Here is a 115,343-nt window from a genome sequence, read left to right on the forward strand (position 1 = left end):
ATGCCGCTTATGACACGCTCCGTATAGTGCCTGGCCGCCCAACCTGGCTGCTCATTAACCGGCCCATACTCAGCAACGACGAACTGATTCCGCAGGTCATTTCCTCCTCTGCTGAACAAGTATTAGCGCGTTTTCCGAATCGAAAGCTTGAAGCTCAGGATAGCGGCGTGGAGCTGTATTTATTGTTGAATTGAGCAGATTCTATTCTAAAATAACAAGGTTAACTATCTCACTTATAGCAAACTACCAGCGCAAACGGCTCCAGTGCGCTAGTAGCCAATCGATGAGGGAAGAGTTATTAGTTTGGCGCAATATGGAGTAAAAGGCCAGTGCGTGCGTCTGATTACCCCAGCGTATTGCCTGTCGCATTTCCCAGCGCAGACGCACGGCAAGAGCAGCTTTCTCCCCTTCATCTCGGCATAGAGCCAAGGCTTTATGACACGTTTGGATGGTAGAGTCCAGATGGGGGTCGGAGGGCAAATAAGCCGTGCGCGACATGGCTTGAGGATGCTTGCGCTTGCGGGTGGTTACCTCGTCCAGAAAATAGAAATGCCAGTTGCGTGCCGCCCGGACCCAGAAATCAAAATCTTCATAATACAGTGTTTCATCATAGCCACCCAGCTCGTCGAGGGTGGCGCGACGCATCATCATGGTAGGCGTACTGATAAAGTAGAGAGCCAATACAGTGGCAAACACATCACCCGAGGCCGGGCGCGGCTGCAGCCCTTTTGCAGTGCGCCGAAAATGATGACGCAGAAAGCGCGACTGCTCATCAATCAGCTCCGCATCGGAGTACACGACGCCATAGGTAGCCGGCAAAGACTGAAAAGCGGCCACTTGCTGCGCCACACGTTGAGGCAGCAGCACGTCGTCAGTAGCGAAATCAATTAAGAAAGCCCCCCGAGACTGTCGATAAGCTTGGTTGAAGCCGGTGCACAAACCCAGGTTTTGAGCATGCAGAGTGAGCTTCCAGGCAGGATTAGCGGCGGCGTACTCCCGCAGAATCGCGAGGCTGGCGTCGGTGCTGCCGTTATCTACCAGCAAAACTTCGAGCGCAGGGTAAGTTTGGGCCAAAATAGAGTCCAACGCCTCGCGCAGGAAAGGGGCGTGGTTATGACACAGCGCCACAATCGTCACCAGCGGCTGTGTTTCGCTGAAGGCGGGCTGGGGGGCATTTTTCTCTTCCTCAACCATTGCCACGCCGTAGATAAGACCGAAAGTATATCGCACTAAGCAGCAGCAACAGCCCGAAGCGGCCCGCATGAGCCAGCGGCGCCACCAGCAAACCGTAGTGCGGCAGCAGCCCTTGCAGCAACGCCACGTAGAGCATCGCCGAGCCTGCCTGCACCACCACGTAGCGCCCAACCTGAGCCTTGGCCGAAAGCAGAAACAGTAAAAGCCAGGATAAAAACTTGGCCCAATCGCCTAGCAGTTGGGGGGCAAAAAGGTAACTGGCCGCCGCAAACTGCTCGTCGAAAAGGAAAGGCAGCAGCCAGTCACGCAGTAGATAAAGCAGGCCCAGCCCGACGGCCAGCACCGGCGCTAACAGCATTATTACAGTGCGTACGTAAGCCCGCTGCGCGGCGGGTTGGGTGCTCAAGGCGGCCAATCGTGGATAATACACGCTGCTCATCACGCCGGTGAATACCATAGTGTAATTGTCCGATACTTTAGCCACGGCTTGCCAGAGGTCCGTTTGGGCCAGTCCGAAGCGGGCAATCAGCACTTCCCGAAGCGCAAAATTCACGGCCGTGCCAAACAAGAGCAAACTACTGGCCATCAGCAGAAAGCGGCCCAGCCCTCGCAGTGCGGCTTTGCTTACTCGGCCCCGCAGTCGGGGTAACAGACCCGCCCGCCAGCACGCCAGCACTGTAGGGAGCAGGGTAAGGCTTTGGGCTACTAGATACGTCAGCAGAACTTGCTCAATGGGCCATCCTAAAGCCAAAGCCCCTGCCACCCCACTTACCCCCAAAAAACTGAGCGCGACCGTCAGCCAAACATACGTGCGAAGCCGCCCTGCCGCTAGCAGCACCGCCCCCAGCAAGGCATGCACTGAGAGCATACCAATACCCAGAAAAACCAAATCGTCCAGCCTGCGGTGAGCTGAAATATCCCAACCAAGGGGCCTGGTGCCAGCAGCAATGCCAATCCACCCAGCAAAAGCCCCAATAAATTCAGAAGGATACCTGCCCCAAACCAGGCACGGTAGCGCCCTGAGCCGGCCCGCAGTGGAGCCAGATATTTCACCACCCCCACATGCACCCCATCGGTTGACAAAGTGGTGAACAGCGCTAGTAGATTCTGAAAATGAGTCAGCAGCGTAAGGCCGCCGGGGCCGCCGTAGAGAGCCAGCAACTTATTGAGCAGCAAGGCTCCACCCGCCCGCGCCCCGATACCGACACTAGAGCCCAGGGAGCCGCGCAAAAATCGCCCAAGCACCGTGGCTTCCGACTGGGGGGCAATTTGAGTAGCGTCGGGGGGCAGTTTGGAAGGCACAAATCAGGGGTTTACGAATTCACTTGCGGGCGTGAGCTGCCGCGCAGGATGATGACAGTGGAGCCTGTGGTTATCCGGGTGCAATATTACCGGCTGTAACCGTATTAATTTACTGAGGGAAGCAGACTTGCCAAAGCAGCTACTTAGCCTTCCATTCCAAAGTTAGCTTCAAGCTCAAAATGCCCCCCAGATGACGTTTGAACTGCAACAGGGACTGATTCAGGCCAGTAGGCAGCGTAGAGGTACCTAAGTCAAGTAAGGCCAACCCGCTGGCCCGGCCAAAAGCGTGCAAGCCTTCATTGAGCAGCACTACCGGGCTAAACGCATTGTAAGCCAGCGGGCTAGCTGGGTAGAAGTTGTAAAGTACACGCTCATTCACTTGAATAGCCACCGTAAGTGCCGCCCACTCACCAGTCGGGTCGCGCACCGAGAACAGAAAATGGTTGTTGGGAAATACCCGAAACAGTTCCGTTAGTCTTTCCTCGCTCAACGACAGGTGCTGACCCTTCTCCTCGCGGCAGCGCCGCAGAAACTCGTAGGCTCTAGGCAAAAAAAACAGTGGCTCCTGCTCAAAGTGAAAGCCATGGCGGCGGCACTTGGCCAGACGTCGCCGCTCCGAAGGATGCAGCCGCGCCTCAAACTCTTGCTCCAAAGGCAGATGATTATTTAATTCAGCTAGTGTCACTTTATAGCCTAACTGGCTCAACACCTGCGTCATTCGTGCGCTTCCCGCGGGGTCGTAGGCAAATGGATAGGCGCGTATGCGCAGCCGCCGCACTCCCATTTCCTTCAAGATGGAGTGCACGGCCAGCATGAAAGACTTCAGGGCCGCCGCCGATACTCCTGCGGCCATCTGTATTCCCCCAAACGGCGCCTGATATGGGCTATAAGCCAGCGTGTTAGTAGTGGCGTCAATAAAAACATGCAGTTGCGCGACGGTTTGGGCGCGGGCTTCGTTTTCGAGGTAAAACGCCAGATGCTGGCCCGCCGACCGTCGGAGGCGAAGGTGAGCCGACTGCATATACAAAAAAGACTCAAACGCCAGAGGCAGCAGCGGCTCGCTCCCCTGCCCATACCGCACCACGTACCGGGCCTCATTGGTAGAAAAAGCAAGCAGCTGGGCAGTGCCGATGGTGGAGTTCACTAAGGAAAATGTCAAATTCGGACTGCGAAATTACGAGTAAAACCGCGCGATTTTTCCCCTTATAAAGAATGATGTAGCTAAACCCCATTACTTCACCCGCAAGTCGAGGCCAATCTGACACGGAGCTTACTTACCTTAGAAACCGCAAACGCTCCCTTTCCCTTTTGCTGCATGGAACCTACTTCGTCGCCACTTACCGCCAACCAAGTGCCCGGCAGCCCGGAAACGGAGCACCCGACGGGTGTAGCCGACCGCGACGCGACGCGCCAGGCTAAGGAGCAATCCGTTGGTCAGCGGCCGGGTACCCTCACCATCCGCGCCGATGCCCTGACTCCGCGCCTGTTTATGATTTCGTACACCGCCGATTTCTTTCTGGAAAAAGAGTACGCCAGCTACGCGGAGCTGATCCAGTATTTCCAGGCCAATCCCAGCCTCAAGCACTGGATTGATATACGAGGTTACAACGATTTAGACCTGCTGCAACGCCTGATGGCCGATTTTGCCATTCACCCGCTTCTGATGGAGGATGTGCTCAGCGACTATCAGCGGGCCAAAGTGGATGTTCTGGAAGACGGACGGCTGTTTCTGGTTTCTCGCATGACGGAATTTACGCCCCTACTCGAAATCGACGACGACCAGCTCTCCATATTCACGGGCCCCAACTACATTCTCAGTTTTCAGGATGACTATGAAGATTGCCTGGAAGCCGTTCGTCATCGGCTGCGCTCAGGCTTCAGCCAGATAAAAAATCGCTCTTCGCTCTACCTGGCTTACGCCCTAACCGATATAGTGCTCGATCACTACTATCCGACCATGGCCGCCATCGGCGACTACATCGAGACGCTGGAGCATCGGATTCTGACCGGGCGGCGCGGCGACCGGCGCTTACTCAATCGGATTCTGCACGTGAAGAAGGATATCATCCGCTTTCGGCGCCTGGTGTACCCGGAACGCGAGAAAATATCAGAAATCCTGCGGCAGCCCGACGAGGTGATTCCCGATGATATTAAGCCATTTTTCCGCGACTGTTACGACCACGCCATCCAGAGCCTGGATTTGGCCGAGAGCTACCGTGAATCGGTCACCAGCCTCGTCGATCTGTTTATGTCGGACCAGAGCAACCGCATGAACGAGGTCATGAAGGTGCTCACTATTATCAGCAGCATCTTTATTCCCCTCAGCTTCGTGGTGGGCTTGTATGGCATGAACTTTCAGCGCGAAGCGCCCGATGGGAGCATCAATCATCTGAATATGCCGGAGCTCTACGAGCCCTGGGGCTACCCTATATTGCTGGGTATTCTGGCCCTGATCGTAACTTTTCAACTTGTCTATTTCTACCGTAAAGGCTGGCTGAGGAACAACTAACATTTAACAATAGGGCCTGCCTAATTAAAAGCAAAAAAACCTTAAAATCAGATAGTTAATCTGAACACGGAGCCTGCTGTGAGTACCAAAGAGACCCCTTGATACTGTAGAAGCGGTTGCACAAAAGCAGTTGCGTAAGGCCTGAATAAGTAAAAATGCCTCCCAAACGCTTCTTAAAGCATCTGGGGAGCATTTTTACCTGTTAAATGTTAAGTGTTAAGTGTTAAATGTTAAATGTTGTTTAGCGCCGGGTTTGCAGGGAAGTAGATGAGACGCGCGATGCGGGGGAGCTACCGGAATTGAGCGGGTTGTTTTTGTGCTTTTTGTAATAAGCAGTGGCCTCCCGATACGACTCCGATTTGCGGTCGGCCTTATCGCGCACGACGCTGTAATAGCGCAGAGCCGTTTTTATATCACGCTGGGCCGCAGCCATTTGCGCCAGACTTTGGTTGGCGTACACGTAGAACCCAACGGTTGTTTCGCCGGTAGCCTCCGCAAATACAATACACCGCTCATAATAGTCTTTGGCCTTCGCCTGGTCTTTGTAGCGCAACTGCATGAGCGAGCCCAGCATATAGGTGGCGTACTTACCACTCACGCCTTCGTAGCCGGGCATCCCCCGATTGATCTTAGCCAGAATATCGCGACTTACCCGCTCACATTCCTGGTTTTGCTGTTCCCGAAAGCAAGTCAGCGCATAGATGCGCTGGAAATAGCCATTGTCGGGGTAAGTGGTGGCCAGATAGCGCGCCACGGGAAGGCATTGGGCAGGATTATCTTCCTCATTCAGCAGAATCTTCATCAGGAAAAACTTGGCTTCCATTCCGGTATAAAAGCCATTATCGGCCACGGTGCGCAGTTGTTGCAGGCCCAGCTTCTGGTTGCCTTTGGGGAAAAAGAGCAGCACGGGCCGCAGCAAAGGATAGTTCTCCGCAATCCAGACGGCATAATAGTTCATCAGCGCCTCCCCAAGCAGAAAATCGGGGCTCAAGCCATTAGCTTCTTTGCTTTTAGCCAGATAATTGAGGGCACGCTTGCTGCTCACGGTAGCTTTGCGCCAGTTTGAACGCTCCGCGTTCAGCCGGGCATCGAAGCCATAGGCAGCGGAGAGAAAGAAGCAGGCTTCGTAATTCTTATTGTCGGCCTCGTATAGTTTCTCGCCGTAGGTAATTGCGGTATCCATGTAGGCATACAGCAGCTTATCGTACTTTTTCTCCTGCATATTGGTGGGTAGAATCTTCCACCAGGTGCTCAGGCCGAGCAGAAAATACGGCATTGGGTGCTCGGGATAGCGCCGCTTGAGCGACCGAAACTGCTTTTCGGCTTTATCAAATTTGAAGTTGTAGAGATTATCCACCGCGCCCTCCAGCTCCGTCTGGATATCCTGGTCGAGCAACAGCCAGCCTTGGGTATCAACAGCGCCGGGAAGCACCTCTACGTCAGCTACTTCTACGCCGGGCATTACTGGCACCGGCGGTATAGCACTCGAGCCTTGAGCCAGGGTTAGTAAAGGAAATAGGCCAAAAAATAAGAGTAAAAGTTTTCTATACATAGTACAACTTTAAAGCCTGCTTTACTTTCATCACCTGAAGTTAGAAACCTGCAAGATATATCGGCTATTGTGGCTATTTATCTTTGATTATTATAAAAAAAATAAACCCCGTCATCTTCTTGGGATAACGGGGTAATGCAAGCAATTAATGTACCTAAGACGCAATAAGAACTGAACAAATGCTCTAGTTCATTTTCAAATCGGTACGTCGTAGCTCCGTATCTACCGTGCGAAATAAGTAGTAAGTGCCGGTCATAGCTTCGTAGTGTAGGGCAACTTCAGGGACGGTGCTCACAAATGGCTGACCACCTACCAAGCGCCCCTGGGCGTCATAGATATACGCCCGGCGCGGAGCCGGCTCCGTGATTACGAATACGCGACGACCGGCCCCGAAGTCGAAGTACTGCACGGGCTTGCGGCCCGAGGTCAGAAAGTTCTGCGTCAGCAGCTGCCGGCCCGACGCGTCGAACAGACTTACCCTCCCGCCCTCTTCCCGGGCTACCACGTAGCCGCGGCGGGCGGGGTCGGGCACCAGGCGAAAGACCGAGTTGCGGCTCCAGGTTGCTATCCGGCCGCGGCTGACCACGTCGCCGCTCAGGTTGAAGGTAACTCTCTCCCCGTGCTGGTTAACTACCGTCAGGCGGGTGCGGCCCAGGGTAGTACCGCCCTCCACGAAAGCGCTTGTATTGAGTCGGGCCCCCACGCTAAGGGGGAAGCCAGGGTACAGATTGCCTTGCTGATTATAGGCATACACGTAGCCGTTTTCCAGCAGCGCCACAACAACTGTCCGCCCGCCAACGACCAGGTAATGCGGTGGTGCGGCCAGGCTGAAATCCAGGCGCTTAGGCTGCCAGCCAGAGAAGGCCTGACCATTGGTATCGAATAAAAACAAATTGCTCCCGCCGCCGCCTACCAGCAAACCGGGGGGCATTTTTCCGATGGCTGGTCCGGCGGTAAGCGAGTTAGCACGCACCGTATCGGGTAGGTTTAAAGGAAAGTTCGGGGCCGGGCGGCCCTGCGGATCGAGCAGGTGCAGCTGGGTGGGCGTAGCCAGCAGATAGCCCAAATCGCCCCCCACCGGCAACCGGCTGATTGGCCCAACCAGCGGCCCCGGCAGCGTATCGGACCAGGCCACCACGTTGTCGGGAGTCACGTAGTGCAGCACCTGCGCCTTATCCTGCACCAGCACGCCGGGCAGCCGGGCCCCCTGAACAGTTACCAGGGTGGGTGAGCTTGCTAAAGGCGTTTTGAACGTGAGCAAGCCGCCCGTGGCATTGAGGCCTTGAGGGCTTGCCACGGCCGGACCCACTGCCGGATGCCGCAGTAGCAGCTGGGTATAGTATTGGGTATCCGCATCGGCCTCATTAGCAGGGGGCACAAACTGCAGGGCCAGTTGCGGAAAGCGCTTAAACAGGGCTTCATTGCGCAGCAAACCCGCCCGGCGCTCCTCTACCAACGCCCGCAGCAGCACGTTCCAGCTGTTGCGGGTGTCCATTATCAGACTTAGGCGGGCCAGCGGCTGGGTTTCCTGCAGAAAGGCCACCTGAGCCGGCGAGCTGCTCCAGGTAGCTTTACTAGCCACATCAGTCAGCCAGGTGCGCAGGGTGGCGGCGTCTTTGCCAAAAGCCAGATAATCACCGACCTGCGCCACGACGGGTGCCTCCTCGAAGCCGGTAAAAAAGCCCCCCAGCAGGCGGCTGGGCAACTCGGGCACACCGCCCTGGTAAATTCGGTAAGCTCCTACGCGCTCAAAGGAAGGGCTGGCACCCGTGAGACGGCGCAGCTGACCGAGTAGCGTAGCCGTACGCAGCGGATCGGGGCAATAGACTAAGGCAAGCTTGGCCGGCACCTGGCGGGGCGACGCCGAAGCCAGATAGCACAAAGCTGCCTCCCGGCTGAATGAGGCCGTCAGGCTGTCGAGCAGGGAGCCGGTACGGGCCGCGAGGGTATCCGTGGCGGCCGACCACCGCGCCACGGGCAGCGTGGCCATATCCTGCAGGCCCAGATGCAATAGTAAGGCGGTGCGCAGGGGCAGCACGTCGGCCATGCGCAGGCGCTGGGCGGGTTGGCCGCGCAGGCGCTGGTGCAGGGCGTCGCGGGTGGTTTCGGGGTTGGTGAAGCCGTTGAATAAAATCTTATTGCCCACGAGTTTCATGCCGAGCAGGCCATTGCGACTCAGGCCCGTAATACTTTCCAGGCTAGGCCGCAGCTCCGGACGAAAGAATACGCCCAGAAAACGCGGAAACTGCCGGTAATTGAGCAGCAGCATCGCATCAACGTCCTTGTGCTGGAGGTAGTCGGTATTTTGAAAATCGGCGGCTACAGAAGGTAGCTCTGGTTGCTCTAGGCGTCTTACTACCGTTTCTACCAGGCCCGCATTGGTGCTTATAATAAGTTGGTTGCGGTAGTTCAGAAACGTAATGCCATGACCCGTGCCGCGCTGCCGGACATCCGTAATCTGCTGCCCGCGGTACTCCCTTGTCGTTACGCGGTAGCGCGCATCCTGGCCCAAGCCGTTCAATAGGCCCCGTAGCTGCCGGTACTCTCGCACGGTGCTAATGGGCACCTGGAACAACAGATCGAAGGTGGTGGGACCGGTAACGTGCACGGAGGTGAGAACCAGCTTAGTGCCCAAAAAACGCAGCACTACGCTTTGGCTACCGGCAATACTATCAATCAGGGCCACGTTTTCCTCTACCTGCTGAAAATAGCGCACGCCGGTCAGGTTGTCCCAGATCTGGGTTTCCTTCAGATGACGCACCAGCGTCGGATGGTCGCGGGTGGCGGTAACCAGCACGGCATCGTCGGGCACCAGCGCCCAAGGGTCCACGGGGGTGCGGGCCACCGAACGGCGGTAATACAGGTAGGAGCCGAGGGCCGAAACCAGCAGCAGTCCTGCCAAAAACACCAGAAGCTTCTGCGACATTAGGTGGCCAGGGAGCGTGACAAGCGGTAAAGGTAGCTATTCGGCGAAGTGGACCGCAAGGTTGTGGGCGGCGGGCCGCAAAGGCAGTCAGCTAGCACTAAATAGAACGTTCTGCTTATCTAGCGTCCCGCCAGGAGGCAGCTCGCGGGCAGTCGTTGTGCTGGTACTCTCATGCTGAGCTTGTCGAAGCATCTCGCGTGTTAAGTCAGATTACTAACCCTACATCAGCACGCGAGATGCTTCGACAAGATCAGCATGACAGTACCATTGAAACAAAACGCGATGCAGAGCAAAGCGAAGCATCTCGCGTGCGGTCATTGCTATACAAAAGGCGGTCATGCCTCATCTGGCGTCCGCTTGTCGAAGCATCTCTACTGCTTCGTTGTAATGCTATAAGATTACTAACCAGTAGAGATGCTTCGACAAGCGGACGCCAGATGAGGCATGACAGTACCAGCACAACGACCGCAAACGAAATGCTTCCTGTCGGGACGCTAGATAAGCAGGACGTTCTGGGGGGCTTTTTGTGGGCTGGTTCTTCCTCCTTCGCGCTAGCCCATATGGTCGATACGCGCTTGCCTCCCTATCTTCCGGCCATGAATGAACTCATCCTGGGCGACAACCTGGAAGTGCTGCGCCACATGCCCGCCGAGTCGGTGGACCTGATTTACCTCGACCCGCCGTTTTTCTCTAACCGCACGTACGAAGTTATCTGGGGCGACGCCGGGGAGCGGCGCTCCTTCGAGGACCGCTGGAGTGGGGGCATCATGCAGTACATCGACTGGCTCAACGAGCGGGTGCGCGAGCTGCACCGCATCCTCAAGCCCACCGGCTCCCTCTTCCTGCACTGCGACTGGCACGCGGACGCGTATATCAAGATTTTTATTCTGGATAAGCTGTTTGGGGAAGAGAACTTCCGGGCGGAAATCGTGTGGCAGCGGACCAATGCTCATTCTGACGCAAAGAAGAAAATTCCAGTAGTGAATGATGCCATCTATTACTATTCTAAATCAACCAAGAATACGTTTAACCCAATCTATGGAGGGCATTCTGCCAAGCATTTAGCTGAGGAATACCGACATGATGATGAGAATGGGCGAGGGCGTTATCTGCGGGCTGATATGGCGGCTCCAGCTAATGGAGGAATGTCGGCCATTAATAAAGAGACAGGCAAGCCGAATGGATGGTACGAGTACAATGGTTGGACACCGCCAGCATTAGGTTGGCGGTTTTCACGGGAAACGATGGAAAAATTAGATGCTGAGGGTCGCATCTGGTTTCCAACGAATAAAGATGGTACGCTGGCTTATCAGAACCGGCCGCGGCTGAAGCGTTATTTAAGTGAATCCAAAGGCACTTTGCTTACTAATCTTTGGCTGGACATTCCGCCGGTTCATTCCCGTTCCAACGAACTCATCGGCTACCCGACCCAAAAACCCGTCGCCTTACTAGAGCGCATTATTGCGATGGCCTCGAACGAGGGCGACGTGGTGCTGGACCCGTTCGTGGGCGGGGGCACGACGGTAGTGGCGGCCGAGCGCCTCAAGCGCCGCTGGCTGGGCATCGACCAGAGCGTGCAGGCCGTAAAAGTAACCGAGCTGCGCCTGCTTCAGGGCCGCGACCTGTTCAGCCAGGACTTTGCCGTGCGCCTGCACAAGTACGACATCGACACGCTCAAAGCTCAGAATCCCTACATTTTTGAAGGCTGGCTGGTGACGCAATTTGGCGGTACACCCAACGTGAAGCGCCGCGGCGACCTGGGCCTGGATGGCACCAGCCGCGAGGGGTTGCCCCTGCAAGTCAAGCAAAGCGAGAAAATCGGCCGCAACGTGGTCGATAACTTCCGCGCCGCCGCCGAGCGCCACGACGCGGCCCTGTTTGCGCGGCAGCGGGCCAGCGGCGAGGCGGTGGGCTACATTCTGGCCTTCAGCTTCGGGAGCGGGGCCGTGGAAGAAGTGGCCCGCCTGCGCACCAAGGAAAACATCCGCATCGAGCTGGTCCGGGTAGAGGACATCGTGCCCCTGGCCCACAAGCCCCGCCTGAGCGTGGCGGTGCAGGCCCTGGCACCAGCCGGCAACGGTGGCAAGCGTCCGGTGCAGCTCGCGGCCACCGGCCAGAGCCCCGCCGGCCTGGAGTTCTATGCCTGGGATGAGCGCCACGACCCGACCCAGGGCTTCCGGCCCAGCATTCTGCTGGACAAAACGGGCATTCAAACCTTCCAGCTCAAGCCCGGCACCCACACCATTGCCGTGCAGGTAGTGGACAACGACGGCCTGAGCGCCACCGAAGTAGTGCGCGTATTCGTGAATGGCGAAGTGCGGGTAAGCTGAGTCGGGGCGGAAAGAATAGTCTAGCGTGGTCCTACCAATTCCGCGAAGCGGTTGGTAGAACCACTATCGTGAAACGACCTCGCGTGTTATTGTTCAACGATAGTGGTTCTACCAACCGCTTCGCGGAATTGGTAGGACCACTCCGGCAGACAAAAAGCCCCCCAGAAGCTATGGGAGCTTTTTTGACCACAGTAGCTTATGCAGCATTTCGCGGTATCAGGTCATCAACCCCAAACGGCATCAAACGGATGAATTCCTTACTTTATCTTGCTTACGGCCCGAGCGATATTTGCAGTGAAGCCATTTATAGCATCCTGTCTTACAACCAGGTAGCCCAGAAGTCGCCGGCTGCTATCTGCATTTATACAGATAGACCGGAAGAGTTTCAGAAGGTACTGGGGGAGCAGAAAAACATTTATTACCCAGCTATTTCCACCGAGCAATGGCAGGCCTGGCAGGGCAGCCGCGTGTACTTGCTCAAGATTGCGGTGCTGGAACACGCAGCGGCTAACTACCCTGGCAATCTGCTGTTTGTGGATACCGATACCATTTGGCTGCGCGACCCGGCGCCCGTTTTTCAGGCTATTGGCGAGGGCCAGCGCTTCATGCACGTTTGCGAAGGGCCAATGGCCGAGGGCAACGAGCTGAGCCGCAAAATATACCATCGTCTGAAAAAGCATCAATGGCATATTGGTAGCTATGATCTGCACATACACGCTACTACCCAGCTCTACAACTCTGGGGTAATAGGGCTTTCCAGCCCCGCCGCAAAGGCGCTACCGGATGTGCGCGAGCTGGCCGAGGTGCTGTACGCCGCCTACAACCGGCACATTATGGAGCAGTTAGCTTTCAGCATGCGGTTTCAGGTAGATGGCCCAATTGCCGAGGCGGCGCCGTATGTGCTGCACTACTGGAATCTGAAATCAATCAGGCCCACCCTGGCTACTCTCTTTCAAAAGTACCAGCACTGCGGCCCCGATGAGCTGTATGAGCGGGCCACTCGCCTCGATATTCCGCGCCTGCACCAGGAAGAGTTTGCTTACCGCAACCTGCCCCGCTGGCGCCGCACAATGCTCAAGCTAGTCGGCCGCCACTGGCGCCTGCCCAAGCTGGAAGTATAGCCCGCTCCTTTATCTTTTTCAGGCTCAATTTGCCCCCCAGCGCTACCCTACCGGACTGGACAGGGCTTTTCTTTTCTATCTTCCGCCCCTGAATCTATCTCTACCCTCTCTCATGCCTGAAAAACAAGGTCAGTTTCAACGCGCCATTACCCTCTTCGATGCCATCATGATTGTGACCGGCAGCATGATTGGGTCTGGTATTTTCATTGTTTCCGCCGATATATCCCGGAAAGTAGGCTCGCCGGGCTGGCTGTTGGTGGTGTGGCTGGTCACGGGCTTTATAACCCTGGCCGGGGCGGTAAGCTACGGCGAGCTGGCCTCCATGTTTCCGAAGGTGGGCGGGCAATATGTGTACCTGCGCGAGGCCTACAACAAGCTCGTGGCCTTTCTATATGGCTGGTCGCTGTTTCTGGTTATCCAGACGGGCGTAATTGCGGCGGTGGCCGTGGCCTTTGCCCGGTTTGTGGGCGTGCTGGTGCCGTGGTTTAGCGAAGAGCACATCTTGTTCTCCATTCTGGGCTTCCGGTTCAGTACGGTGATGCTGCTGGCCGTGCTTATGCTGGTGGGCCTGACGTGGGTGAATGCGCAGGGCGTGCGCGGCGGCAAGCTCATTTCCAATGTGTTCGGTACAACCAAGCTGGTGGCACTGGCCCTGCTGATTATGTTTGGTTTGGCGCTGGGCATCAATCAGGAAGCTGTCAACGTCAACTTTAGCGATATGTGGCAGCCAGCCAGCTTCTCACCTACGGGCGAGGCCGTGCCGCTGAGTATCTGGGGGCTGGTTGGTGCCATTGGCCTGGCTATGACGGGCTCCTTGTTTAGCTCCGACGCCTGGAACAACATCGGCTTCTCCGGCGACGAAATCGTGCGGCCCGAGCGCACTATCGTGCTCAGCATGGCTATTGGTACGGCTATCGTTACGGGCCTGTATCTGCTTATTAATCTGGTATATCTGCTGGTGCTTCCCCTGCAAGGAAGCCCTGACGCGACCGATATTCTGGGGCGCGGCATTATGTACACGAAAGGCGATTTGGTAGCTACGGCCGTGGCCGAGAGCATCTTGGGCCGGGCCGGGGCCTACGTCATGGCCGTGCTGATTATGATCAGCACGTTTGGCGCTAATAACAGTATCATTCTCAGCGGCGCGCGTGCCTACTACGCAATGGCTAAAGACGGCTTGTTTTTTCCCGGCATGGCGCGGCTCAACAAAGCCGGCGTACCCGGCGTGGCGCTGTGGGCCCAATGCCTGTGGGCCTGCGGGTTGTGCCTGACGGGCTCCTATGGGCAACTGCTCAACTATGTGATGTTTTCGGTGATTCTGTTTTATGTCATCACCATCATCGGCATCTTCATTCTGCGCCGCACGCGCCCCGATGCGCCCCGCCCTTATAAGGCGTTGGGCTACCCGGTTATTCCGCTGCTCTATGTCATTCTGGCCTCTGCTTTCTGCGTTATTCTGCTCGTTTCGCCCGCCACGGCCCGCGACTCCGGCCTGGGGTTGCTGCTGGTAGCGGTGGGGGTGCCGGTGTACTTCTTCTTCGGCAAGCAGTTTGCCGTCCGCCCCGAGTCGAAAGTGAAAGCTTAATATTTATAACTCACAAAAAAGCCCCCCAGTGATTAACTGGGGGGCTTTTTTGTGGGCGGTACTGCTAGCTTATTTTTCTTGGCGTTGCTTAGCATTCTCAGTGCTGGGTTGCAGGCTGATGGTTAGTGGGGCGCTACTGCTAACAATCACGTCGCGGTCCTGGTAGCCACCGTAGCCGTAGCGGAGCGTTTTCTTGCCGGCGGCAGGTACTTCTAAAGAGAAAACACCTTGTCCGTTGGTGGTGACGGCTAGTGCGCTGCCCTGCAAATAAACCGTGGCACCAGCTAATGGCTGGCCTTGCTCGTTGCGAATGCGGCCGGTAAGCACCACCGAAGCGGCGGTAGCGCTGGCGGAAGCTGAGGCAGCTATACCCACCACTGAAGCTGCCGGGGCAGCATTGTTTTCCTTTTTAGCCTTGGGGGCAGAGTCCGTTGCGTGAGCAAAATTAGAGAGCAGGCAGCTTGCTACTAATGTCAGAGCCATAACTGGCCGGGTCAGGGCCTTGAGGGTAGTGAGGAGGGTCATTGCGGCAGCAGTAGGTAGTGAGGGCGAGTGGATGAAAAAATAGGCGAGAGAAATCCCTTCCTAAGTTTCATGTTGTAAATATATATGAATCGTCACATACAGAACAAGTTTTTTATAAATATTTTGCCATAATAAGTAACACAACCATGATTAAGCCCATTTGGGCGCAGCAAATGCACTTTTTATAGAAAAAGTTATTTGTAAGCCAGCCTCAAGTATTTATCAATCCCTATAATAAAGGCTGGTTAATACACCAGTATGGGTGCACATCGGCTTAAGCATAAGCCTACTACAAGCCCTAGTCTAGGCTTTCGACTGCCCTCTTACGCGGGGCAATAGCATAGGTACGCGCTGCTGATAGCGCGCATAGGTGTCGCCAAACCGCTGAAACAGTTTGCGCTCCTCCAAGCGGCTTCCTACCAGAATATACAGTACCGCACAAGCGACAAACACGAGCCAGGGCAGCGTGGGATTCACCATAAAAAAGCCCCCCAGCCCCACGATAATACCGGCGTAGAATGGATGCCGCACTATCCCATTAAGGCCACTGGTGTTGAGGGCTGTATCCGCTGCGGCGGCGCCATTGCGTACGTAGGCCCACCCGGCAAACTCACTCAAGCTATATCCACGCATTGCTAGTACAGCTAGTAGCAGGCCCACAGCCAGCAAGATGTAGCCACCAATGGTAAGCACGAGCGAAGCAGGCGCTACACGCGTTGCAGGCAAGCTAAACTGGTAGCGCAACACCAACAAAAATAACCATACTGACACCTGATTGTAAGCCAGCCGGTAGTAGCGAGGCGCCGCCGACCAGTGGGCGGCCACCTTATTCTTCACCCACGGTGTAGCCAGCAAACTATGTAAGGCATAATAAACTATCCAACAGAGGATTAATAAACCCATAGTAACCTTATAAGTAATCAAATGGAATGAACAGGATGGAATAAATGCCACTCACCAAAAAACCCCACGCTGGGAGCGTGGGGTTTGTTTGTTTTAAGATGGCAACTTACTGTGAAATAGAGCCATCTATTAGTGGCTTATCTGGTCCACTGGGCTCGGCTTCGCCAAATTTTTGCTCACTGGTGCGCACCGTATGATCCAGCTCGTAGGTGCCTTCGGCCTCAAAACCAGGGCCTTGCGCCTGCTCACCGGCGTTCTTATGGTCGTTGCCGCCCTGGGGCGAAGTTTCGTCGCCGCCAATGTGCAGGTTTTCGAGCTGGTCTTTCTGGTTGCTGCGCTGGGTGTAGCCGTTGGCGCCCGTATTTCGCTGGGCCGAGGGGTCATTGGCTTCTTTGCCATTACTCTCGGTTTGCTGAACCTTCTTTTGCGCCTCAAACTCTTCATTCTTGGAGACGCCCTTGCCTTCGGTAATGTCGCCGTTCTCGTTATTATCGTCGTCGCCGAAAAGTTTATCTAAAATCATTGTCGTAGGTTTTTGGGTGGAATGCTAATCTGTTCTTTGCTTACGGCGGAGACTTACTGACAGTTATACCTAATATGCTGCGCGTTGAGACGCTTACTGGACATTAAGCGCCCAGTCGTAGGTGTAGTAATCGACTGTGTAATGGGCTGGAATGGGCTGGGCGGTGCGGTACTGATTGAGGTAGGGAATAAGGGCCGGGCCGGGGGCTTTAAAGTCAGCGGCGTACCATTTGAAGATTTCCGAAACCAGCACTTTTTTAGTGCCCGCGTCTGGCCGAATGAAGGTTGGATCGGTGAGCACGCGCTTGGTCTGGGCGGCCAGTTGGGCATCGAGAGTGGGGGCAGCGAAGGCTTCGCGGCTGAGGCGGGGGCAGCCTTTGGCCGCGCACACTAAGGCAAAATGTATTCGCGGGTCGTTGTAGGGCTTGCGTAGCCTATTGGTTTCCAGCTCATTGAGCGTCATCTTTTCGCCAGCTACGGTGAAAGGCAGCTTATCAAAGAAGCCTGGCACCTTCATCACCGATGTCAGCGGCAAGCGCTCGACTACCGCCCCTATTACCACGAGGTTATAGGCGTTGAGGTAAAAGGCTTTGCGCTCGGCGGCCGAAATAGCTTTGGTGTCGAAAGTCCGCACGGTTTGCAGCAGATTGTTCAGCTCGGCGGGCTGCTTCTTTATAGCGGCGTAGTTCACGTTGCCATCAGCATTCACGTACTTCTGCAGGAAAGCCGACGTAGCGGCCGAAAAAGATGGTGCCACCGGAGCCGCCAAAATGCCCCCCAGCGGTAGCCAGAGGGTAAATAGTAAGGCCAGGAGCCGCCAGGGGCGGGCAGTCGAAAATCCAGAAGGATACATAAATGAGTAGGTTTAGGGGAAATACGGCCATTTGACCCACCGTGGATTTGCAAACCTGACTCCACTAACCAATGTTATGGTTTGCAAGTTGCGAGCTACGCTCGGGCGGGGGGCTTTTTTATACATGTATACTCAAAAGGTGGTCATGCTGAGGGATCGAAGCATCTCTACCGCTTCATTGCAATAGCATTGATTACTCACCAGTAGAGATGCTTCGATTCCTCAGCATGACAACTACTACCGCTAGCGAGATGCTTCGCTACGCTCCGCATGACGTTCTAAGTAACAGAAGCTCAACATCTACATCTAAATAGCATCCATGCACCTAGTTATCATTGGTAACGGCATTACGGGCGTGACGGCAGCCCAAACCGTGCGGCGTTTGCAGCCCGAGGCCCGCATCACGCTCGTATCGGAGGAAAGTGAGCATCACTACTCGCGCACGGCCCTGATGTACGTGTACATGGGCCATCTGCGCTACCAGGATATCAAGCCCTACGAGGACTGGTTTTGGAAAGAAAACCAGCTGGAGCTGGTGCACGCCACGGCCACTGCCCTCGACGCCGATACGCGCCAGGTTCACCTAAGCACCGGCCAGACCCTGACCTACGACAAGCTGCTGCTGGCCACGGGCTCCGTGTCGCGCCGCGCCGACTGGCCCGGCCAGGACTTGCGCGGGGTTCAAGGCCTCTACGGCCTGCCCGACCTGGAGCAGATGGAGCGCGACACGCGCGGTATCAGCCGGGGCGTGGTGGTGGGCGGCGGCCTGATTGGCGTGGAGCTGGCCGAGATGCTGCACACCCGCCGCATTGCCGCTACCGTGCTCGTCCGCGACCAGCACTATTGGGGCTCGGTTTTGCCCCCGAAGAAGCTGAACTCGTTGACCAGCAGTTCCGCCAGCACGACGTGGACGTGCGCTACCGCACCGAATTGCGCGAGATTCTGGGTGATGCCACCGGCCGCGTACGCGCCATCATCACCAGCCAGGGCGAGGAAATAGCGTGTGAGTGGGTGGGGCTGGGCATCGGCGTAACGCCTAATCTGAGCTTAACCCAAAGCTCGGCAGTAGAAACCGACCGGGGCATTCTGGTAGATGAGCTTTTGCAAACCAACCTGCCCGACGTGTACGCCGCCGGCGACTGCGCCCAGCACCGCCAGCCCGGCGCAAGCGAGGTGCCCATCGAGCAGCTCTGGTACACCGGCCGTATGCAGGGCGAAACCGTGGCCCACACCATTTGCGGCCAGCCTACCCCCTACCGGCGTGGCGTGTGGTTCAACTCGGCCAAGTTTTTCAACCTCGAATACCAAACCTATGGGCAGGTACCGGCGCGCACGCCAGATGGCGTAGAGAGTTTTTACTGGCAACACCCCACCGGCAACTGCGCCCTACGCATCAATTTTGCCCCCCAGGCCAATGATGCGGTGCTTGGGTTTAATGCGATGGGCCTGCGCCTGCGCCAAGACGTATGCGAAAACTGGATTACAGCCAAAACGCCCATTCAAACCGTACTAAAAGAGTTAAAAAAGGCCAACTTTGATCCTGAGTTTTACCACCGCCACGAAAAAGCTATTCAGCGGCAGTTCGCGGAGATGTCGGCGGTGCAGAAGTAAGTACTGAATTAAAATAACGCGTTTTTAGGTTATCGGTACTTACAAGTCCGTACTGCTCAGGTCATTTTCCATCAAACCATTCTCTGTGGATCTTTCTAAACTCTACCGTCCCAGCGCCCTCAACAGCTACCAGTTCATTGCCATTACTGGCCTGATCATGAGCATTGGTGCCCACCTGATTCTGCACTTTTTTGCCCCCCAACACCGACCAGCCGGTTTCAACTGGCTCTACGTGTGCTGGGCAGGGCTTTATATCATCGGCTCGTTGCTCAACCTCTTCGGCAAGCCCGACGAAGGCCACCACCATCACTAGTAGCGCGAAGCTTCCGCTTCGCGCACGAGCGAAGCGACTTTCTGTGCGTTGACACAAATGGTGCGGTCCTGAATACTCGCTTCGCTCGTGCGCGAAGCAGAAGCTTCGCGCTACTTTTCCTCCTTTCTATGGAAGTTACTTCCGATCATTCCTTTGCCCTTGCCCAGGCGCCTTTACCGGTCACTGATGCCACCGAAAAAGCAACGCTGGCTACCGTAGCGCTGGGGCTGCTGGCGTTGCTGGCCGCCACCTTCGACGCCGATGCGGCGCGGGCACGCCTGAGCATGTATGCGGCGCTGGCTCTTATCAGCGGCGGCACGCTGGCCTGGAGCTGGGTTAAGTTTGGGCGCGGGGAGGCGGGCGTGAAGCAAAACAACCTTTGGCTGCGCGCCAGCACCAGTCGTGGGGCCGTGGCCTGGGTGACGGGCTTGGTACTCACGGGCTTCTACGTGCTGCTGTACTGGTTTCCCTGGACGCTCGAAAACCTGATTCGTACGCTCGACCCGTTCAGCCAGGCCTTGCGCAATAGGGCTGCCGACCAGTGGTTTCTGTACGGTACTTTCTACACGCTGGCGGTGCTGCTGATGGGTGGCCGGGCCTTGTGGAAGTACCGCCACTCCCGCTATCAGCTGATTCGCACCGTGTCGGTGATGTTTTTCCAGCTGGGCTTCGCGTTTTTGCTGCCGGGCCTGCTTCTGTTTTTTCAGCAGCCCGAGTTTTACTTCTCCTACTTCTGGCCGCTTAAATACGACTACCTGTTTCCGGGCGGAGTAGCCGATCTGGCTAAAAACGGCGGTCTGGGCGTGTTTATGGTGTTCTGGGGGGCAATTATGTCGCTGGTAGCTACGCCTATTCTTACCTACTTCTTCGGCAAGCGCTGGTACTGCTCGTGGGTGTGCGGCTGCGGCGGCCTGGCCGAAACCGCCGGCGACCCTTACCGCCACCTCTCCGACAAAAGCCGTGCGGCCTGGCGCTGGGAAGTGCGCATTGTGTACTCTGTGCTGGCCCTCATCGTGCTGATTACGGTGCTGCTATGGGTGAATCAATTGTACGGCAGCTTTCTGGGTGAAATTGGTAATAGCCTCAACAAGTTTTACGGTTTTGCCATCGGGGCCGTGTTTTCGGGCGTGGTGGGCGTGGGCTTCTACCCCATTATGGGCAGCCGGGTGTGGTGTCGGTTTGGCTGCCCGATGGCAGCTTATCTGGGCTTGCTGCAAAAGCACTTCTCCCGCTTCCGCATCACCACCAACGGCGGCCAGTGCATTAGCTGCGGCAACTGCTCCAATGTCTGCGAGATGGGCATTGACGTAAAGCAGTATGCGCAGCGCGGCGAGCCCATCATCCGGGCCTCCTGCGTGGGCTGCGGCATGTGCTCCACGGCCTGCCCCCGCGGCGTACTCAACCTGGAGAATGGCCCCCGCGAGGGTCGCTACAAAGGCTCCCAACTGATTCACGCCGACTCGCTGCGGCTATTGAGCTAGGGCATGTAAAGAGTAGCGCGGAAATCCGTTCCGCGTTGAGCCGCAGGCGAGAATCCGGTACCGCACCCACGCGTGGTCTCTCGCTGTGCTCAACGCGGAACGGATTTCCGCGCTACTACTTCCCCACGTCCATACACTTTAGTATGGCACGCGGTCTTATTCAGGCTGCTAACCGCTCGTCATATACCCACCGTTGGGGCAAAATTCCCGCTTATTTTTTCGTCAAATCAGTCAACACCTGCTTTGTATTCGCCACGTGGTCGGTGGCTTTTTGCATGGAGTTGAATATGTAGCGAACTACGCCTTCCTTGTCAATGACGAACGTGACGCGGCCGGGCAGAATACCCAGCATGGCGCGGGGCACCTCGTAGAGCTTGCGCACCCGGCCGCCCTCGTCAGCCAGCAAGGGAAAAGGCAAACGGTGCTTCTGGGTGAATTTCTGGTGGGAAGCCTCACTGTCGGAGCTGACGCCGATTACTTCGGCACCCAGTTCCTGAAAGTCTTCGTACTGGTCGCGGAAGGAGCAGGCCTGCGTGGTGCAGCCGGGCGTATCGTCTTTGGGATAAAAATACAGCACGATGGCGCGCTGGCCGTGCTGGTCGGCGAGACGGAAGGTGGCGCCAGTGGTGGTGCGTAGGGTAAAGTCGGGGGCTTGGTCGCCAATCTGGAGCATGCGGTTCGGATGTAAGTGCGCGGGAAAGATAGCCCCAAAAAGATTCGGCATCTTTGTGCAACTCGCCTCCTGTGTATGTCCGATTTGCCCCCCACTCCCATCATCGACGTTATTATTCCCGCCTACAACGAGGTGCACTCTATTTCGCACGTCATTCTGGAAATCCCGAAGGGCTTGGTGCGCGAAATACTAGTGGTCGATAATAACTCCACCGATGACACGGGCCTGATAGCCCGCGCTTCCGGCGCCACGGTGCTGCACGAGCGCCGGGCCGGCTACGGCTACGCCTGCCTGCGCGGCATGGCTCACTGCTTTGCTCGCCCCGCCGAGGAGCAGCCCGACATCATCGTGTTCCTCGATGGCGACTACTCCGACTATCCCAAGGATATGCCTCAGGTGCTGGCTCCCATTCTAAGCGGCGAGGCCGACATGGTGATTGGCTCCCGGGCTTTAGGCAAGCGCGAGAAAGGCTCAATGCTGCCCCAGCAGATCTTCGGCAATTGGCTGGCTACCAGCCTGCTGCACTCCTTCTACGGCGCCCGATTTACCGATTTGGGGCCTTTTCGGGCAATTCGCGCTTCGGCCTTGAAGCGACTGAATATGCAGGACAAAACCTACGGCTGGACGGTGGAGATGCAGCTGAAAGCCGCCAAGCTCAAGCTGCGCACCACCGAAGTACCGGTGCGCTACCGCCGGCGGATTGGCAAATCGAAGGTGTCGGGGACGGTGGCGGGCACGGTGGGCGCTGGCTACAAGATTCTGTGGACGATTTTTAAGTATTTGTAAGCAAAAAGCCCCCAACGGTTGGCCTCAACCCCTAGCCCCTTCTCCTGGGGGAGAAGGGGGACTAGCTATTAGCTTTTCTAGACTGCTAGCTCATTTCTAGTCTACTAAAATATTAGAGCTAGTCCCCTTCTTTAAAGGACTTCGCGCATCAAGCGAACCGGGGCTATGGGTTGAGGCCAACCGTTGGGGGGCTTTTTATAGTATTTCACTTTATGCCTCTTTTACTGCATCCATGAAAGAGCTGGAAATTATTCTTCTGGTTCTTTATGGGTTGTGTCTAACGTTTATCCTGGGCTTTAGCCTGAGTCAGCTGCAACTTACGTTGCTGGCCCGGCGCGCCTACCGCCGCCCGGTGTTGCCGGCCCCGGCTGCTCCAGCTGAGTGGCCTTTAGTGACGGTGCAGCTCCCAGTTTACAACGAGCTGTATGTTATCGAGCGGGTCATCGATGCCGCCGCCGCTCTGGCCTATCCGCGCGATAAACTACACATACAGGTGCTCGACGACTCGACCGACGAAACCGTTGCCTTAGCCGCTGCCCGCATAGCCTGCCACCGGGCACGCGGCCTCTGTATCGACCATATAATACGTTCTGACCGTGAGGGGTTTAAAGCTGGTGCCTTAAAGCACGCCTTAAAACACACGAATGCGGAGCTGATTGCCATTTTCGATGCCGATTTCGTTCCCGAGCCCGACTTCCTGCTGCGTACGATCCCCTATTTTTCCGATGCGACAGTAGGTGTGGTCCAAACGCGTTGGGCTCATCTTAATGAAGAATATTCCTTACTGACGGAGCTCCAGGCCTTTGCCCTGAACGCGCACTTTTACGTGGAGCAAGTGGGGCGGCGGGCTGGGGGGCATTTTATAAATTTCAATGGTACGGGGGGTGTGGCGGCGGCGCTGCATCGAAGAGTCGGGGGGCTGGCACAGCGATACGCTCACCGAAGACCTGGACCTGAGCTACCGGGCCCAGCTGCGCAATTGGCAGTTTGTATATCTGCCCCAGGTAAAGGCTCCGGCTGAACTACCAGCCGCTATGGACGCGCTGAAGTCGCAGCAGTTTCGCTGGACCAAAGGCGGAGCCGAAACCGCCCGCAAGCATCTGGGCAGCGTATTGAAGTCTTCCTTACCGTGGGCTACCAAGCTGCACGCCACCTTTCATCTGCTCAACAGCACCGTCTTTCTCGCTATCCTGCTTCTGTCTGTGATAAGCGTGCCGCTGGTATTTGTGCGGCAGCAATTACCAGAGTTGGAGCCCGTATTCCAGTTGGCCAGCGTGTTTTTACTCACGCTATTGCCTTTGGTGTTCTATTATTATTCGGCTTGGCGCTACGATAATCCAACGGCGAGCTGGGGGGCTTTTTTACGTAAGTTCCTGTTATTCCTGGCCGTATCGATGGGCCTGGCTTTGCACAACTCACGGGCGGTGCTGCTGGGGCTGGCAGGTAAGCGCTCAGCCTTTATCCGCACACCCAAGCTGGGGCTTATTCGGCGGCAGGGCACCTGGCAGGATCGCCGCTACCGGACCGGGCGCTTCGATGGCCTCACGGTGCTGGAAGGGCTGCTCACGCTCTATTTCCTGTTTGGCATTGGGGCTGGCTTGTACATCGGCGACTATGGCCTGCTGCCTTTCCACCTGCTTTTGGCGGTCGGCTACGGCCTGGTTTTTTATTACTCCGCCCGGCACTCCGGACGCTTTACTTAATGAAGAATTAAGAGTGAGGAATGAAGAATTGCTATCGTGCTAATTCTTCATTCTTCATTCTTCATTCCTCATTCTTAATTCCTCATTCCAATAATGCCCCGCCTCTCCCGCCTTCAGCTCATGGCCCTGTTGCTCAGTGCAGCGGCGTACGCGGGGGTAGCCTACGCTACGCCCCGCACTTATTTCGGGCAGCTAATCGGGTTGATGGCCGTGGCATTCGCTAGCTATATCTGGCTAATGCGCAGCCGGGTGCCGCTGCGAGTAGCCCTAGCCGCCGGACTGCTGTTTCGTCTGCTCTGGCTGCCGGCTACTCCTGCCCTCTCCGACGACTACCACCGCTTCCGCTGGGATGGCCTGTTGGTGGCCGGGGGGCAAAATCCTTACCTGCACCACCCCGATGAGCTGCTGACGCCCACCGCCCAGCCCTGGCCTGAGCTGGTCAGTAATGCGCGGCTGCAACAACGACTCACCGACCTGTATCCCAGGCTCAACTCCCCTCATTATTACTCGGTGTATCCACCGGTTTGTCAGGCAGTGTTTGGGATGGCAGCTTGGCTATTTCCCGAAAGTGAACGGGGCTTTATTGTCCTATTGCGGGCAGTGCTATTAGCCGCGGAGTTGGCAACGATGCTGCTGTTAATGAGCTTGTTGCGCACTTTCGGCCAGCCCAAGCACCGAGCCTTATGGTACGTGCTCAATCCGCTGGTTATCGTGGAGCTGACGGGCAACCTTCATTTTGAAGCCCTGCTCATCTGCGGGCTGCTGGCGGCCTGGTGGGCGCTGGTGCGGGGGCGCTGGGCGTGGTCGGCGGGAACGCTGGGGCTCGCCGTAGCCACCAAGCTGCTGCCGCTGCTCGTGCTGCCTTTTCTCATTCGGCGCCTGGGCTGGGGGCTTTTCTGCGCTACGCCGGGGTGCTGAGCCTGGTGGTGGTGGGCTTATTTGCGCCTTTTATGTCACTGGACTTGTTCAGCAAATTTTGGCGCAGCCTCGACCTGTATTTTCACACTTTCGAGTTCAATGCCAGCCTCTACTACTTGCTACGGACGGTGGGCTACTGGTTGGTAGGCTACAATCTGATTGCCGCTATCGGTACGGGCTTGGCCCTGACGGCCGGCCTGCTGCTGCTGCTGTTAGCCTGGCGTGAGCGACGCCCTACTATGGCCACGCTGGGCCAAACGCTATTGCTGGCTCTTACGCTGTACTATCTGCTGGCTACAACGGTACATCCCTGGTATCTGACGCCGCTAATTGCCCTCGCTTGCTTCACGCCCTACCGCTATAGCATCGTCTGGTCGGGAGTGGTTTTGCTTTCTTACGCCGCCTATCGGACCTCTGTTTACTCCGAAAATCTGCTGTTGGTGAGCCTGGAGTATAGCTTGGTCACAGCTGTCCTTCTATGGGAAGTAGCCTTTTCAAGGCCGGTACCTGTGCTCGCAGATAAAGGTTGGGGCCAAGGCAATTGATTCCTGTTTACTATGCTGTATGTCAACCATTTGTGCAACAATTATATAAATATATTTATATTAAAATTCGATTTAGAATGTTGTTAAGTTTGGGTTAATAAAAGCGTATGAATTTTTATTACTACGGTAAACACGTAGTTTTAATCCAGCAAAGTCAGCCTTTGACTAGTATTAATACGTATTCTATGATCCTTATCAGGAAAAGCCTTCCTGGAGTAATCTGTTAATGCTTGGTTTAGAAGTACTACGAGATACGCCCTCCATTTGCATTGCCCACGACCATTGCAACCAATGGCTTTACGTGGACTGGAAAGGCAAGCAGAATGAGTCGTCCATTCGAGCGGGATGCCAACAGCTGGTGGAGTGCCTATGGCGCACCAAATGTCAGAAAATGCTGAACGACAACTCCAATATGGAGGGACCCTGGCAAGAGGCTTCGCGGTGGCTGGATGAAGCGTTTTTTCAGACCCTCGCAGATGCCGGCCTGCATTATCTGGCTTGGGTATACTCGCCCAATTATCTCAGCCGGAGTGCCATTGATGATGTACTGTCTTTCGTGAGCAAGCCGATGGTTGTCAGCTTCGAAGATGTAGCCTCAGCCTACACTTGGCTCAGTAAAAGCGTACGACCTCACAAAGCTAACCATTTGGTTTAAAAGAAATTAACTTGGTATTGCTCAAGCTTTCCAATAAGCATAGCGCCGTACCGATTTGAGGCGTAGCTGGCGTCCGTCCCAGGTAGTTTGGCGCAACAGAACGTTGGGATACTTCTTAGCAAACCAATACACGTTCTGCTTCTTGTCGGTCAGCGCGACCGTTACCCGCCACGCGGGCTCAGGGGTGTCGGCAGTCAGGGCATCCTCTACCTTCACTTGCGCATTGTAGTAGTTAGGCCGAGTGGCCTTGCTGGTTTGCTGCAACTCCGTAACAACTACCCCAAAGGCGGGCTTGCGGGTAAAGCGAAGGCTGCGTAGGGTATAAGGCAACGCATCCTCGAAAAGCGCGTCGCGCCGGAGCTGCCGCTCCCCACTTCCCTGCCCGTCCCAGTAAGAATTATACGTTTGAAGATAGTGCAGACCTTCGTCGGTGATGGCTTTGAACGTGTTGCCGCACCACTCCTGGGAGGAGGTGGTCATCTTGTGCAGAGCCACGGGCTCGTCGCGCCGAAAAAACAGAGATGTGAGGTAGTGGTAAGGATACTGGTCGGTTTCGATGCGGCAAAACTGATTCACCTTCATCACCGGAAACAGGTCGGGCCTCTGTAGGGTATCAGCTTTCACGTTGAACTGCGGCGTAAACTCCTCCTTCACAGTAATTAAGGTGTACTCGAAGCGGCGTACTTTATCGTACACCACCCGTTCGGCCTCATAGGTTGCCACTTCGGCCAGTCCGTCCTCCCACCACTTGGCCATTGCCCATTGCTGATTGAAATAAGGCGCCAGTTTGAGCAAGGCAGCATTATCATCCCGCACTACCTGGCTTTTGGTCCTTAATGCTGCTTCCTCATCGGCAGAGGAACAGGCGGTAAGACCATTGCCTAAGGCCACGCAGCCCAACCCAATAACAAAACGACAAACAGGATGCATACGAACTAGCTTAAACACGAAGAATGATGCTAGTACGGCGAAACGCAACAGTAGGGGCTTATCTGGCTTGATTTTCTGCCGCACGCCACACGGCCAGATCGTCGGCCGTATCCACATCGTGCAAAGTAGGCAGACGAGCAACGCGCAGGCCCAGGCGGGCAGTGTCGGCCAGGGTATCGGGCAGCACGGAGGCGGTGCTCCAGGTTTTGTTTTGGAATAACTCTTGATGCAAAGCCTTCATTCCTAGCAGGTAATAACCGCCATCGGCCGCCGGGCCAACCACTACATCGTGGGTAGCGAGCAGGGCAAAAGCCTGGCTTAAGAGCGCAGTAGTGAGGTCAGGACAATCGGTTCCGATGATTGTAGCGGCGGCGGCACCGGCTGAGAAAGCCTGCATAAATGCCAGCTGCATTTTGCCCCCCAGGTCGCCCTGCGGCTGCGGTTGCCAGGTGTATTCGGGCCATTCAGCAGCTACGGTTTCAGGCGTTAAGGGCAAACCGGCAGGCTGGGTCAGCCACACTGTTTTTTGCCCCCCAAAGCCGGCGGCGGCGGCGCGGGTACGGGCCAGCAACTCGCGGTATACAGCTAAAGCCGCTTCGTCGCCGATACTATGCGCCAGCCGGGTTTTTACCTGCCCCAGCTCCGGTAAGCGGGCAAAGATGAGCAGATGCTGTTGATAAACACTGTTGGCCACGCCGTACGGTTTTCGTTATTGATACACCTGCTCGCCCTGACGCAGCCACGCGCTCCACAGCGCCGAATACGGATGAATCTGGCGCGTAGGCCCGGCAGCATTGTATACGGGTCGTCCTTCGTTCACCCACTGAAAAATACCCCCGTATAAGTTGCGTACGTCGCGGAAGCCCAGGGCCTTAAGTCGCTCCCCTACCCGCTCACTACGGTAGCCGACCGAGCAGTAGACCACCACGGTTTGCTCGCGCGATAGTCCCGCGAAATCGTTTTTCTCGAACGAGTCAAAATCTACAAACCGAGCCCCTGTTAAGTGGCTGACCCGGTATTCAGCGGGAGTCCGGGTATCGAGCAGCAATACCTTTTTGGGCTTGGCCCGCAGCATATCGGCTAGCGTGGCGGCCTGAATGGTAGGCACCGTTTCGCGGTACAGCGTCTTAAGCATCTGCCGGTACACCGGGCTCACCGTTTCGGGCACGGACGTATCCTGCCCACAGGCTGGTAGCACTATTAGCCCCAGAAGCATCACTACTAGGCGCCAGCTATTCGTCATTTTAGGTTTTATCAACTAATTGATTACAAACAACTAAGCCGTAGCACCGCCGCAGCTGGAGCCAGCCCCGGCCGTGCAGCCGTAGCAGTGCTGATTAATAACGATAGCCCGGTCCTGCAAAGCGGCCGCATCGAAGGAACGGATGTGCTGGGGGGCATTTTGAGCTACATTCAAATCGAGCTGCTGGTTGAAGTCGCAGTCGTACAGCTGCCCGTCCCAACCAATAGAAAGCGTACTGCGGCACATCACATTGGCCGCAGCTACGGGGTTGTAGGCCGCCACCAGCTTTTGCATATACCTTTCGTAGTTGCCGCTTTCCAGCAGATACTCCATAAACCGGCTTATCGGCAAGTTGGTAATGGCCAATAAGTTATTGAATACCACCTCATGCTCGCGCAGCAAGCGTTGCTTAAACTCGCGCTCCAGCCCGATCTGACTACCTGGCAAAAAGGCCCCCGACGGATTATACACCAAATCGAGCAGCAAACCGGAGCCTTCCACGCCGTAGCCTACCGCGTTCAGCATATGCAGGGCCCGGATAGAGCGCCCAAACACACCTTCGCCCCGTTGGGCATCGGTGCGGGCCGCCGAGAAATGCGGCAGCGACGACACCACCCGCACGCCGTGCCGGGCAAAGAACTCGGGCAAGTCGTGGTACTTTGGATTGGCTACAATGATAGTCAGGTTGCAGCGCACAATAGTCTGACGGCCCAGGGCCGAAATCTGCTCCACGAACCAACGAAAGTCAGGATTCATTTCCGGCGCGCCGCCCGTTAAGTCAACCACGGGAATGGTCGTCTGGGCCAGCGCATCGAGGCAGAGCTGCATGGTAGCGCGCGTCATTATCTCGGTGCGGTCGGGGCCGGCATCTACGTGGCAATGGCGGCAGGTCTGATTGCACATTTTCCCCACGTTCACCTGCATCACGGCCAGCTCGGTGGGGCGCAGCGGCAGCAGGCCCGATTCGCGCAGCTTGTGGGCGAAGGCAGGCAGCCGGGCACCCGCCGCTTCCGCCTCACTCAGCACCGTAAGCTGGTAGCTGGTATCAGCCAGGGCGTGGTGTTGGGCGTGCAGTGATTTCATAGGCTGAAGGGTTAAGAGTTAAACGGTTAACTGACTGGATGGCTAAATATGTGGTCGTCTAACGATTAACCATGTAGCCATCCAGCCACTTAACCATTCAATTACATAGACAGTTCTTTGGCTTTGTTCATCATCTGCACACTGTGTACCAGCGCCGCGCCGCCCTTGATGGCTACGGCTACGTGTACGGCTTCCATCATCTGCGCTTCGTCGGCACCTTTCTGGAGTGAATCCGCGGTGTACGCGTCAATGCAGTAAGGGCACTGTACGGCGTGGGCCACGGCGAGGGCAATAAGGGCCTTTTCACGCTCAGACAGGGCACCGTCTTTAAAAACTTCGCCGTAGTAATCGAAGAACTTCCGGCCCATTTCAGGCTGCCAATCCGAAACATTACCAAATTTGGCCAGGTCGGCGGGGTTGTAATACGTTGATTTTTCCATGATTGTGAGGGGAAGAGGCTTGAAAGAATGAGAAACAATATGCTGCCAGACGCCACCCAGGCATATGCTAAAAACCGTCTGTCATGCTGAGCTTGTCGAAGCATCTCTCCCGCTTTGTTGGAATTACCAACCAGTAGAGATGCTTCGACAAGCTCAGCATGACAAACGGCTTATTTACAAAAGCTTAAATATTACCAACTACTGTCAGAGTTGATAAGGTGGGACTAATGCTGCCACCTGCTGGCTCTATCGTCATGGCAAACGCCTGGGCGCTGGCAATATCTTTCATCTGCTGCAAGCTGTTGCCGGCCGTAGTCGCGGCGGCCAGTACTCCCGCATCCACGGGCTTGCCGTTGTCAAGGGCCCACAACTGATACTGCTTACCAGCAGGAGGCGCGGGCAATTTGCGTACATCAAGGTACACCGCCTTGGTTTTAGGGTTATACAGCACTCGGGCGCTGGCCGAAGGGGTAGCAGCCGTACCAGCCAGCGCTACCGTCCGGAAATCGTCGCTGCGTAGTATCTCCAGCTCCTGCTGCCGCACCGCCAACGTTCGCTCCGACGCCTGCATAACGGAGGCCACTCGGTTCTGCTCGGTGCGGGCAATAGCCAAATCGGAGGCCGCATCGCGCCAGCGAGTATACAGCACAAAGTTGGCCAGGCCGCTGGCCAGCAACAGCGCCACGGAGGCGGCCAGCATCCAGCGGAAAGCGGGTCCGGAGGCGTTGTTGGCCGTTTCGGTCTCCAGGGGAGTCATCTGGCGAACCACCGGCTCGGCAGGAGCAGCGGGTGCAGCGGTAAAGCTGGTCTGGGGGGCTTTTTGGGCTTCCGACCGGATAGCGGCCTGCCAGCCTGACAGCACCCGCTCACGCATGGCGGCGGGGGGCGTTTCGGCGTGTGCCTGGGCATACAAGCCGAGTGCCTGCTGCACCTGATTCAGCTCCTGCGCGATTTCGGGGTGCGCTGCGGCCTGTGCCTCGACAGCAGCACGCTCTGCCTCGCTCAGCTCGCCCAGGGCGTACTGTTCGAGGATTCCTGATTCGATATATTCCTGACTGTCCACGATTACCGAATCAATTTTGCGAGTACTTTGATAGCCGCGCGGGCACGGGTCTTTACCGTCCCGAGCGGCAGGTTGAGTTCGTCTGCCACTTCACTTTGTGTAAATCCGCCGAAGTATAGCAGGTCAATAACTTGCTTCTGCTCAGGGTTGAGCTTCATCGTTATTTCCTGTAGGCCGATATGCTCGGGCTGAAACCCGGTAGGGGCCGCCTGACGCACCGCGGCGCTGTCCTCCAGCGGCTGTGTACGACTACCTACGCGGTACTGTCGGGACCGGATTTTATCAATAGCTAAATTCCGGCATATATTGACCACCCACGTAAACAAACGCCCCTTAGAAGCATCGTAGGAGGTAAAAGAGTGCCATATCTTAACTAAACTTTCCTGCAGGACGTCTTCTGCTATTTCTTCTTTTTTAACAATTCGGAGAATGACCCCATACAGGGCCGCCGAATATTTATCGTAAAAGACAGTCATAGCCGCCTCGTCGCGGTCACGCAGTCGCTGCACCAGCAATTCCTCGGGTACAGGTATTAACGATTCTGGGTGGTTGACAGACACTGGAAACTGGCTGAAGGATATGGGGCTTGCTTAAAACTGGGCCGACCGCCGAACGAATGTAAAGCATAAAGCTTGTATTTCGCTAGCTCGGAGGAAGCTGGGCAGTTGAAACAACCCGGTGTGCTTGTCTGCACTGCCGAGTATTCGTGGATATACCATAAAACCACATTTTTGTTCCCGCTTTTACCAACTCCCCGTCGGCTGCGTACCCTAGTGAACCTTACCGACCTTCTCCCGTGCTTTCCTTATGGCTATCGAATCTTTTAATCCGTACACGGGCCGCGTCGTGCGGCGTTTCCGGGCATTCTCCTGGGCTAAAACGGAACGCATTCTGGCGCAGGCAGCCCGCGAGGCGCTTACCTGGCGCACTACCAGCTTTGCGCACCGCGCCGAGCGTATGCACCGCGCCGCTACCCTACTCCGCGAGCGCCAAGACGAGCTGGCCCGCCTGATGGCCATAGAAATGGGCAAGCCCGTAACTGACGGCCGCGCCGAAGTCGAAAAATGCGCCCTCACCTGCGACTACTACGCCGACCACGCCGAGGAATTTATGCGCGATGAGCTGGTAAAAACGCCGGCCCAGCGCAGCTTTATTTCCCATGAGCCCCTGGGCGTCGTGCTGGCCGTGATGCCCTGGAACTTCCCCTTCTGGCAGGTGGTGCGCTTCGCCGCGCCGGCCCTGATGGCGGGCAATGTGGGGTTGCTCAAACACGCCTCCAACGTGCCCCAGTGCGCGCTGGCGCTGGAGGCAATTTTCCATGACGCGGGCTTCCCTCCCGCCACCTTTCGGGCGCTGCTGATTGGAAGCGACTTGGTAGAAAAGCTCATCGCGGATGATCGGCTAAAGGCGGTTACGCTGACGGGCAGCGAGCTGGCCGGCTCGAAGGTGGCCGCGGCCGCTGGCGCTCACATCAAAAAGACCGTGCTGGAGTTGGGCGGCTCCGACGCCTTTATCGTGCTGGCTGATGCCGATCTGGAGCTGGCCGCCAAAACCGCTGCCCAGGCCCGGATGATCAACGCGGGCCAGAGCTGCATCGCGGCCAAGCGGTTTATCGTAGAAAAGCCCGTCATCAAGGAGTTTATCAACCAGCTAAAAACGCATCTGTTGGCTTTCCGCACCGGCGACCCGCTGGATGAAGCAACCCAGTACGGCCCCCTGGCCCGCCCCGACCTGGCCGACGAGCTGACGAAGCAAGTGGAAGAATCGGTACGCCAGGGGGCGAAAGTGGAGCTGTATGGGGGGCAATCTGAAGCGGGCAGTGCCTTGTTTCGGCCGATGATTCTTTCCCGCGTGAAGCCCGGCCAGCGAGCCTACCACGAGGAGCTGTTCGGACCCGTAGCGCTCATCCTCGAAGCCCGCGACGCTGATGATGCCATCCGCTTAGCCAACGATTCCCCGTTCGGCTTAGGTGGTGCCATCTGGACCCGCGATGTGAAGCGGGGCGAAGCGCTGGCCCGCCGCGTGGAGGCGGGGGCCGTTTTTGTGAATTCGATGGTAAAATCTTCGCCCGAGATGCCCTTTGGCGGCGTCAAGAAATCGGGCTACGGGCGCGAGCTGTCGCACCTGGGTATTCGGGAGTTTGTCAACCAGAAAAGTATCTGGATTAGCGGCGAAGCGCCAGGGGGTGAGAAGAAAACTGAGTAGTTATCCTATTTAGACCGTCATGCTGAGCAACACGAAGCATCTCGCGTGTTTATTAACATTGAAGCTGCTCTAGGAAGTCGGGAGAATGTCATGCTGAGCCTATCGAAGCATCTCTACCTCTTCGTTAGAGTAGTTCAACGAAACAGTAGAGATACTTCGGCAGGCTCAGCATGACGTCCCAGGTTACTTTGGAGAACTTCCTAAACAGCTTCATTACTAATCAGCTATCAGCACACAAGATGCTTCCTGTCGGGACGCCAGATCAGCATGACAGGCGACAAAACACGCGAGATGTTTCGTGCCCCAGCATGACGTTCTATTGATTGGCAGGTCTAGCCCTACGCTGCCTGCGGCATAAACTGGCGTAAGCGCATAAGCATGGCCTGAACTTCCGTTTCGGTAAAAAGCGTATCACACTCCAATAGTTGCCCCTGGCAATAGGAAACAAAGAAAGGGGCCACTTTTTCCTGCATCATTTTCTTCGCGACGGGATTTTCGTCGGAGTTCAGGCGCAGAAACAGGATGGCCTCAAAGGGAGCTTGATCAGCGAAACGGGCGAAGGGCAGGGCCAGCTGCTCGCAGGTATCACAGTTGGGCGAGGTAAACTTGGCAAATACCTTCAGCTTCTCATGAATGAGGCGGCGCAAGCCCTCATCATTGGTATCTACCACACTCAAACGGTCAGGCTCTATCATATACGCAACAAAACGAATAAACTAACGCCGCTGTCAGAAGACAACAGTTTGCCCGCAGACAAAAAAATCGCCCCGGAAATTCCCATTCGGGGCGGCTTTTCTGCTACATTACTATATTTCAATTACTTAAACTGCCTTCAGCATCATGGCCCGGATGTACTTCACCGGGGCGCTGCCGTAGCTCAGAAACTGCTCGTTGAAGGATTTGAGGTCAAATTTGCCCCCCAGCTCCTTCTTCAGCTCTTCGCGCAGCGCATAGATGGCGGTGTAGCCGCTGAAGTAGCTGCTGAGCTGCACCTGCGAGAGCGTGGCCCGGCGCCACTTGTTGGTCGTCTCGTTTTCCTCCTGGAAGCCGTCGCGCTGGAGCAGCTTCAGGGCCGCTTCGCGGGAAATATTGCCCACATGTACCTCGTGGTCGAGAATGGTGTTGAGGGTTACGCGCATATTCCATTTGTCCCACATCAGCCAGATTTCATCGCTGTTCTGACCGTAGCCGCTTTCCAGCATCATGCGCTCGGCATACACGGCCCAGCCTTCCACCATTGCCCCGTTGCCGAAAATGGCTTTCACCAGCGAGGGCGAGCGGTTAGCGTATACGAGCTGCGTATAATGGCCCGGAATAGCTTCGTGGATATTCAGAATCTGGAGGGTGTAGTCGTTGTACTCGCGGAGGTAGCTTTCGGCCTGGGCGGGCGTGAGGTTATCCAGCGGCTCTACATTGTAGTAGGTGTTAGCGGCCTTGTCGTAGGGGCCGGGGGCCGAGATGCTGGCTCCCGCGCCACTTCCCCGCATGTAGACCGGCGTTTCGCGCACCACCAGCGGCTTGCTGGGGTCCTGGGTGAGCAGCTTTTTGTCGTTGACAAACTGCACCAGCACCGGAATCTGCGCTTTCACGGCCTCCACAAATCCAGCCTGCGTCGCGTGCCTCTCCGATAACCGACTGATAACCCGCTGAATCATGGCTACCGAGTCGGTGGGCATGGGCTGGCCAGCGAAATACTTGGGCCAGAGGCGGGCGGCGCGGCGGCCCATATCCCGCAGCAGGGTTGCGCGGTTGTCCTGGGCTTTCCGGTACACCTCATCGGCGGAGTAGGCCGACTGAATATCCAGGGCAAACTTGCGGTCGAACAACTCTTTACCCAGGCGGAAGCTGCGAAATTTGCCCCCCGCCAGCACTTCGCCTTTCAAAAACTTCAGGTAATTCTCAATTACCAGGCGCGTGGTGGCAATGCGGTCTTGTAGCTCTTTCTTCTCGCGGGCATCCAGGCCGGAGCGGTTGATGGAGTCCTGCAAGGCTGGCCCAAACACCTGCAAGCCGCCTTCATTCTGCAAAATGGCCAACTCGGTATGCTCGCGGGTAGGTTGCTTGATGTTAGACTCGGCCGCGTCGTAGTAGTCCGAAGCATGGTCAATCTTAAAGGAAATGGCCCGCAGCCGGCGATCCAGCGGGTGGTAGCGGCCGTTCAGGATTTCGGCCACCGATGCGCCCAGGTTATAGCTGGATGGATCCCAGGACCAACTGCGCAAGGTATCGACATAGAAGCGCGACTTATCCAGATGGTTGAGCAGCAGCTGATAATCAGTCTGATTATTCACTGACAAGTCATTGACCGCGAAACCCGTCAGGCGCTTCCGCTCACGGGCCTGGGCTGCGGCCTCCACCTCCCGGCGTGCCGCCGTCGGGATGACGAGCAGCGAATCGTAGCGGTGGTAGCCGCTGTTGGAAGCCCGGCCGGGATTGTAGTACCACAGCGAGTCGATAAACTGGCTCTTGAAGCGGTCGAAGCGCGCGTCCGGCGCATCGGCGGGGTTAGTGGCAGCGGCGGTGTCGGGGCTGCCGCAGCTGCTGAGCAGCGAGGCAGCTACTAAAGTACTGGCAGCCAGCAGATTTTTCAGGGTAGTGGTTGTGGGCATAGAGTGGGTGGTTAGGCAAGCAAGGTAGCGGTCAGGGGCGGGGAATACTAGGGCTCAGCAATTGGCCTCCTGATCGTTCAACGAGGGCCTCACCCCCTAGCCCCCTCTGTGAAATTAGCCCCCCAGCAGCCTTCCCAGGCCCTCGACTTAGCTTATCGGCGCCAAAAAGTCTCCCGCGCCACCCTTAATACGTTTGAAAACGCCCGCCGCCAGCTGTTCCTCGACCTCGATCCGCAGCAGGATGAGGCCGATATTATCGAGCCGCTGCGGCGCTTCCTGCACGCGGTGGGGTTCCATAACTTCCTGAACGCACGACCTGATCATTCCCACCGCCACAGCGGAGCAGCAGGCGCCCGTCGTGGCGCTGGTGGAGCAGGTGTTGGCCGCCAAAGCCGCCGACCCCGCCGCCGATACCCAGCCGCTGGGGCAGCAGATCGATGCGCTGGTAGCCGCCCTGTACGGCCTCACGCCGGAAGAAGTCGCCCTGCTGGCTGTTTGAGGCGCGGGCGGGGACCTCACCCCCCGGCCCCCTCTCCTCCGGGAGAGGGGAGCCTGACGTTAATTACTGACTGTTGGCACTTAAATTGACTTTCTACTGCCTTACTATTGACCTTTTGTTTCCCTAAATAAAAATCCGCGCTGCCGTGGCTCCCCCTCTCCCAGAGGAGAAGGGCCGGGGGTGAGGTCCCGCATGAACGACGCCCCCACCAACCAGCCCGACTACCCCTACCGGATGTACACGACGGATGCGAAGCGCTGGACCAAGAGCCTGAAGGAATACGCCCGCGCCAACCGACGGCAGCCCACGCCGGCCGAGGATCATCTGCGGCAGGCGTTGCGGGGGGCACAATTGGGCGGGCGCTTTCGGCGACAGCACGCCATCAGTCACTTTATCGTTGATTTCGTGTGCCTTGCCGCTTGGCTTATCGTGGAAGTGGATGGTGAAATTCATGCGGAGGCTGGGCAAGCGGAATATGATGCAGGTCGGACGCATGAGTTACAGGAGTATGGCTTTCTGGTGCTTCGCTTTTCCAACGAAGAAGTATTGCATGACACCGTCCAGGTGTTAGGGAGTGTCACAAAGCATTTGCGGCTGCTTATGCCGTGGTAGCCCCCGGTAGTGGCTGGGAGCCACGTTTCTTCTCGTTGCGGAGGCTTCTTTGTATTGTTGTAGCTCCAAAAAAGCCCCCCAGCCATGCGTCTTCCCGCCTCCCTCCTGTTTTCTGGTTTGCTACTGGCCCTGGCGCCGCTGGCCTGCTCCCAGCAAACACCCGAAACCATCGGCACCTATATCCCAACGGGTCCGGCCGCCATTCCGGTGCAGTCGGCCGCGCCAGCCGTGCTCGAAACCTTCGAGGCGGGCAGCAAAGGAGCATATGCTGAGGCCGATGAGGTGCTTCTCTCCGGCTCGTGGCACTTCACCGACGGCCTGATTGGCAGCGCGGAGCAGGACCACAAAAACGGCACCCGCGCCGCCCGCTTGCGGGGCCGGGGCCGCCTACGCATGAACTTCGATGCGCCGGCTGGTACCCAGTCGGTGCGCATCAGTAGTGCCGCCTACGGCTCCGACGCGCCCAGCACATGGGAGCTGTGGACAAGTCAAGACGGGGGCCGCCAATACCAGCGTGTCGGCCAGGCCGTGCGCACCAGCGGCCCGCGCCTGACCATCAGCACGTTTGCGGTGAGTCCGGGGGGCAAATTGCGGCTGGAAATCCGCAAGACAGACGCGGGCAGCACCCGCCTCAACCTCGATGATATTGCCCTGCTCACTGCTTCTGGTGCTGCGCCGGTCCCGGCCCCGGCTTCCGTGCCCGCACCCGCGCCCAGCACGCCCGCCCGCACCGCAGTTGTGGTCAGCCGCGACGATAATATGGCCCTCGGCAACCCCAGCGGCGCCACCAGCAGCCTGAGTACGCCCAACAATTACCTGCTCAGCAAGCCCCAGTACGCCATGAGCTACAACGCCGGCCGGGGCATTCCGAACTGGGTAAGCTGGCACCTGAACCGCGCCTGGATGGGCAGCGCACCCCGCCAGGACGATTTCCGCCCCGACCCGGCGCTGCCCACTGGCTTCTACCGGGTAACCACCAATAGCTACGCCGGTTCGGGCTTCGACCGCGGGCACAACTGCCCTTCCGCCGACCGCACCACCGACTTAGACGATAACTCGGCCACCTTCCTCATGACCAATATGATACCCCAGGCCGCTAACAACAACCAACGCACCTGGTCGGGGCTGGAAGAGTACGGCCGACGGTTGGTAGATACCGGTAATGAGGTGTACATTATCATGGGCAACTACGGCAAGGGCGGCACTGGTCTCAACGGCCGCGCTACCACTATTGATCAGGGCCGCATCACGGTGCCGGCACGGGTATGGAAAGTGCTGGTTATCCTGCCCGAAGGCACCAACGACCTCCAGCGCATTGCCGCCGGCCAGGCCCGCATACTGGCCGTTGATACGCCCAACGACCAAAGCGTCAGCCCCGACTGGAGCCGTTACCGCGTATCCGTAGACGCCATCGAAGAAGTGACCGGCCTGGATTTGCTGAGTAAATTGCCCCCCAACGTGCAGGAAGCTCTGGAAGCGCGAACAGACACGGGCCCGACGCGGTAGAATAAGCAAGAACGCCATGCGCAGAATACTCCGCATGACGGACGTTTGGGCTACATTCCTGGCGATTTCACTTACGGAGCCGGGGCTTCGGCTAATACCAGCTCCGCGTAGATGGGGAAGTGGTCGGAGCCTACGACGGATAGCCGCACCAGCTTGGCTAGCCGGAATTGCTTCGTCACAAAAATATGATCCAGGGGCCAGCGCATGACAAGCGACGTGGCCCGAAATAGAGCTGTACAGGCCGCGCCCCAGGCGCACGTTGCGCAATTCACCGTCTGCCTCAAACATGCGGCTGGTGAAGGACCAGGATACGTCGTTGAAGTCGCCGAACACAATGGCGGGACCCGGCTGCCGCTTCACCATTTTTCCTACCTGTAGCAGCGTTACTTCTTTATAGCTTCCGTCTTTGTTAAGGTATTTGAGCGGTACCGGCGGCGGCGGATGCACGCCGTGCAAGGCCACGATACGGCCATCAGGCAGGCGCACCCTCGTATGAATCGATGGTACGCCGGGGTGCTCCAGGTAGTGCACCCGCGTGTTTTCCAGGGGCAGGCGCGAGTACAGGATCAGGCCATAGGTGTTGGCGCGCGGCAGCTCCACGCGGTACGGGTAGAGTGCCCGCAGGGGCCGCAGCGCCTCGATCCACCACGCGTCGGTTTCCATAGCCAGCAGCACATCCGGCCGGGTGGCTTGCACCAGCTCCCGCAATGGCTCGGCTTTACGGTTTTCCATGAGCACATTGACTATAAGCAAGCGTAGCCGGCTGGTGCTGCTATTCGTTTCCGTAGGGCGGGCATCAGGCACCGTTTTTTCGCCCAGCACGGTGTAAGGCAGAATAAAATAGGCTTGCAGCGTCACTCCTACGCCGGTTCCCAACACGAGCAGCCAGTGTGCTACCCGGTACTGCTTCCCGCCCAGCACCAATAGCCCCACTACTACCAGCGTGTGCACTATTAGTAGCTGTAAGCGGGGAAACTTCAGCACCTTGAGCCACCACGCCGCTGGCTCCGGAATTATCGAAAGCAAGGTCAGCAGCAGCGCCAGTGTACCCACGGCCGCGAGTAAGTAGCGGAGTAGGGTAGTCAGTTTCTGCATAAAGGGGCGAGTATGGCAAAGCTACGTTCAGCTTATACGTCACCCGCCGGGATTGCGCCCAAAGCAGGCAAACCAAGCAGGCGGTTAGGCTTTCGCGTGCAATAGTATCTTCACCGAAGCGAGCGAGATACTTTGTCCGGCAAGCTGCTCTGCTTAGGTATTCCATTGAGCGTATCAGTGGCGTTTCTGCCTCCTGCAACGGCACCGAATTGCCCCCCAGCAACGGTTCAGCTCAGCAACTTATACGCAACTTCCTCGTATTTTTGCCCCGGACAAGCCGTTTACGGTTGGTCCGCGCTACCCTTTTCTATCCCGCCCATCATGCGCCCTGCTGGCGCATTGTGGGCTTTTTATTTGCCTTTTCGCAGGATTTCAGGTGCTATTGTTTCGATTATGATGCTTACCCAAACATCTTCCCCAACGACTACTTCACTGCGCGTGCATCGGGGGGCCGTCAGTGCGATTTTCTTTTTGCAGGGATTATGCTTTGCCAGTTGGGCCTCGCGCATACCTACCATTCAACAACAGATGGGCTTCTCCGATACCCAGCTAGGACTAGTGCTGCTGGCGCTACCGGTAGGGTTGATGCTGTCCTTACCGCTGTCGGGCTGGCTGGTGGCCAGGCAGGGCAGCCGCCGGGTGGCGTTGGTGGGCGCTTTGCTGTATGCTTTCACCTTGCTCACGCTGGGGTTTGCGGCCAGTCTGTTTCAGTTGGTCGGCTGCTTGGTGTTCTTCGGTCTGGCGGCCAACATGCTCAACATTGCCATTAATACCCAGGCAGTGGGTGTGGAAGCGCTTTACAAGCGTTCTATTATGGCCTCATTTCATGGGGTTTGGAGCTTGGCTGGCTTTGTGGGTGCCGCCCTAGGCACCACTATGATTGGCTACGGCATTGATCCACTGCCCCACTTTGCTTTAATCACGAGTCTTATCGTAGCGGGCGTGCTGGTAGCGGGCCGCTATGTACTGCCCTCCGACAGCAACAGCCAGCCCACTGACCAGCCCATTTTCGTTTTGCCAGATAAGTCGTTGCTTCTCTTGGGTGTCATCGCCTTTTGCTGCATGATCTGCGAAGGCGCCATGTTCGACTGGAGCGGCGTTTATTTTCGCAAAGTAGTATTAGCCGAGAAAGCCTGGGTAGGGGCGGGCTACACAGCCTTCATGAGCACCATGGCGGCGGGGCGCTTTGGGGCCGACCGTTTCACGAGTCATTTTGGCCGTGCCCGCACCCTGCAGCTCAGCGGCTTGCTCACAGCTTCAGGACTTTTACTGGCAGTGCTACTACCCCAGCTCTGGCCGTCGATACTAGGCTTTCTGCTGGTCGGATTTGGTGTGTCGTCGGTGGTGCCACTGGTATACGGGGCGGCCGGGCGTTCCACGGTGATGTCGCCGGGCGTGGCACTGGCGGCGGTGTCTACGGTGGGGTTTCTGGGGTTTCTGATAGGCCCGCCGCTTATTGGGCTGGTTGCGGGCGCTACCAGTCTGCGTATTTCCTTTTCAATTATTGCCGTGATGGGGCTGAGCATCACGCTTCTGGCCGGCCGAGCCAAGCTGTAACGGGGCGGCTTTGGATGTAGCGCGAAGCTTCCGCTTCGCGTCTCGTTGAACGACTCGCTGGGAAAGCTTTTTCCAACGAATTGTGCCACTTCAGCAACGAGACGCGAAGCGGAAGCTTCGCGCTACATCCACCGACCGCAATGATGCACCAAGCTCCAGCTTGGCGTTACTTTTTCTCACCGAAGAAATTACCCGCATTCCAGGTGGGACGCTGGGCTTCATTGGCCACTAAGTAGCCAATCAAAAAATTTAGCTGGGCATACTTTTTCCCCGCTTCGAAATCAAACACGCCAGTCATATCGTCCTGGGGCTTATGATAGTACTTGGCCCGCCACGCCTGCACGTGCTCGCTTAGGTTATTCTTGCCATCCGTGGTCTTGTTGCCATACTTGATGTGCAGAGCCGGAATACCCTGAGCAACAAAGCTATATTGATCGGAGCGGATGAAGCGGTTTTGGGCGGGTTCCGGGTCGTTTTCTACCGTAAGCCCGAGCGCCTGGCTGGCTGTGGCTACTGGTTCGGCCAACGAGGAGTTCTCGGCCCCCAGCGCCACCACCGATAGCAAAGGAGCAATAATGGTGGGCATATCGGTGTTGATGTTGGCCACCAGTTGCGCTTTGGGCACTGTCGGGTTTTGGGCGAAATACGCTGACCCCAGCAGACCCATCTCCTCCCCGTCACCGCCACGATGAGAACGGAGCGGCGGGGTTTCTGCTTCAGATGCTGGTAGGCGCTGGCAATTTCGAGCAGACTAGCCACTCCCGTGGCATTGTCGTGGGCGCCGTTATAGAGCGAATCGCCCTGCACGGGCGCGGCAATACCTAGGTGGTCGAGGTGGGCGCTGTGCACCACGTATTCGGTGCGGAGCTGGGGGTCGGAGCCCGGTATTTTGCCCACTACGTTGTAGCTGGTTATATCCTGGTAGCGGGAGGTTTGGGCAGCACTCAAACGCGGCAGCAGCACCATTGAAGCCGGCCGGCCGCCCCGCAGGGTAGCGAAAGTACGGGCCGTATCGGTGCCGGCACCTGCGAATAGTTGCTGCAACGTGGCTGCATTTACCGTGCCCACCAGCGCTATTTGCCCCCCAGCATAGCTGCGCGACACATTTACCTTACCATCAGGCCCGAGCACACTCACTTGGCCCCGAGTGAAGTTGGGTAGTTTGGTGCTAGGCTTAGGAAAAGCCAGCAGTACGCCCCCCGCGCCGTGCCGAGCAGCCGTTTGCAGAATGGTGAGTACATCGGTGTTGTAGAGGCGCACGGCATCGGGAAATTGCCGGGGTTGCTCGCGGGTCACCACTACTACTTTGCCCTTCACATCGAGGCCCGCGTAGTCGTCGTAGCCCAAACCTGGGGCGCTGATGCCGTAGCCGGCAAAGACTAAAGAAGCTGATGTTACGCTCGTTTGGGGCACCTCTGGATTAGGATACAACACAAAGTCTTCACCTGCCTTCAAGGTAGTAGCTTGACTTGCTGTACTTTGCAGCTGCATAGTCGCGCCGGGCTCGGTAAAGGCTCGCCGCAGCCGCACCTGCTGCGTGAAGGTGCCATTGTCGCCAGCCGGCTCTACCCCTGCTTTTTTGAGTTGAGCTGCAACGTAATCAACAGCCATTTGATAACCCGGCGTACCTGGCAGGCGACCTTGCAGCTTGTCATCGGCCAGGTACTGCACGTGAGCCTTGTAGTTGTCGGCGCTTACGTTGCTCAGCGCTTTCTGAACGGGTTTTGAAGGCGCGGCGGCCGATTGAGCCCAGCTGCTTTCGCTGAGCAACAGGAAGGCGCCAAGCAGGGAAGCGTAGTATCTCATCGGGCAGGAAGATGGTCAGATGCAAGGGGTTAGCTTCTAGGTTTCGGTCAGTACGGTTTTGAATCCGGCTAGCTTGCCGTCTTCGGTTTTGCCCACCGCAAAAGCCTGAATCTGTGGCCCTGTGCCTACCCGATATACTTTCGTTTCCTGCAATTCCTGCTTCATGAACATTTGCAGGGCTTTGTAGCGGTTGGCTAGATCCACATTGCCAAGCACGCCGTTGTCGGCCGTGTGGTTGCGCAAAAACGCTGTCAACTCCTTGGTTTCTACCGGGGTGCCGTCGGGCTGACCAAGCAGTTTCAAAAGCGTAGCGTCAGTCAGCTCACCATCGGGCGCGGCATAGCTCACTGCTTCCAGCGGCGCGTCCGACTCGCTCATGTAGAACAGCCCTTTGGTCATGGTTTGCAGCTGGTCCATGACGGGGTCAGTGGTTGGGGCAGCCGTGGCGGCGCTGGGGGGCATTTTTGCCTTGCTGGTTTCTCGAACTGCTTTAGAATCGGGGGCCGATTCCGTGGCCTGGCCTTTTGCGTCGGCTTCACCCTCGGGGGGCAATTTGGCGCTGATAGCGTTGGCCAATTCCTTCATGCGCGCTTCCGCCACCTTGATTTTCGGATTCGCAAAATTCATATCCGATACCCGGTTCATCGGAATCAGGTGGATATGCGCGTGCGGCACTTCCAGCCCAATCACCGCTACGCCAATACGCTTGCAGGGCACAGCCTCGCGCACCGCTTGGGCCACTCGCTGAGCAAACTGATGCAGGGCCGCCAACTCGGCGGGGGGCAAATCGAAGATATAATCCACCTCCCGCTTCGGAATGATCAGCGTGTGGCCTTCCACCAACGGCGTGATATCCAAAAAGGCCAGATGATCAGCGTCTTCAGCTACTTTATAGGCAGGCAGCTCGCCCGATACAATACGGGAAAAGATAGATGGCATGGCGGATGGTTTGTGGGGTTATATGCTTGAAGTAGAGACGCGTATTCGCGTCTAATCGTTGCTGAAGTTATGTAGCGGGCACAGCGCCAATCGTTCAACGATTAGAGACGCGAATACGCGTCTCTACGCTGTTCTTACACATTAGCAAGGTAGAAATAAGTTGGAACGCAAAGAGGCGAGACTGTTTAGGTCTCGCCTCTTTCCTCTTATTCTTTCTTAGGTACGGAATACGCCGAAGCGCTTAGCGCGAAATCTCCAGAATCTGAAACTGCAGCTTACCAGCGGGCACGGTGATTTCGGCTACATCACCCACGGACAAGCCCAGCAAGCCCTTGCCAATCGGCGACTTCACGGAAATCTTACCAGCGGCGAGGTTGGCTTCTTCCTCGGCTACCAGAATGTAGTCGAGCACCATGTTATTCTTCATATTTTTAAGCTTGACTTTGCTCATTATTAGAGCTTTACTCGCGTCGATGTTCGATTCATCGATTACGCGGGCGTTGCCAATAACTTCTTCCAGCTTGGAGATTTTCAGTTCGAGGTGACCCTGCGCGTCCTTGGCAGCGTCGTACTCCGCATTCTCGCTCAGGTCGCCTTTGTCGCGGGCGTCGCGCAGTTGCTCGGCAGCGTTGGCCCGGCCGCGGATTTTAAGGTCCTGAAGCTCGTCCTTGAGCTTTTGCAGGCCTTCGGGTGTGTAATAATTAACTGTGGCCATGACGGTGGGGTGGTAAGCTAAAAAACAAGAAGAACGGTCGGCATAGCCAACCGTTCTCCCCAACAGGTTTAGGACAAATATACGAATCCTGCCCAACTTACGCTAGCCGGGCAGCGCCGATGCCCGCAGAAATGCGCCAATCTTTCGGGCCAGCACCTCATTAATACGCTGATAGGATTGGTGCGTCCAGCCGCCAATATGAGGCGAAAGAATAATCTGGGGGGCATTTTTTAGAAAATCGAAGGTAGCCTGCTGGGTTGGGGTGAGCGTAGCCAGCTTCTCATTTTCGAGTACGTCGAGGGCCGCGCCCCTCACCTGCCCGCTTTGCAGGCCGCGCACCAGAGCCGCGTGGTCGAGTACTTCGCCCCGAGCTGTATTTAGCAGCCATATGGGGTTGCGAAAACCCAGCAGCATCGCCTCATTCACAAAATGGTGATTAGGTGCCGAATACGGAATATGTACGCTCAATATCTCCGCCCGCTGCTGCAACTCAGCCAGTCCTACAAGCGTCGCATGGTGGTCGGGCACGCAGATGGGGTTGTTGTCGTAGACCAGCACGGTGCAGCCAAAACTCGTGAGTCGTTGGGCAAAGGCCCGCCCCATGTTTCCGTAGCCTAGTATCCCGACAACTTTGCCCCCCAGCTCCTCCCCGCGGTTGGCCTCGCGCAGCCAGATGCCTTGGCGCACTTCCTGGTCGGCGCGTGGAATATTGCGCAGCAGCGCCAGCAGCAGGCCTAAGGCAAATTCACCTACCGCGTCGCGGTTGCCTTCGGGCGCATTCAAAAGCGTAATGCCCGCCGCCTGCATCGCCGCCTCGTCAATATTATCGACGCCGGCGCCGGCCCGCGCCACATAGCGCAGCGCCGGGCCGTGGGACAATAGCTCAGCCGTCACGCGCACTTTCCCGCGCACTACTAAGCCTTCATAGGCATGCGCCGCCAACGCCGCGGGCACTTCAGCAGCCGTCAGGTCGGGGCGGTAGTGGGTGGTAAGGTTGACATCCTGAAACAGGCTTTGCCAGGAAGAATGCAGATCGTCGACGACGAGACAAAGAGACATGGGGGATTTAATTAAGAATCAGGAATGAAGAATTATTCAACGTCATCCAACTCTTCATTTTTCATTCCTGATTCTTCATTAATTAATCTGGTCAGGCCCACAAACTCGGCCACGCCCAACTGCTCAGCGCGCTTATCGAAAATAGGATCAGCAGTAACCTCGGGGGGCAAACCGAACGGCTTCAACGCGTTGCGCAAGGTTTTGCGACGGGTCTGAAAGGCCTGCTTCACCACCCGGAAAAATAGCTTTTCGTCGCAATCCAGATGCTCTGTGCTGTTGCGGGTAAGCCGGATGACGGCCGACTGCACTTTGGGCGGCGGCACAAATACGTGGGGCGGCACCGCGAACAGCATTTCGACGGTGTAGTACGCCTGCACCAGCACACTCAGAATCCCGTACGCCTTGGAGCCCGGCGGCTCGGCAATGCGCTCAGCCACTTCCTTTTGCAACATGCCCACTACCTCGCGCACCTGCTGGCGGTGGGCCAGCACCTGAAAGTAAATCTGGGTGGAGATGTTATAAGGAAAATTACCAATGATGCTCAGCGGCTTACCCGGAAACAACTGGCTCAGATCCTGCCGCAGGAAGTCGGCGGAGATAATTCGCCCCCCAAGCGAGGGAAAGTTACGCTCCAAGTAGGCTACCGACTCGCGGTCAATTTCCACCACACTCGTCTGGTAAGCAGGATTCTGCAATAGATTACCCGTGAGTACGCCCATGCCAGGGCCAATTTCAAGCACATGAGCCACCCCATCGGGCAGACGCAAGGCGTCCACGATATTGCGGGCAATATTGGGGTCAGCCAGAAAGTGTTGACCGAGGTGTTTTTTGGGACGAACTTGATTCAACTGACAAATGCTGGAAGTGAGAATTGAGACCTGAGAAGTGAGACTATTTTTTAGAGAGAAAGCAATTAGAACGTAAAGTCTAACTTCTCAGGTCTCAATTCTCACTTCTCTCAAAAGACGCCTACCTTGCGGCGCCCAAAGATACGCCTGTCGGTGGGCTTCTGCCTTTTACCTCCGTTCCTCTGCTGTTTATGGCTCTCCAACTCACGTACGCTTCCACGGTGCCCGCTGGCACCGACATTGTTTTTGTGCTGCCCGCCGGTGCCCGTGAATTGCCCCCCAAGGCTCTCACCGACCTCCCCGAATCAGCACGAAATTACGTAAATGAGCAGCTGGCAGCTGATAACAAGCTCGTCACCGTCAATCACTTTTCGCATCATCACTACTTTGTTGTAGCGGCCACCAAAGCCACACCTGAGCTGGTCGCGGAGGACTTGCGCAAGGCTGGTCATAAACTGCACGCTGCCCTTAAAGCGGATAAAGTAGCCGAGCTTTTCATTCAGGATCTGACGACTGATGGCACCGGCGCCCTACCGCTGGCCGAAGGCATCTACCTGACGGCTTATCAGTTTGCGGGATATAAAACCGACGAGAAATCGCGTCAAAATGCCCCCCTGACGAAAGTAACGCTCGTCGGCGCTACCCTTCAGGCCGAAACGGTGCAGGAACTGGAAGGCATACTCCAAGGCGTGTGCCTCGCCCGCGACCTTATCAATGAGCCGCTCAACCGCCTCAACGCCGTCCAGTTTGCGGAGCGAATGGCAGCGGCGGGTGAAGAAGCAGGTTTCCATACCGATATTCTGGACCTTGCCCGCATCGAAGCCCTACGCATGGGCGGCCTTATTGCCGTGAACCTGGGCAGCCCCGAGCCACCGACCTTTACCATCATGGAGTATAAGCCGGAGGGCGCCAAAAACGAGAAGCCCTACGTGCTGGTGGGCAAGGGCGTGGTGTTCGATACGGGTGGCCTGAGCCTGAAGCCGACGCCCAACTCCATGGACATGATGAAGTGCGACATGGCGGGCGGCGCGGCCGTAACGGGCGTACTGTATGCGCTGGCCAAAAACAAAATACCACTGCACGTAATCGGCCTGGTGCCCGCCACTGACAACCGCCCCGGCGGCCTGGCCTTCGTGCCCGGCGACGTACTTGAGATGCACAGCGGCCTCACGGTCGAAGTTCTCAATACCGACGCCGAAGGCCGTCTACTTTTAGCCGATGCCCTCAGCTTCGCCCGTAAATACGATCCAGAGCTGGTCTTCGACATTGCCACCCTTACCGGCTCCGCTGCCCGCGCCGTCGGCAAAGAAGGCCTTGTGGCAATGGGCACCGCTGGCGATGAGCGTATGCTTGAGCTTAAAAAAGCCGGCCACCGCACGCACGAGCGCATCGTGGAGCTGCCGCTGTGGGAGGAGTATGCGGAGCATATCAAGTCCGATATTGCTGACATCAACAACCTGGGCAAAGCCGAAGCGGGTGCCATATCAGCAGGCAAATTTCTTGAGCGCTTTATTGAAGGCACTCCCTGGATTCACCTGGACATTGCCGGCCCCGCTTTCCTCACCGCCCCCGATAGCTACCGTGGCAAAGGGGGCACCGGTACCAGCGTGCGGCTGTTATATGAGTTTTTGAAAAACACATATTAACGCGCCTCACATTTTCCTTATCTCCTATTAGATGGGGACTTCAATTCTCTCAATCCGCTAGCTCCATCCCATGTCCCAATTGCCACGCCTCGGCATTTCTGTCGGCGACCTCGCCGGTATTGGACCCGAAATCATTTATAAGACGCTGCGCGACGTACGCCTGCTTAAATACTGCACTCCGGTAGTCTATGGCACCGCCACGGTTCTCTTCGACGATTTTCCCACGGAAGAGCGCACTGAGCCGCTCACGTTCCGCCAGGTGCGGGCCGCCGCCGACATTGCCCTTGGCAAACCCAATGCGGTTACGTGCTGGGACGAAGACTTTGTGCTTACGCCCGGTCAGCCCAGCGCGGCCAGTGGCGCGGCCGCTCGCCAATCGTTGTTGGCTGCTTGCCGCGACCTAAAGGAAGGTTTGCTGGACGGCATTGTCACGGCGCCCATTAGTAAAGAGAATACCCAGGCCGACGATTTCCGCTACCCCGGCCACACGGAGTTCCTGACCAGCTTTTTCGGGGCTCCCGAGAGCCTGATGTTTCTGGTAAGCGAAGATCTGCGCGTGGCCACCGTCACAGGTCACATTCCACTAAAGGATGTTCCGACTAAGGTTACGAAGGACCTTCTAACTAAAAAACTGCGCCTTCTGCTCACCTCCCTACGTCAGGATTTTGGGATTCAGAAGCCCCGCGTGGCTGTGCTGGGCCTGAATCCCCATGCTGGGGAAAAAGGCTTGCTGGGCACTGAAGAAGCTGATATCATGACGCCGGTTATTCAGCAATTCCTGGAAGAAGGGCACTTGGTTTATGGTCCTTTCCCTGCCGATGGCTACTTCGGAACGCGCCAATACCATCAGTTCGACGCGACGCTGGCTTTATATCACGATCAAGGCCTGATCCCATTCAAAACGCTGGCTTTTGAGCGGGGCGTCAACTTTACGGCTGGCTTACCTATCGTGCGCACCTCCCCCGACCACGGCACGGCTTACGGACTAGCCGGTACATTCAAAGCGGACGAAACGTCATTCCGGGAAGCGCTTTATCTGGCCTGCGACTTGGTGCGTCAGCGGCAAGGATTGATAGCGGAGAAACGACGTTAGCGGCTAAGCTAAAAAAGCCCCCCAACATTGATCTGGGGGGCTTTTTTAGCTTAGTATAATGACCACCCAAATAACGCTGGCCCAGCTAATAGCAGGTCAGCTTAGCTAACGCCAAACCGAAACTTTCTTTCTATAAACGAAATATAATTTGTTCTTTTAGAATTCAGCCGTAAGTTTGCCGAAGAAATAAGCGGAACCGGTTCGGTTCCGTTTTGCTTTTATCTCAGTTCATGGCGCTTCAAACTCCCACCGACTACCGCATTGCCCTGCGTCGCCTCGACGCGCTGGCAACCGCCGGTGTAGAAGGCAACGCCGCGCTGGAAGCCGAGTTTCGGGAGTTGATCATAAGCATCGACACGTACGAAGGCAAGCTAGGGCTACTTCCTATCCCGAATCTACCGACTTCACTGGCTGAGATGATTGAGCTGAAGCGCCAGCAGATGCGGCTCAAGCAGAAAGACTTAGCGCAGCTGCTGGAAGTACCCGCCGGCCGCCTCTCCCAGATTTTAAGCGGCAAGCGCCGTGTCACGCTCGATCTGGCCAAACGTCTTTACGAGCGGCTCGGCATCCCGTCCGATTTCATTCTGAAAAACGCTTAGTCTTCTCCCCAACACTGCCCCCAGCTTTAAAAAACGGCGAAATCTTACTACTTTTGCCCCCTGCTATAAATCTCAACCGTGAAGAAGGACTCGCAATACGACTTAGCTATTGCTAAACTAGCCCATAAAACGCACCATTTTGCGTTTGAGCTGGGCAGAGCGTTTTTCGAGCAGTTTGATCAACAGCTGATTCAGGATGGCCAGCTTCACGCTGATGTGGAGCTGACCAAAACGGATTTGCTGTTGACGCTCGACTTTCACATAAAGGGCACCGTGCGCCTTATCTGCGACCGGAGCCTGGAAGATTTTGACCAACCCATTGATGTACGTCATCAATTGCGCGTACGCTTTGGGGACCAGTACCTGGAGCTGGACGACGACGTGCTGCAAATCACGCCCGATACCCAAACCCTGCCCATTGCTCAGCACTTGTTTGATTACATTGGATTAGCTATTCCGATGAAGAAGCTGCATCCACGTTTTCAGAACGAGCCCGACGATAATCCTGACGCTAACGCCAAGCTCATTTTCACGACCCGTCAGGCCGACGATGAGGACGAAGACACCTCCGACCCCCGTTGGGATGCGCTGCGGAATCTGAATTAAGCTCAAGCTGTCTATTTGACTTTTTCCCTTTTAAATTCACATTCAACTTTCATAATTTCCCATGGCACATCCTAAGCGCCGAACCTCCAAAGCCCGCCGCGATAAGCGTCGCACCCACGACAAGCTCACCCCCAAGGCTATTTCTATTTGCCAGACCACTGGCGAGACGCACTTGCGCCACAAAGCGTACGTAGTAGATGGCGACTTGTATTTGCACGGTAAAGTAGCAGTAAAGGACTTCGCTCCTGTTGCCGCAGCCGCTGCACCTACCGAGGACGAAGAATAACCTCGCTTTGCTGGTAGCATCCGTCTACCAGCCTGCCTTTTCGACTCCGTACTCCCCTTGATTTCCTGTACATGAAGATAGCCCTGGACGCAATGGGGGGCGATTTTGCCCCCCAGGCTGCCGTCGATGGTGCCGTAATGGCTGCCCAACAGCTAAACGGTGCGGCTCAGATTGTGCTCATCGGCCAGGACGAGGCCGTGCGCCCTTTGCTCCAACAGCATGGTGCCGCCGCTGCCGACCTCCTGTTTATCCCGGCCTCGCAAGTAATTGCGATGGGTGAGCATCCCGCCAAAGCCTACCAGCAGAAGCAGGATTCCAGTATTGCCGTGGGTTATCGGATGCTGCATGCTGGTGAGTTAGATGCATTCTGCTCAGCTGGCAGCACAGGTGCTATGCTCGTAGGCGCCATGTTCAGCGTAAAAGCTGTGCCCGGCGTATTGCGACCCGCTATTGCCAACTTCGTTCCGAAGCTGTCAGGCGGGCAAGGCGTTTTGCTGGATGTGGGAGCCAATGCGGAGTGCAAACCAGAAATGCTGGAGCAATTCGGCGAACTGGGTTCACTCTATGCACACTACGTGTTAGGTATTGAAACCCCTAAAGTGGGTTTAATGAACTTAGGCGAGGAAGAGGGTAAAGGCACAACCTTGACGCAAGCCGCTTATCAGTTATTGAAGGTAAATCCGCATGTGCAGTTTATCGGCAATATTGAGGGGCGTGACCTTTTCAACTCTAAAGCCGATGTAATTATCTGCGATGGTTACACGGGCAACGTAATTTTGAAGATGGCAGAATCCATTTATGAGATTCTAAATGAGAAGAAGATGCACGACCCCTTCTTCGACAACTTCAATTATGAGGCTTTCGGTGGCAGTCCTATCCTGGGCATAAATGATAATGCCATCATCGGGCACGGAGTAAGTACGCCGCTGGCCATCTGTAATATGCTCTTACAAGGGTATAAAATGGCCGAGTCGGGTATTTCAGATCAAATAAAGAGCACCTTTAAGTCCTAGTGACTAAGTCCGGCTCTGGCCGGACTTTTTTTGCCGCCTTCGTTCGTCTTTCTCGATGAAAATAACTGCCGCTATTACCGGAGTGGGTGCCTATGTGCCCGACTACGTACTCACCAACAAGGAACTTGTAACCCTGGTGGATACTACCGAGGAGTGGATCGTGAGTCGCACAGGCATACAGGAGCGGCATATTCTGAAGGGTGAAGGGCAGGGAACCTCCGTTATGGGAGTAAAGGCCGTCGAGCAGCTATTGGCAAAGACGGGCACTCGCGCCGAGGATATTGATCTGATTATTTGCGCTACCACTACTCCCGATCTGGTCTTCCCTGCTACCGCTAATATTATTTCGGCGGCTGTAGGGGCCAAAAAAGCGTTCAGCTACGATATGCAGGCCGCCTGCTCGGGCTTTATGTATGCTTTAGCTACGGGTGCCCAGTTTATTCAAACCGGCACTTATAAAAAAGTAGTAGTAGTGGGCGCCGACAAGATGTCGAGTATCATTGACTATACCGACCGTTCCACCTGCATTATCTTCGGCGATGGCGCCGGTGCAGTTCTTTTAGAGCCCACCACCGACGGATTAGGCTTGCTCGATCAAAAACTTTGCTCTGATGGCAATGGCGAGCCATTTCTGCATCAAAAGGCAGGTGGCAGCCGCCGTCCCCCTTCCGCAGAGACCATTGCGGGCCGGGAGCACTTTGTATACCAGGAAGGCGCGACAGTTTTCAAATTTGCGGTTAAAAATATGGCTGATGTAGCCGCTCAGGTTATGGAGCGCAATCAGCTCACCGCCAATGATGTAGCTTGGCTGGTGCCGCACCAAGCCAACAAGCGCATAATTGATGCTACCGCCCATCGGATGGGGGTGGGTCCCGAGAAGGTAATGCTCAATATTCATCGTTACGGCAACACCACGAACGGTACAATTCCGCTTTGCCTGGCCGATTATGAGAGTCAATTACGCAAAGGCGACAACCTCATTATTGCCGCATTTGGCGGAGGATTCACCTGGGGGCATTATTTCTCAAATGGGCGTACGATGCCAAACCCAGCCAGCAAATAGCCTGATTAGCTAACTGCACGCGGAAAACCTCTATACTTGCACTTTCAAAAATACTGAGCTTAGTATATTAACGATTAAGTAAACTCTGGCTACGGCATTATAGCAGCTAATCCAGCAACTCGCTTTCAGTATTTAACATCAAACAACGGCACCTAAAAAATGGCCACCACCGCAGACTTCCGTAACGGCCTCGTCCTGAATTACAACAACGAGTTGCACGTTATCACTGAGTTTCAACATGTGAAGCCTGGTAAGGGCCCCGCTTTTGTGCGTACCAAGATGCGCAACATCAAAACTGGCCGCGTGATTGATAATACCTTTAACGCTGGCGTAAAGGTGGAAACAGCTCGGGTGGAGCAGCGTCCTCACCAGTTCCTATACAAGGATGAGTACGGCTTCAACTTCATGAACAAGGAAGATTTTGAACAGGTAACGCTGCCCGAAGCAATGGTGCCTTTTGCTGATTTGCTAAAGGATGGGCAGGAAGTCACTATTCTTTTCCACGCCGAGACGGAGCAGCCGCTCACAGCTGAATTACCAACTACCGTGGAACTGGTGGTAACCTATACCGAGCCTGGCTTGCGTGGCGATACTGCCACTAACACACTCAAGCCTGCAACGGTGGAAACTGGCGCCCGTATTCAGGTACCCTTGTTTATCAACCAAGACGAAAAAATTCGCGTGGACACCCGCGACTACTCCTATGTCGAAAGAGTTAAATAAGTCGCCGCAGAAGCAGCCTGCTATGAAAGCCAAAGAACTACAGGAATTGCTCGATTTCATCGCCAAATCGGGTTTGAATAAAGTCAACATTGAGACGGAGGAATTTAAGATCTCCGTGCAGCGCGACCCCAGCTATAAGCCGGTGATCAGCACGTCAATGGCTGCACCCACCCCGGTGGCGACGCCTCAGGCTCCAGCACCGGTAGCGCCTCCTGTACCTGCGCCAGTAGCTGCCGTCTCTACACCTGCTGCCACCGCTAGCGAGACCTCTGAGGCCAATTATCAGGCCTTGAAGGCTCCTATGATTGGTACTTTCTACCGCTCTAACGGTCCTGATTCGCCCGCTTTCGTGAACGTCGGTGATTTGGTCGAAAAGGGTCAGGTCATTTGCATCATCGAAGCTATGAAGCTGTTCAATGAGATTGAAGCCGAGGCTTCAGGTCGTGTTGTGAAGGCATTGGTAGAGAACTCCTCTCCCGTAGAATACGATCAGCCCCTGTTCTTGATTGAGCCAATGTAGTTTTTGGGCCTTGAGGTCTTGATAGCTTAGGTTTTGGGCGCGTCGAAGGACCCGCACTATTATCCTAAGTTACCAAGACCTTTCTTTTTCGATCAAGCTCCCAGATTATTTGCTCCCAGACCTTATTCATCATGTTTAAAAAAATACTGATTGCTAACCGGGGTGAAATTGCATTGCGCATTATTCGCACGTGCAAGGAAATGGGTATCAAAACGGTAGCCGTCTATTCTACGGCCGATAAGGAAAGTCTGCACGTACGCTTCGCTGACGAGGCTGTATGTATTGGCCCTCCTCCCAGCGCCCAATCGTACCTGAACATTCCATCACTGATTGCAGCGGCTGAAATCACCAATGCCGACGCTATTCACCCAGGCTATGGCTTTCTGTCGGAAAACGCAGAGTTCTCGCGTATCTGCCAGGAAAACGGCATCAAATTCATTGGCGCTTCGCCCGAAATGATCAATAGCATGGGCGACAAGGCTTCGGCCAAAGCAACCATGAAAAAAGCCGGAGTACCCACTATTCCTGGTTCGGAAGGCTTGCTGGATTCTTTACAGGATGCGCTGAAAATCGCGCATAAGATCAAGTACCCAATTATTCTGAAGGCTACGGCTGGCGGCGGTGGCCGCGGCATGCGCGTAGCGCGTACCGATGAGGAGTTGGAGAAAGGCTGGCACGATGCCCGTACCGAGGCTAAAGCGGCTTTCGGCAACGATGGCATCTACCTCGAGAAGTTTGTGGAAGAGCCGCGCCATATCGAGATTCAGATAGTTGGGGACCAGTTTGGGCGCGCTGCTCACCTTTCTGAGCGCGATTGCAGCATTCAGCGCCGGCACCAGAAGCTGGTGGAAGAAGCGCCTTCGCCTTTCATGACTGAGGAGCTACGCGAGAAAATGGGCCGCGCCGCCGTAGCGGGGGCCAAATCCATTGGCTACGAGGGCGTAGGCACCATCGAATTTTTGGTGGACAAAAACCGGGATTTCTACTTTATGGAGATGAACACCCGCATTCAGGTGGAGCACCCTGTAACGGAGGAAATTATCAACTATGATCTGATCAAAGAGCAGATTAAAGTGGCAGCGGGCGTGCCTATTTCGGGTAATAACTACGAACCCAAAATGCACGCCATGGAATGCCGCATCAACGCCGAGGATCCACGCAATAACTTTCGCCCCGCGCCCGGCAAAATCACGACCCTGCACATTCCCGGCGGTCACGGCGTGCGGGTGGACACTCACGTGTACGCGGGCTACACCATTCCACCCAACTATGACTCGATGATTGCCAAGCTTATTACTACAGCGCAGACTCGCGAAGAGTGCATCGTGAAAATGAAGCGCGCCTTGAGCGAGTTTGTAGTGGAAGGTGTGAAAACTACCATTCCATTTCACTTGGCATTGATGGATAATCAAAGCTTCAAGGATGGCAACTTTACGACTGCATTTCTGGATACGTTCGACTTTTCAACCGTTTAACCTAATTGGTTAATCCGCATGTTAACAAAAAGCCCCCTTGCTATAAGGGGGCTTTTTGTTGGTTATGAAGCAGGGTGTTCTATTTCCTGCACCAGCTCATCGTACCATTCCTCGCCATACTTACGAATTAAGGGTTCTTTAAGAAACTGATAAACTCGTACACCTAGATCGGCGCCGAAGGAGCAAGCAGGATTACATATGCCCCACCGATCGTAGTTTAGGGCCTCAAAATCCTCATACTTGCTGATGCGAATGGGATATAAGTGGCAGCTAATAGGCTTCTTGAAGCTGGTGGCACCGGCCAAATAGGCCTGCTCAATGCCGCACTTCAGAATGCCACGCTCATCATATAGAGCATAAGCGCATTCCCGGTCATCGATGGTGGTTGTGCTAAAATCACCTTCCCAATCCTTGATGTAAAGGCCTTGTTGCTCAATTGCCTGCTGGCCAGCTTCGGTAAGAAAAGGCTTAATGTTGGCGTATTCAGACTCAAGAATTGCTAATTCAGCTTCTTCTAAAGGAGCACCGAGGTCACCTTCCACGCAGCACGCACCTTTGCAGGCTTCGAGATTGCAAACAAAAAAATTGTCGCGAACGTCATCGGAGATGACGGTGTTCTGTATAATTATCATGGGATTGGTGCGCAGAATCTTGCGGGGGCTTTTTTAAGCGCTGCGCAATGGTAAAAGGCGGCAGGCCAACGAACGTGCAAAGTCCCGGAAGAAAGGAATTGACAAAGATAACCCCAAACGTAGGCTTCCTGGTTTCCTGGGGGCAAAACCTTACCTTTGTTCCTTCGCCAACGAGCCGGTTTACTTGAAAGAATGGCATTAGATTACAATACCTTATTGAATCCATCGCAGGCCGCTGCCGTGCTGCAAACGGAAGGCCCCTGCATGATTATAGCCGGTGCTGGTTCCGGCAAAACGCGTGTGTTAACGTATCGCATCGCCCATTTGCTCGAAAAAGGCGTGGAGCCGTTCAACATCCTGGCCCTGACTTTTACCAATAAGGCGGCCAAGGAAATGCGCGCCCGCATTGAAAAGGTAGTGGGCCCCGAAGCTAAGAATGTGTGGATGGGCACCTTTCACAGCATTTTTGCCCGCATCCTGCGCTCCGAAGCCGATAAAATCGGTTTCCCGCGCCACTTCACTATTTACGACACCCAGGACTCGAAGACGCTGGTATCGCAGATTGTAAAAGAGTTGGACCTCGACGATAAGTTGTATAAGCCCAGTATGGTGCTGGGGCGCATCTCGTCGGCCAAGAACAAGCTGATTTCGGTGCAGCAGTACCTGAGCGACCCGGTCATCAAGCAGGACGACGAAGCGGCTTTGCGGCCTAAGATTGGCGTGATTTATCAGCAGTACCAGTCGCGATGCTTCAAGGCTGGCGCCATGGACTTCGACGATTTGCTGTTCAATACCAATGTGCTGTTCAAGGACCACCCGGAGGCGCTGAACAAGTACCAGAACATCTTTAAGTATGTGATGGTGGACGAGTATCAGGACACCAACTATTCGCAGTACCTCATTACGCGCAAGCTGGCAGCCAAAGAGCGTAATATTTGCGTGGTTGGCGACGACGCGCAAAGCATCTACGCCTTCCGGGGGGCAGATATTACCAATATTCTCAACTTCGAGAAAGACTACCCGGAGCTGGAAGTATTCAAGTTGGAGCAGAACTACCGCTCCACCAAGAATATCGTGAAGGCCGCTAACTCTGTTATTAAGAATAATAAAGCGCAGCTTCGCAAAGACGTTTTCTCGGAGAACGAGGAAGGCACACTCATCGAAGTACTCAAGGCGGCCTCGGATAACGAGGAAGGCAAGCTGATTGCCAATTCCATCTTCGAGGACAAGATGAATATGCACTTGTCCTACGACCATTTTGCTATTCTCTACCGCACCAACGCCCAAAGCCGGGCCATGGAAGAAGCCCTGCGCAAGCTCAATATCAAGTACAAGATTGTGGGGGGCCTTTCTTTCTACCAGCGGAAAGAAATTAAGGACTTAGTAGCATACCTGCGCCTGACGGTAAACCCGAATGATGAGCAGGCGCTACGCCGCGTTATCAACTACCCGAAGCGCGGCATTGGCGACACGACGGTGAGTAAGCTCATCAATACGGCCGAGGAAACGAACCACGCCCTGTGGGAGGTAGTCGCCAATGCGGCTTCCTTTCTGGGACCACGGCTTTCGGGAGCTATAACGCAGTTTGCGGAGCAGATTAAAAGCTACGCTGTAATAGCGGGCAAAGAAGATGCGTTTGAAGCAGCGAAGTTTATTGCCAAAAACTCGGGTATGATTGAGGAGCTTTATGCTGATAAGAGCATTGAAGGCCTCTCGCGCTACGATAACATTCAGGAATTGCTGAATGGTATCAAGGCGTACACCGAGGACCCGGAGCGTGATGATAAGTCGCTGGCTTCTTTTTTACAGGATATTGCTCTCGTCACCGACGCCGACACGAAAGACGCGCAGCAGGATGGCGAGGCCGTTACCCTGATGACTATTCACTCAGCCAAAGGCTTGGAGTTTCGTAATGTATACATTGTGGGGTTGGAGGAAAACCTGTTTCCGTCCCAGATGATGATTACGTCGCGGGCCGATTTGGAAGAGGAACGGCGACTTTTCTACGTCGCAATTACGCGGGCTGAGAAGAAGCTTACTCTTAGCTACGCTACTTCCCGCTACCAATGGGGTAACCTGCGAAGCTGCGAGAAAAGCCGCTTTCTAGACGAAATTGATCCGCAATTCGTAGATTTCAAGTTCTCGGCTGGTCCGGGGAGTGGCGAGTCGCCATTCGGGCACGTATTGGAGCGACGCAGTAACCTAATTCCGCCCGCTCCGCGTAAGACGGTAGCAACCAGCTACAAGCCTTCGGCCGATTTTCAACCTTCCGATACTTCCAATCTGGCTACCGGGCAGCGGGTAGAACACCCCAAATTTGGCTTCGGCACGGTGAGCAAGCTCGAAACCCAGGCTGGCTCCACCAAGGCAATTATTCAGTTTGAGGAGGTCGGCGAGAAGACGTTATTGCTGAGTTTTGCCAAATTGCGGGTGCTGAGCTAATTGGCTTCACTCAGTGACACCCCAGCGTTCCAGAGGCGCTGAATATTGTTGTTTTTAATTTTTCCCATGTCTCTCCCCTCCCCTCATAAGCACGAGTTGCTCCAGCGCGAATATGGCCAGAGCACCTTTCAACTGGTGCAAACCCTGCGTACTATCGAAGACAAGGCTGAGCGTACGCGCCGGGCTACCCAGATAGTGCAGTTGATCTTTCGCCTGAATGCCGGTTTGCGCGACCAGCCCGATGCTCAGCAGAAAGTATGGAATCATCTCTACGAAATGGCCGATGAGGACCTGGACGTGGACAGCCCGTTTCCGCTCGTCAGCCTTGCCCAGCTGCACCAGCAGCCGAAGCGGGTGCCCTACCCCAGCAAGTCGCCGAAGATTAAAGCTTATGGCCGCAGCGTAGAGGATATGATTGCCAAAGCCTTGACGCTGGAAGACGCAGCGGAGCGTGAGCAGGCGACCATCGCCATCGGCCGGACCATGAAGTTCCTGTACCGCTCGTATAGCAAAGAGAATGCGAAGGATGTTACTATCCTTAAGCACCTAAAAGAGCTTTCGGGGGGCAAATTGGAGCTTGACCCAGCACAAGTAGATGCTCAGAATCTGTTCGAGTTTGCTACCAATGGCCGGCCCGCACCCTTCATCGTACCCCAGCCCCGTAACGACCGCTCCGACCGCGACCCACGACGCACGGGTGCCGGCGGAAATCGGCGCGACAAGCAGCGACGCGGTGGCAAAAAGCGCCAGGAACCTCAGCAACCTCCTCAGTAATTTTTGTGGGAGCCAGGAACTAGGAGTAAGGAGCCAGAATCCGGGAAATAACCATTCTAGCTCCAGCACTCCTAATCCCTGGCTCCTAACTTCTAACTCCTTCTTTGATGGCCTCTTTTGAAGTAATTGGCGGACACCCGCTTAAAGGCGAGATTATACCCCAAGGGGCTAAAAACGAAGCACTCCAGATTTTGTGCGCCGTACTACTCACCAGTGAGCCAGTTACGATTAGCAACATTCCCGATATCCGCGATGTAAATAAGCTCATCGAGCTGCTACGCGATATGGGCGTAAAGGTGGGCAAGCTCGCCAACGACACGTATGTTTTTCAAGCTGACAGCGTAAACTTAGACTATCTCGACTCAGAGCAATTTGTAGCCCAGGGCCGCGCCTTACGAGGCTCCGTTATGATTCTGGGACCTATGCTGGCGCGCTTTGGCCAGTGCCAATTGCCAAGACCAGGCGGTGACAAAATTGGCCGTCGGCCGCTGGATACCCACTTTTTGGGTTTGCAGAAGCTGGGGGGCAAACTAACCTTGGAAGGCAACGACTTTTACCGCATTCGTACGGAGGGTAAGCTGCAAGGCACCTACATGCTCCTCGACGAAGCTTCCGTGACGGGCACAGCCAATATTGTGATGGCCGCAGTTCTGGCCGATGGTATCACCACTATTTATAATGCAGCTTGCGAGCCTTATTTGCAGCAACTATGTAAAATGCTGGTGCGTATGGGGGCCAAAATCAACGGTATTGGCTCCAACCTGCTCACCATTGAAGGCGTGGAAGTCCTCGGCGGCACCGAGCACCGCATGCTACCAGACATGATTGAAATCGGCTCTTTTATTGGTCTGGCGGCCATGACTGGCTCCGAAATCACCATTAAGGACGCGCAAATTCAGGAGTTGGGTCTCATTCCGGATACTTTCCGCAAGATGGGTATTCAACTGGAGTTTCGGGGCGATGACATTTTCATTCCTGCCCAAGATCACTATCAGATTGCTACTTACCTTGATGGCAGTATCCTGACGGTATCGGATCATACGTGGCCGGGCCTCACCCCCGATCTGCTCAGCATTATCCTCGTGGTAGCTACGCAGGCAAAAGGCACCGTTCTCATTCACCAGAAGATGTTTGAGTCGCGCTTGTTCTTCGTGGATAAGCTCATTGATATGGGTGCGCAGATCATTCTCTGTGACCCGCACCGGGCCACTGTTATTGGCCTCGATCAGCGCACCCGCCTGCATGGTATCACCATGACGTCGCCCGACATTCGGGCCGGAGTGGCGCTGCTCATCGCGGCCCTCTCCGCCGACGGACGCAGCGTGATTGAAAACGTGGAGCAGATTGATCGGGGATATCAGTTCATTGATAAACGCCTGAATGCGCTGGGTGCTCAGATTAAGCGTCTGTAACACAGAAACCTTTCAGCTCATAAAAAAGCCCCCCAGAATAGTTCTGGGGGGCTTTTTTATGAGCTGAAAGGTTAGTCGATGATCATATCAATAACGCTTGTTACCAATGATAGTACGATGCTGAAAAGCAGCGCAGCAAGGAAGCCGTCAAGCTTGAAGCCGGGTAGCACCCAATCGGCCAGAAGCACAATCGCGGCATTGATGACCAGCAGAAACAAGCCTAGTGTGAGGACTGTAATAGGAAAGCCCAGAATCTTGAGAATAGGCTTCAACACCGCATTGAGCACAGCCAACACCAGTACCAGCAACAGGGCATCACCAAAGCCATCGAGGTGGGCACCGGGCAGAAAGTAGGCCAAGGCGTAGGTGATGATGGCTGTGAGAATGAATTTGAGTAAAAATCCCATAGAGGCAGAAGGATGAATGAACAAAGAAAATCCGACCCCCAGTCGGGAGTCGGATTACGGTACGCAAAAAAGCGGGTAGCGTTGAGCCGCTAGTCCTCGTCTTCCACTTTCTTCATGTCGCGGGCGGCAATACGCCCCTGCGACACGGCCATCCAGTTGCAGAGCTGATACAGCAGGCGGGCACCCACGATACCATTCCAGTCGGTATCGCCGGGCGCTACTTCGTTCAAATCGCAGCCGATGATTTCACGCCCTGAGCGCACGACCATTCGAATCAGATAGAGCGCTTCTTCAAACTCCAGACCACCGGGCACGGGAGTACCGGTGCCGGGGCAAAGTTTGGGGTCGAGGCCGTCGATATCGAAGCTGAGATACACCTTCTGCGGTAGCTGAGCGATTATTTTCTTGCACTCCTTCCGCCACGATTTGCCGGCAAACAGTTCTTCCCGCAGAAAGCGCTCCGGAAACATGATAATGCGACCATTGCTGCGCTCAGCCAATTCTGCTTCCTGCTGACAAAAGTCACGAATACCTACCTGCACCAGCTTTTTTACCTGCGGCAACTGCAGCGCATTATACATAATGGAAGCATGCGAGTACTCGAAGCCTTCGTAGGCCGGGCGCAGGTCGCAATGAGCATCAATCTGCAGAATACCGAACTCCTCGTGGCGATCGGCCAAGGCGTGAATGTAGCCCAAGGGCGTGCTATGGTCACCGCCTATTACCGCTACGGCCTTACCCGCATCAAGGTAAGCACCCGCTTTCTGCTTAAGCCAGTTCAGCAGTGCTTTCCCGCGAACGGTAGCCTGGCCGGTGGCGGTGGCGTGCTGGGGGGCTTCTTCGGCGGGCTGACCCGCTTCGAGCCAGCTGATATAGCCGGAAGTCTGCTCGCGCAGCTCGCGGCTCTCAGCGGCCCAGCTTTCATCTTCCGCTTCCATGGCCAAACCTAAGCGCCAGGCATCCGCAATATCCGGATCGTAAAGGTCAACTTGCAGGGAGGCCTCGCGAATAGCGGCTGGGCCTAAGGCCGTGCCAGCCCGATAAGAAACCGTAACCTCCCAAGGCACCGGCACAACAACTACCTGCGCCTCCTCGACGGTAAAGGGCAAGCCAAAAATGCCCCCCGCGCTGTCACCCAAAGCGTTAGGATCGAAAGAGGCGAGCTTCTTTTCAAGGTTGGAGGAATGAGAATTCGACATGGCAAACGAAGTAGAAAAGGAAAACAGGTAAGTGAAGCGCCGGTTCGACGCTACAAAAAAGCAGTGTTAATGATTCTAAATCAGGCATCTAAGATGCGCTATTCAATAACGAAAAAGCTGTCATTTCGGGTGGTTCAACCAGACGCGATTCGTAATCTGCGACAGTTGATATCTACCAAAAATGACAGCCTTTACTCTGTGCCAGAATGATTAACGCGCGGCTTGCTGGCCGTTCAGAAAATCGTAAGTCCGAATGATATCTAGAATCTTGACGAAAGTTTCGCGATCAAAGAACAGCATCAACGGTAACTCAACTGAGTTATTCTTATCTGAGAACTGCGTGATGACCGAGAAAACCATGGGTTGATATAACGGATTCTGCGCTACCAGCTTGATCAAGGAAGGGTCGAGGTGGCCTTTTGGAGCGATGGGAGGCGCCCCATATATATTAGCTTTCAGAATGTTAGCCAACTGAGTTACCAAGGCACCCGTGATAATGTTGCTAATTTCCAGCAATAGCGACTCCTGCAATTCATCAATTTCGACCGATTCAGGTTTAACCAAACGCAAGCACACGCGTGAGAGCCGCTGCACATGCTGCCCCGAAAAGAACATCAGCGTCGAGCCATTGAACTCGCCTTTAATATCGGATTGAATGACTACGTGGTCTTTTTCGTACACTTTCACCCGCTCCAGAATACTGGTTCCGGACACCAAATCAAGGCTTGGCACCTCCAATAACACAGTTTCCTGGGCAATAGAAGCAAAAGAATCGGCGGCGCGAGCCAAGCCAATATTCAGTATTTCCCGAATAATGTCCCGCTCTAGGTCCGTCATGTGCAAATCCATACAAGTCAGTCGGTTGGTACGAAAAAGCCACTATAGGCAGTTTCGAAATCTGCAATACGTGATTTAAGGTCGTTTGGCCAAGAATAGTCGAGTTAATACTGGCACATCGAGCACAAGGCACACTTGTCCGCTGCCCAACAGCGTAACGCCTCCGAATAAGTCAATGGTATCCAACGGTTTACTCACAGGTTTGATTACTATGTCTTGCTGACGCAAAAAACGATCGACGATCAAACCCAGCTTACGATTATTATAGTCCACAATGATGATGCGCTGATGGCCTACCAGCTCATCACGAGAAGCTGCCGGCAGCGGACCGTCGCCACTATGCAGCAGCGTCCGCAGGTTCACGACCGGCACATTTTCCTCCTGAATACGGGCCAGCAGCGTCCCTCCTACTACATGCAGCTCTTCGGGCTCTAAGGCAACTACTGAGTCGGTGTGCATGAGTGGAATAGCATAGCTGCGTTCCTCCAATTCAAACAACAAGGCACCCTTCACGGCAATAGACGTGGGCAGCACCAGGGAAAACGTGGTGCCCTGGCCCAGCTCCGACTCTACGCGTAATTGCCCCCCAAGCGAGTCGATAGCCAGCTTCACCACATCTAAGCCTACGCCTCGACCTGAAATTTCGGTTACTTCTTTTGCCATCGAGAAGCCGGGCTCAAACAAGAAGGCCCGCACCGCATTCGCGTCGAGGTTAGCAGCAGCATCAACTCTCACCAAGCCGCGCTCTACTGCCTTACGCCGCACACTTTCTACATCAATTCCGCGGCCATCATCGGACACCCGAATCAGCACATCGTCGCGTTCGGTTTGAGCTGAGAGTGTCAAGTGACCAGCAGCCGGTTTACTGGCTCGCTGGCGCTCTTCCGGCGTTTCAATACCGTGGGCAATAGCATTGCGGACCAAATGCAGCAGCGCATCGGTAATAATTTGAAGGATGTTTCGGTCAATCTGAATGTCCTGCCCTTCCAGCCTTAGTGCTACTTCTTTTTGCTCGGAAGCGGCAACGTCGCGAACTACGCGGGGAAACTTATTGAAAAGCGAGCCGACGTTTACCAGGCGCGCATCCATCACACTGTACTGTAGCTCGTCGGTAATACGAAACAGATGCGAGGCGGCGGCCTGCAAGGCCGGATGCCCTATTTCCCGGCCCAGCGTCATAATCCGGTCGCGGTCAATAATCAACTCGCCCACCAGATTAAGCAGGTGGTCCAGCTTTTTGATCTGAATATAAACCAGGTCCGACAACTCCAGCTTGCGGCCCGCCTCTTCGTCAGTATCCGACTCGGCAGCATTCAGGATTGGCTCCTCCCCTTGGACCAAACGCTCGAGGTTTGCCAGTAAGTCCTCGGTGGGGGGCATTTCTGCCTCTTCACCAACGGCCCGAATCATGGCGCCCAGCCTATCGACGCCGGCAAACAACACTGGTACGACCGTACCAGCAAAGGACTTCTCTTTGTCTCGGATTAAACCAAAAATGGTCTCCATCTCATGCGAGACTTCGCCAATTTGGTTGTAGCCCATAGCTCGCGCGTTGGACTTGAGATTGTGCATGAGCCGAAAGAGCTCATTCAAGGCGGGGGTATCCTCTGGGTTTTTCTCCAGCTCGCTGATATGACGGCTCATGGCGTCATAGTACTCCAGCGCCTCGGACATAAATATCTCCTGGTACTCCTGCTCCCGTGACTTCATTAGTTTACGGTTTCTAGAGGTGGAGAGAAATGGGCCGCCGGAGCAAACAGCGCCCCACGCCGATTTATGACTTCCGCAATCTGATCGAGCGGCAGGATGGCGTTAGCGTGTCCTGCCCGAATAACAGAGCCAGGCATACTGAATACAGCGGCGGAATCCTGGCTTTGCGCAATTACCTGGCCTCCTCGGGCGCGAATAGATTGAGCACCCAAGGTTCCATCATTCCCCAAACCAGTCAAGACTATACCCAGTACCTGCGGGCCGGCTACTTTAGCAGCCGAACGCATAAGCGTATCAATAGATGGGTCATCAAAAGATAAGGGCGCCTTTGAGCTGAACCCAATTTGCCATACCTGCCAAGGGCCGCGCTGCACTGGCTTCAGCACCATATTTTGCCCCCCAGGCGCTATTATAATTTGTCCTTCTTCCAAAGGCATACCTGCGCTGCCAATTTTTACTGGCAATGTCGTCAGACGCTGTAAGCGCTTAACGAATGAAGCAGTAAAGTGCGCGGGCAAATGCACGGCAATCAGCAAGGTACAAGGCAAAGCAGGCTGCAAGGCTTGTACAAGTCGCTCTACAGCAGCAGTTCCCCCCGTAGAAGCGCCAATCACTACCAGGCTTTTGGGCTGAGCGCTAACAACATGGCGGAGCGGATTGATGAAAGCGGCTATCCGCGGCACGGCTGGGGCAGCGCGAATTTGCCGGAGGACAGCCACACGAAAAGCCTGCTCTGCTCCTGCTTGTAAGGCAGTAATGTAGTTATAAAGGCCCCACCGAGCAGCCTCGCGCATAACACTATTCGAAGGAATATGAGTAGCGTAAAGGAGCACCGGGCAGGCGTGGTGCTGGTGCAGTCTTTCCAGATCCGGCAGGCCTTGCTCATCCAAAATCACTAGTGCAGGCCGAAACCTCCGGGCTAAGATTACCAACTCGTCAGCGCTACAGGCCGAGCCTACCAATAGGCAATCTGGCTGGGCTTGCAGTAAGCGCGTCAGCTCCAGCCGCACCAAAGCAGGGAGTTCACCAAGCAGAACAGTAAAAGGCACAGGTAAAGAGGGCACAGAATAAGTGGAAGCGCAACGTAAGAAAACAGAGCAAAAGAAGTAGAAAATGTGCCGTGGGGGGCAAATCTGGTCTTATGCGTCGGCTTCTTCTGAGTTTTGCAAAGCACTGCCCACAATTTCAAGCACCTTCTCCTCGGAGAAAGGCTTCACGATGTAAGCCGAAGCACCACTTTCAAGGGCTTCATTCACAATTATTTCTTGTCCCACAGCGCTACACATTACCACCTTCACTGTTGGATTTACCTGGCGAATTCCTTTCAGCACATCAAGACCCGTATTATCAGGCAGAATAACGTCAAGCGTGATCAGGTCAGGGTTGGTGGCACTGGTCATTTCCAGGGCCTGCTGGCCATTTGCGGCCTCTCCTACCACCTCGTAGCCAGCATCAGTAAGCATATTCTTAAGCATCGTGCGCATATAAAAGGAGTCGTCCACGATGAGAATGCGGTTTTTCATAAAAGTAGAATCAGTAGAAGAAAAAGACGGAGAACAAGCAGAACAACAATGCTAACCCTTGTACGGGGGGCCACTTACTAAGATTAGGCTTTTGGTTGAAGCTGCATTATTTCCGTCGGGGTGAGGAGCTTTAGCATATCGAGCACGATAATAATGCGACCGTCCAGCTTGGCAATTCCCTCAATGTATTTGTCTTGAATGTTGGCGTCCTGAATAAACTCGGGCGCTTTCTCAATGATTGAAACCGGAATCGACAACGGCTGCGGTACCTCGCGTACTACTAGTCCAATCGTATAATCCTTCGCCTCAATCGCTAGGGTGTACGTAGTGGCTGGCAGCGGCTCCGTAGCTGAGCGCAATTGAAATCGCTCTTCCAAATCAATAATAGCAATGATATCGCCACGCAAGTTGGCAATGCCTTTCACGAAAGAGGGAGTTTTGGGCATGCGGGCAATCTCTGGAGTAATAGTCACCTCCTTCACTTGCTCAATGCGAATGGCGTACTCTTCGCGCCCCAACCGAAACACAATTAATTGGATAAGCGCTTGCTGCTTAACAACTTTCTTTTCGCTGTTCGATTCTATTTCAGCCATGCACAAGGTTAATATAGACTTGCTACTGCCTGGTAAGACCAGTAGCAAGCCTGAAAATAGTCCTGAGAGGAATTAGTTGGCTTTTGCCTTGGTCCGAGCTTTTGGCGCTTTTTTCTCAGCTCCATTTGACGGCTGCGGCTCCGCTGCTTTTCCATTTACCGGAGCCGGACGCCGCGGTGCGGCTTTCTCAACTGCGGGAGCTTCTGCTAATTTGCCCCCCGATTGGGTTTAGCTGGCTGTTTAGCTGTTGCCGATGGTTGGACAACGTCAGCGCGCCGTACAGGCCGTTCCCGTGGAGGAGTTGGTTTAACCGGAACCGCTTGTCCAGTGCGAGACTGGGTCATCTGATTTAAGCGGTGGCGGCCACGACGTGGCTCTGGCTCCGGTTCTGGCTCCATATATTCCATCAACTGGAAGGCCGACAATCCAACTTGCAGGTCGTCCGCAATATCAGTCAGCTTCTGGCTGGATGCCGTCAACTCCTGCATGGACGTAGATAATTGCTTAGCTGTGCCAGCCACTTGCTGCGTACCCGAAGCAGTTTGCTCCGCAATAGCTACCACTTCCTCCACGTACTTCACTACGTCACCGATGCTGATCTTCTGTACTTCGGTAGCGGTGAGAATGTCGCGGGAAGTGCGAAGGGTTTCGCCGCTGCTCGTCGCAATGTTTTTAAAGGCCGAACTTGCTTCAAATGTCGCGTTTTTACCCTTCAATACGCGGCCTTCCATGGTTGAGATAGCCGTAGCAGCTGAGCTCGTATCCTTTCTTACGTCGTCTACAAGCGTAGCAATCTCACTTGCCGATTTGCGCGAACCTTCCGCCAGCTTACGAATCTCCTCAGCTACTACCGCGAAACCACGACCAGCTTCCCCGGCTCGGGCTGCTTCGATAGCGGCGTTCAGAGCCAGCAAGTTAGTTTGTGAGGCAATATCTGTAATTACTCCCAGCGACTTGCTGATCTCCTGGCTGCGTGTGCTTAGCACTTCAATCGTTTTGGACGTCTGGGCAGCAGCGTTGGATATCTCCTCCATGTTCTTTACCACCTCAGCTACCGTTTTCAGACCTAGTTGAGAAGTTTGCTCACCCAGAATAGCTGATTTGTTCACCACATCAGCTTTACCAGCTGTTTCCTTGGTGGCCTGCATGATTTCCTCAATCAGCTTGAAGGCTTGGTCGGTTTTCAAAGCCTGGTTTTGAGCGCCTTCAGCCATTTGCTGCATGGCCAAAGCCACATCAACCGTTACGCGGCTCATCTCCTGCCCTTTGCCGGCCATTTCCTCCGATGAAGTTCCTACTACCTGCGACGAGTCATTGATTTCACCCAGCAGTTCGTTGAGGTTTTCTACGGCTAGGTTCAACGCATTAGACATTGCCATAATGTCGCCAGCAGTGGGTACTTCTACCCGCTGGGTCAGGTCACCTTCCGAAATGGCTCGCACTACGCGGCTCACTTCCAGAACCGGTGAGGCAATGGATTCAAGCAGCTCATTAAGGGTATCCACCAGTTCTTTCCACGAACCACTCACGCCGCCTACGGTGGCACGTTCGGTCAACTTGCCTTCCACACCAGCCACTTTGGCCACGCGGCTAACTTCTACTGCTAGGCGGTTCAAGTCATCCACCATGCGGTTGATGGTATCAGCTAGTTCGGCTACCTCGCCTTTAGCGTCTAGGGTAAGCTTCTGAGTCAAGTCACCCTGCGAAACGGCCGTTACTACTTTTACCAGTCCCCGCACCTGAGTGGTGAGGTTCGAGGCCATCGTGTTTACGTTGTCGGTTAGGTCTTTCCATACCCCGCTCACACTCGGCACATTGGCCTGACCACCAAGCTTACCTTCCGTACCTACTTCCTGGGCCACCCGCGTTACCTCGCCGGCAAAGATGTTGAGCGAGTCCACCATGCGGTTGATGTTGTCCTTCAAGTCCAATAGCTCCCCTTTTACATCAACTGATACCTTTTGGCTTAGGTCGCCTTTGGCTACGGCGATAGCCACATTGGCAATGTCGCGCACCTGACTGGTCAGGTTCGAGGCCATCGTGTTTACGTTGTCGGTCAACGCTTTCCACGTACCACTCACACTTGGCACATTGGCCTGGCCGCCGAGCTTGCCTTCCGTGCCTACGTCGAGGGCTACGCGGGTTACCTCACCAGCAAACAGGTTGAGCGAGTCCACCATCTGGTTCAGGTTCTGCTTGAGCTGCAGCAGCTCGCCCTTTACATCGACCGTAATCTTCTGGCTCAAGTCGCCTTTGGCAACGGCCGTGGCTACGTTAGCAATATCGCGCACCTGACTGGTCAGGTTCGAGGCCATCGTGTTTACGTTATCCGTCAGGTCTTTCCACGTACCACTCACGCTTGGCACATTGGCCTGACCACCCAGAATACCTTCCGTACCTACCTCACGGGCTACACGCGTTACTTCGCCCGCGAAGATGTTCAGGGAGTCCACCATGCGGTTGATGTTGTCCTTCAAGTCCAATAGCTCCCCTTTTACATCAACTACAATTTTCTGGGTCAAGTCGCCTTTGGCTACGGCGGTAGCTACGTTGGCAATGTCACGCACCTGCAGGGTCAGGTTGGCAGCCATCGTGTTTACGTTGTCGGTAAGCTCTTTCCAGGTGCCACCTACGCGCGGTACGTTAGCCTGGCCACCGAGCTTTCCTTCGGTACCTACCTCACGTGCTACCCGAGTCACCTCGTCACCGAAGATGTTCAGAGAGTCCACCATCTGGTTCAGAATATTCTTCAGCTCCAGAATTTCGCCCTTTACATTCACTGTCATCTTCTGGCTCAAGTCACCCCGAGCAACGGCCGTGGCTACGTTAGCAATATCGCGTACCTGACTGGTCAGGTTCGAGGCCATGTAGTTTACATTGTCCGTCAACTCTTTCCACACACCGGCTACGTTCGGCACCGAAGCTTGCCCACCGAGCTTCCCTTCCGTGCCTACTTCCAATGCTACGCGGGTTACTTCGCCGGCAAACAGGTTGAGCGAGTCCACCATCTGGTTCAGGTTCTGCTTGAGTTGCAACAGCTCGCCCTTCACGTCGACCGTGATTTTCTGGCTCAAATCTCCGCGTGCCACGGCGGTAGCCACATTGGCAATATCGCGCACCTGACTCGTCAGGTTCGAGGCCATGTAGTTTACGTTGTCCGTTAGCTCCTTCCACACCCCAGCTACGTTGGGCACGGAGGCCTGGCCGCCGAGCTTCCCTTCGGTGCCTACTTCCTGGGCCACGCGCGTCACCTCACCTGAGAACATATTCAGCGAGTCCACCATCTGGTTCAGGTTCTGCTTGAGCTGGAGTAGCTCCCCCTTTACATCGACCGTAATCTTCTGCGACAAATCACCTTTGGCAACGGCCGTGGCTACGTTAGCAATATCGCGTACCTGACTGGTCAGGTTCGAGGCCATATTATTTACGTTGTCGGTCAGGTCTTTCCATACGCCACTAACGTTTGGCACATCGGCCTGACCGCCGAGCTTGCCTTCGGTGCCTACGTCGAGGGCTACGCGGGTTACCTCACCAGCAAACAGGTTGAGCGAGTCCACCATCTGGTTCAGGTTCTGCTTGAGCTGCAACAGCTCGCCCTTTACATCGACCGTAATCTTTTGCGTTAGGTCGCCTTTCGCTACGGCGGTGGCCACATTGGCAATATCGCGCACCTGACTCGTCAGGTTCGAGGCCATGTAGTTTACATTGTCCGTTAGCTCCTTCCAAATGCCCCCCACGTTCGGTACGGAGGCTTGGCCGCCAAGCTTCCCTTCGGTACCTACTTCCTGGGCCACGCGGGTTACTTCACCGGCAAACAGGTTCAGGTTGTCAATGGTCTTGTTGATGGTTTCGGCCATCACCTTGAAGTCGCCCGAAACAGGAATCTGGAAGGTCTCATCCAGGTTTCCCTTGGAGATGTTTTTCAGTACTTTACCTACTTCCAATACCGGCACGGCGATGCTATCCATCAAGCCGTTGATATTGTTGATCATGTCGCGCCAGAAGCCTGAGGCATTCTCACCCGAGGCGCGGGCTTTCAGGTTACCCTCTACCCCGGCAACTTTTGAGATGCGCGAAACTTCGCCCCCAACACCCCCGATCATTTCCACCATCGAGTTGTAAGCCTCGGCTATTTCGGCGAAGATGTCGTCGTTCTGCTTGGTCAGGCGCACCGAAACGTCACCTTTCTTAAAAGCATCGAGGGCATATAACACCCGGTTGAGCTGGTCGTTTACATACCCAGGGTCCTGCGTGTCGATTGAGCCGCGCGACCCCCTCTTTACGGGTCAGGTCGTTGTTAGTCCGGATTACGTCAAGGGGTGAAATCGCGCCAGTGTACAACGTTTTACCGGTAGCATTATCCGTCTTACCTGGGGCAGTTGCCGAGGAATTGGAAACCGGAGTGGTGGTTTTGGTAGTCTTACCTGAAGCCATACAAAATGTAGATTGCGAAGCGTGCTAAAAAGGCACTGCTGAAACAAACCGGTGGGTGGACCGGTAGCCAGACTTACAAAGGTAACAAACTGCCGGCTATCGCAGCAATGGAGATGAGCGATCATATAGGATTCGTTCAACCTGCGGTTGATGAACTACTTACCCATAATAATTGCTCTTATACAGTTCTGCCCAGCCTGGGTTTGGGCTTGGAGCCGCGAGGATAATTAAGATAGTATAGGTGACTGGCCGGATTATTCCATCATCTTTGCGGCAAAATTCAACTTTTGCCCCCCATAGGTCGTTTCCTAATTGATACTCACCTGTATTTCGTTGCCAATCCCCTTTATATGATCAAAAATTTAGTCATAGTTGAGTCACCGGCCAAAGCCAAGACCATCGAAGGATACTTGGGTAAGGATTTTATTGTCAAGTCTAGCTTTGGCCATGTACGCGATTTACCGAAGGATAATAACGCTATTGATATTGCGAATGGCTTCAAGCCAACCTATGTGGTTTCAGCCGACAAGCGCGAGATAATTGCCCAGCTGAAGAAGCTGGCGAAAGAGGCGGAAATAGTTTGGTTAGCGAGTGACGATGACCGTGAGGGTGAGGCCATTAGCTGGCACCTTGCTGAGACCCTGAATCTGAGCGACGCCAAAACGCGTCGTATCGTATTCCGCGAGATTACTAAAAACGCTATTCTCAACGCTATTGAATCCCCCCGGGAGATAGACTTAAACCTGGTAAATGCCCAGCAGGCCCGCCGCGTGCTCGACCGTTTGGTTGGCTTTGAGCTATCGCCGGTACTCTGGAAAAAAGTTAAAACGGGCTTATCGGCCGGCCGGGTACAATCAGTGGCAGTGCGGCTGGTTGTCGAGCGGGAGCGGGAGATTAATCAGTTCAAAACCTCTTCCGCCTACCGGGTTACGGCACGCTTTGATGCGGGCCGGGGGGCAATTTTGGAGGCCGAGCTACCAACGCGCTTTAAGACTGAAGCCGAAGCACAGGAGTTTCTGGCTCGTTGTGTGGGGGCCATTTATCAGATTGAGAACTTAGAAAAAGAAGCCGGGCAAACGCTCACCAGCGCCGCCTTTCACTACTTCTACGCTTCAGCAGGAAGCATCCCGCAAGCTGGGTTTCTCGGTGGCCCAAACGATGAGTGTGGCCCAGAAGCTGTACGAAGCTGGAAAGATCAGCTACATGCGTACTGACTCGGTGAACTTGTCGCAGGATGCGCTGGCGGCGGCTCAGGTTGAAATCAGCCGGGCTTATGGTGAAGAATATGCGCACAAGCGGCAGTTTAAAACCAAGTCAGCCTCAGCTCAGGAAGCCCACGAAGCTATCCGACCAACCGATTTTGCTTTGGTAAAAGCAGGCTCTGACTCCCAGGAGCAACGCCTCTACGACCTAATTCGCAAGCGGGCACTGGCCTCGCAGATGGCCGACGCAACGGTAGAACGTACCGTGGCCACTATCGGCATCAGCACGCAGCCGGGCACTACGCTTACGGCTACTGGTGAAGTAATTACCTTCGAGGGTTTCCTGAAGGTGTACAGCGAATCGAAGGACGACGAGGAAGAAGACGGTGATTCCTCCTTCTCTCGTGGCTTGCCTCCCCTGACGGTAAGCCAGCAGCTGCCTTTACAATTGCTGCGTGCTACGGAGCGCTATGCTCAGCCGCCCGCTCGCTACACGGAAGCCTCGCTAGTGAAGAAATTGGAGGAAATGGGCATTGGCCGTCCTTCGACCTACGCGCCTACCATCAGCACGATTCAGAAGCGCGGCTACGTAGAAAAAGATACCCGCGAAGGCAAAGAGCGCAAGTTTCGGGTGCTTACGCTGGAAGGCGAACAGGTAGTAACGGAGGTAAAAACCGAGACTTTCGGGGCAGAGAAAGCCAAGATGTTCCCGACCGACACCGCCATGGTGGTCAATGACTTTCTGGTCGAGCACTTTCCTATTATTATCGACTACCAGTTTACGGCCAAAGTTGAGGGTGAATTCGACCTTATTGCCAATGGACAGGAGAAGTGGGGTGATATGCTTTCTAACTTCTACGGCGCGTTTCACGAGACCATTGAGCGAGGTAAGGATATTGAGCGCAGCACGTTGGGCTCGAACCGCGAGATTGGCATTCATCCTGAAACTGGCCAGAAATTAACGGCCCGTCTGGGTCGCTATGGTCCTTATGTGCAGATTGAGCCGCTAGAAGGGTCGGAGGAGAAAGCCGTGTACGCAAGCCTTCGCAAAGGTCAGTTCATTGAGAATATTACCCTGGAAGAAGCGCTTGATTTGTTCAAGCTGCCGCGCATCGTGGGGCAGTTTGAGGAGAAAGATATGACGGCTTCTCTTGGTCGTTTTGGCCCTTACATCCGCCACGACAGCAAGTTTTACTCGCTTACCAAGGAGCAGGACCCGCATATCATCACGGCTTCGGAAGCCATTGAGCTCATCGAAGCCAAGCGTAAATCGGATGCGGAGCGTCTGATCAAAAACTTTCCGGAGCGCGAGGATGTGCAGGTGCTCAATGGTCGCTTCGGTCCTTACATAGTGGTGGGCAAGAAGAACGTGAAGATTCCGAAGGGCGAAGAGCCGCAGGACCTCACGCTGGAGCGCTGCCTAGAGCTGGCTGAGCTGACACCGGACAAGCCCGCTAAAGGGGGCCGCTTCGCCAAGAAAACGCCCGAGAAAACAGCGGATGAGCCAGCTACGCCTAAGAAAAAGCCCGCCGCGAAGAAGCCCGCGGCTAAAAAGGCCACAACAACAAAGAAAGCTGCTCCCGCCAAGAAGGCAACTGCTAAGGCTAAGTAAGTAACTGATGTTACGCACGGAGTAGGCCAAGTTGGTGGTACATGGCTTTGAGGCCCACGGCGTAGAGCTGGGCTTTGAGGCGAAAATGGCCCATCCCACACTTGAGTTTGAGTATCTCGAGCTTGGTGTAGGCCAGCACGGCCGCGAAGAAATGATTGGCCTGCGTGGTCAGGGTTTTGGTGGGCGATTTGCCCATGGAGGCATTCTGTTTGAGCGATTTATGATATTCTTCCACTTTCCACCGTCTCTGGTAAATCGCAGTCAACTGGGCCTGGTTCAAGTCGGTGTCGCTGCTGACCAGATATAACACGCCCTGGCTGCCGTCTTGGTTTGTCAAGACGTGCCTGCTCACCAGCACCGCCTCTTGGACGGCCCGCAAATAGACCCGCAGGGGCTGCGTATCGGGAAACACCAGCGTTTGCACGGCCTGAAACTGGCCTTGCGCCCGTGCCGCTTCGCTCAGGGCCACGGTGCGGGAGGATTCGAGGGCAAAGACGAAATGGTGGCCCAGGGCTCGCACCAAGCTCATGTTCTCGGCCGAGGCATACCAAGTATCGGCCAGCAGGTAGCGGTAAGCCACTTGTTGCTGGGCCACGCGCAGCATCTGCTGCAGGTACTCGTTCTTGGTAAAGGCACTTTGATAGCTGGTTTGCTGGGTCTTGGCATGGTAGACCGGGACCGTTTTGCGCACCAGCTCGACGGCCAGCGGCAGGGCCAACTCGCCGGCCTGGTAGAGCAGGCTGACGAAATTCAAGCCCTTCACGTAGCGCTGCTGGCTGTGGTCCCAGTGGGTGCAAATCAGCTCGTTGGCAGCGGTATGGGCCTTTTCCAGAATCGAATCGTCGACGATAAGCACCGCAAATTCCTCGGCTCCACGCTGGGCTTCGGCCTGGCGAATCAGCGGCTTGGCCGCTCGCCAAATAGCGGCCGAGCCCCACGCGGTGCTGCTCAGCCAGCGCGTGATCTGGTCGTGGCTCAAGGCCCCGTCTACCAGGCGCGACAAGCCCGTGGCCGTTGTCGGACCCGTCGAACTCAACAAATAATCCGTGTACAAGTCCAGCGTGCAAGTCGTCATAAGCGTAGTAAACGGGCAGAAGCCGACTCTGACTGCGTAACAGCAGTAAGTAACCAATCCAAAGCACACAAAAAAGCCCTCCAGAACTACTCTGGGGGGCTTTTTATTGGTACAAGATTTTATTCACCCAGACGCTGTCGGAGGCTTTGTACTTCACGCTCCAACTCTAAGTTGCGAAAGGTGACCTTCATTTCTAAATCCGCGTACGAGCGCTCTAACTGTTGCTGAAGTTGCTTTTGCTCCTGAATATCAGTGCAGGTACCAAACCATTGCTGGATTATGCCTTGCTCATCGCGGCGGGGCAAGGCCTGACCCAAAAACCAGCGGTACGAGCCGTCTTTGGAGAGAAAACGATATTCGATTTCGTAAAACTCGCCGCTGGCTAATGATCGATTCCACCGCTCACGGGCGCGTTGGCGGTCATTGGGGTGCAGCAGGTTATTCCACATTTCGCTGCCCTGGCTTTGCTCCACGTTATAGCCTGTAAAATCAATCCAGCGCTGGTTGAAGTAAGTGTGGTAGCCGGTAGGGTCTGTAATCCAGACTAGTTGAGGAATCAACTCAGCTAGAAAGCGGAATTGCTGAGCGTTAAACTGGGTATCAACAGATGTCATAAATGAGAAACTAGCGAAAAAACGAAATCAGGGTCGGGCAAGCTCGATTTCCATGCCCGACTGAAAATAAAGGCTAAGCTGACTTTGGGCTCCATCGGTGGAGCGGCGCAGGCGCGTAACCAAAGCCCGCGTTTCTTCCCGTGCTAAGTGTATCTGCAAATAAGGGCGGCTTAGCAAACTATCACGCTGTACTGTCCATTGGCCCTTGTCTTGCTGTGTGGGAGCTTGCACATGCATCAGGCCAGGCTGCAATTGCAGGTGGGTAGCCTGGGCCAAAGTGGAGCCAGGGTCGTTGTGATTCAGCACCCGATCGGCCACCCGCCAGTTGCCGTTAAGGTATTCGTCGGGCAACTGCTGCAGGTTAACATCAAACAAAAGATCGATCATAAGGCAGGCAGGCAGATCGGAGGGGCAGCAAATTTACTAATGCCATTTTAATCTGAATAGAGATTGAAAGGATAGCCGATGCGTGCAGAGCAGTAGAAATTGGAGTTAATACAAAGTGCAAACCCCTGACCGCACAGTTTGATTTCAACTACAATCAAATTCAAACATTGACCCTAGTAGGAAGTAGCTTAAGAACGTCTCTTACCAATATTTTGGGCACCACTTTACTTCTGGCTCTTAACTACATACGAACCAAAATGCACAGTATTAAGAATCATTATTATTGAAATATTTATAAAAAAGATAAACTAAAGCACATTCGCCTTATTGATTAATAATCCGAAGAAGGCTATTTAATCACAAGGTGGCTGGCTGGCCTTTTTATGATGATTGTTCGTATTTACGTGCGATTCCTTCACCCGACAACCCTGCTTTACCCGTGTCGAAAAAGATAGTAGTGCTCACCGGCGCTGGCATCAGTGCCGAGAGCGGCTTGGCCACCTTCCGCGGTGCCGATGGCCTTTGGGAAGGTCACCGCATCGAGGACGTAGCCTCGCCCGAAGGCTGGGCCCGCAACCCTGCCTTGGTTCTCGACTTCTATAATCAGCGCCGGAGCGCTGCCCGCCAGGCTCAACCCAATGCTGGCCATCGTGCCTTAGTAGCCCTGGAAAACAGCTACGAGGTGGTCATTGTAACCCAAAACGTGGACGATTTGCACGAGCGCGCGGGCAGTAGCCGGGTTATTCACTTGCATGGGCAACTATTTCAGTCGCGCAGCACCCGCCACGAGGAGCTGGTGTACCCAATGACCACAGACCGGATTGAGCTGGGCGAGCTGTGCGAAAAAGGCCACCAGCTGCGACCTAACATCGTGTGGTTTGGCGAGCAGGTGCCGCTGATGGAGTTGGCGATGGACGAAGCGGCCACGGCCGATATTTTCCTGGTTGTGGGTACATCCTTGCAAGTATACCCGGCGGCGGGGCTAGTCCAATTTGCCCCCCAAGGTTGCCCCATCTACATCATTGACCCGCATCAGCCCCCGCTCACGGCCCGCCCCAATCTGCATTTTATTACCGAGCCGGCCAGTACCGGCGTGCCGCGGGTGGCGCAGGCACTGCTGGCGCAGTAAGGTTTCTTATTCATTCTCAGCTAAATAACCGGGAAGTCCCGTATCAGCCGGCTTGGGGGGCATTTTTTCCAAGGTGGCGGCGCGACACCTAACGGTTCGGGCGGGGTTGCGGACGCTTCAGGTTCGCCAGGCGACGCTTCGCCCGAATTTGCGTTCTGGGGGGCTTTTTTGTTTTTCACCTTTGGCTTATTCATTAAGTGCCAAAGGCTATGCGATACTGCTTCTTTTTTCTGCGACTACTGAGCATCGTTGCTGCCTTCGGGCCAGCGGCGCAGGCTCAAACCCCACTCTCTACCCAAACCGTGCGCGGCACCATCCTCGACGCGACGGCCAAAGCGCCCATTATCGGGGCTACGGTGATAGTACTTGGCGTGGAGCCAGCCTTGGGCGGCAGCACCGACGCCGATGGGCGCTTCCGGCTGCCGGGTGTGCCGGTGGGCCGGGTGAAATTGCGCGTGACCAGCATTGGCTACGAAGACCTGCTGCTCAACGAAGTAACCGTAACGGCGGGCAAGGAAGTGGTGCTCAACCTGAGTCTGACTGAGCGGCTGACCAAGCTCAACGAGGTGCAGGTAACGTATCGGCGCAGCGAAGACCGCACCGTGCCCAACAACGAAATGGCTACCGTCTCGGCCCGGCCCTTCTCCCCCATTGAGGCCAACCGCTACGCCGGGGCCCTCGGCGACCCGGCCCGCATGGCCCAGAACTTCGCTGGCGTGAACAGTACCAACGACACCCGCAACGACATCGTAGTGCGCGGCAACTCGCCAGCCTCCCTGCTGTGGCGGCTGGAAGGCGTAAACATTCCCAACCCCAACCACTTCGGCTCGCAAGGCACTACGGGTGGGCCGGTGAGCTTGCTCAACAATAACCTGCTAGCCAAGTCCGATTTTCTGACCGGCGCTTTCCCGGCCGAGTACGCGAATGCGCTGGGCTCGGTGTTCGATTTGCGCCTACGCAAGGGTAACGACGAGAAGCGCGAGTTTCTGGGCCAGCTGGGCTTCAATGGTATTGAAGTGGGCGCGGAAGGGCCGTATAGCAAGAAGTCCAAAGCCTCTTATCTGATTAATTACCGTTACTCGATTTTCTCTTTGCTCAAGGCCGTGGGCTACAACATTGCCGGCACGCCGGAGTACCAGGATTTTACGTTCAAAACCGATGTTCCGGTGGGCACGCGCGGTACGTTCAGCGCCTGGACGCTGGCTGGGCGCAGCAACATCACGTTTCTGGGCAAAGACGTGGACTCGACTACGGCCGACGTATACGGCGACGAAAGCCTGAACTCACGGCCCAAATACAGCACAGGCATCGCGGCGGCTAGCTACGAGCATCGCCTAAGCGACCGCACCGTAGGTCGGCTCACGCTTTCGGCCTCGCGCACCACCCAGCAGTTCGACGCGGACACGATTCTCTACCGCACTGGGCGCACCGTAGAGGCCGAAATCCCGGCCGAGCGCAACAAATTTACGCAGGAGAAACTGTCGGCGAACCTGATGGTCAGCCACAAGCTCAGCGCCCGCGACAACGTGACGGCCGGCGTTATCGTGGACTTGCTGCGCTACGATTACCTCGGTGTGCAGCTATACCCCACCCCCTATACCGAGCGCGACGCCGACGGCAATACGGCCCTCACGCAGCTCTACGGGCAGTGGAAACACCGCTTCACCGATCAGCTCACGCTCAACGCCGGAGTCAGCGCCTCGCGGTTTGAGCTGAACGGCAGCACGGTGGTGGAGCCGCGGGCCGGCTTGCAGTACCAGCTCACGCCCAGCAGTACTATCAGCGCGGCATATGGTCTGCACAGCACCTTGTCGCCCCTGCTCACTTATTTCTACCAAAGCCAGCAGGCTGATGGCTCTTACTTGCTCACGAACAAAGACTTAGGCTTTACCCGCAGCCACCATTTCGTACTGGCCTACGACCGCCAGCTTACCGACAACCTGCGCCTGCGGGCCGAAGGCTACTACCAACGCCTGTTTGACGCGCCCGTGGAGCGTACGCCCAGCTACTTTTCCGGCCTGACGGAAGGGGCGGACTTCGCACCCACCAACAAAGGCAACCTCGTAAACGAAGGCACCGGCCGCAACTACGGCGTGGAGCTGACCCTGGAGCGGGCCTTCGCTCAGGGCTACTATCTCCTGCTCACCAGCTCTATTTTCGATTCCAAATACGAGGGCAGCGACGGAGTGGAACGCAACACGCCGTTTAACACGCGCTACGTGGCTAACGCTCTGGTGGGCCGCGAATTCCGGGTGGGACGCCGGGGCAACATTTTCACTGTTAGTCTGAAAGCGGCCACCACCGGCGGGCGCTACATTACGCCCATCAACTACGAAGCGTCCAGTCAGGCCCGCACCGCTGTTTTCCAGTACGACCGGGCTTTCAGCCAGCAGCAGGACCAGTATTTCCGAGCCGACGTGAAACTGGGCTACAAAATCAACCGGGCGCGGCTGACCCACGAAATAGCAGTGGATTTGCAGAATGTGAGCAACAACGAGAACGTGTTTCAGCAGGCTTACAACCCGCGCACCAATCAGATTGGTACGGCTTACCAGCAAGGCTTTCTACCGGTGCCGTTTTATCGGCTGACGTTTTAAAATGAGGAGCCAGGAGCTGGGAGCTGGGATTAGAGCTTCAGACTCTTGGCTTTCACCTCTTATTTCACAGCTCCCAGCTCCTGGCTCCTATCTTCTACCTCCTAGCTCCTCCCCCGCCATGTTGCCGTTTTTTCTACGCTTACAACGCTTGGGCGCGGTGCTGTTGAGCGCTGGATGGGCAAACACAGCAATTGCTCAAGAGCCGGCCGCGCCGGTCCGAGCTGCTTCGCCGGCTGTTGAGCAGATAACACTCAGTGGTTTCCTGCGCGACGAAAACGGCGAAGCGTTGGTGGGAGCTACCATCGTCGTACAGGCCCTGACCGTGGGGGCCAACACCGACGAAAAGGGCTTTTACTTACTGCCACTGCCCAAAGGCACGCACGTCGTGACCTACACATCTCTCGGCTACGCGCCGCAACAGGTGACGCTGACGCTGACCGGCAACTTCACGCGCACCGTACGGCTCCGCGCCCAGGGGGTGCAAACGGGCGAAGTCGTGGTGCGCGGCAGTCGGCCCGACGACAACGTGAAGAGCACCGAGATGGGCGTGAGTCGGCTCGATATGCGAACTATCCGGCTAGTGCCAGCTTTGCTGGGCGAAGTGGACGTGGTGCGCAGCATCTTGCTGCTGCCGGGCGTGAGCACCGTGGGCGAGGGTGCGACCGGCTTTAACGTGCGCGGCGGCGGCATTGACCAGAATCTGGTGCTGCTGGATGAGGCCCCGATTTATAACAGCTCCCACTTGTTCGGCTTGTTTTCGGTGTTCAATCCCGATGCCGTGCGCGACCTTAAGCTGGTGAAGGGCGGCATTCCGGCCCGGTATGGTGGGCGGCTGTCCTCGCTGCTGGACGTACGGCTGAAAGAAGGTAACACGCAGCGCTTTGGAGCTACGGGCGGCATCGGTTCCATCTCTTCGCGCCTGGCGGTGGAAGGCCCGCTAGTGAAGGATAAAGCTTCGTTCGTGGTAGCCGGGCGGCGCTCCTACGGCGACTTATTTCTGAGGCTAATTCCCGAGCAGCGCGACAACACGGCCTACTTCTACGACCTCACGGCCAAGGCCAACTATCAGCTGGGGGGCAAAGACCAGCTGTTTTTGTCGGGCTACCTGGGGCGCGACGTGTTCAACTTCGGCCGGGAGTTTGAAAATAACTTCGGCAACCGCTTCGCTACTGCCGGCTGGCAGCACACGTTCAGTCCGCGCCTTTTTGCTACCCTCACGGGCACCGCCAGCCAGTACGACTACAACCTGGGCGTGCCCGAGGGAGCGCAGGGCTTTGACTGGAAATCCAGCATCGTGAGCTACAGCGGCAAAGCTGATTTCCACTATCAATTTGCCCCCCAGAGCACCGTCAACTTCGGCGCGGGTCTCATTCGCTACAACTTCGTGCCCGGCACCGTGCGGCCCACCGACCCGGCTTCCATCTTCCGACCCCTCGACTTGCAACAGCAGCGGGCCAACGAATACGCCGTGTATCTGGACCACGAGCACGCGTTTTCGCCCAGCTTCTCGGCTCAATACGGCCTGCGCGTCACTGCCTTCGACCAGCTAGGCGCAGGCACCGTGTATGACTACGAAGGCGTAAACGGCCGCCAGAAAACGCCCGTCAATCCGCGCGAATACCAGTCGGGCGACGTTATCAAGCGCTACGCTAACCTAGAGCCGCGGGCCTCGGTACGCTACTCGCTTTCGGAAGCCAGCTCGCTGAAAGCCAGCTACAATCGCATGGTGCAGTACATTCATCTGGTGTCAAATACGACGGCCTCCTCACCTCTGGACGTGTGGACACCGAGCACCAACAACGTCAAGCCCGAACGTGCCGACCAAATAGCGGTGGGCTACTTCCGCAATTTCCGGGGCAACACTTACGAGGCCTCGGTGGAAGTGTACGGCAAGACGATGGACAATCAGGTAGACTACATTGATGGGGCCAATACCTTACTTAACGAATACCTGGAAGCCGACCTGCTCTACGGCCGGGGCCGGGCCTACGGAGCCGAGTTTTATGTGAAGAAAAACGAGGGCCCACTCACGGGCTGGGTGAGCTACACGCTGAGCCGCTCGGAGCGAAAAATCAACGGCATCAACAACGGCGAGTGGTACGTGAATAAGTTTGATAAAACCCACTACCTGGCCCTGGTGGGCATTTATGCGCTGGCCCCACGCTGGACCCTGTCGGGCACTTTCAATTACAGCACCGGCATCGCGGCCACCTTCCCCGATTCGCGCTTCGAGTACCAGGGCCTCATCATCCCAAACGTGAATGGCAACGTGCGCAACAACTACCGCGTGCCCGCCTATCACCGCCTCGACCTGGCCGCCACCCTACAAGGCCGCAAAGGACGCGGCCCGCGCTGGGCGCCAGTCTGGGAAAGCAACTGGGTATTTTCGATCTACAATGTGTACGGCCGCCGCAACCCATACAGCATCTACTTCCGTCAAAATGAAGACCGACCTGGCCAGACGGAAGCGGTGCGGCTGGCCGTGTTCGGGTCGGTGGTGCCGGCGGTGACTTACAATTTTAGCTTTTAGCTGCCTCAACCCCTAGCCCCTTCTCTTCGGGAGAAGGGGTTAGGGGTTGAGGCAACCACCAAAACAAACTCCTATGAAACGCACGGCCTTTCTTTTACTCACTGTCCTCACCCTCAGCGCCTGCGAAGACGTCATTGACGTCGCCATCCCCGAAGGCCAGCCCCTACTGGTAGTAGACGGTGCCGTAACTGACCAAACCGGCCCGTATGTGGTAAAGCTGACCACCACCATACCCTACTTCGATGAGCAGCCGCTGCCGCCGGTTCGGGGGGCATTTCTGACGCTTACTGACAACGAAGGCCAGCGCGAAACCCTACGCGAGCAGGAGCCTGGTACCTACGTCACCAGCACGTTTCGGGGCAAGATTGGCGGCCAATATACCCTTACCATTCAGGCCGATGGCGAGGAATATCAGGCCGAAACCGAAATCCGCCGCACGCCGCCCATCGACAGTGTGCGAGCCGAGTTCCGGGCGGCTACTACCCTCGATGAGGAAGGTTATTACGTGCTCTACTATGGCCCCGAGCTGCCGGGCGTCGGCGATTACTACCGCTTCAAAGTGTTCCGCAACGGCCGGCTGCTCAACCGCCCTTCCGACTTGTTCGTGCGCTCCGACGAGTTGGTGGACGGCCGCTACATCGGCGCTTTTGAGCTGAATAACAACCAGGCGGAGGAGGAAACATTTGAGGTCGGTGACAGCATCCGGGTGGAGATGAACTCGCTGCCCCGCGACTACTATTTTTTCCTGAATGAAATCGTCACGCAGCTTAATAACACGGGTATTTTTGCCGCGCCGCCGGCCAACGTCCGCACGAATGTGCGCAACGTTAATGCACGGTCGGCCCGGCAGGCGGTGGGCTACTTCGCCGGCTACACCGTGCGTCAGGATTCGGTTGTAATTCAGTAGCTTAGGATAATTATCTGGTCAAATTTGCCCCCCAATCTATCTACCAGCCCTCCCATGTCACCAGCCACCGCCTCCCCTGCTTCCGCCATGAACGATAAATGGCTGCGCCTCATCGGCATTCCGGTGGTCTCAGTCACTATGCATATAATTTTCGATGGGTGGCCGCGAGAGTTGAGTTGGCCCGTAGCGAACGGCTTTCTGTTCGGATTGCTCATCACAGTGCTGTTGTGGGAAGGCAACCGCGCCATTTTTGTGTGGATGCGGCGCTTGTTTCCGCGCTACGACCAAACCACCCGCCGATTGGTGGTACAAACGCTGAGCAGCACGGCCTACACCTTTGTGGCCACTGTATTTCTGAATGAGCTGCACCGCCTGCTGTTCGGCGTACCATTTTGCATAAAAGGTGAGTTATTCAACAGCTTTTTGGTGAAGATGGGGCCAACCGTTCTGGTCACTTCCTTCTACGAAAGCATCTACTTTTTTGGGGAATGGAAGAAAAACCTGCAACGCTCGGAGGCCCTGGCGCGGGCTGGTATTCAATCGGAGCTGGAAACGTTGCGCAGCCAGCTCGATCCGCATTTTCTATTTAATTCCCTGAACACCCTCGCCGCGCTTATCGAGGACGATAATGAGCCCGCCCAAACCTACCTGGAGCAGCTCTCCGACGTGTACCGCTACGTGCTGCTCAGCCGCGACAAAACTACCGTGCCCTTGCGCGAGGAAATGGCCTTCGTGGAAGCGTATTTATACCTGAATAAAACCCGTTTCCGCGACGATTTGCAAGTGGAGCAGGATATTGCTCCCGCCGCCTACGCCACCAACGTAGCCCCGCTGAGCCTGCAAATGCTGGTCGAAAACGCCATCAAGCACAATACTATCTCGCCGGAAAACCCGCTGCGCGTGACGCTCACCACCGAAACCGACGCCCACTACGTGCGCGTGCAAAACAACGTGCAGCCCAAAACCGGCCTCGAACAATCCACCAAAGTTGGTCTGCGCAATATTATCAACCGCTACCGCCTGCTCTCCGAGCACCCCGTGGAAGTACTGCGCGAAAATGGCCTGTTTACGGTCAGAGTGCCACTACTCAATTAACAATTTACAATTATCATTTAACAGACCCTCAACTTAACAAGCCTCATAACGCAGCCTGAACGGCTGTTAAATGTTAAATGATAATTGTTAAATGAAACTCCTCCTTATTGAAGATGAATACCCCGCTGCTGAGCGGCTGCAACGGTTGCTGCGCCAGGCCGACCCCGCGGCGGAAGTAGTGGGCGTGGTGCGGAGCGTGGCGGCGGGCCGGCAGTGGTTTCAGGACAATTTGCCCCCCGACCTCATTCTGAGCGACATTCAGTTGGCCGATGGCCTGAGCTTCGAGATATTCGACCAGGTGGGCCTGACCAGCCCCATCATTTTCACCACCAGCTACGACGAGTACGCCATCAAAGCCTTCCGGGTGCGTAGCGTTGATTACCTGCTTAAACCCATTAAGCTCAATGATTTGCGAGCGGCGCTGGCTAAGTTTCACGACTTGCGGGCGGCCTTCTCACCCATCGCCGGCAGCCAACGCTTAGAGCGCCTGCTGGATAGCTTGCCGCTTACCGGGCGGCCTTACAAAACCCGGTTTCTGGTAGCTAGCGGCGAGCAACTATTGCCCCTGGAAGTTGACCAGATTGCCTATTTTCAGACTCGCTACGAGTTGGTCTACCTCGTCAGCCGCGACGGGCGCCGCTTCGTGCTCGACTACACGCTGGAGCAGTTAGAAAAACTGCTCGATCCACGGCAGTTTTTCCGGGCCAGTCGCCAGCTGCTTACCCATTTAAGCGCCGTGCGCCGCCTGCACCCGTATTTTAATGGCAAGCTCAAGCTGGATTTGCACCCCGAATCGCCGGAGGAAGCGCTTATCAGCCGCGAAAAAGCCGGCGCGTTTAAAGCTTGGCTGGAAGGCGAAGTGCCAGCGGCCAAGCCAGCGCGCACATTTTAAAAGACAGCAGCGACGGGGCAATTTGAAACCTGAGCCGGGGTACTTTCGGTAAAGGACTATCTTTGGTTTCAATTTGCTTTTTTCCTCTCACCTTCCCCGCTGATGGAGTATCCCCTACTGAAACTAGCCGCTATTGACATTGGATCGAATGCCGTACGGTGCCAGATTTCGGCTGTACTGGTTTATGGGGGGCGTTTTCGGTTGAAGCGTGTGGAGTATGTACGCTACCCCATGCGCCTGGGCGAAGACGTGTTTGCTACGGGGACTATCTCGCCGGCTAAGGCTGATAAGTTCGTCAAGTTTCTGCACTCCCTGAAGCTGCTGATGGAAGTGCACGAGGTAGCGCACCACTTGGTTTGTGCCACCTCCGCTATGCGCACTGCCAAGAACGCTCCTGCTCTGGTTGAGCGTGTGCGAAAAGAGTTGGGCCTAACTATCGAAGTAATTGATGGTCAGGATGAAGCTATGTACATCAATAGCGTGATTGAGCATGTGCTCGAAGATAATAAGCACTATCTCCACATCGATGTAGGCGGGGGCAGCACGGAATTCAACATCTACCACAACCGCCACAAAGTAGCCACGCAGTCGTTTGAAGTCGGCTCTATTCGGCGGATGCAGCAGGCGGAAGCTGGCCTCAACACCGATGCGCTCAACGGCAACTGGAAGCGGATGGAGGAATGGGTGACGGAAAACGCGCGGCGCTACCATGTTACGCGGGCCATCGGTACCGGCGGCAACATCAATAAGCTGTATAGCCTGGCCAAAACCCAGACTACGCTCGATAAGCCCATCACGCGCAACCGCATTGCTTCCCTGCTGGACAATCTGACCAAGATGACCATGGATGAACGGGTAAACGTGGCCATGCTCAACCCCGACCGCGCCGATGTTATCGTGCCAGCGGGTCAAATCTATCTTTCCGCCATGGAGTGGGCCAATATCAATACGATGCACGTCCCGGATATTGGCCTGAAGGATGGTATGCTCCAGACCTTGTTTGAGCGCCACTTCGAGGAATTTCGTCCGGCTAATGACCATTCCAGTACCGCGCCCCACCCCGACGTTCAGAACTCCCACAGTGGAGCAGAATAGATTTACAGGAAATTATTTATAAAAAAAGCTCCCCATAGCATATCTGGGGGGCTTTTTTAGGTTTAGAAGAGGCTGTACTTACACGTCTTGAGGAACTTCACCACCGGGCAAATCGTCTTCGGCGCTGTGGTTAAAAGACGCCATCTCAGCTTCCATTTCGGCATCTTCTATGTCAGCATCCGTCGGAAAGTCAGGGGCAGTTAATGGCGGCCCTTCATTGGAGGCGGCATTATCCGTTTGCACATCCGCGCGCGTGAGCCACTCTTCATACAGCGAGTTTTCGGACACGGCCGCGTAGTGGCGATGATAGAACTCCTTGTGCACGTTGAAAACAGGCTCTTCCGGGCCTGGATTGCGCCGCACATATGCCCCATCCTCCCGCATCAAGTACGTGTTCTGATTGTCTTTAAGGTTGAAATACAGAATATTAATTGCCTCCCGCTTCAGGGCAGGATTCACAATCAGAAATAGCGCCTCAATGCGCCGATCGAAAGAACGCACCATCAAATCGGCAGAGCCAGCATACACTTTTGGCTGGCCGCCGTGGTGAAAGTAAAACATTCGTGAATGCTCCAGGTAGTCGCCCACAATGCTGCGCACCTCAATGTTGTCGCTCAGCCCGGCCCGGCCCGGCCGCAGGCAGCAAATGCCCCGCACGATAAAGCGAATGGGCACGCCCGCCTTGCTGGCCTTATAAAACTCATCAATCATCTCCTTGTCTTCCAAGGAGTTCATCTTCATCACAATACCGCTGGGCAAGCCTTTCTTCGCATTCCGGACCTCTTCCCGAATCAGATGAATGAGTTGCTGCCGCATGTCTTTTGGCGCCGTAATCAGATATTCATAATCATCGGGCTGGGAGTGGCCCGTGATAACATTGAAGAATTCGGACACGTCGTGGCCGTACACATCGTTGGTCGTCAGCAGACTTACGTCCGTATAGATGCGCGATGTCTGCTCGTTGTAATTGCCAGAGCCCAGGTGCACGTAGCGCGTCACCTTCTCCCCTTCCTTGCGGATGATCATGAGCATCTTGGTGTGCGTCTTGTACTTGCTCACCCCATAGATGACAAAGCAGCCCGCCTTTTCCAGCCGGGCGCCTTCCCGAATATTGCGCTCCTCATCGAAGCGCGCTTTTACCTCGAACAATACGGATACGTGCTTGCCGTTTTCGGCCGCTTTGAGCAGCGCCGCCGTCACGCGGGAATCGTCGGCTAATCGGTAAATAGTTTGCTTGATGCCCAGCACAAGCGGGTCCTCGGCGGCACGTTCCAGCAAGCGCACTACCGGATCGATGCTGTTGTAGGGATGATGCAAAAGCACATCGTGATGTTTGAGGTACTCAAACATATTGTCTTCAGCGCCCTCGGGCAAGCTAAGCGGGGCCACCGGAGCCGGCTGACGGGCAGCCTTGCCTCGTAAGTTGGGATGCTTTAAAATTTGTAGCAGCCCTTTCATATCAATCATAGAGTTGATAACGAACACGTTGCCGTTATCAATCTTCCAGCGCTCCTTCAGCACGGCCATGAGCACGGGCGAGGCCTCCTTCTCCACTTCCAGGCGCACCACGCGACCCTTCTTGCGGGTTTTCAGGCCTACCTGAATTTCCTTAATAAAATCGACGTCGATATCGTCCGACTCTTCCAGCGTAAAGTCGCCATTGCGGGTGATGCGGAACAGGTTGGCCGACTCAATCTCGACGTTGCGGAACAGCTTGGGCAAATTGGCCCGCACGATTTCCTCAATGGGCACAAAAATCACCTTGTCCTTGCGCGTCAGCTCAAAAAAGCGGGACAAATTCTGCGGAATCTGCACAAAGGTGAGACGTTCCTGGCCTTTCTCTCCCTCCGCCTCCGTGCGCGTGACCACGCCCAGAATCAGCATCTGATTCATCATCAGCGGGAAACCATGGTAAGAGTCGTACACCATGGGCGTGAGCAGCGGAAACAGCGTGTTTTTGAAGTAGCCATCAGCTTTCTTCAGTTCCAGCTCCGTCAGCTCATCCATCCGCAGAATGTTGAAGCCGTTCTTTTCAAACTGCGGCTTCAATTCATTCAAATAGGTGAGTGACTGATCGTTTACAAAACGGTGGGCGAAATCCAGCAGCTTGCGCCGAAACGGCATTTCCCGCAGTCCCGAGTAGTCAATGCGCTCTTTGCCGTAGTCGATATAGTTATAAAGTGAACCCAGCCGAATCATGAAAAACTCATCAAGGTTGGAGCTAGTGATACTCATAAACCGCAGCCTATCAAACAAGGTCCGATTGGGGTCTTTGGCCTGATCAAGTACCCGGTAATTAAAGCGCAGCCAGCTTAAATCGCGGCTGATATACTTGCTTTTGCGGATAAGGTCGGCTGATTTGAAGAGTTTCATAGCTAGGAATATAACGTAAGTGGCAAGTTACGGCTTGAAGGGGTATCCGGTGGGAATCGGGCGGGAAAAGAAAAATAAGCAATTAGCTGAAAAGAGATGCACGTTGCGGCTGTTATTCCAAACGGAGTGAGGACTCTGAGTTTAGCAGGGAAGAACATAAATCCAGATTCCTCGCTCCGTTCGGAATGACAAAAAAAGCCCCCCAGAGAGTATCTGGGGGGCTTTTTTACTAATCAAACAACGCCTTACACATCCAGCTTGGCGTACTTGGCGTTCTTCTCGATAAACTCGCGGCGCGGGGCCACTTCGTCGCCCATGAGCATAGAGAACAAATGGTCCGCTTCAGCGGCCGATTCTACATCTACGCGCTTCAACGAGCGGGTAGCGGGCTGCATAGTGGTGGTCCAGAGCTGCTCGGCGTTCATCTCACCTAGGCCTTTGTAGCGCTGCACGTTCACCGTTTCAGGCTTGCCGCGGCCCAGCTCTTCCTGGGCGGTCTGGCGCTCCTGCTCAGTCCAGCAGTAGCGCTCTTCTTTGCCACGCTTCACCAGATACAGCGGCGGCAGCGCGATAAAGATGTAGCCATTGTCAACCAACGGCTTCATATAGCGGAAGAAGAAGGTCAGAATCAGCGTGCGAATGTGCGAACCGTCAATGTCAGCATCGGTCATGATAATGACTTTGTGGTAACGCAGCTTGGTGATATTCAATCCTTTCGGATCGGCCTCAATTCCCTTCTCCACATCAGCAGGCGTACCAAACGATACACCCAACGCGGTAATCATGTTCTTGATTTCCTCGTTCTCGTAGATGCGGTGCTCCTGCGCTTTTTCCACATTCAGGATTTTACCTCGCAGCGGCAGAATAGCCTGAAAAGCGCGGTTGCGGCCCTGCTTGGCGGTGCCGCCAGCCGAGTCACCTTCGACCAGATACAGCTCACAGATTTCGGGGTTCGACTCGGAGCAGTCGGCCAGCTTGCCGGGCAAAGAATTCGAGCCAAGCACCGTCTTGCGCTGCACCATCTCACGGGCCTTACGGGCCGCGATGCGGGCGCGAGCGGCCAGAATCACTTTCTCCACAATAATGCGGGCTTCCTTGGGGTTTTCCTCCAAGTATTGGTTCAGGATTTCGCCCACGGCTTGGTTTACAGCGCCGCTTACATCAGAGTTACCCAGCTTGGTCTTCGTCTGACCTTCGAACTGGGGCTCCTGTACTTTCACCGAAATAACAGCCGTCAGGCCTTCGCGGAAGTCATCGCCTTGAATCTCCACCTTCGCCTTTTCCAACATCCCCGATTTGTCGGCGTAGGCCTTCAGCGTACGCGTCAGGGCCGAGCGGAAGCCGGCAACGTGCGTACCACCTTCGACGGTATTAATGTTGTTGACGTAGCTGAAAATGTGCTCCTGGTAGGAGTCATTGTACTGCAAGGCTACCTCCACTGGCGTGCCGCCCTTCTCACTAATTACGTGAATAGGCTTAGGCATGAGCACCGTACGGCCAGCATCAAGGTAGCCAACAAACTCGCTTAGGCCACCTTCTGAATAAAACTCTTCATACAGAAAATTGCCGTCCACGTCGTTGTCGCGGCGGTCAGTGAGGGTGATGCGGATACCTTTGTTCAGGTAAGACAGCTCGCGCAGACGAGTGGCGATGGTTTCGTACTTGTATACCGACTCCGTGAAGATAGAATCGTCGGGTAGAAACTCTACCTGGGTGCCGTGCTCCTCGGTGTCACCGATTTGCTTTACCGGATACTGGGGAACACCAATTTTGTACTCCTGCTCATACAGGTGACCGTTGCGGCGCACGGTTACCTTCAGGTCTTTACTGAGTGCATTTACGCAGCTTACGCCCACGCCGTGCAAACCGCCGGAAACCTTATACGAATCCTTATCGAATTTACCTCCTGCGTGAAGCACCGTCATAACTACTTCCAGGGCCGAGCGGCCCTCTTTCTGGTGGAAGTCGACGGGGATGCCGCGTCCATTGTCGCGAACGGTAACGGAGTTATTTTCGTTGATGGTTACTTCTATTCGGTCGCAGTGGCCGGCCAGGGCTTCATCGATGGAGTTATCGACTACTTCCCACACCAAGTGGTGTAGTCCTTTAACCCCGGTATCGCCAATGTACATCGATGGCCGCTTGCGTACGGCTTCCAGTCCTTCCAGTACCTGAATACTATCCGCAGAGTACTCAGCGGGGACTCTTTTCTCTTTCGTTTCGCTCATGGAATGCGGGTGAATTCAGCGTCAGTGTTAATAGGCAAAGATACCATTTTTAATCGGTTTTTGCCAGCGCCAGCCTGATTTTGCCCCCCCATAATAGTCTCCTGAAAGTCTCTATATCACAGATTGATTGGCAGGCATTTTCAGCACTATTGAACCCTATGCTTAAAGTGCTTTATATCACATTTTTTTACCAGGATCAGTTGGTTTACAACACCGATTTCAGCAGCTTCACCAGTGTCAACTGCTTTAGAGAAATGGCAACATACTTGGTATAGCAGCTCTGCCACGACTTAGTTGAACGGAACTCTACCATACGGATCGTAGTTCTGAAACCTGCTACCTTTGCCTATATGTCACACGAAGTTGCCAACCTTACGTTAGCCGAGGCCACTCGCCACGCTCCATTCGTGGAGTATGCGCGCTGTCTTACCGCCACCGATCGTCCTTTTAATCATGTTGGCGACTGGCCAGAAGAAGGGCAGTTTTACCCTGTGCGTGTCGTTGATTCTCATCTGGAAGGTATTCCTTTGGTGCACGTATTGGGCTTCCAAGCCGAAGCTCCATACTTCAACGCCTTCGCCCCTCACCGCTTTGAGCTGCTGTATACCATTTGGTTGAATTAAGCATTTTTATTACAGCTGAATCCCCACAAAAAGCCCCCCAGATAGTCTCTGGGGGGCTTTTTGTGGGGATTCAGCTGTAATAAAAATCACGTCATGATATGCGAGGGTGCCCGCGTGAATCACGGCCCTTAAAATTGAGTACAAACAGAAGCAATCCGTGCTATTAGGCAGGCAAAGGCGTTATACAAATTGCAGTGTAAGCCATAAACAAAGAAGCCACTCAGCAGCTAAGCTAAGTGGCTCATTATCAATGTACCCCGTAAGAGATTCGAACTCCTGACCTACTGCTTAGAAGGCAGCCGCTCTATCCAACTGAGCTAACGAGGCAAGCAAAACCTGCCTTAAGAATACTGAAAGCAAGGTTACATAAAAAAGGCCTTTTGCAGTTGCAAAAGGCCTTTTTTGGGAAAAGTGTCGGGGTGGCAGGATTCGAACCTGCGGCCTCCTGCTCCCAAAGCAGGCGCGATACCGGGCTACGCTACACCCCGAGAAGAGAATGAAGAGTTAAGGATGAGGAATGAAGAATTCGTGAATGATAATTCTTCATTCCTCATTCTTAACTCTTCATTGAAACACGCGGAGAGAGGGGGATTCGAACCCCCGGTAGCCTTTAGAGCTACGGCAGTTTAGCAAACTACTGGTTTCAGCCACTCACCCATCTCTCCAAAACAGGTCTCTTCCGGCCGAAGAGTGCGCAAATATACAACTAGAAGCGAAAAATCAGCCTTCTCGAAAAAAAATATCTTCCTTTACTGCTTGTCCTATAGCTGCGTCTGCCTAGTAACAGGCCCCTATATTTGTCGCAGTAGCCTGAGTAAGTGCATAGTTGGGCAGCTAGTCATTCATTTAACATACCTGCTGCCTTCATCGTATTTTTTATGAACTGGGCCTATTCCCTATCATGGCTAGAGCTGGCTTGCCTAGGTATCTTCCTGATCCTGTATGCAGGCTACGCTGTACGCACGAGGCGCTTGTCGGCCCCCTTGGGTCAGCGGGGCTGGCACCTGGGTTGGAAACTGGTTTTGCGGACGGCTTATTATAGCTTATTTCTGGTGGCTTTGCTTGGGCCGGCTTATGGCGTCACGCAGCAGCCGGTGCGCACAGCGGGCAAAGACGTATGGCTGCTCGTTGACCTTTCGCGCTCCATGGATGCGATCGACGTAATTCCTTCTCGCCTGCAAAAAGCCAAGGCAGAGCTTTCGCAGCTGATCAGCCGCTTTCAGGCTGATCGGATCGGGTTGCTGGTTTTTGCGGCAGATGCTTTCGTGCAGTGTCCGCTTACCTATGACCAAAGCGCGCTCCGCCTTTTTATATCAACGCTGCAAACCAACTTAGTGCCTGCGGGCAGCACCGACTTGGTGCCGCCACTAGAGCTTGTTCTTACCCGTTTGGAGGCAACAAACCGGCCGGCAGGTTCGGCAGCCCGTGCAACGGCAGTGGTAGTTATAAGTGATGGTGAAGACTTTAGCGAAAACATTGAGCCTACCCTCCGCTTGCTGGCCCGCTCCGGTGTGCGCCTATTCACGGTGGGCGTTGGCACGCTTGAAGGTGCCCGCATTCCACGCCTCAGTGGCGGAGGCTATGTACGTGATAATAAAGGCCGGGAGGCCGTCACGCGCCTGATGCCTACTACGTTGCGTCGCCTCGCCCAGCAAACGGGGGGGCAATATTTTGAACTGACTGAGCAGCGCAATGAGTTTCCGCTGTTAGTTAATGCCCTGAACCGCCTTGAAGGCCAGGCGGAGCAGGTGCGCACCGTGGCCGTGGCCGACAACCGCTACCGATACCCGCTGTTACTGGCGTTGGTGCTGCTGGCTTTGGATGTAATTATTACTATCCGCGTAATACGGCCGTGAAAAATGTACTGCTACTTGTTTTGCTACTAGTTGGCGGTTGGGGAGGCTTCACCCGCATCCGTGACCGCAACGTGGCTGTGCAGGAAGGGGCCGCTGCCTACGCTCGTCAGAATTTTGCTGGGGCAGCTCAGGCTTATCAACGGGCCGTGGAGGAGTTGGGAACCAAGGATGAGGCAACCATCCTAAATCTGGCTCATGCCTGCAACCGGGTTGGACGGGAGGCAATGGCCAAATCATATTATAGCCGTTTGATTACTAGCAAAACGCCAGCTATTCGCAGTGTAGCGCAGCAGCAGTTAGCCGTTTTGGCCGTGCAGGGAGGTGAATTTGCACAGGCCGTAACGCTACTACGGCAGGCGTTACTAGCTGATCCTACGAATGCCGAAGCGCGCTATAACTATGAAGTACTACGCGATTATCTGGCTCGCCGGCCCAACACACCACGCATTCCACCGTCGCCTCCCGGTAACGCCTCAAACCCAAAGCCAGAACAAGGGGCGCCTAACTCTAAGGATGGAGCTAACCAACCCCGTCCGCGGGCAGGCAATGACCGCAAGGGCCAGCTTGACGAGCCCAATTTGCCCCCCGACCCTAGAAATGCCCCCCAGCAGCAACCAGACAAATCTGGACAGTCGAATAATAACCAGCCTGGAGCGAATCCCGGTAATATAGTCCGTGGTGGCTTCCAGCTTGGTGCAGGTGCTGAGCGCAACGTGGCCATCGGCTCGGAACCCGGCTCTGTGCGTGGCCTCAGCGACAATGACGAAGGTGAGGAAGCAACCGATGGCCGCAGCAAGCGGGCCGGCACGGAAGTAGCTGACCTCGACGAAACCCAACTCCAGACCCAGCGGGCGCGCTTGCAGCAGATGCAGCTCAGCACGGGCCGCGCCCGGCAAATACTGGAGTCCTTGGGCGCGGCGGAACAGCAATACCTGCAGCAGCTACCGCGGCGGGCGGTCCGCAAGCAGGCCAGCGACAAACCAGCCTGGTAAGCATTATAAAAGCGTAGGCGATAAACTCTGGGAAAGCGGACGCTACTCGGGTTATTCGTACTTTTGCGAGCCGAAGCTTCGGCTCCGTTTTTCTGATCCATCCCCACTTCCACCCATTTTTATGCAAATCAAAGAAGTAGTTATTGTTGCCGCCGTGCGTACGCCAATCGGTAGTTTTGGCGGTAGCCTCGCCTCCCTTTCGGCCACCGATTTGGGCGGTATTGCCCTGAAAGGTGCTTTGGAGAAAGCCGGCGTTGATCCGAAAGAAGTACAGCAAGTAATTATGGGCAACGTGATTTCGGCTAACCTGGGCCAGGCACCCGCCCGGCAGGCTGCCAAGAAAGCTGGTTTGCCTGATACCGTAGAATGCACCACCGTTAATAAAGTATGCGCTTCGGGTAGCAAAGCTATCATGTTTGCTGCTCAGGCTATTATGCTGGGGCAAGCCGACGTGATTCTGGCCGGTGGCATGGAAAGCATGTCCAATGTGCCTTATTACCTCGATAAAGCTCGTTTTGGCGCTAAGTACGGTCACTCCCAGATGATTGACGGCTTGATGAAGGACGGCCTGTGGGACCCTTACAACGACTACGCTATGGGCAACGCGGCCGAGCATACGGCCAAGGAAATGGGCTTTACCCGCGAGCAGCAGGACGAGTTTGCGATTGAAAGCTACACGCGCAGCGCTAAAGCCGCTAAAGCCGGCAAAAAGAAGGACGAAATCATTCCGGTTACCATCGAAAGCCGTGGCAAAACCACTGTTATCGAAGATGATGAGGAATACCTGAAGGTGGACTTTACCAAAGTGGCTGGCCTCAAGCCCGCGTTTATAAAAGATGGCACCGTAACGGCTGCCAACGCTTCTACCCTGAATGACGGAGCTGCCGCTGTGCTGCTCATGAGCTGCGAAAAGGCCGATGAGTTGGGCATCAAGCCGTTGGCTCGCATCCGGGGTTTTGCTGATGCTGAGCAGGCGCCCGAGTGGTTCACGACTTCGCCTTCCTTGGCTATTCCGAAGGCCTTGAAACACGCTGGCGTGGATGCCAGCGAAGTAGATTTCTATGAAATCAACGAGGCTTTTTCGGTGGTATCGTTGGCTAACAACAAGTTACTCAACCTGGAAGGCAGCAAAGTGAACGTGTACGGCGGGGCCGTGTCGCTGGGCCATCCGCTGGGCGCTTCGGGCGCGCGCATTGTGACTACATTGCTGAATGTGATGCAGAACGAAGGCGGCAAAATCGGCGTGACCGGCATCTGCAACGGCGGCGGTGGTGCCAGCAGCATTGTACTGGAAAAGCTGTAGGGCTTTTTTGAAGATAAAAAGCCCCCCAGCAACTGTTGGGGGGCTTTTTTATTGTATTAAGCTGTTTCACCTTGACTCAATAAGGCCAAAAGGCTGGCTAACGGTACCGCAATGCACTTTGCCGCATTTTCCTGCGTTCTTGCGACTATGAAACGAGTTATTTTTCTGTTGCTGCTACTTTCCACTACGGCTCAGGCCCAGAAGCTGCGCCGCTTGGTGAGCTACCGCGACTCAACCAATAGGGTGGTGCGCGAAGTGTACTCCGCTTTGGTGAGCCCCGCCGATACCATCATGGAAGGGCCTTACAAGCGTTTTTACCGCTCCGGGAAAGTCGAAGCGCAGACTAGCTATGCCGGCGGCAAGCGGGATAGTGCCTATGTAGAGTTCTTCGAAAACGGGCGGCGGCGGCTGGAGGTGACCTTTAAGCAGGGTTTGCGCCAAGGCCCTTTCAAAACGTACTACGCCTCCGGCAAACTAGCTCAGGAAGGCACGTATGCCAATGATCAGCCCGATGGCACGCTCAAAACCTACCACCCAAGTGGCGAAATCAAGCTGGAAACAACGCTGGCAAACGGGCAGCCGGTAGGTGCCGTGCGGGAGTTGTACCCATCGGGTAAGCCCAAGGTGGAGACCACGTATAAGAATGGCCAAGCCAATGGCCCCATGAAAACCTACCACCCTAACGGTCAGCTACAAAGCGAGTCCACGTATAACAATGGCCTGTTGGCTGGCCCCTACAAAACCTACTTCGACAACGGCCAACTGGAAAGCGAAGTAGTGATTGATAAGGCAGGCAAAGGTACCCAGAAAAGCTATTACCGCTCAGGTAAGCTGCGCACTGAAGGCAACTATGTGGCAGCTGCCTTGCAAACCCGCCGCGTAACCAACCCACTTGGCGACGATCTGACCAAAGGTGCAACTCCCGGTGCTGGCACGGCTAATCTGGATGGCCCGGCGAAAGCCTACTATGAAAGTGGCGCCATAAAAAGCAAGCTGAACTACCGCGCCGGCATCCTGACTGGTCAAAATCAGGATTTCTATGAGTCAGGAAAGCTGGAGAAGCAGACTGACTACAGCAGCCAGGCCCGCGACCGGAAAGTAACCTCCTATTATGAGTTGGGCGGGGTTAAGCTGGAGCAGCAGTTTAAGAATAACGTTCCGGCTGGCATCTGGCGCACTTTTTACCCCGATGGCAAGCAGGTGCAAACCCAGGAGACGTATGTAAACGGCAGGCTGGCCGGGGAGAAACTGACCTACTACCCTACCGGCACACTGAAAACTAAGCTGGTGTATGAAAACGGCCGCCCAACCGGCTTAGGACAGGAATTTTATGCTTCGGGCAAGCTGAAATCCGAAACGAATTATGTAAAGGGACTAAAAGCCGGAGCTTACCGCCAATTACGCGAAGATGGCACGCCAGAGGTGACAGGTGCCTTCCGTAACAATAAGGAAACTGGTGTTTGGACCTACTTCGGTCCTGATGGCATAGCAGTGAAGCAGAAAAAGACCTTTCGAAACGGCGAAGAGGTAACAGCTGCTAAGTAAAGTCAGCCTACAATTCAATATACAAAAAAAGCCCCCTGAGATGTACTTAGGGGGCTTTTTTGGCTACTTACCGGCAGGTGAAGAAACTCATTATCAAATGCTAATCAGCTGATTGAGAAAAATATTTATCATAGTACCTTGTTTCGCATAGTACCTTCTGATATATTTGTTCCATCAATTAGAGCTACTACCTGCCGCTTCGCCAAGCCCAACCGGGGCTTCCTGAACGGCGGAGGCAAGGGGCGCAACACGGGCTCACCACGTAATTAGCCACTGCTGGAGGACACTTTGTACTAATTGCAACGCGAGGCGAATCACTGCTTCCCGGTACACTGCAAGCACCTGCCCTCGACTTTTATTCTTGAGTGAATCCCTGCAAATGGGGCAACCAGCGGAACCGCGGCCGTCTGGAACAGCACCCTATTGCCTGAATTTTTCCACTCCTCTCTCCTTCTCTTATGAACTCCTCTTCTACTTTTCGCTGGGCGCTACGGTGCCTGGGGCTCCTTCTTGTGCTCTTACCAAACGTCTTACGGGGTCAGCAAAAAGCCCCCCAAGGCGCTGTTTCGGGCGTTTTGCTCGATGCCAGCAACGGGCAAGCACTGCCTTTTGCGAATGTCGTACTACTCAGTGCTCAGGATTCCAGCTTCGTGACTGGTGCCCAAACGGGTGAAGATGGCGCATTCAGAGTAGCGCCCGTAGCACAGGGGAAATACATGCTCCGCGCTACCGTAATAGGCTACCAGGCGGGCCGGCGACTGGTGTCGGTGATAGAAGCAGCGCCCGAAGTAAAGCTTGGCTCTCTAAAATTGCCCCCCACCGCCACCCAGTTAGCCGGCGTAACGGTGCAGGGTGAGCGGGCCGCCGTAGTGGATAACTTGGATAAGAAGATCATTAACGTAGAGAAGGACCTAAGCAGCGTAGGCGGCACGGCCATAAATGTGCTCCAAAACGTGCCCTCCGTGTCCGTGGACCAAAACGGCACCGTGAGCATGCGCGGCACCAGCAATATCACGGTACTGATTGATGGAAAGAACTCCGGTGCAGCCTCTGGCGGCACTGGTACCCGCCTGGAGCAGATTCCGGCCAGCAGTATTCAAAGCATTGAAGTCGTGACCAATCCATCGGCCCGCTACGATGCAGCCGGCGCCGGCGGGGTCATCAACATCATCCTCAAAAAGCAGAAAAAAGACGGCTGGAATGGCTCGGCGATGGCCAACTTGGGTACGCGCGACAAGTACAATACGTCGTTGAGCTTTAATCGCCGGACCGGCAAACTCAACCTATTTGGCTCCTACGACGGCCGCGACGACCATTACCGCAGCCGCACCTCCATGCGCCAGTTGGCAACCGTGGAAGGCGTACTGCGCACCACTGATCAGCAGGCCACTGGCCTGCGCCACAACCGCAACCACGGCGGGCGTGTGGGCCTCGATTACACAATATCCCCCGAGCAAAGCATCTCCCTGACGGTGCAGCCCAACTTCAACCGGGCCGACCCGAATGTGATGAACCAAACAGCCCTGCTCCAAACTGGCGACCAAGACCCTATACTCCAGCAAACGCGCTCGGTGGTGACGGAGGATGTAAAGACAGCAGACGTATCGGCGGACTACAAGCGCACCTGGGCCGAGCAGAAAGGCCGGGAGCTAACGGCCAGTACGGGCTACACCCGCCTGTGGGCCGATGTAATCGTGGGGCAGCAGTTTGCCAATGATGAAGTGGCCCAGTTGGGCTGGAAACAGGATTTTCGGGTCCGTATTCACGCGCTCAATGGTCAGGTTGACTATACGCATCCGTTGGGGGAGAAAAGCCGGCTGGATGCAGGCCTGAAAACGGAGTGGGAAACCAATGATGGCACGGATGACTTTCTGTTGCAGACGGCCGCCGACCAGCCTACGTACTCCCGCGACGCCAGCCGCTCCTTCGCTTATGACGTCAAGGACTTTGTGCAGGCAGCCTACCTCACCGGGCAGCACGCTATTGGCAACTGGAGCTATCAAGCCGGTTTGCGGGCCGAATACACGAATACGCAGGGAGAAGTGCGCGGCGGCCGGGGCGGCTTTGAGCTTGATTATCTGAATGTATTCCCTTCCGCCACCGTGGCCCGCACCATCAGTAAGCACGATCAGCGCTTGCAAGCCAGCTACTCCCGCCGCCTCAACCGTCCGGGATTTATGCAGCAGCTGCCACTGCCGATCTACATGGACCAGCGCAACTACCGCATCGGCGACCCTAGCTTGCGGCCTGAGTATATTAACTCCTTTGAGCTGGGCCACCAGATAACGATGGGCGATGCCACCGTCACTTCCACCCTTTTCTATCGCCAGACCAACAACGCCATTCAGCGCTTCCGCCGGATAGATACTACTGCTACTCGCCTGCTTAATACCCCGGGCGTTATCACAGCCGAGTACTTTCAGAATTTTGGGCAAAGCACCAGCCTGGGGGCCGAAATGTCGGTTAATCAACCTTTGGCTAAGTGGTGGAAGCTAACTGCCAACGGGTCGTTGTTTCGTAATAGCATTACGGCAGCCACTGGCACCGAGGCCAGCCGCCGCAATGTAACGGGCACGCTGCGTTTGCTTAATACCTTCATGCCTTCGCCCAAACTCGATGTGCAACTCACGGGCAACTACCGGGCAGCAGTGCTCACGCCTCAGGGTCGCTTAGCACCTGTTGGCTCGGTGGATCTGGCCCTGCGCCACCGCCTCTTCCAGGACCGGGCGGCCCTCACGCTTCGCCTCAGCGATGTATTCAACACTCAGCGCCAGCGCATCACAGCTTACGCTGAAAACTTTGAGGCCACTTATCATAACAAGTGGGAAACGCAGGTTGGCTATGTAGGCTTCTCTTGGTATTTCGGCTCAAATAAGCCCCCCAAGAAAATTGAAGCTGCGCCCCAGAGTAGCGGTGGTTTCGGTGGCTAGACTTACAATAAGGGTTTACAACCTCGCCTCTAGCGCGTATCATCAGGTGTCACTTGTGCAGAATCTTTACTGCTTGAATGAAGGAGCAAACTTTCAAGACGATTCAACAAGTGGCCGCCCGATGATCCGGAGTATATTTAGCCACTGATCAAAGATTTCACCCCAAAAAACGTCTTTTAGAACCCTTAAACGCACTATTCAACACATTTAAAAAAATATTTCAGGTAGCAGGCAGCCCTCATAATAGCTTCTGCATCTATTCCCCTGAAAGCAATTCGAAGATGAATCTGAACTCCCACGCACCCTCCTTCAGCTTTACACCTTTCTCCCAGTTCGCTCTTTCTCAAGCCTAAAAAATTTTAACAAGTACCTTGCTTTACATAGTACTGTCAGTTATCTTTACAGTGTTCTCTTCCGGTTCGTGGTGGTGCTCTTCTCAACTGGCACCCCGATCAAGCCACCCACCGGAGCCGCTTCCAGCCTGACGGGTTGGAGCCTCCCGCCCCACCAGGTCCGCGCCCCCGGCGCCGACCATCTGGGCTCGCTAATCGTCTTTTCCTAGTTGCCTGCCCACTCTTCGAACAGAACCGCGGCTGTTCCCCTGTGCCCAGGTGGCTCCTTTTTCCCTCCTTTCTAAACTTTCAAATCGCCATGAAATCCTCCGTCATCAACCGCTTCCTTGCTGCTCTCATTTTCGTATTAGGTAGCCTTCAGTTAGTTGCTTCTGGTCCCGAAAACGGCCGTCTTACTGGCCAGCTTCTCGATGGCGAAACCCAGGAGCCTATTCCTTTCGCCAACGTAGTGCTGCTCCGCGCCGATGATCATTCCTTCGTACGCAGCGTTGCAACGAACGCCGATGGCACTTTCAAGTTTAACAATGTGCCGCTGGGCGACTATACGGTGCGCACTACCGTGCTGGGTTACAAGTTGTTGAAGCCCGTCGTGTCGCTCAGCATGTTGCAGGGTCGAATTGCGCTAGGCTCAGTTGAGATACAGCCCCTGATGCGTGGGCTGGCGGTGCGGCCTGCTAAAAAAGACGCTCAGACTAAGCGTCAGGCTAGTGTAGCTTCGACCAGCCGTACGCTGACAGTCAGCACCCTGGCAGTGCGCTAGCCGACTACTTTTCAGTGCTCTTCTTATCCGCCCGACTTGTTGCTCTCCGGCCAGAGCAGTAAGCCGGGCGGCTGCATAAAAGCCTCCCAGCAGCCATTTTTGCACGAAATAAGACCAAGAGGTTGGCGCTATGTAAAAAAGCCACTACTTGGGCCTTTATGTTCTTACGCTGGCTCATGGCTGCTTTTGTCGCTTTCATTTTACTGCTGATGACGGGCATGCTGGTGCCGATGAACCGCGACTTTCGGCAGACGCCCGATGGCATTCAGATTTTTGTGGTGTCAAATGGCGTTCACTCCGACCTCGTACTGCCCGTGCGCGAGCCACGCACCGCTACCAACTGGCTCCAGAAGCTAAGCAACCCGGCGGTGGTCACCAAGTTTGAACGGTATGAGTACGTGGGCTTTGGCTGGGGCAACGAAGGTTTTTATATGGGTTCATATGGGGGGCAATTTCCGGGGCTGGGCACTACGCTGCGCGCCGCTTTCCCCTCGCCCACGCTTTTACACGTCGATTTCTATAAAATTGCCCCCCAGCCCGGCGAGCGAGTGGTGCCGCTGCTGGTGTCCGAAGCGCAGTACCGCCAACTGACTGCCTTCGTGGAGCAGTCATGGCAACCCGATTCGGCAGGCCGGCCCGTGCTAATGAGCACGGCTGGCTATACGCCCGACGATTTTTTTGTCAGGGCTAAGGGCCGCTACTACCTCCTGCGCACCTGCAACGACTGGACTAACCGGGGCCTGCGTGCCAGCGGCCTGCGGGCCGCTCTGAAGGCCCCTTTTGCTGCCTCAGTACTATATCAATCTCGGCAAGCGGCCAAAAAGCCCCCCAGACAACTTCCAACAGATTAACGGTTGAGGCTGCAACCTATTAAGCTAAAAGTGGTTCTTTGCTCGATTCCCGCTGCTCCGGTTCGGCCGAAACAGCAGGTTTTATGTTAAGTAGCTGTAGGCCCCTGGCTGATTGGTTTTGTTTGGTTGTTATTGATTCTCATGCACTTGATCTTACCAAAAGGGGCCGTTTACGCTCGATTACGCTTTCTTTTCGCACTCTTTCTTTCCCTGGCCTGCGCTTGGCAAACGCAAGCTCAGACGGGTACTGTAACTGGCTCTCTGGTGGAGCAAAGCAATGGGCAGCCCATTCCCTTCGCCAATGTGGTGCTGCTGCGGGCTCAGGATTCCACCTTTATTTCGGGTGTCCAGACCACCGAAACCGGCACCTTTGCCATCGAGAACGTAGCATTTGGCACCTACACCTTGCGGGCTACTATTCTGGGCTACCGCCCCGTACGGCGACCTGTCACGCTGAGTACGGGCAGCCCGACGGTGGCGCTTGGCCCGGTTCGGTTGGCCTCCACCACTACTCGCCTTAAGGAAGTGGTTGTGCAGGGGGAGCGGGCCATTCTGACCGACAACCTTGACAAAAAAGTAATTGACGTATCGAAAGACCTGACTACCACCGGCGGTTCGGCAGTAGATGTGCTCCAAAATGTACCCTCGGTAACGGTGGATCAGGCGGGTGCGGTAAGCTTACGCGGCTCGGGCAACGTGACCATTTTTGTGGATGGTAAGCCCACGGGTGCCGCCGGCGGAGGCCGCTCGGCGGTGCTCGACCAGATTCCGGCCAGCAGCATTCAAAGCATTGAAGTTGTCACTAACCCTTCCTCGCGCTACGACGCCGAGGGCACGGCCGGCGTGATTAATATTATTCTGAAAAAAGAGCGCAAAGATGGCGTCAATGGCCTGGCTACGGTGACGGCCGGCACCAAAGACAAATACAATAGCTCGCTGAGTCTGAACGCGCGCAAGGGCAAGCTGAACGTATTCGGCAGCTACGATTTCCGGCGCGACCGGCGCGTGGGCTCCGGCACTTCCTTCGTAACATCTACTTTTCTGAACTCCGAACAGGTACAGCAAACCCGCATACTTGACCAGAACGAGCGGGGCCTCGACTACCGCACTTCCCACGCCGGCCGTTTCGGCTTCGATTATAACCTGACCGACAACCAGACTATTACGCTGAGTGCGCAGCCCCGCTTCAACCGGCAGCAAGAGTTTGAGAATCAGGCCAACCGGCAGTCGGCCCCAAATGGGGTAGCATTGCCCCCCGGCAGCAGCTTCAACCTGGCCAACTACCAGCGCGGAACCAACCGCTCGACCGACTACGCCCTGGATTACCGCCGCACCTGGAAAGATCAGCCCCGCCGCGAGCTAGTCGCCAATGCTGTATTTACGCCAATCCGCAGCGAAAGCGAAACGATTACCAACCGGATTCCCTACGACGACTCGCCGTTTGTGCAGCAGCGCCAGCGCTTTGATAATGCCATCGATCAGGCCTCAGCCCAACTTGACTACGTGCATCCGTTCGGAGAAAAAGGCCGGTTGGAAGCTGGCTTTAAAAGCGTGCTGCGGCAGTTTGATGCCGATTACAAGTTTTTTGATGCCCTTGCGCTGAACGATTTGCTCTCCAACCGCTTCCTCTACGAAGAGTACATTCAGGCCGGTTACGCTACGTATGCCAATGCCAGAGGCAAATGGAGTTACCAAGGCGGCCTGCGCTTAGAGCAAACCAACACCGAGGGCAACCAGTCGGCTACCGCTCAGGATACCACCTTCACCCGCAGCTACCTGAACCTGTTTCCGAGCGCCGTGCTGGCTTACGACCTTACCAAAGATCAGCGCGTGCAGCTGAGCTACTCGCGCCGCCTCAACCGACCCGGCGTCAACCAGCTCAATCCATTCGTGGACCGCTCTGAGCCGCTGAATACGCGCAGTGGCAATCCGGCCTTGCTGCCCGAGTATATTAACTCCTATGAGCTAGGATTTCAGAAGTTCTTTGGGCAGTCCAACTCCTTCACCACCACTGCTTTTTACCGCCAAACCAATAATTCGGTACAGCGCTTTCGTCAGTTGGGCTTCAATGAGCAGCTGCAAGCCCCCACTACCAACCAAACGATTCTGAACCTGGCCCGCGGCACGGCTTACGGCTTGGAACTGGTTGGCTCTACTACTATTGCTTCCTTTTGGAAGCTCAACGCCAACTTGTCGGGCTTTCGCAACATCATCGAAGGCACCGCTCCCGGCACCGACATCGACAACCGCAACTTCACCTACACCGGTCGGCTGAATAACAATTTTACCATCACCAAAAAGCTCGACGTACAACTCTCGGCCAACTACCGGTCGGCGGCCGTTACGGCTCAAGGGCGGCGGGGCGAATTTTTCTTCACTGAGTTTGCCGGCAAATACACCGTACTGAAGGATCGGGGCAGCATTACCTTACGCGTATCGGATATATTCAACACCCTGCGCTTCAACTTCGATTCCTTCGGACCAGGCTTTGAATCCGAAAATAGTTTTAAGCGGGAAACGCGGGTCGGCTTTTTGGGCTTCACTTACCGCTTCGGTGGTGCCCAACAGCCGGAGCGCCGGCGGCGTGGTGATCGGGACGGTCAGCAGCAAGGCCCCGAAGATCCTGGTGAAGGAGGCATAGACTAAATTTATAGCAGAAAGAAAGCCGTGACGAACAATTCGTCACGGCTTTCTTGTTTAGAACAAAATCCAGTTTATCAATTTATTGAATGCTCTAAGAACTGCTTAGGGAGTGTGAACAGTAACTGTTTTTAGTCCCAGAAAGGCGGTCATGCAGAGCGGAGCGAAGCATCTCGCCAGCGGTCGTAAGAGTAGTACTCCAGTGTCAGCACGCGAGATGCTTCGCTCCGCTCTGCATGACCGCCTTTTAATTTACTGTCCACACTCCCTAGAGTAGGAAGCGTTATCTGGGTAAATTTATTTGAATTAAAAAAGTGCGCAAAGGTAGCTTTTGTACAAATAATCCGTATTAGCCGCAGATCACGCTACTATTTGACCGAAGCCGGAACTACGCAAGCCTTAAAACGCGAGCACCCGAATCAATCTTAATTTCTACTGGCTAGGCTCTCGATGACAGCTGCCCTGTGTGACATTAATATGCTTGATGTACATCGCGAAATATTACCGGAAAGCTACCTGCTGATCTTAGCGCCTGATCCGCAGACTCCCGATGAGGAGAAGCTAAGTCGGGCGCTGTTTCGGGCCAGCCTGAGCAGCAAGCGGGCCGTGTGGGTTGATTGCAGCTTACTGCAACACATGCCGGCGGAGGCTATTGATCTGCTGCTGGCTTACGCTTATCATTTGCGCTGCCAAGAGCGGCGGCTCGTGCTTTGCCACGTACCGGAAGAAGTACAGCACCACTTTATGCACCTAGACGCCGCCTCGCAGCCGCTTATGGTTACCTCCTTGCTCGATGCTGATCTTGATGGCAACAAATAGCTATTAATATCACAAAAAAAGCCCCCCAGAATATTTCTGGGGGGCTTTTTTGTGAATAGCGATTGGAATTTCACTAACTATTTAGCTTACTGATTCAGATGTATTTGCAGCTGATGCTACGTGGTTAATCGGGGGTGCGGCCAATCGTTGTTACCTTCGCGCCCCTATTGATCTGCATTCGATGAGCATCCAAAAACCCAGCATTCCGAAAGGCACCCGCGACTTTGGCCCCGCCGTGGTGGCGCGCCGCAACTATATTTTTGGCGTCATCCGCCGCACCTTTGAGCTGTTTGGTTATGCCCCGCTCGAAACGCCTACGCTCGAAAACCTCTCTGTGCTCACCGGCAAATACGGCGACGAAGGCGACCAGCTGTTGTTTAAAGTCCTGAACTCCGGCGACTTCCTGAAGGATGTAGCGCCCGACGATGTAGCAGAAGGCACGCGCAAAGTATTACCCAAGATTGCCGAAAAAGGCCTGCGCTACGACCTTACGGTGCCGTTTGCCCGCTACGTGGTGATGAACCGCGGTACGCTGACCTTTCCTTTCAAGCGCTACCAGATTCAGCCCGTGTGGCGCGCCGACCGCCCCCAGCGCGGCCGCTACCGCGAGTTCTACCAGTGCGATGCCGACGTAGTTGGCACCGATTCGCTGCTCTGCGAAGCGGAGATTGTGCTGATGATGTGCGAGGTGCTGAACGGTATTGGGTTAACGGATTTTACCATCAAAATCAACCATCGGGGCGTACTGCGCAATATTTATCAGGCACTGGGCAGCGAGGGCAAGGAGTCAGATCTGTTTGTCGCCATTGATAAGCTGGACAAAATCGGGCGCGAAGGCGTGGAAAAAGAGTTGGCTGAGCGCGGCTTTTCACCCCAGGCTTCGGATCACCTATTTGAATTGCTGGCAACTGCGGGCAACTTCAGCGAGAAGCTGGAGAAGCTCGAAGCTGCTTTCCAAAACGCGGGCGTAGCATCAGATATCGACAATTCGACAATTCCCATTTATAAAGGAGTGACGGATCTGCACAGCGTGCAGAATTATCTCACCAGCTTCGGCTTCACGCAATTCGACAAGTTGGAATTCGACCCCACGCTGGCCCGCGGCCTCTCCTACTACACCGGCTGCATCTTCGAAATCAAGATTAACAACGTCAAAATTGGCAGCGTGTCGGGCGGCGGGCGCTACGACAACCTCACGGGCGCTTTCGGGCTGCCGGGCGTGTCGGGCGTGGGCTTTAGCTTCGGCGTCGATAGATTGTATGATTGTCTGGAAGAGCTGAATCTGTTTCCGCCGAATGCGGCTACTACCACGCGCTGCCTGGTCGTGAATTTCGACGAGGAAGCCGGGCGCTCGGTGCTGCCCGTTCTGCGGCAATTACGGGCCGCGGGCATTCCCAGCGAGCTGTATCACACCCCGGATAAACTGGTTAAGCAGTTCAAATACGCCGACCAAAAGGGCATTCCTTATGTGCTCCTGCAAGGCTCTGAAGAGCGGGCGCAAAATCTGTTCAAGCTCAAAAATATGAGCACCGGCGAAGAGCAGCTACTCAACTTGGATGCTGTGTTGAGCAGCTTAGGGTAACAAGCAAGTTTGGGAAACGTCGCGGAGCGGCCGAACTCTGCGAACTTCAGCGTTAAACTTCTGCGCTCCTCTGCGGGAACCCGACACCCGCCCATCGTCCAAAAGACCCGCCCCAATGTACGCCCTCGACCCCAACAGCCGCCTCGACCTTCCCACGTTGGAACAGTTGCTTCGTGAGCGGCCCAAGGTAGTATTGAGCGACGAAGCGCGGCAGCGCGTGGCCACTTGCTATGCCTATCTGCGTGACCGGCTGGAGCTGTCGGACGCGCCGATGTACGGTATTAACACTGGCTTTGGGGCGCTTTGCAACACCGGAATTGCCCCCCAGCAGCGCCGCCAGCTCCAGCTCAACCTGCTGATGTCGCACGCCTGCGGCACGGGTGAAGAAGTGCCCGAGGAGGTAGTCCGACTAATGCTATTGCTCAAAGCCCAAAGCCTGAGCTATGGGCACAGCGGCGTGCAGGTAGCCACCGTGCAGCGTCTGCTCGACTTTTATAATCGCGAGATGTACCCGGTGGTTTACCAGCAGGGCTCCCTCGGGGCCAGCGGCGATTTGGCGCCCTTGGCTCACCTGTGTCTGCCGCTATTGGGCCTGGGCGAAGTAAATTACCAAGGCTACCGCCTGGCCGCCGCCGACGCTTTGAGCTTGTTTAGTTGGCCACCTATTGAGCTGGAAGCCAAAGAAGGGTTGGCACTGCTCAATGGCACCCAGTTTATGCTGGCCTACGGCGTGCACTGCACCCTGCGTGCCCAGCGCCTGGCCAACGCCGCTGACGCAATTGGCGCCATTTCGCTGGAGGCCTTTGGGGGCAAAATCAGCCGTTTGATGCCCGCTTGCACCAGCTGCGGCCCCACGCCGGACAGGTAGCTGCGGCCGAGCGCATACGTAACTTCCTTTCGAACAGCGAGCTGCAGGACCAGCCCAAAGCCGCGGTTCAAGACCCTTATTCTTTCCGCTGCCAGCCGCAGGTGCATGGTGCCTCCCGCGACGCCTTCGCCTACGTGGCGCAGGTGCTGGAGACGGAGTGCAACGCGGTAACCGACAACCCGAATGTGTTTCCCGCCGACGACGCTATCCTTTCGGGGGGCAATTTTCACGGTCAGCCCCTGGCCCTGGCCCTCGACTTTCTGGCTATTGCCGTAGCCGAGCTGGGGGGCATTTCGGAGCGGCGCACCTACCAGCTACTCAGCGGGCAACGAGGCCTGCCGCCTTTCCTGGTGGCTGAGCCCGGCCTCAACTCCGGGCTGATGATTCCGCAGTACACGGCGGCCGGCATCGTGAGTCAGAACAAGCAGCTCTGTACGCCCGCCTCCGTCGATAGCATTGTGAGCAGCAACGGCCAGGAAGACCACGTCAGTATGGGTGCCAACGCGGCGACCAAAGCCCGCCGGGTGGTCGAAAACGTAGAGCAACTGTTGGGCATTGAGCTACTTACCGCTGCTCAGGCACTGGCCTTTCGTCGGCCGGCGCGCACCTCCGCCGTGCTGGAGCAAGTTGTAGATGACTTCCGGCAAAAAGTAGCTTTCGTGAGTCGGGACCGGGTGCTGTATCCCGATCTGCTGGCGGCGGCGGCCTTCGTACGCACGTATGAGTGGCCGTAAGCCCTAGTTTGTTTTCGCCTTTTCAGCCTTGATTGGTAAAAATATTCTTTACTTAAGGGTGGTCTGTTCAATTCTCAACAGTACAGTAGCTTGACGATGAGGGCGTTTGCAAAGGGTTTTATCCAAGCCTAACTTCCTACTTTCAGTCATCCAAAAACGCAAACACCCCTTGGGTACGTTATAAGCTTCGTGAAAAACTTCTATCGTCTTTTTGTTCTGATTCCAGCCTTACTACTGGCTACGCTGGCGCCTGCCCAAACCTGCGAGAATACGCCCAACTCAGGGGCCAATTTTAAGGTTGTTGATGCTTCCACTGGTACTGAAGTATCGTCGCTTTGCGTGGGCCGGGAAGTACGGTTCGTGGATAATAGCGGGCGGCAGCTCGACCCCAGCCTTGTGCGGTATGCTACCGGGGCGGCCATTACCTGCGCTGGCTCTGACTTCTCAACCAATGCCTTGTATAATCCTAACGCCGCCGACGCGACGCGGGGCTTTATTGTTGTTACTCAAAATACACAGCAGGCAGTAGGCGCAGCCGGCATCATTTTCTCCAAACGTCTTGAGGTAAGGGCTTCACCAGCCCCCACCTTCACACTCACTTCCTGCTCTGCCGGCCTTGTTCAGGTTACTATTACGGACCAGGTTTATGCCGCTAATCGGTATACCGTGCAGATTGGAAATAGCGTATTTAATAACGTGGATCGGAGTCAGCCACGCACGTTTCCCGTTCCGCCCGGTGTCACGGCGGTAACTGTAATAGGTAGCTACGCGGACGATAATCTGTGCAGCAGTAGCGGCAACCAAAGTATTACGCCGGCTACCGGGCCGTCGTCGGCCCCGGTACTTAAGCAGCTCGAGGTTCGCGATAAGGAGGTTATATTTCAATTCGGCAACATCCAGTCTGGGTTTCAGTACCAGATTCAGATAGCTGAGCTTGGCGCCCCCGGCGGTTATCGTTCCCTCCCCGGTTTTGTCGTCGGCAATGGTGATGTCTTAACTAGCCTGCCCAATGCTCCGATCCCTGCTTGCTATCGCATCCGCCCCGTCTCGGCCTGCGGCACTGGCTCTAGTGGCTCCAATCTGATTTGCACAATTGATTTAGGCACCATCAGTTTGGTTTCAACGTCAAGCAATGGAGTAAATAAACTTACCTGGACGACATTTGACTCGGCCGTAAGTTTTTTTCAAATACGTCGGAATTCACAAGGTGTACCTGAGTCAATCATAGCTACCGTACCCGGCAATAGTTCCTTTGAATACTTCGATGCTACGGGCAGCTGCGGCACTACCTATACCTATCAGGTTACAGCCGTACTGACCACCCCTACGGGTTTCGTTTCCTCGGCGTCCAACAAGTCATCGGTGCTAACGGCGGCGGGCACGGCGCCGGAACCGCCGCGTCTGGTGGCGGGCTTCACCCTTAGCAATAAAGTGGAGCTATTTGCTACGAACGCGGTGGGTCAGCCTTTGGCTAATGAGCTTACGTTTCTGCGCACTGCACCCAACCTAGCGGAATTAGGCGTAGTAAATGCTCCCACCATCAGCGATACGCCTGAAAACCTGAGCGTCACCAATCCACCAATTTATCTGGCCCGCCGCCGCGATGCCTGCGGCAGTATATCCGGCGATAGCAACCCCGCTTCTCCGGTGGTGCTGGCCGTTGATCCGCAACCGGAAGGCGCCCGTTTCACCTGGTCGCCGCTCGGAGGCCCCGATGCCGCTATTCCGGTACAATATCAGCTAGTGCGCCTTGCCCTCAATGGCTCCACCATTGATATTATTCCCGTAAGCGGGCTGAGCTACGTAGACACCCAACCACCTACTAATCAGAGCACCGTGCGCTACCGCATCGAAGCCACGGGCGGTGGCTTGGCGACAGCCAGCTATTCTAACCTGGTAAATGTCACGCGTCAGCCCCGCCTGGCAATGCCGACGGCTTTCTCACCCAATGGCGACGGCCTGAATGATGTATTGGAAGTAAAAGGGCGCTTTTTGACCACTTTCATCTTCACCGTCATCGACCGCAACGGCCAGGAAGTATTTCGCGGCACCGACCGCACGCAAACCTGGGATGGCCGCATCAATGGGCGGGCACCAGTGCCGGGAGCTTACGCCTGGCGCTTCGAGGCAATTACTGATGAAGGCAAGCCATTCATCCAGCACGGCGCCATCACCATTGTGCGGTAAGTGCGATCCATCTTTAGTTGAAGGACGAATATGCCCAGCCTATAATAGCGCTGACTACAATCCAGGCAACCATATTTAGCTGCAGCCAACGCAGCGCCAGTACTGAGACAAGAATCCAGCTTAAGCTAAACCAATCGGGTGCTTGAGTTAGCCCCTGAGGCCACACAACAACGCTTCCCAAGTACAGGGCGAGGTTCAGAATAACGCCCACTACGGCCGCGGTTACTACGCCGAGAGTGGCTTTGATCCGCTCATCCTGGCGGGTACGCTCAATCAGAGGCGCACCAATAAAAATGAATAAAAAGCTGGGTAGGAAGGTATAAAAAGTCGTTAGGGCTAAGCCGGCCGCCCCCAGACTACCGAGTGGCCACCATGACGCCAAGCCCCCATAAATCCAACGAAGGCCAGCACTATAATGAGCGGACCAGGCGTTGTTTCGCCGAGGGCCAAACCATCTATCATCTCCAGACGAGTTAGCCAGCCTAGTTGCTCTACCGCTACCTGGGCTACATAGGGTAGCACGGCGTAAGCCCCACCGAAGGTAACGAGAGCAGCAGCCGTGAAAAACAAGGTTAGTTGGCGCCAAAATGGCCAGTCGCCCGTTAGCCAAGTGGCTATTAGCAACGGAAGTACCCACAGCGCAACCGCTACAAGTAGCAGGCGCAGCACGCGTCTGCCCGGTCGAAACGGCGCTTCTACAATAGTCGCCGCTTGAGGAGCAGCCGCAGCCGGCAAGGTGGTGCGTAGCCAAGCCGGCCGCCAGCGCTGCACTATTACGCCCATAAAAATGGCCCCCAGCACTACTACTGGAAAGGGGAGCCGAACTACTGCCAGCGCCAGAAAGCTTAGGCCCGCTACGCTTATGTGCAAAGAGGTTCGCAAAGATTTCTGCCCTATTCTTAGCAAGGCTCCCAGTACAATGGCTACTACTGCTGGCTTCAAGCCGTAGAGTATGCCGACGACGGCAGGCAACGTTCCCCATGTGACGTATAACCAACTCAGGCCCAGCAACAATACCGCCGAGGGCAACACGAACAGAATGCCAGCTACCAGGCCCCCTCGCACCCCATGCAATAGCCACCCAATATAAGTGGCAAGCTGCTGAGCCTCAGGTCCTGGCAGCAGCATACAGTAGTTGAGGGCGTGCAGAAAACGCTCTTCCGTGAGCCACTGGCGGCGCTCCACCACGTACTCGTGCAAAATGGCAATCTGGCCCGCAGGCCCACCGAAGCTGATAAAGCCGAGCTTCAGCCAAAAACGCAAGGCATCGCGAAAGGCCACTGGGGGAATAGCTGTTTCCATGGCCTAAAGTACAGAGACTGTCTTTGGGACAGAGCGCCAGCCTGGAAAGGCAGTCATTAGTGCCTCATAGTGTCTACGCCCTTGCTCTGCCCGAGCTGGTCCAACGCCGCCCGGAAGCCCTTGGCCAGCTGGGCGGCAGGACCCCGGCCGTAGTAGTGCAGAAATATTATGCGGGGCTGGTCGCCGAGCATGTGGTTATGCACGGCTACTACCTCCAGATTATTCGCTCGCAGAGCACGAATAACAGGATTTACCTCATTTTCCAGCATGGCCATATCGCCGGCAATGTGGGCCGCGCTGGTAGTGCCCGCGAAGGAGGCCCAGGAGTTGAGGCCGATGGCGGCGGTCATCTCGGCCCCCATGGCTAGTATCTGCAAGTCGTCGCGGCCTACGGTGTACTTATAAGTGGGTCCGTTAACAGCACCGGTATATTTCACGATAGCATCCAGCGCCGGCAGGTCAAACAGCTCCTTGCCCGTGCGCGCCGGAGCGGTTCCGGCTGGCGGCTGATTGGCAGGGAAAAGCTTGGAGGCTTTGATGGTAGCGGCATATTTGCGGGCCAGCTCCTCCACGCTGCCCATGCCATGCACATGCATATAGAAAATACGGGGCTCCTCGTAAAAAAAGTGATTGTGAATGGCCCCGACCTCAAGCCCATTGGCGTGAGCCGCCGAAATAAGCGGGTTTACTTCTTCTTGCAGCAGCACCGTATCGCTCATCAGGACCGCCGACTTGCCGTCCAGGGTCTTCTTTACCGCTACCCAACCGCCAAAACCGAAGGAAATTGGCACCGGCTCGCCCTTGATTGTCAGCTTCAAATCGTTGCGGGGCAACGGCGTTGTGTGGGTAGCTTGGGCTTCTACGTAGGTTCCTTTTTTGCCCAGCGCAGCCTCAATAGCTCCTGTTTCGGCGGCGCTCAGTGGGGGTGTTTTGCCTTTGGGGGGCATTTTTGCGGCAATTAGCGGCGACGTAGGCCCGAGGAGCGTACTAGCACCTAGCAGTGCCGTGGCACGGAGAGCATTCCGCCGGGAGAAGTGATAATTAGTCATAAGAAAGTAAGGCTATGGGCTAAAACAGGACTTCAAGGCATGAAGCTTTTCATTGCTGCTTACGTCGCAAACACCCATGACGATGCATGTCTTAGTTTACCTGTCTTTTTACCACAACCATATGTCACCACTATCCTCACGCCCTTGGCGTTGACAAACGGAGTACCTTTGTACAACCACTTCCGTACACGAGAAACCTTAGTTTTTGCGGCTTGGCTTTTTTCAGGAACGCCGGCCAGGATACCATGGGTTGTGCGGCAACACCACGCACACCCCCAGCCGACGTTCGCAAACCATTTCAAAAACTTCATTTAAACGCTGTAAAGGCACTATTTTGGCTTATGTTTGATATGATGGGCATGATGGGCAAAGTGAAGGAGCTTCAGGATAAGATGAAGCAGGCCCAGGATGAAGTACAGTTTTTGACCGCAACGGCCGAGTCGGGCGGGGGCCTGGTGAAGGCTACCGCCAACGGGAAGCGCAATGTGATAAAGCTGGAGATAGATGAGTCGCTGCTCACTCCCCAGGACCGTGAGATGCTGGCTGACCTAGTAGTGGCGGCCGTAAATAAGGCGCTGGATGAAGTGGGAGAGAAAGCCAAGGAAGAACTTAAGAACAAAACGGCCGGTTTGATGCCCAATCTTCCGGGCCTCGATCTTGGCAACTTTGGCCTCTGATCCTTTCGCATCCCCGTCCCTTTTGCTCCCGCACGTAGCCGTCGTTATTCTTAATTGGAACGGCCGCGAGCTGCTGCGCACGTTTCTGCCGTCCGTGCTGGCCCACTCCGATGGTGCCCGCGTGGTGGTAGTCGATAATGCCTCCACCGACGACTCGGTGGAACTGCTGGGGGGCTTTTTTCCGACCGTGGAAGTTATACAACACTCTGAAAATCTAGGGTTTTGCGCTGGCTACAACCAGGCTTTAGCGCAGATAGATGCAGCCTATTACGTGTTGCTCAACTCGGATGTAGCCGTAACGCCGGGCTGGCTGCGGCCCTTGGTGGCCCTGCTGGATCGGCAGCCCGCGGTGGCCGCTTGTCAGCCTAAGCTGCTGGCCCACGCCACGCCCACGCAGTTTGAGTACGCCGGCGCCGGCGGTGGCTACCTCGACCGCCTCGGCTATCCTTTTTGCCGGGGCCGTCTGTTCGAAACTCTCGAAACCGACCACGGCCAGTACAACGATGCTCGCCCTATAGCCTGGGCCAGTGGCGCCTGCATAGCAGTGCGGGCCAGGGCCTGGCACGAATTGGGTGGGCTGGAAACGGCATTTTTCGCTCATATGGAGGAAATCGACTTGTGCTGGCGCCTCTGGAATGCGGGTTACGAGGTATGGTACGAAGGCAGCAGCACCGTCTACCACGTGGGTGGCGGCACTTTGCACAAGTCCAACCCCCGCAAAACTTACCTCAACTTCCGCAATGGCTTAGCTTTGCTATATAAAAATGCCCCCCAGAGTGAGTTGGGGGGCATTTTTATCCAACGCCTTGCATTGGATTGGATTGCGGCTTTACGGATGCTGGCCCAAGGAGCCATTGCGGATGCGCGCGCCGTGCTGCGCGCACACCGCGATTTTTTCAAAAACCGAAATTATTGGCAGCAACAACGCTTCGCAGCCCGGCCGCATTTGCGGGTGTCGCAGCGCCCCGGCGTGTATGCTGGCAGCTTGGTGTGGGCTTATTTTGGGCTGGGAAAACGGACGTTTACCGACCTACAAATCCCAGACGGTGCTCCGCTGCCGACGCAGCGCGTGGCGCACATTCATCCAGAAAGCCAGGGCAAAGTATAATACGACCGGCGACCCGAAGGTGCAGAAAGAAGCATAGACGAATGATAATCGCACGCTGCTGGTGGAGAAGCCCAGCCGGTTCCCCAAGGCATTGCAGACTCCAAAGCTCTGCTTTTCGATGAAGTCGGTTAATTGTCTCATTGCTCCTCAGTATGAAGCCTTTATACAGGCTATGATTGGTCAAAATAACGACAAAAGCACCGAATGTCAAGGGCAGCGCTGAAA

At 55.4% G+C, this 115,343-nt stretch carries 97 protein-coding genes, 3 tRNA genes and 6 pseudogenes; 57 read left to right on the forward strand and 49 right to left on the reverse strand.

Features of this window, described 5'->3' with window-relative positions:
- Positions 1–194: hypothetical protein (locus MKZ35_RS21785; protein ID WP_482515325.1), on the forward strand; the 194-nt coding region annotated here is incomplete at its 5' end.
- A 49-nt stretch (positions 195–243) separates the two neighbouring features.
- Here the strand turns inward: MKZ35_RS21785 and MKZ35_RS21790 are convergent.
- From MKZ35_RS21790 to MKZ35_RS21805, 4 genes are all read right to left on the reverse strand, one after another.
- Positions 244–1,230 carry a glycosyltransferase family 2 protein gene (locus MKZ35_RS21790; RefSeq protein ID WP_482515326.1) on the reverse strand — a complete coding sequence of 329 codons (987 nt, stop codon included), beginning with the start codon at positions 1,228–1,230 and terminating at the stop codon, positions 244–246.
- Complete coding sequence (locus tag MKZ35_RS21795) at positions 1,187–2,062, reverse strand: MATE family efflux transporter (protein WP_482515327.1); 876 nt, start codon at positions 2,060–2,062, stop codon at positions 1,187–1,189. Before MKZ35_RS21795 ends, MKZ35_RS21790 begins: the two co-directional genes overlap by 44 nt.
- On the reverse strand, positions 2,023–2,496 hold the full coding sequence (locus tag MKZ35_RS21800) for a hypothetical protein (RefSeq protein WP_482515328.1): 474 nt from the start codon (positions 2,494–2,496) through the stop codon (positions 2,023–2,025). The genes MKZ35_RS21795 and MKZ35_RS21800 overlap by 40 nt, the downstream gene beginning before the upstream one ends.
- Positions 2,497–2,635: 139 nt before the next feature.
- Positions 2,636–3,655 carry a hypothetical protein gene (locus tag MKZ35_RS21805; protein ID WP_482515329.1) on the reverse strand — a complete coding sequence of 340 codons (1,020 nt, stop codon included), beginning with the start codon at positions 3,653–3,655 and terminating at the stop codon, positions 2,636–2,638.
- 156 nt (positions 3,656–3,811) lie between these two features.
- Between MKZ35_RS21805 and corA the strand changes: the two genes are divergently transcribed.
- Positions 3,812–5,005: a magnesium/cobalt transporter CorA gene (corA, locus tag MKZ35_RS21810; protein ID WP_482515330.1), complete on the forward strand. Its 1,194-nt coding sequence runs from the start codon at positions 3,812–3,814 to the stop codon at positions 5,003–5,005.
- 241 nt (positions 5,006–5,246) lie between these two features.
- Here corA and MKZ35_RS21815 read toward each other — a convergent pair whose 3' ends face one another.
- The gene (locus MKZ35_RS21815; protein ID WP_482515331.1) at positions 5,247–6,467 is read right to left on the reverse strand and encodes a tol-pal system protein YbgF; all 1,221 of its coding nucleotides are present in this window, start codon (positions 6,465–6,467) and stop codon (positions 5,247–5,249) included.
- A gap of 274 nt (positions 6,468–6,741) precedes the next feature.
- Positions 6,742–9,483: a hypothetical protein gene (locus MKZ35_RS21820; protein ID WP_482515332.1), complete on the reverse strand. Its 2,742-nt coding sequence runs from the start codon at positions 9,481–9,483 to the stop codon at positions 6,742–6,744.
- Positions 9,484–10,079: 596 nt separating this feature from the next.
- Between MKZ35_RS21820 and MKZ35_RS21825 the strand changes: the two genes are divergently transcribed.
- The 3 genes from MKZ35_RS21825 (at position 10,080) to MKZ35_RS21835 (ending at position 14,519) form a co-directional block, all read left to right on the forward strand.
- A complete protein-coding gene (locus MKZ35_RS21825) occupies positions 10,080–11,813 on the forward strand; it encodes a site-specific DNA-methyltransferase (protein WP_482515333.1) in 1,734 nt (577 codons plus the stop codon).
- A 248-nt stretch (positions 11,814–12,061) separates the two neighbouring features.
- On the forward strand, positions 12,062–12,934 hold the full coding sequence (locus MKZ35_RS21830; RefSeq protein WP_482515334.1) for a hypothetical protein: 873 nt from the start codon (positions 12,062–12,064) through the stop codon (positions 12,932–12,934).
- A 112-nt stretch (positions 12,935–13,046) separates the two neighbouring features.
- The gene (locus MKZ35_RS21835; protein ID WP_482515335.1) at positions 13,047–14,519 is read left to right on the forward strand and encodes an APC family permease; all 1,473 of its coding nucleotides are present in this window, start codon (positions 13,047–13,049) and stop codon (positions 14,517–14,519) included.
- A gap of 69 nt (positions 14,520–14,588) precedes the next feature.
- Here MKZ35_RS21835 and MKZ35_RS21840 read toward each other — a convergent pair whose 3' ends face one another.
- From MKZ35_RS21840 to MKZ35_RS21855, 4 genes are all read right to left on the reverse strand, one after another.
- Complete coding sequence (locus tag MKZ35_RS21840) at positions 14,589–15,044, reverse strand: carboxypeptidase-like regulatory domain-containing protein (protein WP_482515336.1); 456 nt, start codon at positions 15,042–15,044, stop codon at positions 14,589–14,591.
- Positions 15,045–15,347: 303 nt separating this feature from the next.
- The gene (locus MKZ35_RS21845) at positions 15,348–15,947 is read right to left on the reverse strand and encodes a methyltransferase family protein (RefSeq protein WP_482515337.1); all 600 of its coding nucleotides are present in this window, start codon (positions 15,945–15,947) and stop codon (positions 15,348–15,350) included.
- Positions 15,948–16,053: 106 nt separating this feature from the next.
- A complete protein-coding gene (locus MKZ35_RS21850; RefSeq protein ID WP_482515338.1) occupies positions 16,054–16,470 on the reverse strand; it encodes a hypothetical protein in 417 nt (138 codons plus the stop codon).
- Positions 16,471–16,563: 93 nt separating this feature from the next.
- Positions 16,564–17,322 carry a DUF547 domain-containing protein gene (locus tag MKZ35_RS21855; protein WP_482515339.1) on the reverse strand — a complete coding sequence of 253 codons (759 nt, stop codon included), beginning with the start codon at positions 17,320–17,322 and terminating at the stop codon, positions 16,564–16,566.
- A gap of 319 nt (positions 17,323–17,641) precedes the next feature.
- On the opposite strand from MKZ35_RS21855, the pseudogene MKZ35_RS21860 reads away from it, so the two are divergent.
- The 4 genes and pseudogenes from MKZ35_RS21860 to MKZ35_RS21875 all read left to right on the forward strand — a co-directional run.
- A pseudogene (locus MKZ35_RS21860) lies at positions 17,642–18,118 on the forward strand (FAD-dependent oxidoreductase); the annotation flags it as partial.
- 47 nt (positions 18,119–18,165) lie between these two features.
- Positions 18,166–18,933, forward strand: a complete 768-nt coding sequence (locus tag MKZ35_RS21865; protein WP_482515340.1) for an FAD-dependent oxidoreductase — start codon at positions 18,166–18,168, stop codon at positions 18,931–18,933.
- An 85-nt stretch (positions 18,934–19,018) separates the two neighbouring features.
- On the forward strand, positions 19,019–19,246 hold the full coding sequence (locus tag MKZ35_RS21870) for a hypothetical protein (RefSeq protein WP_482515341.1): 228 nt from the start codon (positions 19,019–19,021) through the stop codon (positions 19,244–19,246).
- 128 nt (positions 19,247–19,374) lie between these two features.
- Positions 19,375–20,727, forward strand: a complete 1,353-nt coding sequence (locus MKZ35_RS21875; RefSeq protein ID WP_482515342.1) for a 4Fe-4S binding protein — start codon at positions 19,375–19,377, stop codon at positions 20,725–20,727.
- A gap of 211 nt (positions 20,728–20,938) precedes the next feature.
- On the opposite strand, the gene MKZ35_RS21880 is transcribed toward MKZ35_RS21875, so the two are convergent.
- Positions 20,939–21,400, reverse strand: a complete 462-nt coding sequence (locus MKZ35_RS21880; RefSeq protein ID WP_482515343.1) for a peroxiredoxin — start codon at positions 21,398–21,400, stop codon at positions 20,939–20,941.
- A gap of 75 nt (positions 21,401–21,475) precedes the next feature.
- Here MKZ35_RS21880 and MKZ35_RS21885 point away from each other — a divergent pair, with 75 nt between their 5' ends.
- The 6 genes from MKZ35_RS21885 to MKZ35_RS21910 all read left to right on the forward strand — a co-directional run bounded on the left by MKZ35_RS21885 (position 21,476) and on the right by MKZ35_RS21910 (position 26,007).
- Positions 21,476–22,186, forward strand: a complete 711-nt coding sequence (locus MKZ35_RS21885) for a glycosyltransferase family 2 protein (protein ID WP_482515344.1) — start codon at positions 21,476–21,478, stop codon at positions 22,184–22,186.
- Between the two features lie 232 nt (positions 22,187–22,418).
- Positions 22,419–23,207 carry a glycosyltransferase gene (locus MKZ35_RS21890; RefSeq protein WP_482515345.1) on the forward strand — a complete coding sequence of 263 codons (789 nt, stop codon included), beginning with the start codon at positions 22,419–22,421 and terminating at the stop codon, positions 23,205–23,207.
- A complete protein-coding gene (locus MKZ35_RS21895) occupies positions 23,089–23,889 on the forward strand; it encodes a glycosyltransferase family 2 protein (protein ID WP_482515621.1) in 801 nt (266 codons plus the stop codon). The genes MKZ35_RS21890 and MKZ35_RS21895 overlap by 119 nt, the downstream gene beginning before the upstream one ends.
- A gap of 93 nt (positions 23,890–23,982) precedes the next feature.
- A complete protein-coding gene (locus MKZ35_RS21900) occupies positions 23,983–24,807 on the forward strand; it encodes an MptA/MptB family glycosyltransferase (RefSeq protein ID WP_482515346.1) in 825 nt (274 codons plus the stop codon).
- 32 nt (positions 24,808–24,839) lie between these two features.
- Complete coding sequence (locus MKZ35_RS21905) at positions 24,840–25,352, forward strand: hypothetical protein (protein WP_482515347.1); 513 nt, start codon at positions 24,840–24,842, stop codon at positions 25,350–25,352.
- Between the two features lie 226 nt (positions 25,353–25,578).
- Entirely contained in the window at positions 25,579–26,007 is a 429-nt protein-coding gene (locus MKZ35_RS21910) for a hypothetical protein (protein ID WP_482515348.1), read from the forward strand.
- 21 nt (positions 26,008–26,028) lie between these two features.
- Here the strand turns inward: MKZ35_RS21910 and MKZ35_RS21915 are convergent, their stop codons facing one another.
- The 7 genes from MKZ35_RS21915 to MKZ35_RS21945 all read right to left on the reverse strand — a co-directional run bounded on the left by MKZ35_RS21915 (position 26,029) and on the right by MKZ35_RS21945 (position 31,326).
- Positions 26,029–26,937, reverse strand: a complete 909-nt coding sequence (locus MKZ35_RS21915) for a hypothetical protein (RefSeq protein ID WP_482515349.1) — start codon at positions 26,935–26,937, stop codon at positions 26,029–26,031.
- 58 nt (positions 26,938–26,995) lie between these two features.
- Positions 26,996–27,631 carry a TIGR04282 family arsenosugar biosynthesis glycosyltransferase gene (locus MKZ35_RS21920; RefSeq protein ID WP_482515350.1) on the reverse strand — a complete coding sequence of 212 codons (636 nt, stop codon included), beginning with the start codon at positions 27,629–27,631 and terminating at the stop codon, positions 26,996–26,998.
- Positions 27,632–27,646: 15 nt separating this feature from the next.
- Complete coding sequence (locus MKZ35_RS21925) at positions 27,647–28,180, reverse strand: rhodanese-like domain-containing protein (protein WP_482515351.1); 534 nt, start codon at positions 28,178–28,180, stop codon at positions 27,647–27,649.
- 33 nt (positions 28,181–28,213) lie between these two features.
- The gene (gene arsS / locus MKZ35_RS21930) at positions 28,214–29,263 is read right to left on the reverse strand and encodes an arsenosugar biosynthesis radical SAM (seleno)protein ArsS (protein WP_482515352.1); all 1,050 of its coding nucleotides are present in this window, start codon (positions 29,261–29,263) and stop codon (positions 28,214–28,216) included.
- Between the two features lie 101 nt (positions 29,264–29,364).
- Complete coding sequence (locus MKZ35_RS21935; protein ID WP_482515353.1) at positions 29,365–29,703, reverse strand: arsenosugar biosynthesis-associated peroxidase-like protein; 339 nt, start codon at positions 29,701–29,703, stop codon at positions 29,365–29,367.
- A gap of 184 nt (positions 29,704–29,887) precedes the next feature.
- The gene (locus MKZ35_RS21940; RefSeq protein WP_482515354.1) at positions 29,888–30,766 is read right to left on the reverse strand and encodes an anti-sigma factor; all 879 of its coding nucleotides are present in this window, start codon (positions 30,764–30,766) and stop codon (positions 29,888–29,890) included.
- 2 nt (positions 30,767–30,768) lie between these two features.
- Positions 30,769–31,326, reverse strand: a complete 558-nt coding sequence (locus MKZ35_RS21945) for an RNA polymerase sigma factor (RefSeq protein WP_482515355.1) — start codon at positions 31,324–31,326, stop codon at positions 30,769–30,771.
- 247 nt (positions 31,327–31,573) lie between these two features.
- On the opposite strand from MKZ35_RS21945, the gene MKZ35_RS21950 reads away from it, so the two are divergent.
- Entirely contained in the window at positions 31,574–32,971 is a 1,398-nt protein-coding gene (locus MKZ35_RS21950; RefSeq protein WP_482515356.1) for an NAD-dependent succinate-semialdehyde dehydrogenase, read from the forward strand.
- A gap of 338 nt (positions 32,972–33,309) precedes the next feature.
- Here the strand turns inward: MKZ35_RS21950 and MKZ35_RS21955 are convergent, their stop codons facing one another.
- The 3 genes from MKZ35_RS21955 to MKZ35_RS21965 form a co-directional block, all read right to left on the reverse strand.
- Positions 33,310–33,666, reverse strand: coding sequence for a thioredoxin family protein (locus MKZ35_RS21955; RefSeq protein ID WP_482515357.1), 357 nt, complete (start codon positions 33,664–33,666; stop codon positions 33,310–33,312).
- A 126-nt stretch (positions 33,667–33,792) separates the two neighbouring features.
- Complete coding sequence (locus MKZ35_RS21960; RefSeq protein WP_482515358.1) at positions 33,793–35,580, reverse strand: DUF885 domain-containing protein; 1,788 nt, start codon at positions 35,578–35,580, stop codon at positions 33,793–33,795.
- A gap of 147 nt (positions 35,581–35,727) precedes the next feature.
- Positions 35,728–35,877 (reverse strand): hypothetical protein, encoded by a 150-nt coding sequence (locus MKZ35_RS21965; RefSeq protein WP_482515359.1) that lies wholly within the window; start codon positions 35,875–35,877, stop codon positions 35,728–35,730.
- A 61-nt stretch (positions 35,878–35,938) separates the two neighbouring features.
- On the opposite strand from MKZ35_RS21965, the gene MKZ35_RS21970 reads away from it, so the two are divergent.
- From MKZ35_RS21970 to MKZ35_RS21980, 3 genes are all read left to right on the forward strand, one after another.
- Complete coding sequence (locus tag MKZ35_RS21970; RefSeq protein ID WP_482515360.1) at positions 35,939–36,079, forward strand: hypothetical protein; 141 nt, start codon at positions 35,939–35,941, stop codon at positions 36,077–36,079.
- Between the two features lie 192 nt (positions 36,080–36,271).
- Positions 36,272–36,691, forward strand: coding sequence for an endonuclease domain-containing protein (locus MKZ35_RS21975; protein WP_482515361.1), 420 nt, complete (start codon positions 36,272–36,274; stop codon positions 36,689–36,691).
- Positions 36,692–36,775: 84 nt separating this feature from the next.
- Entirely contained in the window at positions 36,776–38,197 is a 1,422-nt protein-coding gene (locus tag MKZ35_RS21980; RefSeq protein ID WP_482515362.1) for a DNA/RNA non-specific endonuclease, read from the forward strand.
- Between the two features lie 71 nt (positions 38,198–38,268).
- Here the strand turns inward: MKZ35_RS21980 and MKZ35_RS21985 are convergent, their stop codons facing one another.
- Both MKZ35_RS21985 and MKZ35_RS21990 read right to left on the reverse strand, forming a co-directional pair.
- Positions 38,269–38,403, reverse strand: coding sequence for a hypothetical protein (locus tag MKZ35_RS21985; RefSeq protein WP_482515630.1), 135 nt, complete (start codon positions 38,401–38,403; stop codon positions 38,269–38,271).
- A gap of 100 nt (positions 38,404–38,503) precedes the next feature.
- Positions 38,504–39,292 (reverse strand): annotated as a pseudogene (locus tag MKZ35_RS21990) (endonuclease/exonuclease/phosphatase family protein); the annotation flags it as partial.
- 321 nt (positions 39,293–39,613) lie between these two features.
- Between MKZ35_RS21990 and MKZ35_RS21995 the strand changes: the two are divergent.
- A complete protein-coding gene (locus tag MKZ35_RS21995) occupies positions 39,614–40,849 on the forward strand; it encodes an MFS transporter (RefSeq protein ID WP_482515363.1) in 1,236 nt (411 codons plus the stop codon).
- Positions 40,850–41,015: 166 nt separating this feature from the next.
- On the opposite strand, the pseudogene MKZ35_RS22000 reads toward MKZ35_RS21995, so the two are convergent.
- From MKZ35_RS22000 to rsmA, 5 genes and pseudogenes are all read right to left on the reverse strand, one after another.
- A pseudogene (locus MKZ35_RS22000) lies at positions 41,016–42,655 on the reverse strand (M28 family peptidase).
- A gap of 36 nt (positions 42,656–42,691) precedes the next feature.
- Entirely contained in the window at positions 42,692–43,594 is a 903-nt protein-coding gene (locus MKZ35_RS22005; protein WP_482515364.1) for a nuclease A inhibitor family protein, read from the reverse strand.
- Positions 43,595–43,835: 241 nt separating this feature from the next.
- The gene (gene greA / locus MKZ35_RS22010; protein WP_482515365.1) at positions 43,836–44,309 is read right to left on the reverse strand and encodes a transcription elongation factor GreA; all 474 of its coding nucleotides are present in this window, start codon (positions 44,307–44,309) and stop codon (positions 43,836–43,838) included.
- 102 nt (positions 44,310–44,411) lie between these two features.
- Positions 44,412–45,368, reverse strand: a complete 957-nt coding sequence (locus MKZ35_RS22015; protein ID WP_482515366.1) for an NAD(P)-dependent oxidoreductase — start codon at positions 45,366–45,368, stop codon at positions 44,412–44,414.
- A 32-nt stretch (positions 45,369–45,400) separates the two neighbouring features.
- Positions 45,401–46,216: a 16S rRNA (adenine(1518)-N(6)/adenine(1519)-N(6))-dimethyltransferase RsmA gene (gene rsmA / locus MKZ35_RS22020; RefSeq protein ID WP_482515367.1), complete on the reverse strand. Its 816-nt coding sequence runs from the start codon at positions 46,214–46,216 to the stop codon at positions 45,401–45,403.
- A 191-nt stretch (positions 46,217–46,407) separates the two neighbouring features.
- Here rsmA and MKZ35_RS22025 point away from each other — a divergent pair, with 191 nt between their 5' ends.
- The 10 genes and pseudogenes from MKZ35_RS22025 (at position 46,408) to accC (ending at position 55,240) form a co-directional block, all read left to right on the forward strand.
- A complete protein-coding gene (locus MKZ35_RS22025; RefSeq protein WP_482515368.1) occupies positions 46,408–47,862 on the forward strand; it encodes a leucyl aminopeptidase family protein in 1,455 nt (484 codons plus the stop codon).
- Positions 47,863–47,932: 70 nt separating this feature from the next.
- Complete coding sequence (pdxA, locus tag MKZ35_RS22030) at positions 47,933–48,955, forward strand: 4-hydroxythreonine-4-phosphate dehydrogenase PdxA (RefSeq protein WP_482515369.1); 1,023 nt, start codon at positions 47,933–47,935, stop codon at positions 48,953–48,955.
- A gap of 230 nt (positions 48,956–49,185) precedes the next feature.
- The gene (locus MKZ35_RS22035; RefSeq protein WP_482515370.1) at positions 49,186–49,554 is read left to right on the forward strand and encodes a helix-turn-helix domain-containing protein; all 369 of its coding nucleotides are present in this window, start codon (positions 49,186–49,188) and stop codon (positions 49,552–49,554) included.
- A gap of 78 nt (positions 49,555–49,632) precedes the next feature.
- The gene (locus MKZ35_RS22040; protein WP_482515371.1) at positions 49,633–50,160 is read left to right on the forward strand and encodes a YceD family protein; all 528 of its coding nucleotides are present in this window, start codon (positions 49,633–49,635) and stop codon (positions 50,158–50,160) included.
- Between the two features lie 61 nt (positions 50,161–50,221).
- Positions 50,222–50,446 (forward strand): 50S ribosomal protein L32, encoded by a 225-nt coding sequence (rpmF, locus tag MKZ35_RS22045; RefSeq protein ID WP_482515372.1) that lies wholly within the window; start codon positions 50,222–50,224, stop codon positions 50,444–50,446.
- Between the two features lie 71 nt (positions 50,447–50,517).
- Positions 50,518–51,459, forward strand: a complete 942-nt coding sequence (gene plsX / locus MKZ35_RS22050) for a phosphate acyltransferase PlsX (RefSeq protein WP_482515373.1) — start codon at positions 50,518–50,520, stop codon at positions 51,457–51,459.
- Between the two features lie 55 nt (positions 51,460–51,514).
- Positions 51,515–52,527, forward strand: a pseudogene (locus tag MKZ35_RS22055) (beta-ketoacyl-ACP synthase III).
- Positions 52,528–52,681: 154 nt separating this feature from the next.
- Positions 52,682–53,245 (forward strand): elongation factor P, encoded by a 564-nt coding sequence (efp, locus tag MKZ35_RS22060; RefSeq protein ID WP_482515374.1) that lies wholly within the window; start codon positions 52,682–52,684, stop codon positions 53,243–53,245.
- 22 nt (positions 53,246–53,267) lie between these two features.
- Entirely contained in the window at positions 53,268–53,765 is a 498-nt protein-coding gene (gene accB / locus MKZ35_RS22065) for an acetyl-CoA carboxylase biotin carboxyl carrier protein (RefSeq protein ID WP_482515375.1), read from the forward strand.
- Between the two features lie 131 nt (positions 53,766–53,896).
- Positions 53,897–55,240, forward strand: a complete 1,344-nt coding sequence (accC, locus tag MKZ35_RS22070) for an acetyl-CoA carboxylase biotin carboxylase subunit (protein ID WP_482515376.1) — start codon at positions 53,897–53,899, stop codon at positions 55,238–55,240.
- Positions 55,241–55,302: 62 nt separating this feature from the next.
- On the opposite strand, the gene MKZ35_RS22075 is transcribed toward accC, so the two are convergent.
- A complete protein-coding gene (locus MKZ35_RS22075; RefSeq protein WP_482515377.1) occupies positions 55,303–55,872 on the reverse strand; it encodes a DUF3109 family protein in 570 nt (189 codons plus the stop codon).
- A gap of 192 nt (positions 55,873–56,064) precedes the next feature.
- Here MKZ35_RS22075 and MKZ35_RS22080 point away from each other — a divergent pair, with 192 nt between their 5' ends.
- From MKZ35_RS22080 to murA, 3 genes are all read left to right on the forward strand, one after another.
- On the forward strand, positions 56,065–58,314 hold the full coding sequence (locus MKZ35_RS22080; protein WP_482515378.1) for an ATP-dependent helicase: 2,250 nt from the start codon (positions 56,065–56,067) through the stop codon (positions 58,312–58,314).
- A gap of 66 nt (positions 58,315–58,380) precedes the next feature.
- Positions 58,381–59,088: a DUF4290 domain-containing protein gene (locus MKZ35_RS22085; protein ID WP_482515379.1), complete on the forward strand. Its 708-nt coding sequence runs from the start codon at positions 58,381–58,383 to the stop codon at positions 59,086–59,088.
- Between the two features lie 107 nt (positions 59,089–59,195).
- Positions 59,196–60,500, forward strand: a complete 1,305-nt coding sequence (gene murA, locus MKZ35_RS22090; protein ID WP_482515380.1) for a UDP-N-acetylglucosamine 1-carboxyvinyltransferase — start codon at positions 59,196–59,198, stop codon at positions 60,498–60,500.
- Between the two features lie 71 nt (positions 60,501–60,571).
- Here the strand turns inward: murA and MKZ35_RS22095 are convergent, their stop codons facing one another.
- From MKZ35_RS22095 to MKZ35_RS22130, 8 genes are all read right to left on the reverse strand, one after another.
- Complete coding sequence (locus MKZ35_RS22095; RefSeq protein ID WP_482515381.1) at positions 60,572–60,907, reverse strand: phage holin family protein; 336 nt, start codon at positions 60,905–60,907, stop codon at positions 60,572–60,574.
- Between the two features lie 89 nt (positions 60,908–60,996).
- Positions 60,997–62,106, reverse strand: a complete 1,110-nt coding sequence (locus MKZ35_RS22100) for an agmatinase family protein (RefSeq protein ID WP_482515382.1) — start codon at positions 62,104–62,106, stop codon at positions 60,997–60,999.
- 210 nt (positions 62,107–62,316) lie between these two features.
- On the reverse strand, positions 62,317–62,955 hold the full coding sequence (locus MKZ35_RS22105) for a chemotaxis protein CheC (protein ID WP_482515383.1): 639 nt from the start codon (positions 62,953–62,955) through the stop codon (positions 62,317–62,319).
- 63 nt (positions 62,956–63,018) lie between these two features.
- Positions 63,019–64,653: a chemotaxis protein CheA gene (locus tag MKZ35_RS22110; protein ID WP_482515384.1), complete on the reverse strand. Its 1,635-nt coding sequence runs from the start codon at positions 64,651–64,653 to the stop codon at positions 63,019–63,021.
- Positions 64,653–65,702, reverse strand: a complete 1,050-nt coding sequence (locus MKZ35_RS22115) for a chemotaxis protein CheB (RefSeq protein ID WP_482515385.1) — start codon at positions 65,700–65,702, stop codon at positions 64,653–64,655. Before MKZ35_RS22115 ends, MKZ35_RS22110 begins: the two co-directional genes overlap by 1 nt.
- A 90-nt stretch (positions 65,703–65,792) precedes the next feature.
- Complete coding sequence (locus MKZ35_RS22120) at positions 65,793–66,176, reverse strand: response regulator (RefSeq protein WP_482515386.1); 384 nt, start codon at positions 66,174–66,176, stop codon at positions 65,793–65,795.
- 83 nt (positions 66,177–66,259) lie between these two features.
- Positions 66,260–66,769 carry a chemotaxis protein CheW gene (locus MKZ35_RS22125; RefSeq protein WP_482515387.1) on the reverse strand — a complete coding sequence of 170 codons (510 nt, stop codon included), beginning with the start codon at positions 66,767–66,769 and terminating at the stop codon, positions 66,260–66,262.
- Positions 66,770–66,975: 206 nt separating this feature from the next.
- Positions 66,976–70,983 (reverse strand): methyl-accepting chemotaxis protein, encoded by a 4,008-nt coding sequence (locus tag MKZ35_RS22130; protein ID WP_482515388.1) that lies wholly within the window; start codon positions 70,981–70,983, stop codon positions 66,976–66,978.
- Between the two features lie 570 nt (positions 70,984–71,553).
- Between MKZ35_RS22130 and topA the strand changes: the two are divergent.
- Positions 71,554–74,017, forward strand: a pseudogene (topA, locus tag MKZ35_RS22135) (type I DNA topoisomerase).
- Positions 74,018–74,027: 10 nt separating this feature from the next.
- Here topA and MKZ35_RS22140 read toward each other — a convergent pair.
- The 3 genes from MKZ35_RS22140 to MKZ35_RS22150 all read right to left on the reverse strand — a co-directional run bounded on the left by MKZ35_RS22140 (position 74,028) and on the right by MKZ35_RS22150 (position 76,093).
- Positions 74,028–75,092: an IS701 family transposase gene (locus tag MKZ35_RS22140; RefSeq protein WP_482511431.1), complete on the reverse strand. Its 1,065-nt coding sequence runs from the start codon at positions 75,090–75,092 to the stop codon at positions 74,028–74,030.
- A gap of 119 nt (positions 75,093–75,211) precedes the next feature.
- On the reverse strand, positions 75,212–75,706 hold the full coding sequence (locus MKZ35_RS22145) for a PAS domain-containing protein (RefSeq protein ID WP_482515389.1): 495 nt from the start codon (positions 75,704–75,706) through the stop codon (positions 75,212–75,214).
- 27 nt (positions 75,707–75,733) lie between these two features.
- The gene (locus tag MKZ35_RS22150; protein WP_482515390.1) at positions 75,734–76,093 is read right to left on the reverse strand and encodes a hypothetical protein; all 360 of its coding nucleotides are present in this window, start codon (positions 76,091–76,093) and stop codon (positions 75,734–75,736) included.
- A gap of 439 nt (positions 76,094–76,532) precedes the next feature.
- On the opposite strand from MKZ35_RS22150, the gene MKZ35_RS22155 reads away from it, so the two are divergent.
- The 7 genes from MKZ35_RS22155 (at position 76,533) to MKZ35_RS22185 (ending at position 86,338) form a co-directional block, all read left to right on the forward strand.
- Positions 76,533–77,222: an SIR2 family NAD-dependent protein deacylase gene (locus tag MKZ35_RS22155; RefSeq protein WP_482515391.1), complete on the forward strand. Its 690-nt coding sequence runs from the start codon at positions 76,533–76,535 to the stop codon at positions 77,220–77,222.
- A gap of 209 nt (positions 77,223–77,431) precedes the next feature.
- Positions 77,432–79,819, forward strand: a complete 2,388-nt coding sequence (locus MKZ35_RS22160) for a TonB-dependent receptor (RefSeq protein WP_482515392.1) — start codon at positions 77,432–77,434, stop codon at positions 79,817–79,819.
- 118 nt (positions 79,820–79,937) lie between these two features.
- Positions 79,938–82,349: a TonB-dependent receptor gene (locus MKZ35_RS22165; protein ID WP_482515393.1), complete on the forward strand. Its 2,412-nt coding sequence runs from the start codon at positions 79,938–79,940 to the stop codon at positions 82,347–82,349.
- Positions 82,350–82,422: 73 nt separating this feature from the next.
- Complete coding sequence (locus tag MKZ35_RS22170; protein ID WP_482515394.1) at positions 82,423–83,256, forward strand: DUF4249 domain-containing protein; 834 nt, start codon at positions 82,423–82,425, stop codon at positions 83,254–83,256.
- Between the two features lie 54 nt (positions 83,257–83,310).
- Positions 83,311–84,351 carry a sensor histidine kinase gene (locus tag MKZ35_RS22175; protein ID WP_482515395.1) on the forward strand — a complete coding sequence of 347 codons (1,041 nt, stop codon included), beginning with the start codon at positions 83,311–83,313 and terminating at the stop codon, positions 84,349–84,351.
- Positions 84,352–84,442: 91 nt separating this feature from the next.
- Positions 84,443–85,243, forward strand: a complete 801-nt coding sequence (locus tag MKZ35_RS22180) for a LytR/AlgR family response regulator transcription factor (protein ID WP_482515396.1) — start codon at positions 84,443–84,445, stop codon at positions 85,241–85,243.
- Positions 85,244–85,345: 102 nt separating this feature from the next.
- Positions 85,346–86,338 carry a Ppx/GppA phosphatase family protein gene (locus MKZ35_RS22185; RefSeq protein WP_482515397.1) on the forward strand — a complete coding sequence of 331 codons (993 nt, stop codon included), beginning with the start codon at positions 85,346–85,348 and terminating at the stop codon, positions 86,336–86,338.
- Positions 86,339–86,416: 78 nt separating this feature from the next.
- Here the strand turns inward: MKZ35_RS22185 and ppk1 are convergent, their stop codons facing one another.
- Both ppk1 and gyrB read right to left on the reverse strand, forming a co-directional pair.
- On the reverse strand, positions 86,417–88,711 hold the full coding sequence (ppk1, locus tag MKZ35_RS22190) for a polyphosphate kinase 1 (RefSeq protein ID WP_482515398.1): 2,295 nt from the start codon (positions 88,709–88,711) through the stop codon (positions 86,417–86,419).
- A 245-nt stretch (positions 88,712–88,956) separates the two neighbouring features.
- Positions 88,957–90,939 carry a DNA topoisomerase (ATP-hydrolyzing) subunit B gene (gene gyrB / locus MKZ35_RS22195; RefSeq protein ID WP_482515399.1) on the reverse strand — a complete coding sequence of 661 codons (1,983 nt, stop codon included), beginning with the start codon at positions 90,937–90,939 and terminating at the stop codon, positions 88,957–88,959.
- 350 nt (positions 90,940–91,289) lie between these two features.
- Between gyrB and MKZ35_RS22200 the strand changes: the two genes are divergently transcribed.
- Entirely contained in the window at positions 91,290–91,562 is a 273-nt protein-coding gene (locus MKZ35_RS22200) for a hypothetical protein (RefSeq protein ID WP_482515400.1), read from the forward strand.
- A gap of 253 nt (positions 91,563–91,815) precedes the next feature.
- Here MKZ35_RS22200 and MKZ35_RS22205 read toward each other — a convergent pair.
- From MKZ35_RS22205 to MKZ35_RS22215, 3 genes are all read right to left on the reverse strand, one after another.
- Positions 91,816–91,889 (reverse strand) — tRNA-Arg (locus MKZ35_RS22205).
- Positions 91,890–91,976: 87 nt separating this feature from the next.
- Positions 91,977–92,050 (reverse strand) — tRNA-Pro (locus tag MKZ35_RS22210).
- An 89-nt stretch (positions 92,051–92,139) separates the two neighbouring features.
- Positions 92,140–92,227 (reverse strand) — tRNA-Ser (locus MKZ35_RS22215).
- Positions 92,228–92,440: 213 nt separating this feature from the next.
- Between MKZ35_RS22215 and MKZ35_RS22220 the strand changes: the two genes are divergently transcribed.
- The 13 genes and pseudogenes from MKZ35_RS22220 (at position 92,441) to MKZ35_RS22280 (ending at position 110,982) form a co-directional block, all read left to right on the forward strand.
- Positions 92,441–93,418 carry a VWA domain-containing protein gene (locus MKZ35_RS22220; protein ID WP_482515401.1) on the forward strand — a complete coding sequence of 326 codons (978 nt, stop codon included), beginning with the start codon at positions 92,441–92,443 and terminating at the stop codon, positions 93,416–93,418.
- A complete protein-coding gene (locus tag MKZ35_RS22225) occupies positions 93,415–94,410 on the forward strand; it encodes a hypothetical protein (RefSeq protein ID WP_482515402.1) in 996 nt (331 codons plus the stop codon). The genes MKZ35_RS22220 and MKZ35_RS22225 overlap by 4 nt, the downstream gene beginning before the upstream one ends.
- A 121-nt stretch (positions 94,411–94,531) precedes the next feature.
- A complete protein-coding gene (locus MKZ35_RS22230; RefSeq protein ID WP_482515403.1) occupies positions 94,532–95,713 on the forward strand; it encodes an acetyl-CoA C-acyltransferase in 1,182 nt (393 codons plus the stop codon).
- A gap of 147 nt (positions 95,714–95,860) precedes the next feature.
- Positions 95,861–97,258 (forward strand): toxin-antitoxin system YwqK family antitoxin, encoded by a 1,398-nt coding sequence (locus tag MKZ35_RS22235; protein WP_482515404.1) that lies wholly within the window; start codon positions 95,861–95,863, stop codon positions 97,256–97,258.
- A gap of 458 nt (positions 97,259–97,716) precedes the next feature.
- Positions 97,717–100,188: a TonB-dependent receptor gene (locus tag MKZ35_RS22240; protein ID WP_482515405.1), complete on the forward strand. Its 2,472-nt coding sequence runs from the start codon at positions 97,717–97,719 to the stop codon at positions 100,186–100,188.
- A 421-nt stretch (positions 100,189–100,609) separates the two neighbouring features.
- Positions 100,610–100,750 carry a hypothetical protein gene (locus MKZ35_RS22245; RefSeq protein WP_482515406.1) on the forward strand — a complete coding sequence of 47 codons (141 nt, stop codon included), beginning with the start codon at positions 100,610–100,612 and terminating at the stop codon, positions 100,748–100,750.
- A gap of 89 nt (positions 100,751–100,839) precedes the next feature.
- Entirely contained in the window at positions 100,840–101,301 is a 462-nt protein-coding gene (locus tag MKZ35_RS22250; RefSeq protein ID WP_482515407.1) for a carboxypeptidase regulatory-like domain-containing protein, read from the forward strand.
- 158 nt (positions 101,302–101,459) lie between these two features.
- Positions 101,460–102,152: a DUF2459 domain-containing protein gene (locus tag MKZ35_RS22255; RefSeq protein ID WP_482515408.1), complete on the forward strand. Its 693-nt coding sequence runs from the start codon at positions 101,460–101,462 to the stop codon at positions 102,150–102,152.
- Between the two features lie 141 nt (positions 102,153–102,293).
- Entirely contained in the window at positions 102,294–104,798 is a 2,505-nt protein-coding gene (locus MKZ35_RS22260; protein WP_482515409.1) for a TonB-dependent receptor, read from the forward strand.
- 471 nt (positions 104,799–105,269) lie between these two features.
- Complete coding sequence (locus MKZ35_RS22265) at positions 105,270–105,611, forward strand: hypothetical protein (RefSeq protein WP_482515410.1); 342 nt, start codon at positions 105,270–105,272, stop codon at positions 105,609–105,611.
- A 181-nt stretch (positions 105,612–105,792) separates the two neighbouring features.
- Positions 105,793–107,193 carry a histidine--tRNA ligase gene (gene hisS, locus MKZ35_RS22270; protein ID WP_482515411.1) on the forward strand — a complete coding sequence of 467 codons (1,401 nt, stop codon included), beginning with the start codon at positions 105,793–105,795 and terminating at the stop codon, positions 107,191–107,193.
- A 115-nt stretch (positions 107,194–107,308) separates the two neighbouring features.
- Positions 107,309–108,795: pseudogene (gene hutH, locus MKZ35_RS22275) on the forward strand (histidine ammonia-lyase).
- 189 nt (positions 108,796–108,984) lie between these two features.
- On the forward strand, positions 108,985–110,982 hold the full coding sequence (locus MKZ35_RS22280) for a T9SS type B sorting domain-containing protein (protein WP_482515412.1): 1,998 nt from the start codon (positions 108,985–108,987) through the stop codon (positions 110,980–110,982).
- 13 nt (positions 110,983–110,995) lie between these two features.
- Here the strand turns inward: MKZ35_RS22280 and MKZ35_RS22285 are convergent, their stop codons facing one another.
- From MKZ35_RS22285 to MKZ35_RS22295, 3 genes are read right to left on the reverse strand one after another with little or no spacing between them, the layout of a single operon-like run.
- Positions 110,996–111,364, reverse strand: a complete 369-nt coding sequence (locus tag MKZ35_RS22285) for a chromate transporter (protein WP_482515413.1) — start codon at positions 111,362–111,364, stop codon at positions 110,996–110,998.
- Positions 111,319–112,284 (reverse strand): chromate efflux transporter, encoded by a 966-nt coding sequence (gene chrA / locus MKZ35_RS22290; RefSeq protein WP_482515414.1) that lies wholly within the window; start codon positions 112,282–112,284, stop codon positions 111,319–111,321. The genes MKZ35_RS22285 and chrA overlap by 46 nt, the downstream gene beginning before the upstream one ends.
- A gap of 56 nt (positions 112,285–112,340) precedes the next feature.
- Positions 112,341–113,333, reverse strand: a complete 993-nt coding sequence (locus MKZ35_RS22295) for a DUF1259 domain-containing protein (RefSeq protein ID WP_482515415.1) — start codon at positions 113,331–113,333, stop codon at positions 112,341–112,343.
- A gap of 341 nt (positions 113,334–113,674) precedes the next feature.
- Between MKZ35_RS22295 and MKZ35_RS22300 the strand changes: the two genes are divergently transcribed.
- Both MKZ35_RS22300 and MKZ35_RS22305 read left to right on the forward strand, forming a co-directional pair.
- Positions 113,675–114,010, forward strand: coding sequence for a YbaB/EbfC family nucleoid-associated protein (locus MKZ35_RS22300; protein ID WP_482515416.1), 336 nt, complete (start codon positions 113,675–113,677; stop codon positions 114,008–114,010).
- 22 nt (positions 114,011–114,032) lie between these two features.
- The gene (locus MKZ35_RS22305) at positions 114,033–115,118 is read left to right on the forward strand and encodes a glycosyltransferase family 2 protein (RefSeq protein ID WP_482515417.1); all 1,086 of its coding nucleotides are present in this window, start codon (positions 114,033–114,035) and stop codon (positions 115,116–115,118) included.
- On the opposite strand, the gene MKZ35_RS22310 is transcribed toward MKZ35_RS22305, so the two are convergent.
- Complete coding sequence (locus tag MKZ35_RS22310; protein WP_482515418.1) at positions 115,041–115,259, reverse strand: PspC domain-containing protein; 219 nt, start codon at positions 115,257–115,259, stop codon at positions 115,041–115,043. The genes MKZ35_RS22305 and MKZ35_RS22310 overlap by 78 nt on opposite strands.
- Positions 115,260–115,343: the final 84 nt, after the last annotated feature.

The organism is Hymenobacter sp. R533113 (assembly GCF_056835965.1).

What these genes read in the sequence shown, in the direction of transcription:
- MKZ35_RS21795 (WP_482515327.1), bottom strand. Translation starts at nt 2,062, where the DNA reads ATGCTCTCAGTGCATGCCTTGCTGGGGGCGGTGCTGCTAGCGGCAGGG.
- corA (WP_482515330.1), top strand. Translation starts at nt 3,812, where the DNA reads ATGGAACCTACTTCGTCGCCACTTACCGCCAACCAAGTGCCCGGCAGC.
- MKZ35_RS21815 (WP_482515331.1), bottom strand. Translation starts at nt 6,467, where the DNA reads ATGCCCGGCGTAGAAGTAGCTGACGTAGAGGTGCTTCCCGGCGCTGTT.
- MKZ35_RS21820 (WP_482515332.1), bottom strand. Translation starts at nt 9,483, where the DNA reads ATGTCGCAGAAGCTTCTGGTGTTTTTGGCAGGACTGCTGCTGGTTTCG.
- MKZ35_RS21825 (WP_482515333.1), top strand. Translation starts at nt 10,080, where the DNA reads ATGAATGAACTCATCCTGGGCGACAACCTGGAAGTGCTGCGCCACATG.
- MKZ35_RS21830 (WP_482515334.1), top strand. Translation starts at nt 12,062, where the DNA reads ATGAATTCCTTACTTTATCTTGCTTACGGCCCGAGCGATATTTGCAGT.
- MKZ35_RS21835 (WP_482515335.1), top strand. Translation starts at nt 13,047, where the DNA reads ATGCCTGAAAAACAAGGTCAGTTTCAACGCGCCATTACCCTCTTCGAT.
- MKZ35_RS21840 (WP_482515336.1), bottom strand. Translation starts at nt 15,044, where the DNA reads ATGACCCTCCTCACTACCCTCAAGGCCCTGACCCGGCCAGTTATGGCT.
- MKZ35_RS21845 (WP_482515337.1), bottom strand. Translation starts at nt 15,947, where the DNA reads ATGGGTTTATTAATCCTCTGTTGGATAGTTTATTATGCCTTACATAGT.
- MKZ35_RS21850 (WP_482515338.1), bottom strand. Translation starts at nt 16,470, where the DNA reads ATGATTTTAGATAAACTTTTCGGCGACGACGATAATAACGAGAACGGC.
- MKZ35_RS21855 (WP_482515339.1), bottom strand. Translation starts at nt 17,322, where the DNA reads ATGTATCCTTCTGGATTTTCGACTGCCCGCCCCTGGCGGCTCCTGGCC.
- MKZ35_RS21875 (WP_482515342.1), top strand. Translation starts at nt 19,375, where the DNA reads ATGGAAGTTACTTCCGATCATTCCTTTGCCCTTGCCCAGGCGCCTTTA.
- MKZ35_RS21880 (WP_482515343.1), bottom strand. Translation starts at nt 21,400, where the DNA reads ATGCTCCAGATTGGCGACCAAGCCCCCGACTTTACCCTACGCACCACC.
- MKZ35_RS21885 (WP_482515344.1), top strand. Translation starts at nt 21,476, where the DNA reads ATGTCCGATTTGCCCCCCACTCCCATCATCGACGTTATTATTCCCGCC.
- MKZ35_RS21890 (WP_482515345.1), top strand. Translation starts at nt 22,419, where the DNA reads ATGAAAGAGCTGGAAATTATTCTTCTGGTTCTTTATGGGTTGTGTCTA.
- MKZ35_RS21900 (WP_482515346.1), top strand. Translation starts at nt 23,983, where the DNA reads ATGCCCCGCCTCTCCCGCCTTCAGCTCATGGCCCTGTTGCTCAGTGCA.
- MKZ35_RS21905 (WP_482515347.1), top strand. Translation starts at nt 24,840, where the DNA reads ATGTCACTGGACTTGTTCAGCAAATTTTGGCGCAGCCTCGACCTGTAT.
- MKZ35_RS21910 (WP_482515348.1), top strand. Translation starts at nt 25,579, where the DNA reads ATGCTTGGTTTAGAAGTACTACGAGATACGCCCTCCATTTGCATTGCC.
- MKZ35_RS21915 (WP_482515349.1), bottom strand. Translation starts at nt 26,937, where the DNA reads ATGCATCCTGTTTGTCGTTTTGTTATTGGGTTGGGCTGCGTGGCCTTA.
- MKZ35_RS21925 (WP_482515351.1), bottom strand. Translation starts at nt 28,180, where the DNA reads ATGACGAATAGCTGGCGCCTAGTAGTGATGCTTCTGGGGCTAATAGTG.
- arsS (WP_482515352.1), bottom strand. Translation starts at nt 29,263, where the DNA reads ATGAAATCACTGCACGCCCAACACCACGCCCTGGCTGATACCAGCTAC.
- MKZ35_RS21935 (WP_482515353.1), bottom strand. Translation starts at nt 29,703, where the DNA reads ATGGAAAAATCAACGTATTACAACCCCGCCGACCTGGCCAAATTTGGT.
- MKZ35_RS21950 (WP_482515356.1), top strand. Translation starts at nt 31,574, where the DNA reads ATGGCTATCGAATCTTTTAATCCGTACACGGGCCGCGTCGTGCGGCGT.
- MKZ35_RS21955 (WP_482515357.1), bottom strand. Translation starts at nt 33,666, where the DNA reads ATGATAGAGCCTGACCGTTTGAGTGTGGTAGATACCAATGATGAGGGC.
- MKZ35_RS21960 (WP_482515358.1), bottom strand. Translation starts at nt 35,580, where the DNA reads ATGCCCACAACCACTACCCTGAAAAATCTGCTGGCTGCCAGTACTTTA.
- MKZ35_RS21965 (WP_482515359.1), bottom strand. Translation starts at nt 35,877, where the DNA reads ATGGAACCCCACCGCGTGCAGGAAGCGCCGCAGCGGCTCGATAATATC.
- MKZ35_RS21975 (WP_482515361.1), top strand. Translation starts at nt 36,272, where the DNA reads ATGAACGACGCCCCCACCAACCAGCCCGACTACCCCTACCGGATGTAC.
- MKZ35_RS21980 (WP_482515362.1), top strand. Translation starts at nt 36,776, where the DNA reads ATGCGTCTTCCCGCCTCCCTCCTGTTTTCTGGTTTGCTACTGGCCCTG.
- MKZ35_RS21985 (WP_482515630.1), bottom strand. Translation starts at nt 38,403, where the DNA reads ATGCGCTGGCCCCTGGATCATATTTTTGTGACGAAGCAATTCCGGCTA.
- MKZ35_RS21995 (WP_482515363.1), top strand. Translation starts at nt 39,614, where the DNA reads ATGCGCCCTGCTGGCGCATTGTGGGCTTTTTATTTGCCTTTTCGCAGG.
- MKZ35_RS22005 (WP_482515364.1), bottom strand. Translation starts at nt 43,594, where the DNA reads ATGCCATCTATCTTTTCCCGTATTGTATCGGGCGAGCTGCCTGCCTAT.
- greA (WP_482515365.1), bottom strand. Translation starts at nt 44,309, where the DNA reads ATGGCCACAGTTAATTATTACACACCCGAAGGCCTGCAAAAGCTCAAG.
- MKZ35_RS22015 (WP_482515366.1), bottom strand. Translation starts at nt 45,368, where the DNA reads ATGTCTCTTTGTCTCGTCGTCGACGATCTGCATTCTTCCTGGCAAAGC.
- MKZ35_RS22025 (WP_482515368.1), top strand. Translation starts at nt 46,408, where the DNA reads ATGGCTCTCCAACTCACGTACGCTTCCACGGTGCCCGCTGGCACCGAC.
- pdxA (WP_482515369.1), top strand. Translation starts at nt 47,933, where the DNA reads ATGTCCCAATTGCCACGCCTCGGCATTTCTGTCGGCGACCTCGCCGGT.
- MKZ35_RS22035 (WP_482515370.1), top strand. Translation starts at nt 49,186, where the DNA reads ATGGCGCTTCAAACTCCCACCGACTACCGCATTGCCCTGCGTCGCCTC.
- rpmF (WP_482515372.1), top strand. Translation starts at nt 50,222, where the DNA reads ATGGCACATCCTAAGCGCCGAACCTCCAAAGCCCGCCGCGATAAGCGT.
- plsX (WP_482515373.1), top strand. Translation starts at nt 50,518, where the DNA reads ATGAAGATAGCCCTGGACGCAATGGGGGGCGATTTTGCCCCCCAGGCT.
- efp (WP_482515374.1), top strand. Translation starts at nt 52,682, where the DNA reads ATGGCCACCACCGCAGACTTCCGTAACGGCCTCGTCCTGAATTACAAC.
- accB (WP_482515375.1), top strand. Translation starts at nt 53,268, where the DNA reads ATGAAAGCCAAAGAACTACAGGAATTGCTCGATTTCATCGCCAAATCG.
- accC (WP_482515376.1), top strand. Translation starts at nt 53,897, where the DNA reads ATGTTTAAAAAAATACTGATTGCTAACCGGGGTGAAATTGCATTGCGC.
- MKZ35_RS22075 (WP_482515377.1), bottom strand. Translation starts at nt 55,872, where the DNA reads ATGATAATTATACAGAACACCGTCATCTCCGATGACGTTCGCGACAAT.
- MKZ35_RS22080 (WP_482515378.1), top strand. Translation starts at nt 56,065, where the DNA reads ATGGCATTAGATTACAATACCTTATTGAATCCATCGCAGGCCGCTGCC.
- MKZ35_RS22085 (WP_482515379.1), top strand. Translation starts at nt 58,381, where the DNA reads ATGTCTCTCCCCTCCCCTCATAAGCACGAGTTGCTCCAGCGCGAATAT.
- murA (WP_482515380.1), top strand. Translation starts at nt 59,196, where the DNA reads ATGGCCTCTTTTGAAGTAATTGGCGGACACCCGCTTAAAGGCGAGATT.
- MKZ35_RS22095 (WP_482515381.1), bottom strand. Translation starts at nt 60,907, where the DNA reads ATGGGATTTTTACTCAAATTCATTCTCACAGCCATCATCACCTACGCC.
- MKZ35_RS22100 (WP_482515382.1), bottom strand. Translation starts at nt 62,106, where the DNA reads ATGTCGAATTCTCATTCCTCCAACCTTGAAAAGAAGCTCGCCTCTTTC.
- MKZ35_RS22105 (WP_482515383.1), bottom strand. Translation starts at nt 62,955, where the DNA reads ATGGATTTGCACATGACGGACCTAGAGCGGGACATTATTCGGGAAATA.
- MKZ35_RS22110 (WP_482515384.1), bottom strand. Translation starts at nt 64,653, where the DNA reads ATGAAGTCACGGGAGCAGGAGTACCAGGAGATATTTATGTCCGAGGCG.
- MKZ35_RS22120 (WP_482515386.1), bottom strand. Translation starts at nt 66,176, where the DNA reads ATGAAAAACCGCATTCTCATCGTGGACGACTCCTTTTATATGCGCACG.
- MKZ35_RS22125 (WP_482515387.1), bottom strand. Translation starts at nt 66,769, where the DNA reads ATGGCTGAAATAGAATCGAACAGCGAAAAGAAAGTTGTTAAGCAGCAA.
- MKZ35_RS22140 (WP_482511431.1), bottom strand. Translation starts at nt 75,092, where the DNA reads ATGACGACTTGCACGCTGGACTTGTACACGGATTATTTGTTGAGTTCG.
- MKZ35_RS22145 (WP_482515389.1), bottom strand. Translation starts at nt 75,706, where the DNA reads ATGACATCTGTTGATACCCAGTTTAACGCTCAGCAATTCCGCTTTCTA.
- MKZ35_RS22150 (WP_482515390.1), bottom strand. Translation starts at nt 76,093, where the DNA reads ATGATCGATCTTTTGTTTGATGTTAACCTGCAGCAGTTGCCCGACGAA.
- MKZ35_RS22160 (WP_482515392.1), top strand. Translation starts at nt 77,432, where the DNA reads ATGCGATACTGCTTCTTTTTTCTGCGACTACTGAGCATCGTTGCTGCC.
- MKZ35_RS22165 (WP_482515393.1), top strand. Translation starts at nt 79,938, where the DNA reads ATGTTGCCGTTTTTTCTACGCTTACAACGCTTGGGCGCGGTGCTGTTG.
- MKZ35_RS22170 (WP_482515394.1), top strand. Translation starts at nt 82,423, where the DNA reads ATGAAACGCACGGCCTTTCTTTTACTCACTGTCCTCACCCTCAGCGCC.
- MKZ35_RS22175 (WP_482515395.1), top strand. Translation starts at nt 83,311, where the DNA reads ATGTCACCAGCCACCGCCTCCCCTGCTTCCGCCATGAACGATAAATGG.
- MKZ35_RS22180 (WP_482515396.1), top strand. Translation starts at nt 84,443, where the DNA reads ATGAAACTCCTCCTTATTGAAGATGAATACCCCGCTGCTGAGCGGCTG.
- MKZ35_RS22185 (WP_482515397.1), top strand. Translation starts at nt 85,346, where the DNA reads ATGGAGTATCCCCTACTGAAACTAGCCGCTATTGACATTGGATCGAAT.
- ppk1 (WP_482515398.1), bottom strand. Translation starts at nt 88,711, where the DNA reads ATGAAACTCTTCAAATCAGCCGACCTTATCCGCAAAAGCAAGTATATC.
- gyrB (WP_482515399.1), bottom strand. Translation starts at nt 90,939, where the DNA reads ATGAGCGAAACGAAAGAGAAAAGAGTCCCCGCTGAGTACTCTGCGGAT.
- MKZ35_RS22200 (WP_482515400.1), top strand. Translation starts at nt 91,290, where the DNA reads ATGTCACACGAAGTTGCCAACCTTACGTTAGCCGAGGCCACTCGCCAC.
- MKZ35_RS22220 (WP_482515401.1), top strand. Translation starts at nt 92,441, where the DNA reads ATGAACTGGGCCTATTCCCTATCATGGCTAGAGCTGGCTTGCCTAGGT.
- MKZ35_RS22230 (WP_482515403.1), top strand. Translation starts at nt 94,532, where the DNA reads ATGCAAATCAAAGAAGTAGTTATTGTTGCCGCCGTGCGTACGCCAATC.
- MKZ35_RS22235 (WP_482515404.1), top strand. Translation starts at nt 95,861, where the DNA reads ATGAAACGAGTTATTTTTCTGTTGCTGCTACTTTCCACTACGGCTCAG.
- MKZ35_RS22240 (WP_482515405.1), top strand. Translation starts at nt 97,717, where the DNA reads ATGAACTCCTCTTCTACTTTTCGCTGGGCGCTACGGTGCCTGGGGCTC.
- MKZ35_RS22250 (WP_482515407.1), top strand. Translation starts at nt 100,840, where the DNA reads ATGAAATCCTCCGTCATCAACCGCTTCCTTGCTGCTCTCATTTTCGTA.
- MKZ35_RS22255 (WP_482515408.1), top strand. Translation starts at nt 101,460, where the DNA reads ATGTTCTTACGCTGGCTCATGGCTGCTTTTGTCGCTTTCATTTTACTG.
- MKZ35_RS22260 (WP_482515409.1), top strand. Translation starts at nt 102,294, where the DNA reads ATGCACTTGATCTTACCAAAAGGGGCCGTTTACGCTCGATTACGCTTT.
- MKZ35_RS22265 (WP_482515410.1), top strand. Translation starts at nt 105,270, where the DNA reads ATGCTTGATGTACATCGCGAAATATTACCGGAAAGCTACCTGCTGATC.
- hisS (WP_482515411.1), top strand. Translation starts at nt 105,793, where the DNA reads ATGAGCATCCAAAAACCCAGCATTCCGAAAGGCACCCGCGACTTTGGC.
- chrA (WP_482515414.1), bottom strand. Translation starts at nt 112,284, where the DNA reads ATGGAAACAGCTATTCCCCCAGTGGCCTTTCGCGATGCCTTGCGTTTT.
- MKZ35_RS22295 (WP_482515415.1), bottom strand. Translation starts at nt 113,333, where the DNA reads ATGACTAATTATCACTTCTCCCGGCGGAATGCTCTCCGTGCCACGGCA.
- MKZ35_RS22300 (WP_482515416.1), top strand. Translation starts at nt 113,675, where the DNA reads ATGTTTGATATGATGGGCATGATGGGCAAAGTGAAGGAGCTTCAGGAT.
- MKZ35_RS22310 (WP_482515418.1), bottom strand. Translation starts at nt 115,259, where the DNA reads ATGAGACAATTAACCGACTTCATCGAAAAGCAGAGCTTTGGAGTCTGC.